99 protein-coding genes, 1 other RNA gene and 2 pseudogenes (2 of these 102 cut by a window edge) are annotated in these 115343 nt (G+C 49.2%); 54 read left to right on the top strand and 48 right to left on the bottom strand.

What is annotated here, in order from left to right; genetic code table 11:
- A protein-coding gene (locus GILYN3_RS12525; RefSeq protein WP_049723302.1) for an FdhF/YdeP family oxidoreductase crosses the window boundary here: on the bottom strand, positions 1 to 837 show its beginning. It extends 1353 nt beyond the left edge of the window; only the first 837 of its 2190 coding nucleotides appear in the window; its start codon is at positions 835 to 837; the stop codon falls past the left edge of the window.
- 246 nt (positions 838 to 1083) lie between these two features.
- On the opposite strand from GILYN3_RS12525, the gene GILYN3_RS12520 reads away from it, so the two are divergent.
- From GILYN3_RS12520 to GILYN3_RS12510, 3 genes are all read left to right on the top strand, one after another.
- Complete coding sequence (locus GILYN3_RS12520) at positions 1084 to 2166, top strand: endonuclease/exonuclease/phosphatase family protein (protein ID WP_049723301.1); 1083 nt, start codon at positions 1084 to 1086, stop codon at positions 2164 to 2166.
- A gap of 83 nt (positions 2167 to 2249) precedes the next feature.
- Positions 2250 to 2984 carry an SIMPL domain-containing protein gene (locus tag GILYN3_RS12515; RefSeq protein ID WP_049723300.1) on the top strand — a complete coding sequence of 245 codons (735 nt, stop codon included), beginning with the start codon at positions 2250 to 2252 and terminating at the stop codon, positions 2982 to 2984.
- A 448-nt stretch (positions 2985 to 3432) separates the two neighbouring features.
- Positions 3433 to 4278: a GGDEF domain-containing protein gene (locus GILYN3_RS12510; RefSeq protein WP_198147354.1), complete on the top strand. Its 846-nt coding sequence runs from the start codon at positions 3433 to 3435 to the stop codon at positions 4276 to 4278.
- A gap of 24 nt (positions 4279 to 4302) precedes the next feature.
- Here GILYN3_RS12510 and fghA read toward each other — a convergent pair whose 3' ends face one another.
- Together fghA and GILYN3_RS12500 are read right to left on the bottom strand one after the other, a co-directional pair.
- Entirely contained in the window at positions 4303 to 5163 is an 861-nt protein-coding gene (gene fghA / locus GILYN3_RS12505; protein ID WP_049723298.1) for an S-formylglutathione hydrolase, read from the bottom strand.
- A gap of 10 nt (positions 5164 to 5173) precedes the next feature.
- Complete coding sequence (locus GILYN3_RS12500) at positions 5174 to 6292, bottom strand: S-(hydroxymethyl)glutathione dehydrogenase/class III alcohol dehydrogenase (RefSeq protein WP_049723297.1); 1119 nt, start codon at positions 6290 to 6292, stop codon at positions 5174 to 5176.
- A gap of 106 nt (positions 6293 to 6398) precedes the next feature.
- Between GILYN3_RS12500 and GILYN3_RS12495 the strand changes: the two genes are divergently transcribed.
- Both GILYN3_RS12495 and GILYN3_RS12490 read left to right on the top strand, forming a co-directional pair.
- Positions 6399 to 7274 carry a LysR substrate-binding domain-containing protein gene (locus tag GILYN3_RS12495; RefSeq protein ID WP_049723296.1) on the top strand — a complete coding sequence of 292 codons (876 nt, stop codon included), beginning with the start codon at positions 6399 to 6401 and terminating at the stop codon, positions 7272 to 7274.
- A 320-nt stretch (positions 7275 to 7594) separates the two neighbouring features.
- Positions 7595 to 8749: a helix-turn-helix domain-containing protein gene (locus GILYN3_RS12490; protein WP_049723295.1), complete on the top strand. Its 1155-nt coding sequence runs from the start codon at positions 7595 to 7597 to the stop codon at positions 8747 to 8749.
- 584 nt (positions 8750 to 9333) lie between these two features.
- Here the strand turns inward: GILYN3_RS12490 and GILYN3_RS12485 are convergent.
- The 6 genes from GILYN3_RS12485 to GILYN3_RS12460 all read right to left on the bottom strand — a co-directional run bounded on the left by GILYN3_RS12485 (position 9334) and on the right by GILYN3_RS12460 (position 18430).
- Positions 9334 to 10470 (bottom strand): AraC family transcriptional regulator, encoded by a 1137-nt coding sequence (locus GILYN3_RS12485; RefSeq protein WP_084005426.1) that lies wholly within the window; start codon positions 10468 to 10470, stop codon positions 9334 to 9336.
- Positions 10471 to 10554: 84 nt separating this feature from the next.
- Entirely contained in the window at positions 10555 to 11250 is a 696-nt protein-coding gene (locus GILYN3_RS12480; protein ID WP_049723293.1) for a DUF6445 family protein, read from the bottom strand.
- 52 nt (positions 11251 to 11302) lie between these two features.
- Entirely contained in the window at positions 11303 to 12778 is a 1476-nt protein-coding gene (locus GILYN3_RS12475; protein ID WP_049723292.1) for a tryptophan halogenase family protein, read from the bottom strand.
- Positions 12779 to 12801: 23 nt separating this feature from the next.
- A complete protein-coding gene (locus GILYN3_RS12470; protein WP_049723291.1) occupies positions 12802 to 14364 on the bottom strand; it encodes a tryptophan halogenase family protein in 1563 nt (520 codons plus the stop codon).
- Between the two features lie 107 nt (positions 14365 to 14471).
- Positions 14472 to 15182 (bottom strand): SapC family protein, encoded by a 711-nt coding sequence (locus tag GILYN3_RS12465; protein WP_049723290.1) that lies wholly within the window; start codon positions 15180 to 15182, stop codon positions 14472 to 14474.
- Between the two features lie 212 nt (positions 15183 to 15394).
- Complete coding sequence (locus tag GILYN3_RS12460; RefSeq protein ID WP_084005423.1) at positions 15395 to 18430, bottom strand: TonB-dependent receptor; 3036 nt, start codon at positions 18428 to 18430, stop codon at positions 15395 to 15397.
- Between the two features lie 541 nt (positions 18431 to 18971).
- Between GILYN3_RS12460 and GILYN3_RS12455 the strand changes: the two genes are divergently transcribed.
- Entirely contained in the window at positions 18972 to 20171 is a 1200-nt protein-coding gene (locus tag GILYN3_RS12455; protein ID WP_049723288.1) for a DUF3300 domain-containing protein, read from the top strand.
- 14 nt (positions 20172 to 20185) lie between these two features.
- On the opposite strand, the gene GILYN3_RS12450 is transcribed toward GILYN3_RS12455, so the two are convergent.
- The 3 genes from GILYN3_RS12450 to gmk all read right to left on the bottom strand — a co-directional run bounded on the left by GILYN3_RS12450 (position 20186) and on the right by gmk (position 23386).
- Positions 20186 to 22300 (bottom strand): RelA/SpoT family protein, encoded by a 2115-nt coding sequence (locus tag GILYN3_RS12450; RefSeq protein WP_049723287.1) that lies wholly within the window; start codon positions 22298 to 22300, stop codon positions 20186 to 20188.
- Between the two features lie 39 nt (positions 22301 to 22339).
- Positions 22340 to 22600 (bottom strand): DNA-directed RNA polymerase subunit omega, encoded by a 261-nt coding sequence (gene rpoZ, locus GILYN3_RS12445; RefSeq protein WP_049723286.1) that lies wholly within the window; start codon positions 22598 to 22600, stop codon positions 22340 to 22342.
- A gap of 168 nt (positions 22601 to 22768) precedes the next feature.
- Positions 22769 to 23386: a guanylate kinase gene (gene gmk / locus GILYN3_RS12440; RefSeq protein WP_049723285.1), complete on the bottom strand. Its 618-nt coding sequence runs from the start codon at positions 23384 to 23386 to the stop codon at positions 22769 to 22771.
- A 91-nt stretch (positions 23387 to 23477) separates the two neighbouring features.
- On the opposite strand from gmk, the gene GILYN3_RS12435 reads away from it, so the two are divergent.
- Positions 23478 to 23687, top strand: a complete 210-nt coding sequence (locus tag GILYN3_RS12435) for a hypothetical protein (RefSeq protein WP_157484930.1) — start codon at positions 23478 to 23480, stop codon at positions 23685 to 23687.
- Between the two features lie 107 nt (positions 23688 to 23794).
- On the opposite strand, the gene GILYN3_RS12430 is transcribed toward GILYN3_RS12435, so the two are convergent.
- From GILYN3_RS12430 to GILYN3_RS12420, 3 genes are all read right to left on the bottom strand, one after another.
- Positions 23795 to 24706 carry an SMP-30/gluconolactonase/LRE family protein gene (locus tag GILYN3_RS12430; RefSeq protein ID WP_049723283.1) on the bottom strand — a complete coding sequence of 304 codons (912 nt, stop codon included), beginning with the start codon at positions 24704 to 24706 and terminating at the stop codon, positions 23795 to 23797.
- Positions 24707 to 24811: 105 nt separating this feature from the next.
- Positions 24812 to 27247 (bottom strand): beta-N-acetylhexosaminidase, encoded by a 2436-nt coding sequence (locus tag GILYN3_RS12425; RefSeq protein ID WP_049723282.1) that lies wholly within the window; start codon positions 27245 to 27247, stop codon positions 24812 to 24814.
- Entirely contained in the window at positions 27238 to 28500 is a 1263-nt protein-coding gene (locus GILYN3_RS12420) for an amino acid deaminase (protein WP_084005421.1), read from the bottom strand. Before GILYN3_RS12420 ends, GILYN3_RS12425 begins: the two co-directional genes overlap by 10 nt.
- 316 nt (positions 28501 to 28816) lie before the next feature.
- Between GILYN3_RS12420 and GILYN3_RS12415 the strand changes: the two genes are divergently transcribed.
- The 6 genes from GILYN3_RS12415 (at position 28817) to GILYN3_RS12390 (ending at position 34103) form a co-directional block, all read left to right on the top strand.
- Positions 28817 to 29683, top strand: coding sequence for a MurR/RpiR family transcriptional regulator (locus GILYN3_RS12415; protein ID WP_049723280.1), 867 nt, complete (start codon positions 28817 to 28819; stop codon positions 29681 to 29683).
- A 44-nt stretch (positions 29684 to 29727) separates the two neighbouring features.
- Positions 29728 to 31209, top strand: coding sequence for an N-acyl-D-amino-acid deacylase family protein (locus GILYN3_RS12410; protein ID WP_049723279.1), 1482 nt, complete (start codon positions 29728 to 29730; stop codon positions 31207 to 31209).
- Entirely contained in the window at positions 31199 to 31588 is a 390-nt protein-coding gene (locus tag GILYN3_RS12405) for a RidA family protein (RefSeq protein ID WP_049723278.1), read from the top strand. Before GILYN3_RS12410 ends, GILYN3_RS12405 begins: the two co-directional genes overlap by 11 nt.
- Before the next feature lie 72 nt (positions 31589 to 31660).
- Positions 31661 to 33106: a sodium:solute symporter family protein gene (locus tag GILYN3_RS12400; RefSeq protein WP_049723277.1), complete on the top strand. Its 1446-nt coding sequence runs from the start codon at positions 31661 to 31663 to the stop codon at positions 33104 to 33106.
- Positions 33107 to 33183: 77 nt separating this feature from the next.
- Positions 33184 to 33615 carry a DUF488 domain-containing protein gene (locus GILYN3_RS12395; RefSeq protein WP_049723276.1) on the top strand — a complete coding sequence of 144 codons (432 nt, stop codon included), beginning with the start codon at positions 33184 to 33186 and terminating at the stop codon, positions 33613 to 33615.
- A gap of 56 nt (positions 33616 to 33671) precedes the next feature.
- Positions 33672 to 34103: an FKBP-type peptidyl-prolyl cis-trans isomerase gene (locus GILYN3_RS12390; protein ID WP_049723275.1), complete on the top strand. Its 432-nt coding sequence runs from the start codon at positions 33672 to 33674 to the stop codon at positions 34101 to 34103.
- 222 nt (positions 34104 to 34325) lie between these two features.
- Here the strand turns inward: GILYN3_RS12390 and GILYN3_RS12385 are convergent, their stop codons facing one another.
- Complete coding sequence (locus GILYN3_RS12385) at positions 34326 to 35405, bottom strand: sulfite exporter TauE/SafE family protein (RefSeq protein ID WP_049723274.1); 1080 nt, start codon at positions 35403 to 35405, stop codon at positions 34326 to 34328.
- 199 nt (positions 35406 to 35604) lie between these two features.
- Here GILYN3_RS12385 and GILYN3_RS12380 point away from each other — a divergent pair, with 199 nt between their 5' ends.
- The 3 genes from GILYN3_RS12380 to ilvD all read left to right on the top strand — a co-directional run bounded on the left by GILYN3_RS12380 (position 35605) and on the right by ilvD (position 39997).
- Positions 35605 to 36546, top strand: coding sequence for a LysR family transcriptional regulator (locus GILYN3_RS12380; RefSeq protein WP_049723273.1), 942 nt, complete (start codon positions 35605 to 35607; stop codon positions 36544 to 36546).
- 3 nt (positions 36547 to 36549) lie between these two features.
- The gene (locus tag GILYN3_RS12375) at positions 36550 to 38040 is read left to right on the top strand and encodes a tryptophan halogenase family protein (protein ID WP_049723272.1); all 1491 of its coding nucleotides are present in this window, start codon (positions 36550 to 36552) and stop codon (positions 38038 to 38040) included.
- A 274-nt stretch (positions 38041 to 38314) separates the two neighbouring features.
- Entirely contained in the window at positions 38315 to 39997 is a 1683-nt protein-coding gene (ilvD, locus tag GILYN3_RS12370; RefSeq protein WP_049723271.1) for a dihydroxy-acid dehydratase, read from the top strand.
- A gap of 179 nt (positions 39998 to 40176) precedes the next feature.
- Here ilvD and fic read toward each other — a convergent pair whose 3' ends face one another.
- The gene (gene fic / locus GILYN3_RS12365; RefSeq protein ID WP_049723270.1) at positions 40177 to 41280 is read right to left on the bottom strand and encodes a protein adenylyltransferase Fic; all 1104 of its coding nucleotides are present in this window, start codon (positions 41278 to 41280) and stop codon (positions 40177 to 40179) included.
- Positions 41281 to 41548: 268 nt separating this feature from the next.
- On the opposite strand from fic, the gene GILYN3_RS16895 reads away from it, so the two are divergent.
- The 4 genes from GILYN3_RS16895 to GILYN3_RS12345 all read left to right on the top strand — a co-directional run bounded on the left by GILYN3_RS16895 (position 41549) and on the right by GILYN3_RS12345 (position 48115).
- Positions 41549 to 41683 carry an FKBP-type peptidyl-prolyl cis-trans isomerase gene (locus GILYN3_RS16895; RefSeq protein WP_332307876.1) on the top strand — a complete coding sequence of 45 codons (135 nt, stop codon included), beginning with the start codon at positions 41549 to 41551 and terminating at the stop codon, positions 41681 to 41683.
- Between the two features lie 548 nt (positions 41684 to 42231).
- Complete coding sequence (locus tag GILYN3_RS12355; protein WP_049723268.1) at positions 42232 to 43362, top strand: DNA cytosine methyltransferase; 1131 nt, start codon at positions 42232 to 42234, stop codon at positions 43360 to 43362.
- Positions 43359 to 46319 (top strand): ATP-binding protein, encoded by a 2961-nt coding sequence (locus GILYN3_RS12350; RefSeq protein WP_049723267.1) that lies wholly within the window; start codon positions 43359 to 43361, stop codon positions 46317 to 46319. The genes GILYN3_RS12355 and GILYN3_RS12350 overlap by 4 nt, the downstream gene beginning before the upstream one ends.
- Positions 46316 to 48115, top strand: coding sequence for a response regulator receiver domain (locus GILYN3_RS12345; protein ID WP_049723266.1), 1800 nt, complete (start codon positions 46316 to 46318; stop codon positions 48113 to 48115). The genes GILYN3_RS12350 and GILYN3_RS12345 overlap by 4 nt, the downstream gene beginning before the upstream one ends.
- A 120-nt stretch (positions 48116 to 48235) precedes the next feature.
- On the opposite strand, the pseudogene GILYN3_RS16545 reads toward GILYN3_RS12345, so the two are convergent.
- The 3 genes and pseudogenes from GILYN3_RS16545 to GILYN3_RS16540 form a co-directional block, all read right to left on the bottom strand.
- Positions 48236 to 48494 (bottom strand): annotated as a pseudogene (locus GILYN3_RS16545) (IS3 family transposase); the annotation flags it as partial.
- A gap of 480 nt (positions 48495 to 48974) precedes the next feature.
- Positions 48975 to 49856: an HNH endonuclease gene (locus tag GILYN3_RS12340; protein ID WP_049723265.1), complete on the bottom strand. Its 882-nt coding sequence runs from the start codon at positions 49854 to 49856 to the stop codon at positions 48975 to 48977.
- 91 nt (positions 49857 to 49947) lie between these two features.
- A pseudogene (locus GILYN3_RS16540) lies at positions 49948 to 50184 on the bottom strand (endoribonuclease YicC domain-containing protein); the annotation flags it as partial.
- Positions 50185 to 50484: 300 nt separating this feature from the next.
- Between GILYN3_RS16540 and GILYN3_RS12335 the strand changes: the two are divergent.
- Complete coding sequence (locus tag GILYN3_RS12335) at positions 50485 to 50724, top strand: helix-turn-helix domain-containing protein (RefSeq protein WP_049723264.1); 240 nt, start codon at positions 50485 to 50487, stop codon at positions 50722 to 50724.
- Positions 50717 to 51949, top strand: coding sequence for a type II toxin-antitoxin system HipA family toxin (locus GILYN3_RS12330; protein WP_049723263.1), 1233 nt, complete (start codon positions 50717 to 50719; stop codon positions 51947 to 51949). The genes GILYN3_RS12335 and GILYN3_RS12330 overlap by 8 nt, the downstream gene beginning before the upstream one ends.
- A gap of 297 nt (positions 51950 to 52246) precedes the next feature.
- On the opposite strand, the gene GILYN3_RS12325 is transcribed toward GILYN3_RS12330, so the two are convergent.
- Positions 52247 to 53113 carry a YicC/YloC family endoribonuclease gene (locus tag GILYN3_RS12325; protein ID WP_049723262.1) on the bottom strand — a complete coding sequence of 289 codons (867 nt, stop codon included), beginning with the start codon at positions 53111 to 53113 and terminating at the stop codon, positions 52247 to 52249.
- 175 nt (positions 53114 to 53288) lie between these two features.
- Between GILYN3_RS12325 and rph the strand changes: the two genes are divergently transcribed.
- Positions 53289 to 54008 carry a ribonuclease PH gene (gene rph / locus GILYN3_RS12320; protein ID WP_049723261.1) on the top strand — a complete coding sequence of 240 codons (720 nt, stop codon included), beginning with the start codon at positions 53289 to 53291 and terminating at the stop codon, positions 54006 to 54008.
- A 98-nt stretch (positions 54009 to 54106) separates the two neighbouring features.
- Here rph and GILYN3_RS12315 read toward each other — a convergent pair whose 3' ends face one another.
- On the bottom strand, positions 54107 to 54877 hold the full coding sequence (locus GILYN3_RS12315; protein ID WP_049723260.1) for an exodeoxyribonuclease III: 771 nt from the start codon (positions 54875 to 54877) through the stop codon (positions 54107 to 54109).
- 208 nt (positions 54878 to 55085) lie between these two features.
- Here GILYN3_RS12315 and pyrE point away from each other — a divergent pair, with 208 nt between their 5' ends.
- A complete protein-coding gene (pyrE, locus tag GILYN3_RS12310) occupies positions 55086 to 55754 on the top strand; it encodes an orotate phosphoribosyltransferase (protein ID WP_049723259.1) in 669 nt (222 codons plus the stop codon).
- A gap of 26 nt (positions 55755 to 55780) precedes the next feature.
- Entirely contained in the window at positions 55781 to 56407 is a 627-nt protein-coding gene (locus tag GILYN3_RS12305) for a hypothetical protein (RefSeq protein WP_049723258.1), read from the top strand.
- A 92-nt stretch (positions 56408 to 56499) separates the two neighbouring features.
- Here GILYN3_RS12305 and GILYN3_RS12300 read toward each other — a convergent pair whose 3' ends face one another.
- The 5 genes from GILYN3_RS12300 to coaBC all read right to left on the bottom strand — a co-directional run bounded on the left by GILYN3_RS12300 (position 56500) and on the right by coaBC (position 63156).
- A complete protein-coding gene (locus GILYN3_RS12300; protein WP_049723257.1) occupies positions 56500 to 57669 on the bottom strand; it encodes a glycerophosphodiester phosphodiesterase family protein in 1170 nt (389 codons plus the stop codon).
- An 89-nt stretch (positions 57670 to 57758) separates the two neighbouring features.
- Positions 57759 to 58361, bottom strand: a complete 603-nt coding sequence (gene slmA, locus GILYN3_RS12295) for a nucleoid occlusion factor SlmA (RefSeq protein WP_049723256.1) — start codon at positions 58359 to 58361, stop codon at positions 57759 to 57761.
- Positions 58362 to 58418: 57 nt separating this feature from the next.
- Positions 58419 to 59327: an acetylglutamate kinase gene (gene argB, locus GILYN3_RS12290; protein WP_049723255.1), complete on the bottom strand. Its 909-nt coding sequence runs from the start codon at positions 59325 to 59327 to the stop codon at positions 58419 to 58421.
- 2 nt (positions 59328 to 59329) lie between these two features.
- Entirely contained in the window at positions 59330 to 61864 is a 2535-nt protein-coding gene (locus tag GILYN3_RS12285) for a phosphomannomutase/phosphoglucomutase (RefSeq protein ID WP_049723254.1), read from the bottom strand.
- A gap of 92 nt (positions 61865 to 61956) precedes the next feature.
- Positions 61957 to 63156 carry a bifunctional phosphopantothenoylcysteine decarboxylase/phosphopantothenate--cysteine ligase CoaBC gene (coaBC, locus tag GILYN3_RS12280; RefSeq protein ID WP_049723253.1) on the bottom strand — a complete coding sequence of 400 codons (1200 nt, stop codon included), beginning with the start codon at positions 63154 to 63156 and terminating at the stop codon, positions 61957 to 61959.
- A gap of 250 nt (positions 63157 to 63406) precedes the next feature.
- Between coaBC and radC the strand changes: the two genes are divergently transcribed.
- From radC to rpmG, 3 genes are all read left to right on the top strand, one after another.
- On the top strand, positions 63407 to 64081 hold the full coding sequence (gene radC / locus GILYN3_RS12275; RefSeq protein WP_049723252.1) for a RadC family protein: 675 nt from the start codon (positions 63407 to 63409) through the stop codon (positions 64079 to 64081).
- 353 nt (positions 64082 to 64434) lie between these two features.
- Positions 64435 to 64671: a 50S ribosomal protein L28 gene (gene rpmB / locus GILYN3_RS12270; RefSeq protein ID WP_049723251.1), complete on the top strand. Its 237-nt coding sequence runs from the start codon at positions 64435 to 64437 to the stop codon at positions 64669 to 64671.
- A 15-nt stretch (positions 64672 to 64686) separates the two neighbouring features.
- On the top strand, positions 64687 to 64842 hold the full coding sequence (gene rpmG, locus GILYN3_RS12265) for a 50S ribosomal protein L33 (RefSeq protein ID WP_007639321.1): 156 nt from the start codon (positions 64687 to 64689) through the stop codon (positions 64840 to 64842).
- 96 nt (positions 64843 to 64938) lie between these two features.
- On the opposite strand, the gene rpiA is transcribed toward rpmG, so the two are convergent.
- Complete coding sequence (gene rpiA, locus GILYN3_RS12260; protein WP_049723250.1) at positions 64939 to 65613, bottom strand: ribose-5-phosphate isomerase RpiA; 675 nt, start codon at positions 65611 to 65613, stop codon at positions 64939 to 64941.
- A gap of 93 nt (positions 65614 to 65706) precedes the next feature.
- Between rpiA and ilvA the strand changes: the two genes are divergently transcribed.
- Positions 65707 to 67269 carry a threonine ammonia-lyase, biosynthetic gene (ilvA, locus tag GILYN3_RS12255; protein ID WP_269745943.1) on the top strand — a complete coding sequence of 521 codons (1563 nt, stop codon included), beginning with the start codon at positions 65707 to 65709 and terminating at the stop codon, positions 67267 to 67269.
- Between the two features lie 9 nt (positions 67270 to 67278).
- On the opposite strand, the gene GILYN3_RS12250 is transcribed toward ilvA, so the two are convergent.
- The 4 genes from GILYN3_RS12250 to GILYN3_RS12240 all read right to left on the bottom strand — a co-directional run bounded on the left by GILYN3_RS12250 (position 67279) and on the right by GILYN3_RS12240 (position 68713).
- Positions 67279 to 67911: a 5-formyltetrahydrofolate cyclo-ligase gene (locus tag GILYN3_RS12250; protein ID WP_049723949.1), complete on the bottom strand. Its 633-nt coding sequence runs from the start codon at positions 67909 to 67911 to the stop codon at positions 67279 to 67281.
- A gap of 11 nt (positions 67912 to 67922) precedes the next feature.
- Positions 67923 to 68100: non-coding RNA, 6S RNA (gene ssrS, locus GILYN3_RS16535), on the bottom strand.
- 54 nt (positions 68101 to 68154) lie between these two features.
- Positions 68155 to 68457 (bottom strand): cell division protein ZapA, encoded by a 303-nt coding sequence (locus GILYN3_RS12245; RefSeq protein WP_049723249.1) that lies wholly within the window; start codon positions 68455 to 68457, stop codon positions 68155 to 68157.
- A gap of 49 nt (positions 68458 to 68506) precedes the next feature.
- Positions 68507 to 68713 (bottom strand): TIGR02449 family protein, encoded by a 207-nt coding sequence (locus tag GILYN3_RS12240; protein WP_049723248.1) that lies wholly within the window; start codon positions 68711 to 68713, stop codon positions 68507 to 68509.
- A gap of 195 nt (positions 68714 to 68908) precedes the next feature.
- Between GILYN3_RS12240 and GILYN3_RS12235 the strand changes: the two genes are divergently transcribed.
- From GILYN3_RS12235 to hisF, 10 genes are all read left to right on the top strand, one after another.
- Positions 68909 to 69490: a UPF0149 family protein gene (locus GILYN3_RS12235; RefSeq protein WP_049723247.1), complete on the top strand. Its 582-nt coding sequence runs from the start codon at positions 68909 to 68911 to the stop codon at positions 69488 to 69490.
- 47 nt (positions 69491 to 69537) lie between these two features.
- Positions 69538 to 70872 (top strand): Xaa-Pro aminopeptidase, encoded by a 1335-nt coding sequence (pepP, locus tag GILYN3_RS12230; RefSeq protein WP_049723246.1) that lies wholly within the window; start codon positions 69538 to 69540, stop codon positions 70870 to 70872.
- Between the two features lie 2 nt (positions 70873 to 70874).
- Positions 70875 to 72101, top strand: coding sequence for a 2-octaprenyl-6-methoxyphenyl hydroxylase (gene ubiH, locus GILYN3_RS12225; RefSeq protein WP_049723245.1), 1227 nt, complete (start codon positions 70875 to 70877; stop codon positions 72099 to 72101).
- Positions 72091 to 73299 carry a UbiH/UbiF/VisC/COQ6 family ubiquinone biosynthesis hydroxylase gene (locus GILYN3_RS12220; RefSeq protein ID WP_049723244.1) on the top strand — a complete coding sequence of 403 codons (1209 nt, stop codon included), beginning with the start codon at positions 72091 to 72093 and terminating at the stop codon, positions 73297 to 73299. The genes ubiH and GILYN3_RS12220 overlap by 11 nt, the downstream gene beginning before the upstream one ends.
- A gap of 38 nt (positions 73300 to 73337) precedes the next feature.
- Entirely contained in the window at positions 73338 to 73679 is a 342-nt protein-coding gene (locus tag GILYN3_RS12215; RefSeq protein WP_049723243.1) for a hypothetical protein, read from the top strand.
- A 212-nt stretch (positions 73680 to 73891) separates the two neighbouring features.
- On the top strand, positions 73892 to 74209 hold the full coding sequence (locus GILYN3_RS12210) for a DUF3301 domain-containing protein (RefSeq protein WP_049723948.1): 318 nt from the start codon (positions 73892 to 73894) through the stop codon (positions 74207 to 74209).
- A 176-nt stretch (positions 74210 to 74385) separates the two neighbouring features.
- A complete protein-coding gene (gene hisB / locus GILYN3_RS12205) occupies positions 74386 to 74979 on the top strand; it encodes an imidazoleglycerol-phosphate dehydratase HisB (RefSeq protein WP_049723242.1) in 594 nt (197 codons plus the stop codon).
- 9 nt (positions 74980 to 74988) lie between these two features.
- Positions 74989 to 75633, top strand: a complete 645-nt coding sequence (hisH, locus tag GILYN3_RS12200) for an imidazole glycerol phosphate synthase subunit HisH (protein ID WP_049723241.1) — start codon at positions 74989 to 74991, stop codon at positions 75631 to 75633.
- 36 nt (positions 75634 to 75669) lie between these two features.
- A complete protein-coding gene (gene hisA, locus GILYN3_RS12195) occupies positions 75670 to 76404 on the top strand; it encodes a 1-(5-phosphoribosyl)-5-[(5-phosphoribosylamino)methylideneamino]imidazole-4-carboxamide isomerase (protein ID WP_049723240.1) in 735 nt (244 codons plus the stop codon).
- Positions 76405 to 76407: 3 nt separating this feature from the next.
- A complete protein-coding gene (gene hisF, locus GILYN3_RS12190) occupies positions 76408 to 77181 on the top strand; it encodes an imidazole glycerol phosphate synthase subunit HisF (protein WP_049723239.1) in 774 nt (257 codons plus the stop codon).
- 245 nt (positions 77182 to 77426) lie between these two features.
- Here hisF and GILYN3_RS12185 read toward each other — a convergent pair whose 3' ends face one another.
- The 5 genes from GILYN3_RS12185 to gpmI all read right to left on the bottom strand — a co-directional run bounded on the left by GILYN3_RS12185 (position 77427) and on the right by gpmI (position 82991).
- Entirely contained in the window at positions 77427 to 77651 is a 225-nt protein-coding gene (locus tag GILYN3_RS12185; protein WP_049723238.1) for a DUF6316 family protein, read from the bottom strand.
- 186 nt (positions 77652 to 77837) lie between these two features.
- Positions 77838 to 78716, bottom strand: a complete 879-nt coding sequence (locus GILYN3_RS12180) for a divergent polysaccharide deacetylase family protein (RefSeq protein WP_049723237.1) — start codon at positions 78714 to 78716, stop codon at positions 77838 to 77840.
- Positions 78713 to 80155, bottom strand: coding sequence for a S41 family peptidase (locus GILYN3_RS12175; protein ID WP_084005547.1), 1443 nt, complete (start codon positions 80153 to 80155; stop codon positions 78713 to 78715). Before GILYN3_RS12175 ends, GILYN3_RS12180 begins: the two co-directional genes overlap by 4 nt.
- 53 nt (positions 80156 to 80208) lie before the next feature.
- Positions 80209 to 81417, bottom strand: coding sequence for a murein hydrolase activator EnvC family protein (locus GILYN3_RS12170; RefSeq protein ID WP_049723236.1), 1209 nt, complete (start codon positions 81415 to 81417; stop codon positions 80209 to 80211).
- A 23-nt stretch (positions 81418 to 81440) separates the two neighbouring features.
- Positions 81441 to 82991, bottom strand: coding sequence for a 2,3-bisphosphoglycerate-independent phosphoglycerate mutase (gene gpmI, locus GILYN3_RS12165; protein WP_049723235.1), 1551 nt, complete (start codon positions 82989 to 82991; stop codon positions 81441 to 81443).
- A 217-nt stretch (positions 82992 to 83208) separates the two neighbouring features.
- Here gpmI and GILYN3_RS12160 point away from each other — a divergent pair, with 217 nt between their 5' ends.
- From GILYN3_RS12160 to GILYN3_RS12140, 5 genes are all read left to right on the top strand, one after another.
- Entirely contained in the window at positions 83209 to 83616 is a 408-nt protein-coding gene (locus GILYN3_RS12160) for a rhodanese-like domain-containing protein (RefSeq protein WP_332307866.1), read from the top strand.
- A gap of 13 nt (positions 83617 to 83629) precedes the next feature.
- The gene (gene grxC, locus GILYN3_RS12155) at positions 83630 to 83887 is read left to right on the top strand and encodes a glutaredoxin 3 (RefSeq protein WP_049723234.1); all 258 of its coding nucleotides are present in this window, start codon (positions 83630 to 83632) and stop codon (positions 83885 to 83887) included.
- Positions 83888 to 83914: 27 nt separating this feature from the next.
- Positions 83915 to 84415: a protein-export chaperone SecB gene (gene secB, locus GILYN3_RS12150; RefSeq protein WP_049723233.1), complete on the top strand. Its 501-nt coding sequence runs from the start codon at positions 83915 to 83917 to the stop codon at positions 84413 to 84415.
- Between the two features lie 128 nt (positions 84416 to 84543).
- Complete coding sequence (gene ppx, locus GILYN3_RS12145; RefSeq protein WP_049723232.1) at positions 84544 to 86082, top strand: exopolyphosphatase; 1539 nt, start codon at positions 84544 to 84546, stop codon at positions 86080 to 86082.
- Between the two features lie 29 nt (positions 86083 to 86111).
- Positions 86112 to 87452 (top strand): hypothetical protein, encoded by a 1341-nt coding sequence (locus GILYN3_RS12140; protein WP_049723231.1) that lies wholly within the window; start codon positions 86112 to 86114, stop codon positions 87450 to 87452.
- 98 nt (positions 87453 to 87550) lie between these two features.
- Here the strand turns inward: GILYN3_RS12140 and GILYN3_RS12135 are convergent, their stop codons facing one another.
- The 6 genes from GILYN3_RS12135 to GILYN3_RS12110 all read right to left on the bottom strand — a co-directional run bounded on the left by GILYN3_RS12135 (position 87551) and on the right by GILYN3_RS12110 (position 96011).
- A complete protein-coding gene (locus tag GILYN3_RS12135; protein ID WP_049723230.1) occupies positions 87551 to 89176 on the bottom strand; it encodes a DUF4124 domain-containing protein in 1626 nt (541 codons plus the stop codon).
- 37 nt (positions 89177 to 89213) lie between these two features.
- A complete protein-coding gene (ppk1, locus tag GILYN3_RS12130) occupies positions 89214 to 91268 on the bottom strand; it encodes a polyphosphate kinase 1 (RefSeq protein WP_157484929.1) in 2055 nt (684 codons plus the stop codon).
- 126 nt (positions 91269 to 91394) lie between these two features.
- The gene (gene metF, locus GILYN3_RS12125) at positions 91395 to 92237 is read right to left on the bottom strand and encodes a methylenetetrahydrofolate reductase [NAD(P)H] (protein WP_049723228.1); all 843 of its coding nucleotides are present in this window, start codon (positions 92235 to 92237) and stop codon (positions 91395 to 91397) included.
- Positions 92238 to 92303: 66 nt separating this feature from the next.
- Entirely contained in the window at positions 92304 to 93695 is a 1392-nt protein-coding gene (gene ahcY / locus GILYN3_RS12120) for an adenosylhomocysteinase (protein WP_049723227.1), read from the bottom strand.
- A 99-nt stretch (positions 93696 to 93794) separates the two neighbouring features.
- Positions 93795 to 94949: a methionine adenosyltransferase gene (gene metK / locus GILYN3_RS12115; protein ID WP_049723226.1), complete on the bottom strand. Its 1155-nt coding sequence runs from the start codon at positions 94947 to 94949 to the stop codon at positions 93795 to 93797.
- Between the two features lie 30 nt (positions 94950 to 94979).
- Positions 94980 to 96011 (bottom strand): ArsR/SmtB family transcription factor, encoded by a 1032-nt coding sequence (locus GILYN3_RS12110; protein WP_084005411.1) that lies wholly within the window; start codon positions 96009 to 96011, stop codon positions 94980 to 94982.
- A 267-nt stretch (positions 96012 to 96278) separates the two neighbouring features.
- On the opposite strand from GILYN3_RS12110, the gene tkt reads away from it, so the two are divergent.
- The 3 genes from tkt to cspE all read left to right on the top strand — a co-directional run bounded on the left by tkt (position 96279) and on the right by cspE (position 100122).
- The gene (gene tkt, locus GILYN3_RS12105; protein WP_049723225.1) at positions 96279 to 98279 is read left to right on the top strand and encodes a transketolase; all 2001 of its coding nucleotides are present in this window, start codon (positions 96279 to 96281) and stop codon (positions 98277 to 98279) included.
- A gap of 112 nt (positions 98280 to 98391) precedes the next feature.
- Positions 98392 to 99567, top strand: a complete 1176-nt coding sequence (locus GILYN3_RS12100) for a phosphoglycerate kinase (protein ID WP_049723224.1) — start codon at positions 98392 to 98394, stop codon at positions 99565 to 99567.
- A 342-nt stretch (positions 99568 to 99909) separates the two neighbouring features.
- On the top strand, positions 99910 to 100122 hold the full coding sequence (gene cspE / locus GILYN3_RS12095; RefSeq protein WP_049723223.1) for a transcription antiterminator/RNA stability regulator CspE: 213 nt from the start codon (positions 99910 to 99912) through the stop codon (positions 100120 to 100122).
- Between the two features lie 99 nt (positions 100123 to 100221).
- On the opposite strand, the gene GILYN3_RS12090 is transcribed toward cspE, so the two are convergent.
- Complete coding sequence (locus GILYN3_RS12090; RefSeq protein WP_049723222.1) at positions 100222 to 101697, bottom strand: glycosyl hydrolase; 1476 nt, start codon at positions 101695 to 101697, stop codon at positions 100222 to 100224.
- A gap of 430 nt (positions 101698 to 102127) precedes the next feature.
- Between GILYN3_RS12090 and GILYN3_RS12085 the strand changes: the two genes are divergently transcribed.
- Positions 102128 to 104206, top strand: coding sequence for a putative bifunctional diguanylate cyclase/phosphodiesterase (locus GILYN3_RS12085; protein WP_049723221.1), 2079 nt, complete (start codon positions 102128 to 102130; stop codon positions 104204 to 104206).
- Between the two features lie 219 nt (positions 104207 to 104425).
- Here the strand turns inward: GILYN3_RS12085 and GILYN3_RS12080 are convergent, their stop codons facing one another.
- Complete coding sequence (locus GILYN3_RS12080) at positions 104426 to 105106, bottom strand: HAD family hydrolase (RefSeq protein ID WP_049723220.1); 681 nt, start codon at positions 105104 to 105106, stop codon at positions 104426 to 104428.
- Between the two features lie 27 nt (positions 105107 to 105133).
- Complete coding sequence (locus GILYN3_RS12075; RefSeq protein ID WP_049723219.1) at positions 105134 to 105931, bottom strand: AfsA-related hotdog domain-containing protein; 798 nt, start codon at positions 105929 to 105931, stop codon at positions 105134 to 105136.
- Between the two features lie 276 nt (positions 105932 to 106207).
- Between GILYN3_RS12075 and GILYN3_RS12070 the strand changes: the two genes are divergently transcribed.
- From GILYN3_RS12070 to GILYN3_RS12060, 3 genes are read left to right on the top strand one after another with little or no spacing between them, the layout of a single operon-like run.
- Positions 106208 to 106969 (top strand): substrate-binding periplasmic protein, encoded by a 762-nt coding sequence (locus GILYN3_RS12070; RefSeq protein ID WP_049723218.1) that lies wholly within the window; start codon positions 106208 to 106210, stop codon positions 106967 to 106969.
- Positions 106970 to 106977: 8 nt separating this feature from the next.
- Positions 106978 to 108537 carry a sensor histidine kinase gene (locus GILYN3_RS12065; protein WP_049723945.1) on the top strand — a complete coding sequence of 520 codons (1560 nt, stop codon included), beginning with the start codon at positions 106978 to 106980 and terminating at the stop codon, positions 108535 to 108537.
- A complete protein-coding gene (locus tag GILYN3_RS12060) occupies positions 108500 to 108928 on the top strand; it encodes a response regulator (RefSeq protein WP_084005409.1) in 429 nt (142 codons plus the stop codon). Before GILYN3_RS12065 ends, GILYN3_RS12060 begins: the two co-directional genes overlap by 38 nt.
- 135 nt (positions 108929 to 109063) lie before the next feature.
- Here the strand turns inward: GILYN3_RS12060 and GILYN3_RS12055 are convergent, their stop codons facing one another.
- The gene (locus GILYN3_RS12055) at positions 109064 to 111778 is read right to left on the bottom strand and encodes a DUF2339 domain-containing protein (RefSeq protein ID WP_049723216.1); all 2715 of its coding nucleotides are present in this window, start codon (positions 111776 to 111778) and stop codon (positions 109064 to 109066) included.
- Between the two features lie 157 nt (positions 111779 to 111935).
- On the opposite strand from GILYN3_RS12055, the gene GILYN3_RS12050 reads away from it, so the two are divergent.
- Complete coding sequence (locus GILYN3_RS12050) at positions 111936 to 112325, top strand: RidA family protein (RefSeq protein WP_049723215.1); 390 nt, start codon at positions 111936 to 111938, stop codon at positions 112323 to 112325.
- On the opposite strand, the gene GILYN3_RS12045 is transcribed toward GILYN3_RS12050, so the two are convergent.
- Positions 112322 to 113170: an SDR family oxidoreductase gene (locus GILYN3_RS12045; protein ID WP_198147352.1), complete on the bottom strand. Its 849-nt coding sequence runs from the start codon at positions 113168 to 113170 to the stop codon at positions 112322 to 112324. The genes GILYN3_RS12050 and GILYN3_RS12045 overlap by 4 nt on opposite strands.
- A gap of 52 nt (positions 113171 to 113222) precedes the next feature.
- On the opposite strand from GILYN3_RS12045, the gene GILYN3_RS12040 reads away from it, so the two are divergent.
- Complete coding sequence (locus GILYN3_RS12040) at positions 113223 to 114158, top strand: hydrogen peroxide-inducible genes activator (RefSeq protein ID WP_049723213.1); 936 nt, start codon at positions 113223 to 113225, stop codon at positions 114156 to 114158.
- Positions 114159 to 114161: 3 nt separating this feature from the next.
- A protein-coding gene (gene recG, locus GILYN3_RS12035) for an ATP-dependent DNA helicase RecG (RefSeq protein ID WP_049723212.1) crosses the window boundary here: on the top strand, positions 114162 to 115343 show its 5' portion. It continues 909 nt past the right edge of the window; the window shows 1182 of its 2091 coding nt (coding positions 1–1182); it begins with the start codon at positions 114162 to 114164; the stop codon falls past the right edge of the window.

Here is a 115343-nt window from a genome sequence, read left to right as displayed (position 1 = left end):
GTCGGAGCCAATTTTGGGCTGCAAATAGCGCGATGCGATCCAAGTGCCACCAGACAGCATCGACTTAGGACTTTTAGGGACGGCAAAGCGCACAAGGCCCGGCTCTTTTGCAGGGTTAATCACAATCACCTGGCCGCCGCGATCGCGACAGTTTTTAAGTTGGTGCACAAAGCGCGGATGGTTAGAGGCGGGATTGGCACCAATCACAAACACTAAGTCGGCGCCGCCAAGATCTTCTAGGGTGATAGTTGCAGTGCCACTGCCAAGCACATTGCCCAAGCCAACACCGGTAGCCTGATGGCAATAATAAGAGCAGTTATTCACATTATTGGTACCGTACAAACGCGCCAATAACTGCAAGACAAAGCCCGCCTCATTGGAGGAGCGCCCCGAGGAGTAAAAGAAACTGCGCTCAGGCGACGTTGCTTTAAAGCGATCGGCGGCCAACGTCATCGCCTCGTCCCACGATATCGGCCGGTAGCGATCTTCACCGGCCGCTTTAAACACCGGCGTATCTAACCGCCCCAAGTGCTCTAGCTCGTAATCGTTCAGCTCGTTAAAATCGGTCAGTGAGTGATCAAATAATTCATTGGGAATTGGCGGTTGAATATCAGTCGATTGCGCCTGGATGCTTTTATTGCAAACCGAGGGGAACTCGTCCAATTCGTTGGTCATACCGCCGCGCTGGCCACCCATACCAAGGCCACAGGCTTTACAAGCATTGCGGCTTTTAAGGGCCTTAGCAGAATCCAACAAACCAATTCGACTAATGGTTCTTAAGGTATAAAGCACCTTTTTAGGGCCGCCGCCCACGATATTGACCCGCTCCTTACTCATCGCCATTCACCCATCATCAATCACTGATTTCAAATAGATCGAGTGTATGTGGGATTGGCAATACGGGCAATGGGGCATCTAACGTAGATAAACCGCGCGCAGCAACACTGAACGAGCCTTAATATCTTTACTTTCGGTTATACAAAGACGCCAAAACAATCACAATGATTCTATAGCTACACTTCGACACACGCTTAGATCTAGGCTTGTGGTACAGTCGGCCGTTAGGCTCGACAGGAAACTACCATGATCACTTTTTTTGTCTCTTTAACCGCACTGCTAACACTATTTACACTTGTCCCACTTGCACGTATCGCCGCTTGGCCGGTGCGCGTACTCGATTTTCCACGGTTACAGATTGCCGTACTGTGGGTTTTATTAACACTCGCCCTCTGCGTGTTTATGGACTTTAACACCCCCGTTGCACTGATGTTATTCGTCGTATCTCTGGCCTGTCTTAGCTACCAGTTATGGTGGATTCTGCCCTACACTCGACTGTATCAATGCGAGGTGAAAAGCTGCACCAAGCCAGACCAGCAACGCTCCATCAGTATCGTCACAGCCAATGTTCTCACGCCCAATCGCAATGCCGAAGCCCTGCTGAAACAAGTTCGACACCTGAAGCCGGATCTTTTAGTAACACTGGAGTCCGATCAATGGTGGCAAGATCAGCTCGACTCTCTTAGTGCCGATTACCCGCACTCACTTAAATGCCCCTTAGACAATCTTTACGGGATGCACCTGTATTCAAAGCTAACACTGCAAGATGCCAAGATCGAGTTTCTGGTCGAAGATGACAAACCCTCAATGCATACCCAAGTGGTGCTGCGTTCGGGAGATACCATTCGCTGCCATTTTTTACACCCCGCGCCTCCTAGCCCTACAGAGAACAGCGAGTCATCGGAGCGCGACGCCGAATTGCTGGTGGTCGCCCGCAGTCTTGAGGGGGCCCGCGATCCGATAATCGTCACCGGCGATTTAAACGATGTGGCTTGGTCGCGCACCACTAAAGCGTTTCGGCGCATCAGCCGTTTACTCGACCCGCGCATTGGCCGCGGAATGTTTAACACCTTTCACGCCAAGTATCGGCTGCTGCGCTGGCCACTGGATCATGTGTTTCATTCCGACCACTTCACGTTAATTAATATGCAGCGTTTAAAACCTTTTGGTTCTGATCATTTTGCACTGTTCACCGAGCTGGCCTATACCCCGCGCCGACAACATGAGCAGAACAGCCCTACCGCCGATGCTAATGAACTAGAATTAGCCCGCGATAAAATATCGGAGCAACAGGTGTCGCATCAAAATGTCCCCACACCGGGGCAATAAAAAGCCTCACTAACGCCGCCCTATACCTCAGGAACTCGCCCGCAACAACGGCGTCCAAACCACACGATAAACAGGAGCTTGTTATGACACGACTACAACACATCTTCAGCATCACCGCTTTACTGGTTTTAAGCCTTACGGCATCCGCACAATCTATACCCGAGTTTCCATTTATTACCGTAACGGGCGAAGCCGAGATCGAAGTCGCACCCGATACTGTAACCGTCAACTTTCAGATTATGGAATTTAACAAAAGCGCCGAACTTGCTATGAATACCGTGGCCGAGCGCGGCGCCGAGGTAGTCACGCTGGCAAAAGAGCATGATCTAACCCACGAACAAATTGAATCTTACGCCATCGACAAGCAGGTTCGTCGCAACCGCGAAAACATGAATGGCAATATGGAGATCATCGGCTACGAGGTGACGCAACGTTTTACCTTAACCATTAACGGCCTAGATACTTACGAAAAGATCATGAATCAACTTATGCGAATGGACAACACTACCGGTCTAAACGCTAGCTTCGACGTCTCTAACCGCGAAGAGGTAATGACCTCGTTGGTGGCCAAGGCGGGTGCAGATGCCCGTGGACGAGCCAATAATTTAGCCGCCGCACTCGACACCAAAATCAAATCGGTTTACGCCATCACTGAAGATGCCGGTTTTGACAACGTTATGGCGCGCTTTGGGGTTAGTGCCGAGAAATACGGAGCTTTATCGATGACTGCAGACCGGGGCCGCTCGTTTGATTTATTTGCCCCTCAAACCATCACCTTGAACAAGCGTATCAATGTAATTTTCAAAATCACCCCATAATCTCTGCCTTACTTAGAGCTTAACCTAATCATCACCAAAGGGCAGTTCTGCTGCTCTTTGCGACTCATTATCACTAGGCCATTAACAGCATTAAAATGGCAGAAAATATTGCGAAACTTACAACATGTTGCTATGTTGAGTATGTGGTACGGCTAAACTAATCCAACCTTTCATTCAAGCCGTATCTGGTTTTCAATACCTAACAATAACTCGGCGCTTTCTTGATACGCCAAGCGTTTTTATTATTACAGAGTTATCAGCCCGGCTCATTAACGCCTAGAGGCAACCATTCTCTATAATGCATAAAATACTTCGAGAACACTTTCAGCTCGTCATGGTTATCATCCTGTGCAGCTGTGCGATTATTGCAATTGCCCCTTTTGCTGTAGTCAGGGCCGTGTCGCATGAATGGTTACTTGCTGCCCTCGATAGCGGCATCGTTGTCGGGATGATCATAATTTTGATTCTGGCGTTACGCACCGGCCGGATAAAGTTAGCCAGTATTATTTTATCTGTATTTTATACCTCAGTCGGCGTGATCATGGTACACCTACAACCCAACACATTGATTTATTGGGTCTACCCAATCTCTATCGCCAATTTCTTTATTCTTCCGGCGCGCTACGCTGGAATTATTAACCTTGCCGCACTCGCTGCGCTAACCCCTCTCACAAATCACTTTAAAGATTCCTTAGAATTTTTTGAGCTAATGGTCACGTTATTATTAGTGAATATTTTCGCTTGGGTGTTTTCATGGAGGGCAGAAGATCAACGTCAACAATTACAACAACAAGCCACTATAGATCCACTCACGGGAATAGGTAATCGTCGCAAGCTGAGCCAATACCTAGAGACAAAGACTATTGACCAAACTGCTGTTTTTAGTGGCTCGGTGGTCTTAGTCGATTTGGATAATTTTAAAGAGATCAACGACACCTACGGCCACAATCAAGGTGATGTGGTACTACAAAAGGTGGCCAATATAATTCACGGAAGACTACGAGCTAACAACGATGAAGTCTACCGCTATGGCGGAGAAGAATTTTTATTACTGCTTCATAAAACTGATATGGCCGGGGCTATTCGAGTAGCCGAGAGCCTACGCTTAGAAATCGAAAAGTTCTTTACTGAACAAACCCCATCACTTACGGCCTCGTTCGGTTGCGCTGAGCATCAACCTAAAGAAACTTGGAACCATTGGATTAAACGCGCTGACCAAGCCCTTTATCAAGCCAAAGACAGTGGCCGAAACTGCGTTCGACCACTGCCCACCGAACTTGACACCATTGAATAACCTAGTGTTCAGCTCGCGACAATACTATACCGACTGATCGTTTTCGTGCTGCAGGTATTGCGCATGAAACTGCAGATGATCGGCGATAAAGCTCGCAATAAAATAATAGCTATGATCATAACCCGGCTGCAATCTAAGCGTCAGTGGGTATCCGCTTTTATCTGCCGCCGCCGTTAATGACTCAGGCTTTAATTGCTCAGTTAAAAAATCATCTGCCTCTCCCTGATCAACCAGTGCAGGCAAAGAACCACCTTGCGCCATTAGCTCACTGGCATCAAATGCTTGCCATGTATCGCGGTTTTCACCCAAATACGCTTTAAAAGCTTTTTGCCCCCAGGGACAATTCACCGGATTGGCAATCGGACTAAAGGCGCTAACACTGCGATAACGCTCGGGGTTTTTAAGTGCCAACATCAGCGCGCCATGTCCGCCCATAGAGTGACCGCTAATAGAGCGCTGCGCGGTTACCGGGAAATACTGCTCGATCAACTCTGGCAACTCCTGCAACACATAGTCGTACATTTGATAATGTTCCGCCCACGGCGCTTGTGTTGCATTGACATAAAAGCCCGCGCCCAAACCAAGGTCGTAAGCACCATCCGGATCATCTGCCACGTTCTCACCGCGCGGACTGGTATCTGGAGCGACAATAGCAATCCCTAGCTCAGCCGCAGCGCGAAACGCACCGGCTTTTTGCATAAAATTTTCATCACTGCAAGTTAAACCCGACAACCAATAGAGCACCGGCACCTTCGCGCCATCAGAGGTTATCGGCGGCAAAAAAATTGCGAAGCGCATCGAGCACTTGAGTACCGATGAGTCGTGTCGGTATTGTTTATGCCAACCGCCAAAACTTTTATTACTGTTTAACAGCTCAAGATTCATACACCACCTATTACTTGTTAAAGTGAATCACACTGCGAATCGACTCACCTGAGTGCATTAAATCAAACGCCTTATTAATATCTTCTAAACCCATGGTATGGGTAATAAAGTCATCTAGCTTAAATTTTCCTGCGAGGTAATCATCAACGATTCCGGGCAACTCAGTACGACCTTTAACGCCGCCAAATGCAGTGCCGCGCCATACGCGCCCGGTAACCAATTGAAAAGGTCGAGTGCTGATTTCTTGTCCCGCACCGGCGACACCTATAATCACCGACTCGCCCCAGCCTTTGTGACAACACTCAAGTGCCGAGCGCATAACATTCACATTGCCAATACACTCAAACGAATAATCTACCCCGCCGTCGGTTAATTCGACAATCACCTCCTGGATCGGCTTATCGTAATCTTTAGGGTTGATGCAATCGGTGGCTCCGAGCTTTTTTGCCAGCTCAAATTTTCGCTCATTAAGATCAATAGCAATAATGCGTCCCGCACCCGCCATAGTGGCGCCGATAATAGCCGACAGACCAATACCACCTAAACCAAAAATGGCCACAGTATCGCCTTTAGCAACTTTGGCAGTATTAAGTACCGCGCCCATGCCCGTGGTGACACCACAGCCCAACAAACACACCTCTTCAAGCGGAGCCGATTTATTCACTTTTGCCAAGGAGATCTCGGGCAGCACGGTATATTCCGAAAAGGTCGAGCAACCCATGTAGTGATAAATGGGTTCACCATCTTTATAAAAGCGGGTAGTGCCATCGGGCATTAAGCCTTTACCTTGGGTTTCACGTATTTGCTGACACAGGTTAGTTTTGCCCGACAAACAAAACTTACATTCGCCGCACTCGGGGGTATAGAGTGGAATCACATGGTCCCCCACCTGCACGCTGGTCACACCTTCGCCGACTTGTTCGACAATACCGCCACCTTCGTGACCCAAAATGGCCGGCCAGTTGCCCTCTGGGTCATCGCCCGACAAGGTAAACGCATCGGTATGACAGACCCCACTGGCAACCACACGAATTAAGACTTCGCCGGCCTGTGGCGGCATAACATCCACAACTTCAATGCTAAGAGGTTTACCGGGGCCCCAGGCCACGGCTGCACGAGATTTGATCATAAGTGTTCTCCTTAAAAGATTTTCGTTATTGTATTGACCCACTCACAGTTAATAATCATGATAATGCACAAAACTTTATTATCATACGGTAACAATTGAAGCGCTTATGGCCGACTGGGAAGGAATTAACGAGTTTATCGCTGTCGCCGAAACCGGCAGTTTTACCCGTGCCGCCGAGCGCTTAGGCAGCTCTGTGGCGCATGTCAGCCGGCGGATTAAAGCTCGTGAGCAACGAATGGGAACCAGCTTACTGCAGCGCACCACACGCAAAGTAAGCCTTACAGAAGAGGGGCGAATTTATTACCAACACTGTCGGCAAATTTTGGATGCTTTAACCGCTGCAGACAGTGAATTAGCCAATTTGCAGCACACACCTACCGGTCACTTACGGGTAACCGCACCTGTGTCGTTTGGCGAGAAGTATGTCGCCCCACTGGTCAGCGCTTTTGCGCAAGCTCATCCAGGACTTACCATTGATCTTAATTTGAGTAATCAACGCTTAGACTTAATCGACGAGAGTATAGATCTGGCAATACGCCTCGGGCCGCTCAAGAACGAACAACTGATTGCCAAAAAGCTGGCCGAACGCCAACCGATTGTGTGTGCTTCACCCGAGTACTTAGCCCAACACGGCCAACCACACACACCCGCCGAGCTAAGCACACACAACTGCCTGCTGGGCACCTTAGATGTTTGGCGCTTTAGCGAAGCTGGCCGAGCTTTTACGGTACCAGTCAAAGGGAACTTGCGCTGCAACAACGGCCCCGCTCTGCGAGACGCCGCCCGCAATGGCTTGGGAGTCGTGCAACTGCCCGATTATTATCTACAACAGGCCCTGGCTACCGGGCAATTAATAGAGCTGCTGCACCGCTACGCACCGGCGCGAGAGGGGATTTGGGCGCTTTATCCTCCCAATCGACGCCTGTCGCCCAAGGTGCAGCGTCTGATCAGTTACCTAGAGCTAAACTTAAAAAAGCTATAATACCCGCCACAGTTTATAAAGGTGGAGTGTTGCCATATTGCTCGTTCGCAGCACAGCCATGGCTTCAGTAAATAATTTCGGGCACAAGCGTTTTGCTCTAATACACAGCGATTGTTTAGAGTCGCGGGCGTAAGCTACTTTATGCCACATCGCACAGCTACAAATGTTGTATTAATCACACTATAAGTGGACATAGTCTTAATGCAGGGGCATGCCGCGCAATAGCCGTTGCGATCATCGCCAGTTCACATATACTATGCCAATTATAAAAAATAGCTCGCCACCAGACATCACACTCATTAAAAAAAGCCGCCCACAGCATGGATACTTATATTTTTAATATTCACGACGTCGTGCTGTTAATGACGATGACCGTGTGTGTACTGCTAGCACTATTTCAGTGGGCACTGCCTGTCACCACTAAACACTTAGCCAGCACCCTGCTTATTAGTTTTTTACTGATCACCAGCGCTCAATCTATGTGCATTTTAGTACTGTGGAACGACGCTGTTCATATCGGTACATTTTTTGATTCACATATTGTTCCGTACCTACTATTTTTTGCCGTATTAGCCAAAGGGCCAATATTGTTTTTTTATGTATTATCGCTAACCCAGCACTCATTCTCGTTGAAACGAAAGTATCTAGCCCATCTGGCTCCCATAGCCGCCGCCTGGCTGTGTTTAGCTTTTTTCTCCATCGACAGTGATGACATACGCTGGCGTAGCGCTACAGCCACAGCAACGTCGCAACAAATTGTCAATTATCTGTGGCACACGTCCAAGATCATGCCGTTCATTTATGGTATCGCGGCGGTTTACATAATTAGCCGTTATTACAGCAAACTAAAGGAACAGTATTCGTCGATTCCTGCAAGCGAACCAAGCTGGCTATCTATACTCACTATCAGCTTCACCTTCAGCTGGGCATTTTCAATTTTTGTACATATCAGTGCGCAGTTTTTACCCCCTAAGCTCTCTGATTGGCTCGGGATATCGGAAAACTATTTTATTTTTATATTGATTAACGGCTTGTTTACCTACAGCCTAGCCTATGCCCACAGCGTACAAACCACAAAGCCTGCCGAGACCATTAAAGTCCCCATCGATGATCGGCCCGACGAAAGTGCCATCCAGAAAGTTAAATCGGGGATGGCAGATCAAAAGCTATTTTTAGAGCAAAACCTAAACATAGAGGAATTTTCGACCCGGATTGACCTTCCAGTACGAGACGTATCCGGCGTGATCAACAAACACTTTGGCACTAACTTTTTTGAGTTTATGAATTCTTATCGAGTCAACGAAGCGAAACGATTACTGGCAGACCCCAGCCTCAAGGACATGACGATCTTAGACATCCTGCTACAAGCAGGCTTTAACAGTAAGTCGGCATTTCATCGCTTCTTTAAGCGCCTCGTTGGCATGTCACCGTCCGAGTACCGCAAACAAGCCACTCAAGACAGCAAAGCCAGCTAGCAACAGGGCCGGTAACGCTTCAACCTGCGTTTATCTACTCTAACTCGCAAACATAAAGCGTTGTCGAGTTTTCACCCTACGCCATAGTTCGGGCGATATTTTTATCAAAAAAGATGATAAAAATACGGATATCCTAGACACAAGTATCAGAGCAAAAGGGGGTAAACAGAGAGGGAATTAAAAAGGCCCCTCCAAAGAAGGGGCAATCACATGAAGAGAGCTTGGAATATTCGCATATAGCCAAATCTCATACCGGAGACCACCTGACTTGCCGCCGGCCGAATACGAGTAAAAACCGGAATACCGGCTGCCCTTTTACTCGTACCCCTCTAGATTGACACCCCACTGCAACACTTTCGTCCCACCTTTAAAAAATCATCAACATGGGAACCTTGCTTTCCCAGCAATACATACGCAGCCCGTTACTCGCGGCAACCTAACCACTTTTATCGTAAAAGTGGGACTCCCTTGTATTCAACAGCTCATAAGCAATAGCTGGAGAATAGCTTCAAATAAAATCTCCTTGGCAAGCGGAGGGCTTGACGATACCCGTACACATAGACAGGCAAACTAAAAAATTGAGTTTACTTGGCGGTAGCACGCTGTGCGCAACGGCGAAAATCACTTGGAGAAGTTCCTACCAAACGATTAAAAAACCGATGGAAAGATGACTTATTATTGAAACCTGATGCTAATAACACATCCAAAATAGTCATGTCATTAGCCGTTGGGTCTGCCAACAAGCGTTTTGCCTCTTCAATACGATGCGAATTGATAAGTTCAAAAAATCGAGTCCCTAAATGTCTATTAATCGCATGAGAGACGACACGAACGGGTAATCCTATGTTTTCAGAAAATTGATCAATATTGATACTCGGTTGTAAATGGAGCTGTTTGGTATTAATACCTTGCTGTATCGCTTGCAATACGCTATCAGTTGCCACGTGATCTTCTTGGGTCGGCGCTTCCGGCTCTAAACTAACCAAACGTCCGGTATAAATAAGAATAAAAAATATAAGCGCATTCATTAAAGCGAAGCGAATAAAATTATGTGATGTTCCCACGGCATCGGCAAACACACCTCCAACTAAATCCGCACTAATCACTACAACGATAGACCAACCCCAACTGATTATAAAACATGAGCTAAGCACAACCATCAAAATGACTTCAGAACCTGAAAAATCTGACATATGTTGTTTTGCTCGATGCATATAAAGGTACAGTGTAGTAATTGACCAAACAACATAGGCTACAGAAAGTGCACTAGAGGAATACCATAAGAAACTCGCCAAGGTACTAATGGTTGTACCACCCAAACGTTGCTGTAAGTCAGAAGCCATTAAGTTCGTTGCCAAAACTACAACAACGGCCACAACCGCAGGCAGCATATGAATCAAATGAACAGGCCGAAAAGGAACGCTTTTGTACAGTAAAGATCGAACATAAAAATAAAATAATGGCCCACGAGCAAAATGACTTAAACAAAACGCCACGGGCAAAATCCGATCACGAACAACCTGAGGGACAGGAAAGTACTCATTCCACATAATAAGGTTAGTAGCCATATCGGTAACAACCACAACAAGAAACGCTATTAACAAGTAACTATTACGCCTACCAGAGCTAGGCTGGGCCCATCGATATGAAGCAATTAATAGCGCCTCTAGTATGGCGACTATCAAAAATATGTCGTGGATATTAAATATACGATCACTCATAGGTTTACTCGATATTATTGTTATAATTTTATATATATTAGATTTGTCGATAGAAATACAAATTAACTAAAAGTTTTCTCCTAACTATTTATGATCAATGAAAATATTTGCCGTTAATCGACCAGTTTCTGGGTTAGAGTTAATATCCGCTTCGTTGTTGATTAGGCCTGAATGCAGTAAATTACCGGGATATACCAACAAACGTCCTTTTTTATAAGCCACCGTGTGAATCAACTCAAAATGGTTATCGCCAGAGGTAAGATACTTAATGGGCGGCAAACCGCACTTATCAATATGTGATTTTGCTGTTGACATAAACTCAGAGTATCGGTCTTCTGAAATACGCTCAAAACCGGTGGGAACATGTCGATAAAAACCTGTACCACCATGATCGTCAGAAGAAAGATAATGTAATATCGCAAAATAATACTGACGCCGGGTATCGGTATGAGGTACACACTGAAAAACGGAGAGATTTTTTTCTGGTGTACACACTAAAGAATAAACCCCATATTGACCACAGCACTGAACCTCATCAGGAATTTCATAGACTTGACGTAAGGTTGGGTTAATATATCGCAACACCTCATCGATATAACTTTCAGGCAATGCTGCCCTAATTCCTGGGTAGCCTCCTTTTGGAGGCGCTGAAAATTCATGCTCCGCTGGAGCCATATGTGACAATTTATCTGCGGACCAAAAAAAATCATCAAATATGATAACGGGTGTACACTCCTCACCAACGTATAGAACCGAACCCCCAAAGTCAGGCAAATCCAAAAATACGCCCTCCATCATATAATTAAATATAGAAATTATTTTATATAGTTATTTATTTACTATAAAAATTCAAAAACTCTTGATGTGTAGGTAATTTATCCACATTGTTTCTAGTAGTTTTTCTGAGCGAGAAAAGAAAATCATTTAACTCTTGATCCGTCATAACATCCGCTATTGAGTGATGCGATTTTGGCATTATCCCTTGCCCCATCATAACCTGCATCCAAGACTCCTCACCAAACAGCTCATTATTGATTTTAAATACCTTTCCTGTATCACTAAATAAATCTATCTTTTGTTGCAGTGTTTCTGGAATATTCATATTTTTACAATAACGCCAAAAATCAGTATCATCTCGTTCGGTAACTTTATAATGTAAAATAATAAAATCCCGTGTACGAGCAACCTCATAAGAGTTTTGCCGATTAAACTCTTCAACATCCGACTGCTGCACACCCTGCGAAGGAAAAAGCTGCATAAATCGTATTAAACTTCTTTGGACCATATGAATACTAGTAGATTCAAGTGGCTCTAAAAAACCACTTGCCAACCCCAGCGCCAAACAATTTTTATTCCAGTGCTTACGTCGTGTACCTGTTCTAAATTTAATTGGCTTTATATCATTAAGTGTTTTTCCAGAAACATTTCCCAATAATAATTTTTTAGCAGAATCATCATCTAAATATTTACTGCTATAAACTAAGCCATTACCGACACGAGTTTGCAACGGAATGCGCCACTGCCAACCATAATCATGAGCGATTGAACGAGTATAAGGAACCGGATCACCCTGCGACTCTGTTTGTACCGCCATGGCGCGATCACACGGCAACCAATGCGACCAATCCTCAAAGCCGGTATTTAACGCGCCCTCTATCAATAGTGCTCTAAATCCTGTGCAATCGATAAAAAAGTCGCCATCAACCACCTCCCCTGAAGCTAGAGTTAATGAGCCAATATCACCTGAGTCAGATTTTAAGTTTACTTTTACAATTTTTCCTTCTTGACGTGTTACGCCAAAACCTTCGCTAAAGCGACGTAAATATTTTGCGTACTTTCCCGCGTCCATGTGATAGGCGTAATTCATACCGCCTTTAGGTAAAACTGCAAACTTACCTTCCTGCGCTGCCAATATCTCAGCGCAATAATCACCATAGGGGTAATCGATACCTCGTTTTTTTCCTGACAACCAAAAATGAACAAAACTACAGGCCCAACAGTCTTTTCCTGCGTAACCAAAAGAATGAAGATATTTATGTCCTTTTTGACGCCAACCCTCAAAAGAAATCCCCACCTTAAAAGTACCGGAAACCTCAGAGATAAACTCTCGCTCATCAAGCCCTAGAATATTATGAAAAGTTAATAACGGAGGGATTGTTGCCTCGCCTACTCCTACGGTAGGAATATCGTCAGACTCTATTAAAACAATATCGAGTGTTCGCCCCATTGTCTTTGATAAGAGCGCCGCAGCCATCCAGCCAGCAGTACCACCACCGGCAATAACCACTTTTTTAATTTTATTATTCATCATTACGCCCTTAGAATAGTTAACTAAATACGAGACAAACCTACATTTTTAATTTTTTCAAGAAGCTCACGATTGCTTTGCAGGCCACCAATAAGCTTATTAACTCTTAGTTGGTTCTTAATAAAAATTTCCTCAGCATAACCAGCCTTATCGGAACAATAATTTCCCAGCATGAGTTGACTAGCATCATCCGGACGCATGCCATAAAGTACATACTGAAAACTGGCCGAGGGAAACAACTCGGCCCTTGCACTTTCATCATAAACCCAAGGCGATCTGGCGCCCCACAGTATCAGCAGGTCTGACAGCGAGTCAGGCACTGAATCTTTACATCTATGATCTTTCCAGTAATCACTGTCATCTCGCCGACTTAACACGTAATGTAACTTTAAAAAATCGGTGATTTTTTCCCAATGCTGGGTGAAACGTTGATTAAATCTTCGTGCCACCACACTCATAACTGTACGATTACGAGGCATCTCATTGGCCAACATTTGCGCCGAGTTTTCAACTAATACTAATGCGGTTGCCTCTAACGGCTCGATAAATCCTGCCGACAACCCTATAGCAAGACAGTTCTTGTACCAAAAACATTTTCGGTAACCGGGATTAAACTTTATATGCCGAAACTCAAGTTGATCGACAAAATCCTTACTTTTATCATTTAAAATATAGCGCTTCGCGGTGGCCTCTGCACCAGCTGAGCTTGCATGCGAGCTTGAATATACATAGCCAATACCACGACGATTAGGCAGTGCGATATCCCAAATCCAGCCAGATTTTTGCGCCGTCCCCAGTGTGCAGGAGGAAATTTCGGCATCGACCTCTTCGTGAACGACCTGTGTCGCTAACGCTCGATCATTAATAAGCACCGAACTTAAACTGTTATTTTCAACTCCATAGTGTTGCCCTAGAAGTAAAGACTTAAAGCCACTACAATCAACAAATAAATCCCCCTCTACTGGGCCCTCTGAATCCAATCCAAGTGCATTTATATAACCATCATCCGCAGTAACAACATGAGTAACATTTGCAATTTTATGCCCAACGCCAAGCTTATTAACACAATGATTACGCAAGAATTTAGAGAACTTGGAAGAATCTAAATGATAGCCATAGTTAACAACATAAGCGTATTCTGGCGTGACTATCTGCTTTGGGGCTAGACCTCTTTCACAAATCGCTGGTTGAGCACACACTGTCTCGGAAAAACTTTTATGATTTTTATTCTGCAACCAATAGGGCGCCAAATTAAAGGCTCCATATTCACTGGGAGGGGTGAACGGATGGTAATAACTCTCGCCTTGGCCATAGCTCCAATCTATAAATTTTGATCCTTGCTTAAAACTAACATTACAAGAGCTGATAAATTCTGACTCGCTAACACCTATTTTTTTTAGCGTGTCACGCATCGATGGCCAAGTGCCCTCACCCACTCCTATCGGGGAAACATCTGGCGACTCAATTACGACAACCTCAACTCCAGAGTCCCCTTCAGAATCATGCATTGCCGCCAATAAACCAGCGGTTATCCAGCCTGCTGTACCGCCACCAAGAATGACAACTTTATTTATGTTATCTGACATATGGCCTACATTAATATCTCGGGTAAACGCTACTCTTGATTGTTAAGCTGTGACTAAAAGAGTGCAAAAACAATTAGCTCCGTTTAAAACGATCTATATCAACTAGGTTATCGAGCGCGTTTTGATTTACGCTCGATTAACTTTTGTATATTAATGAGTGATGCAAGCACCATATAGATTGGCTCTAAGAATTCTTTTTTATGTAACTCTTTAAGCTTTTCTGAATCGAGCGTTTTTAGCTTATCTTCATGTATCGTATAAAAACCCATCAACTGACCTTGTGTGCCATTATCTAAGGTCATATCAATGGTTACCGGCTCAAGCAAGTCAAAGTCATGCAACATTTCTGTAAATTTTTTATTGTGGTCATTCCACACATGGATAGCTTCAAGCATTCCCGAGATACGCTCTAGATATTCTGTCGGAGCACCGTGCTCCTCAAATAGCCTTACGCCATCAGTTTCACTCACTTTAGGATGATCAAGATCAATATTGATTAAACGCTTTTTTTCTTCGCCATATAAACCAATAGAGAAAGGAATACGCTGTATTATTAAGGGCACATAGGTGGCGTTCCATACGTCCCCCTCTGCAAGAAACAAGTTTTCTCCTTGCTCTAAACCAAATAGCGCCACTGGAAAAAAACCACCTGTGCTAGCATCTTTATGGAATAAAATAGGGTAATCGGCTTGCACACTCCGAAATTCAGCTGGATATGTAGGTGCCCACATAACATTGTCACCCAAGCTACCTGAATAACCTGTTTTGACTTTTAAAGCTCTATATTTTTCAGAATTCAGCAAGACGTTATTGGCCATGATGGCTCCTTATTTATAATTTTTAATAGCAATCTGGTAATAATTGTACCTTACAGACCTAAAACAAAAACCGTAGTCGATAGCGGCGTACAACTATTACCAGATGGCTTACTGCAACAAACATAAACCACAAGCAAGAAAAGCCGCTAACAGGTTAGCGGCCTTCCCAGTACTGCGTTGCATTAACCTTTCGGCCAAAACTTTACATTAACTTAAAAGGTATAGCGCGCGCCAATATTGTAGCGTGCGTAGCCTTCATAATAACCCAACACTTGGTCCGTAGAACGACCATAGTTGAGTCCATTTTCCTCGGTTAGGTTCAAACCCTCTAAGAATATAGATAAGTTGTCGGTCAACTCATAACTAATATTAGCATCTACCTGACTATACTCATCCACGTAAATAGGGTTGTTACCCGTACCTGACGCACCTGAAGCCAAGAACGAATCACGCCAGTTATAAGCTACTCGAGCTTGAAAACCGTGTTTTTCATAAAACGCAATAAAGTTGGCTGTATCACTTACCCCAGTAATAGAGAACTGTGACTCTGTAAGAACCATGTTATCGAACGAGGTATCCACATCAACGATGGTGTAGTTAGCAATCACACCAAAGCCGGTGTCCCAAAAGTTGTGCTGAACCGCCAGCTCCCAACCGTCGATGGTAACCACCTTGTCAGAGTTGGCGACCTCCGTAATGTCTACCGGAGTATTCGGATCTTCACCGGGAATGCCCACAATAACAATATTGCCACTGCCATCAATGTAGGCAGTTTCTGGGTCAGCATAGTTTGCGTAAATATACTCGCGAATATCCTCGACACCTCGGCCCACTGCGGCCACCGCTTCATTGTAGCGCTTGCCCATTGCTGGGTGTGGCGTATTCTCTAACGGTCCTTCCTCTGTCACAACACGCGTGCCAATAAAGTTTTCGACTTCTTTGGTGAAGTAACCTGCCGATACATAGCTGGCGTCGCCGTAATACCATTCAACCGACAAATCAATGTTGTCCGCCTTGTATGGCTCCAACCCTGGTGAACCTCGGCCTGCCGTTGCACCATTAATGCGTGGCGCATCGCTATAGCTGGTGCCACCGCGCACATCCAACCAACTTGGACGAGCAATACTTTGGCCGTACGATGCACGTAATACTACGTCTTCAACCACTTCTAACTTCATATCCAGTGAGGGCAATAAAAAGTCATACTCACCTGAATCGGTTACTGCAACGGGGTCGCCAACCATGGGCATAGAGAACTCGTTAGCCGAAACCCACTTGATCGGACCATAGCCTTGGGCGGTGGCCGGTGTTTCAACTTCGGTCGACTCATAACGTAAACCCGCATTTAAACCAAACGGCATATTCGCGATTTCAGTATCAAAGTTAACCTGCACGTAAGCGGATTCAGTTGTCTCAGTGACGTTATTGATTTGATCCGGTGCTTTAGCGCAATACCAAGTAGAACCGTCAGCACAGCTGCCGGTACCGGCACCATCATCATAATTGGCCGCGGCAAAGTCTTTGATTTGATGAAAATCAAAAGAGAAGCGTTCATTCAATGGGGTAGTATTAGTGCCGCCCAAAAAGGCAATTTCATCGGCGGTGGTATCACCGTAGTTGCCGTTAAAACGATCGAGAATTGTCTCAGGGGTAAACCAGTCAGACGGCATATCACCGGCTTCACCTAAACCACCCCAGCTTTCACGCTGAACATTAGAGAAAGCTGACTCGTAATCACTCTCGGTACGTGCAATACCAAATTGCATGCTCAGTGATTCGTTAAATTCCCACTCACCGTCGATCTGAATTTGATCAATATCTTGTTTCATCTGGCTATTGCGGAAGTAGCTACCAGATACCTGAAGATCTTCTGGACGCAAACTTGAACCTCCAGCACCATCAAGAATATCCAACACCAATACCGGCATTTCGCCTTTAACATTGACCGTCGAACGATCACGCACATAGGCAGAAACAGCAATACCCACACTGTTACCAAACTCGTTACCTGGCTTAGCCTCAGCGGTAGAGCTGTGCATATCAAAGCTTAAAGTCAGTGGATCTATGGGCTTCCACTCAACATTAAAGCCGATAGAGTCATTTTCGTAGGATACCGCCTGCTCACCAACGCCCATTGGCAAGTCAGCCCCGGTCATATCTTCTGAGTACAGCAGAGGTGTTTGTACGCCGGGCGATTCAGCATCACTAAAGATGGTGCTTTGACCACCAAAGTTAAACCAACCACCGATATCGTTATAGTTAGAAGCTATCTCATTCTCACTATAGGTATAGTCCAAAGTGGCGGTTAAATCATCTGTAGGGGCAAACTGCAAGGTCAGCTGACCGTTGGTGCGCTTGCGCTCAAACTCGGTAAAAACATAACCCATTTGCTGAGGAGTAGAGTACACATCTTCAGCCGCAGGCTGGTTCTGGTGATTGCCATTGAAATCAATACCACCCCAGTCATTATCGACACCCGCTACAGAACCTTCGCTCCAATCCTGTACTACAGTGCCTGGGAATGAGCGCCAGCCCGTCCCGATCTGAGCGGTTGCCGATCCACCCTTACGCTCTTGGTAGCTACCCGTTACAGCAATACCAAACATGCCATCATTGAAAGTGTCTGAATAGATACCGGATATTTCTGGAGTCATCTCAGCATTGGCAGAGGACTCATCGTACGTACCTTTAATGCCTATAGAGGCTCGCGCATCGTTATCGAGAGGGCGAGGCGTGACAATATTAATGGTCGCACCCATACCACCTGGCGCCACATCGGCCCGCGAGGTTTTATACACCTCAACAGCAGAGACACTCTCTGATGCTATATTGCCAAAATCAAACGAGCGCGAGCCTGAGGCCACGGTGTCCTCTATAGTTGCGCCGGGCATTTGACGACCATTTAAGGTCACTAAGTTAAAATCGGGGCCCAAACCACGTACGGTGACTTTAGAACCTTCCCCGTTGCGACGGTCAATCGATACACCGGTAATACGCTGCAGTGATTCTGCCAGGTTAGTATCGGGAAACTTACCAATATCCTCGGCCGAAATCGCATCAACAACACCACTGGCATCGCGTTTGAGATCCATCGAGCGCTCGAGACTGGCACGAATACCGGTAACAATCACCTCTTCTAGCATTTCATCGTCGTTTTGCGCGTAAGCAAAATTTGCCATTCCAGCCAGTGTGCACGAAGCCACGGCCGAGGCTATAAGATTTCTTCTAAATTTGTGTTTAGTCACCATGGAGCTGATCCTCAAAACATTTATTTTTATAGCTGGCCAACGTATGTCGGCCTATCCCCAGCCAATATCGCGCAGCACAGTGAAATCGTCGTCCCACTTTGACGGTTATCGATAACATGACGTGTCTCACTTTTTCTTACTTAAAGCGGGACATATAAAATCCTTTAATTCCAATGACTTAAGCTATACCGAAGAAAAAACAGACGCACTAAAGAATTTACTAAATATGGCTGTAAACTTAGCTTAATTTATACTTAAAGAGGCGTCTCGGGCGTGACAAAAGTAACGACTTGGTTAATAAGCACTCTGCCTTTTACAATCAAAAAGCTGTTTTAGACGCAGCGTTTGGCAGCCCGCCAAACTGAAAATTAGCTGACACTTTCCGTACTCGCCTTACAAGCCACAATGGTTAAGCAAACGTTAATCGCCAAGCCCGCCTAAAATTGTTAAAGCGTTCAGGCAACATTAAGTCAGCCGCGTTACACTGCAAGTTCGGTTACATACATTTAGGGTCTATATTGTCTGGCCCCGGAGGCTCCCCATGACGCCCATCAAAACTATTTTGCAACGCACCCTAGCTGGAGCATTATTGCTGCTCTCATCCATTGCCTGTGCGCAAAATGCCGTTAGCGATGAAAAGCTGCAACAATTATTAGCACCCATTGCGCTATATCCAGACACGGTTCTCACGCACATACTCATTGCCTCGACCTACCCTCTAGAGGTTGTTCAAGCCGACCGCTGGGCCAAAAAGCACCAAGAGTTAAGTGGCGAACAAGCGGTAAATCTAGCCGATAACGAACCCTGGGACCCAAGCGTTAAAGCGCTACTGGCCTTTCCTGACTTACTCGCCAGATTAAGCGATGACCTGCCTTGGACACAGACTTTAGGTGAGGCATTTTTGGCCGATGAAGAACGTACATTAGATGCCGTACAAGTGCTGCGCCAACAGGCGTGGGCGAACGGTAGCTTGCAGGATATGGAACACCAAACGGTGGTGCGGGAAGAAAAACAAATAGTAATACAACCAACCCGACGGGAGGTGGTTTACATCCCCTATTACGATACTCGGGTCGTGTATGGAGCATGGCGTTGGTCAGCCTATCCGCCCGTTTATTGGGCCCACCCGCCACGTTATCGCAGTGGCTTTTACTGGGGCATATCGGCACCGGTGGGCGATTGGTTTTATTTTAGCGGCTTCTATTGGCCCAACCGTACTGTCGTGATCAATGCTAATCGCCCGTATTATTACGGCTCACATCAACGCTATGGCTACAACCAACGTAATACTCGGCACTGGCGCCAAGATAATACCCATCGCCGCAACGTACAACCACGCAGAACTTGGCACTCTCAACCGGCGGCCCGGACAATTAGCGACCGCCAGCGCGAACAAGTGTCGCGTCAGTTACGCAATCGCAACAGCAGGCTTAACGGGGCTGGCCAAAGTCGTGCTGCTGGCAGTGTCAAGCAACGGGCGCAACCCGAACGCACCATCAAGCGCGATGCTAACCCTACTGTACGGTCGGCACCGGCGGTACGTGACACACCAAAAGCTAACAACAATACGCAAACAAGCCGTCGCGTTACCCCGGCGGTGAAACGCGCACCCGACAACTACAACTCGGCGCACAGTGGTTCGCCGCGCACCATAGAGCGACGCACGGCGCCACGCGCCAGTAGCAATAGAACTTCCACACAGCGTCACGCGCCCGCAAGTCGCGCAAGCAGACGAGAGTAAAGGGTCGAGAGACGTTAGTTTTTACAGCGCTGGATTCGAATCACAAAACTCATATTGCGGATTCGGCGCATAATATTAGCGAGGTGAACTCGATTTTGCACACCAATGCACAAATTGATCACGCTGTTATGAGCATCGCGCTCATTGACATGAATATTCTCAATATTGCCGCCTTGCTCGGTAATACGTGTCGCCAACGTGGCAATAATACCGCGCTCAGATTCAACCTCAACCCGGATATCCACTAAGAACTCACCCGTTACCGTGGGAGCCCAACTAACCAGACTTGTCTTCTCTGGGTTATCGCGAATATCTGCAAGGTTATGACAGCCGTCCTGATGAATGACCAAGCCCTTACCCGAGCTAATATGACCGATAATTGGGTCGCCGGGAATGGGCCGACAGCAACGAGCAAAGGTAATCAATACGCCATCTGAGCTATCAATCGTTAATGGTGAATAAATACTCCCACCACGCGGGGCGACATCGGCATCGGCGTGCAATAACTTGGCAACCGCATAAGCAATACGATTGCCTAAACCGACCTCTTCGTACAAAGCTTCGAGCGATGCGAGCCCGGTAGCGCTCAGTAATTTACCCTTATGCTCTTCACTTAAATGATCAAGATCCAAATCGATATCGGCTAACGCGCGGCCCAGCATCCGCTTACCTAAGGCTACCGAGTGGTGATGGCGCTGATGCTTAAGGTAATGACGAATCGCACTGCGCGCTTTGCCCGAGATCGCAAAGTTAAGCCAATTGGGGTTTGGCTGGGCACCAGAGGCGGTAATAATCGTAATTTTTTGACCACTTTGCAGCGGTTGCGATAATGGCGCTAAACGGCCATTGATACGACAGGCGACACAAGAATTACCGATATCTGTGTGCACTGTGTAAGCAAAATCAACGGCAGTCGCACCGTGTGGCAGCTCAATGATCTTACCCTTAGGGGTAAACACGTAGACTTCATCAGGAAACAGATCGATCTTGACGTTTTCGATAAACTCTAGCGAATCGCCGGCCCGGCGCTGCATCTCGAGCAAGCCTTGCACCCACTGACGGGCACGGTTATGGCTGCTGTTTAAGGCATCACCACCACTCGACTTATACAAGAAGTGGGCGGCGATGCCAGTGTTCGCCATTTCATCCATCTCCTTGGTGCGGATCTGCACCTCGATGGGCACACCATGCATACCGACCAACACAGTGTGCAACGACTGATAGCCGTTGGCCTTAGGAATAGCGATATAATCTTTAAACTCGCCGGCAACCGGCTTGTATTGGTTGTGTACTACGCCCAACGTACGATAACAGGCATCGACACTGTCAACAATAATGCGGAACGCGTAAACGTCCATAATTTCTTTAAAAAACTTCTTTTTTTGCCGCATTTTCTGGTAAATGCTGTAAAGATGTTTTTCACGGCCAATCACCACCGCGTTTACCATTTCACGCCCTAAACGCTTTTCGATGGCCGCCTGAATTTGTTCGACCAACTCTTTACGGTTACCGCGTGCGGTTTTCAGTGCTGCCTGCATACGCGTTGCGCGCAGTGGATACATAGAGTAAAAACCGCGATCCTCAAGCTCCAGGCGCAAGTCGTTCATCCCCAAACGATGGGCAATAGGGGCGTAAATTTCTAAGGTTTCTTTCGCGATACGGCGTTTTTTATGCGGCGGCATAGCGCCCAAGGTACGCATATTGTGCAAACGGTCAGCCAGCTTAACCAAAATAACCCGCAGGTCATCGGCCATGGCCAGTGCCATTTTTTGAAAGTTTTCGGCTTGTTTTTCGGCTTGTGATTCAAACTCGATCTGGGTGAGCTTGCTAACGCCATCAACCAGCTCGGCCACGGTATCGCCAAATTGCTTAGCGATGGCTTTTTTCGCAATGCCGGTATCTTCAATAACATCGTGCAGCATGGCAGCCATCAAACTTTGATGGTCCATGTGCATACCACTAAGGATGGCTGCAACCGCTAACGGGTGAGTAATATAAGCTTCACCCGAGCGGCGCATCTGCCCGTCATGCGCTTGCTCGGCATAATAATAGGCACGCTTAACCTGATCAATTTGTGAGGGTTCCAAATAAGACGAAAGCCGGTGGCTCAGTGCCTCAATGGTTAACAACGCAATCCTCCCAAATTAGCGGGCAACCCCGCAGCAGATTTAAATGTGCGAATCGAAGCTGTGATGCTCTTCAACCCGTGGTGCTGGGGCTGGCTCGTCACGCTCCAGTAAAATACTGGCATCAATAAAGCCCTCTTCGATTTCGCGCAAGGCGATCACGGTGGGCTTATCATTTTCTGGATTAACGTTAGGCTCTTTGCCGCCCACCGCCAATTGGCGTGCGCGCTTGCTGCTAACCATAACCAACTCAAAGCGGTTATCTACGTGATCCAAGCAATCTTCAACAGTAATACGTGCCATAAATTTTCCGTCGATTTTTCAGTCTGAACGGCCAAGTACAAATTGTGTACCCAGCCAAGGGTATTATGCGATACAAACGCGTTAAGAGCCAGAGTAGCCGCTACGCGGGGGCGACATTGTACACAAAATATCCAGCGGGGGAAGCGTCGCCCCTAGTCAATTACCTAATTATTTTGCCAACAGTGCACTTAACAGCTCTGCGTGACGCTCCGCCTGAAACTGCTGGCGTAGATGTTGACTGGTAATTAACGCCTGAAATTGTGCCAACGCCATGGTGAAGTCGTCGTTGATAATTAAGTAATCGGCTTCTACATAATGCGATATTTCGTTCATCGCCTCCTCCATCCGCGCAGCGATTACTTCTGGGTCATCTTGTCCGCGGCCGGTTAAACGCTGACGCAAACACGGCAGAGAAGGAGGCAAAATAAATAAGCTGACCGTATCTGGCATCAGCCGGCGCACTTGCTCGGCGCCCTGCCAGTCGATCTCTAAAATAACATCCATGCCCGAGCTTAAGGTCTGCTCGACCCACTGTTGACTCGTGCCGTACAAGTTGCCAAAGACCCGTGCATGCTCTAAAAAGGCGCTTTGCTCGAGCATCTGCTCAAATTGCTCATGGCTGGTAAAATGGTAGTCAGCACCATCCACCTCGCCAGGGCGCTTAACCCGAGTGGTGTGAGACACCGACACACACACCTCTGGGTTAGACTCCACCAGAGCGTGAACCAAGCTGGTTTTACCGGCGCCAGACGGGGCCGATACAGTATACAAGATGCCTTTAGTCATAGTGTCTTATCCAGTTTTTAACCGACGCCTGCGCGCTAAAAACGTTATTATGGCACAAACATCACACCTAAAACTTGGTAACGGAACAAGTATGAGCAAAAACCTAAGTCTTAACGAGTGCGCTGCACGCTTGGGCACCAGCCGCGGCTTTGTCGACACCATGGTGAGCAAAGGCCGACTGCACCCAGACGAGCAAAACCAAGTGGCGATAACCGAAATCGACGAGCTGGCAGCCCTGCTTAAAAAACTTCGAGGCAACGGCATTGCAGCAATGGTTGATGCCCTCGATCAATCATTATAAAAATCGCAACCGGCTTCAGTTGTGCTTATGTCTATGAGTAATCAACATAAACGTCGGCTCGACGCACACGCTAAGTAAAACTAAACCCGCGTTAACGTTAAAGTTTATTATTTATCGGCCGCATGTAACTTAGCCCAGTCACTACCGGGTAACGAGTTAATAAATGACTCTACTGTTCCGCGCTTTTGCATCGTCACAAAAACGCGGCGGCCATCTTTGCCGCCAAAAGCAATATTAGTGGGGTGCTGACCAGTTAGAATCACCTCGCGCAGCAGTTCACCTTGGGGCGAAAGCACCGCCACCCGGCCAGCCCCATAACGCGCAACATACACGTTTCCAGCAATATCGACACTCATGCCATCCATACCAAAGTCAGCGAACTTAAAAAACAACTGTTTATTGGTAATGCTGCCATCGGCGGCTACATCATAGCGCCAAATATTACGTTGCACGCTTTCATTCACGTATAACGCACGACCATCAGGACTTAGCTCAATACCATTAGTGGTGCCCATAGCGGTCTCAAGCAAGTCGCTCGTGCCGTCAGTGTTTATACGCCAAAGCTGGCCACTATTGTCATCCCAGTTAGGGTCACTGGCATAAATAATACCGCCGTCAGCCACCACAATATCGTTAGGCTGATTCATTTTATCGTTATGCGCCAAGACACTGATGCTTTTGTCGGCCATTTTTATTTTTAAAATATTATGATTAACATAATCGGCAAGCAGCATATCGCCTGCTGCATCAAAGCGAATCGCGTTGGCCACACTAGTGCCGCTTAGCTCGACAAATACCTCAGCGGTATTTTTAGCCGAGACAAGTCCAATCGTGCCTTGCCGCTCGATGTTTACCGCGTATAAATTGCCCGCGCGGTCTACCGCCGGCCCCTCTATCCCTGCGGTAAAAGTATTTTCGGCCAACCAATCTTCAGTCTCACTAATCGGCGGTACAGAGGCGCTTACACGCAACGCCAAAACACTTGCAATAAAAAAATTAAACAATAGTATTTTTTTCATACTTCGGCCTTTTACAACATTCTAATTAGCAGTTATTACCCCAATTATGACTGGGATAAAAACATAAAGTACCAAGCCCCAAACAATACGACATCTTTTTGCAACTTACTCGACTAACATATTAAAAAGAATATGGGCCGGTGCTACGATCATCTCTTGTTGAATCTGCATGGCAGATTTCAGCTCTGCCTGTGCTTTTTCTAATTCATGTTTCGTAAGCGGTGTTGCGTCAGCCTCTGCGGCCAACCAGCGCAACCCCCAAGTGCTAACCTGTTGCACTGACTTGCAAATTGGCAACAAATCCGCTGGATCGTGGCGCTGCAGTTCATCCGCTAATAGTTGAGCGGCTTGCTGCCACTTGGTTAACTGCTCAATGGCGGCTACAAGTGCAGCGGTATCTTTGCGGCTAACTCGCCAACGCTTAAGGTTAGCGGAAAACTTTTGTGCTGCGCGACTTTCTGCGGGCAACGTATCGACGAAATTATCTAAAGTATCACGTCGTGAATAGCTAGCACTAACGGACTTTTCATGATGCCGATGGTAATACTGTGCCGGCTCCAACGCACTGCTTAACATCAGAGCTAATTTACGCTGTGAAGCGGGCAGCCTTGCCAGCGCTTCGACTTGCTGAGCAATATGCCGTAAGCCAACGACGCGCTCGGCCCACCGAGATACAACATCTAACCGCTGATGCATAAATTCGCTATCGCGTAATTCACGACTAGACCACAACCGTTCGGCCACCGCAAAAGCACGCGGCCAAAGACGAACATCAATATTGTGCTCATCAACCATTTCGCCCCACAAGGCCGCCTCACCACCCAGCACCAAAGACATATTTTGCTCGGCGATAATATCTTTACTAATTGCTAGCGGCAGGGTCGTACCCACAAGCTCATTGCTGGCAATTAACTTTCCGCTCAACTCATAAGGGGCGTTTGCAACTAACACTGGGCCGCTAATGGTATCGCCAGCAATTTTCAGATGCGCCTGCACGGGTCCCATCCAAGTATCTAAAAAGAAGCCAACTTGATCATCTTGCCATGTTAAATGACTAACGTCTGCGCGCGACTTACCATTAAAATCAACAAACCCTCGCAGGGTGTCACCGCCCCCGATCACGCTTAATGTTCCGCTCACGGCACTGCCCCGTTTACGCGGCATAACAAAACGCCAACTGCGCCAGGGCTCGTCACCATCTGCGTTAGTTTTAATATTTAAGGCTTCGGGCTGCAACATCACCCGGTAATGATAAGCCGAGCTTTGCGGCTGATCGAGATAAAAACCTGTAGAGAGCAAGGCCGGAAAGCCAGCATTAACCGCCCGCGCTAAGGCATCTGGCCCCTGCCAACTTTGCACCACGGTACCTTTCGCTAAATCACTGTGCAGCACCTCATCCCAGCCAACCATGGTGCGATCCAGCTGGGCGAGCATAGCCGCCAAGCGGCTATTAAAATACGTATGCAAGGCGTGGGTGTCGGGCAATTGCTTTGTCGCCATAAATGCTTGAATGTCGCTATTGTTATGCCAGTGCTCCGGATCTATTTCATCGCCACCGATATGTACATAAGGAAACGGAAACAACTCTGCGACCTCTTGGAAGATCGCGCTGGCAAATATGTATACAGCTTCATTGGCAGGGTTAAGCAACGGTTTGTGCACCCCCCAGCGATCTTCTGGCAAGTAAGGGCCAGGCGCAGACATAAGCTCTGGATACGCTACAGCAATAGCACTGCTATGCCCTGGCATATCAATTTCAGGTAAAACGTAAATGCCACGTGCTTCGGCGTAAGCAACCACCTGTTTTATTTCTGCGCGACTATAAAATTGGCCGCCGGACGCTAGCTGCGTAAGCTTAGGGTAAGCTTGGGACTCAAATCGCCAGCCTTGATCATCGGTTAAATGCCAATGCAAAACATTAAGCTTTGCCGCGGCCATCCCATCTATTTGCCGTTTTATTGTTTCGACAGATAAAAAGTGACGCACCGAATCTAACAATAACCCTCGCCAGGTAAATCGCGGGGCATCGTCGATAATCACAAACGGAATCTCGACCGAACCATTGTCACCGGCCAACTGCATTAACGTGGTTAACGCCCGCAACACTGCCAAATCGGTACTGGCCACCACAGTAATACCGGCCTCGTTTACAGTTAACTGATAAGACTCATCGGCGCGCTCAAGGGTAGCCGCGGGGGCTTGAATAACTGCAGAGTTTTTTGCTCGACTGCGCAATCGTATTAACGGACCTTTCGCCGTATCATTCAACCCGGATCGCTGTAATAACATTGTATTTAATCGTACTAATGCAGCGCTAACACGTTCGCTGGCGGCAGCGGGATTTTCCAATTGCAATGGCGCGACAATTTTTAAGCTGCCCGCCATTCGCACTATATTTTTCGGATAAGGCATTAACGCCAATGATGTTTCTATTGGCTCTTGCTGTACAGGTGAAGCTTGTGTCGCGACCCAAGGCTGCGCAGTTAAAAAAACCATCAATACCAGCCCAAAAATTCTGCGCTTAGTGATTGTTAAAAGCATGTATCCACCTGTTCAATCACCGTGTAGCTATCGTCAATCACATTTAATTTACGCCATTTGTCAAAAGTCAGGCACGGATGCGAGGTGGATAACGCGATAATATCACCCACCTTAAGGTCGGCCTCAGGATCAAAGCGCATCGCACTGTGCTGATCCATAATATGATACAACTCCCAACCCGAGCTTGCCGCAACCGGTGCCAGCCAGCCCGGTCGATAATGCAAACTCGGCTGCGGCAAGCCTGCATCAAACGCCGCATCGCGTTTACCCACCGTTAAAATCGCATTGCCGGGCTCCGGGATCGACTGTACGTAAGCCCACACCTCTAAGGCCGATTGCAAGTCGCCACTTACAGCGCAGCTATCACCTAAACGCTGGCGCACTTTTTGTTGTGCATCCATGTAAATTCCCCGATCGTGAATCAAATAACAACCGGGACGAATAACAGGAATAAAATGCTGGGTATCAACCTCAGAAAAAACATCACAAACAATGTCATACCATGCCGATCCCGCCCCGGTTAAAAGGGCTTTGTCGACTGCAAACTCACCGCGCCGCATTAAAAGCTCGGCGATATTGCGTACCTTTAATAGGTGTTGACGAATTTTAACCGGCGCATCGGCACCCGAAATAACACCTTCATAGGTTTCCACCCCAACTAAAGCTAAGTGTGGCTCGCGCGCAATGGCCGCACACAGCACATCAACCTGCTTTTGAGTGCGGCAGCCACAACGCCCACCGCTAACTCCAACTTCAATCAGTACATTCAAGGTTAACTTTTGCTCGGCAAAAAAACGGCCCAACTGCGCAATGTTTTCTATAGAGTCCACCAAACAAAAGTACTCAAACGATGCATCAGCAAGCAATTCAGCGATCAGCGTCATATTGCCGCGCCCCACCAATTGATTGGCCATTAACACCCAACTGATACCCGCCGCATGCGCTGCCGTAGCTTGTTGAGCCGTGGCTACCGTTAACCCCCAAGCTCCAGCATCGCGCTGACGCTGAAAAAAAGCCGGTGCCATAGTAGTTTTACCGTGCGGGGCCAATACTACGCCTCGGGAATCGGCATACTTTTGCATCCAACTGATGTTGTTATCCAACCGTGACTGGTAGACAACCGCAGCTGGCAGACTAATAACCTCATCCAGTAGGCTTACCCCCACCCCATAGACGCCATTAGATCCAGTACCCTTGTTAGTTACGGCATCCGGTCTAACCACGCTAGAACCAACGGAACAACTGTCTCTCATAAAGGACCTTTTACCTATTGTGGATGTATCGAGGGGAACAATAAGCATTGCTGCGCGCCAATGTTAGCCGCTGCCGCCTTGCTCTGCGTTTACTAGCAAGGCAATGATAATAAATATCCTAAATATAATCCATTCTTTGATAGTTACAATCATAAGCGTTATACTGCGTCAATAGATAACCGCACCAGTGTGCCAATAAGCGGGGGCAACTCTGTGTTATCGGATCTTAGTTTGGCGTATTCTTACATCTCGTAAAAAGCAGTGCGTGTACGCTGCCATAGACACATCCCAGTCAACAGATGTAAGGATAATCAAAATGCCTCATGAGCCCGACATCGTCTCGCGTATTAGCACCCTGTTTGGGCAACTGCGAAGCGCAGAGCAAAAAATAGCACGTGTTGTACTAGACGACATGAGCTTTGCGGCACACGCAAATATTAGTGAGCTGGCCGAACGTGCCGGTGTTAGTGAGGCCACAATTACCCGCTTTGCGCGGGCTGTAGATTGCACCAATGTACGCGATTTAAAGCTGCGATTAGCGCAATCTTTAGCCGTTGGCGAACGCTTTTATACCGAGGAAAAAATAGAACCCAGCACCACACATGGTGTTTATGAAGCCATTAAAGTCGCGCTTGAGCACAACGCCACACTCCTAACCGAAGACGTAATTCACGCGGCGATTGAACTGTTATCACCCGCCAAACAAGTGCTAATTTTTGGTGTCGGCGGCGGCTCTACAATTATGGCGCAAGAGTTCCAGTACCGCTTGTTTCGCTTAGGCTTTAGCGCTTCGGCTTATTGCGATCCAATGCTAATGCGCATGGCTGCGGCAGCGGTGGACAACAGCCATGTGGTGATTTGTCTATCGGTTGGCGGCTATAGCCCCGACGTTCAAGATGCGATGGAAATAGCCCAAAATTATGGCGCGCGCGCACTTGGCATAACCACCCAAGATTCACCGTTGGGTCGAGGCGTCGATCAACTGGTGCCCATTGAAACAATGGAAACCGATTATATTTTTAAACCCAGCGCTTCACGTTACGTAATGCTGGCAGCCATTGATGTTCTAGCAACTGAGCTGGCCACGCGTCACAAACGTAAAAGTCGAGAAACGCTCAGGCGTATTAAGCACACTCTGGACAGCCACAAACAAGGTCGAGACCGCCTACCACTAGGTGACTGACCACCGGGCGCCCGAGTGTATCAACCAAGGCAATTCAATAAGTTATGGTTTTTGATACAGTTATTCGCGGCGCCCAAGTGATTGATGGTAGCGGCGGCCCTATTTACACGGCCGATGTCGGCATCCTAAACGGCCGCATTCACGACATCGCCATTAACCTTAAAGGCGTGGCGCACGAAGTTATTAACGCCGCCGGCCTTCATTTAGCTCCGGGTTTTATTGACGTTCACACCCACGATGACATTAATGTTATCGACGCCGCGAGCATGCCCACCAAAATTAGCCAAGGCGTCACCACAGTAATCGTTGGCAACTGCGGCATTAGCGCAAGCCCCGTGCACTTAACCTGCGCGCCCCCCGATCCACTTAACTTGTTGGGCCAACAACACGATTTTTGCTACCCCAAATTTAGCGATTATGTCGCCGCCGTAATCCGTGCCCAACCTAGTGTTAATGTCGGCGCACTGGTGGGCCACACCGCGATTCGTAATAATCACATGAGTGAGCTCGAGCGCAGTGCAACAGCTCAGGAGCTTGCGGCCATGTGCGCCGATTTACGCCAAGCGATGGACGACGGCGCACTTGGGCTAAGCTCGGGGCTTGCTTACGCCAACGCGAAACAATCCAGCAGTGAAGAAGTACAAGCCATGACGGCCGAGTTAGGTCGCGCCGGCGGCATTTATACCACCCATCTACGCACCGAATTTGATGGCATTCTTGAGGCCATGGATGAGGCGTTCATCACCTCCAAACAAGGCAAAGTACCGCTGGTTATATCGCACTTAAAGTGCGCCGGAAAAGGCAACTGGAACCGCAGTGAACAATTGTTAAACGCCTTAGAACTTGCCGCAAAAAAACAAACTGTCGGATGCGACTGCTACCCTTACGCCGCCAGTTCCAGCACCTTAGACTTAGCTCAAGTCACCAACGATACCGATATTTTTATTACTTGGTCAGAGGCCGAGCCTGATCAAGCTGGCCGCTACCTACACGAGATAGCCCAGCACTGGCAGTGCGATTTAATAGCCGCCGCTAAACGCCTGCAGCCGGCTGGCGCTGTGTATTACTGCATGGCCGAGCAAGACGTTGCCAATATTTTGCGCTATCCGCGCACCATGATCGGCTCGGACGGTTTACCCAACGACCCACACCCACACCCACGCTTGTGGGGCACTTTCCCCCGCGTCATAGGCCACTACAGTCGCGACACCGGATTACTGCCCCTGCCAGAGGCGGTGCACAAAATGAGCGGCTTAAGTGCCAAACAATTTCAACTTAACGGTCGTGGAGAAATAAAAATCGGAAACTGGGCCGACTTAGTACTGTTTGATTATCAAAACATTCGCGACCTCGCCACCTTTACCAACCCCAAGCAAGTGGCCAGCGGTATCGAGTACGTATGGGTAAATGGAGTATTAAGCTATCGCCCCGGGCAAGCTACTCCCGGCCGCGCCGGGCAGTTTTTATTTCGTCAGTCACCAACCACTGACACTTTATTATTAAAGGAGAAACTTTATGAGCATTAAACGTTATGGCGCTGAAGGCAGTACCGGTACCGGCGGGCAACATTTGCCTTTTTCACACGCGGCAGGTGCCGATGGCTGGCTCTATGTGTCGGGCCAAACGCCAATGCTTAACGGCGAGGTTGTCGAAGGCAGCACTGTCGAGCAATCTCAACTGGCCATTGATAATTGTCTAAAAATCATGCGCAACGCCGGCTATGACCGCGAACACGTTGTACACCTTACAGTTATCTTAACCGACGCACGTTATTTTCAATCGTTTAACAAAGTGTTTAAAGATAATTTTGGCGACCATCCCCCGGCTAGAATTTGTTCGGTATGTGATCTCGTTGTCGACTGCAAGGTTGAAGTTGGTGTGATTTGTTATAAAAAACCAGATTAGCGTTCTACTGAAATCATCGCGCCAGCCTTAAGGCTATTTATATACTAATAACATTTATTCTGTGCACCGATTATGAATACTACTGTTTTTCTAAACGCTTTAGCCGTTTATGTTTTAGCGTTAATCGCATTAAGTGTTTTTGTCTCACGGCGCAATAAAAACGGCGAAGACTTCTTACTCGCCGGCCGCGGCTTACCTATCTTTCTTACCATCGGCACGACCGTCGCCACAATGGTGGGTACCGGCTCATCAATGGGCGCGGTAGGCTTTGGCTACGCCAACGGTTGGGGCGGTACACTTTACGGCATTGGCGGTGCCGTGGGTATTTTATTACTGGGACTGTGGTTTGCACCGGTACGCGCACTGCGCTTTATGACCATGAGCGAAGAGATCTCATATTATGTAGGCGCCAACAAATGGGTTAAAAATATCGTTGCCGTATTAATTTTTATTGCCAGTATCGGCTGGCTCGGCGCACATATTTTAGGCGGCGGACTGTACCTTGCATGGATTACCGACATCGACTTACAGTTCGCTAAAATTATTATTGCTGTAAGTTTTGCCATTTATGTCATTATTGGCGGCTATAACGCAGTAGTTTGGACCGACACATTACAGGCGATTATTTTATTCGTTGGTTTTATTTTAATGGCGCTGTTCGCCATCGACCAGGTCGGCGGCTGGAATACTTTACTCAACGCGCAACCAGACGTTAATATTTCATTTTTAGCTTTAAAGTCCATCGGTGTATTGCACGGCGTCTCATTGGTTGCCGTAATAGCCGTGGGAGTATTAGCCACACCGTCATTTAGACAACGAATTTACTCGGCTCACAATACCAGCGCTGTGCGCAAATCATTTTACACATCGGGAACTCTGTACTTAGCGTTCTCTTGTATTCCCGCTATTATCGGTATGAGTGCGTACGCGCTTAACCCAGAGCTCGACAACCGAAATTTTGCATTCCCTTATTTAGCCGCTGAAGTTTTACCTTTAGGGCTGGGCATACTAGTACTTATTGCGGGACTTTCGGCCACCATGTCGAGCGCCAGCTCCGATGCAATTGCCGGCGTCTCTATTTTGCTGCGCGATCTATTCAGCTTAGTGACCGGACGTATGCCAGCGCGAGATAAAGTCGTGGGGTACTCACGCATATCACTGATGGCCATTATTTTTATCGCCCTGATCTTTGCGTTATTGTCTAACGACATTATCAGCTACATCACGACAATGATCGCCACCGTTATGACGGGGTTATTTGTCTGTGGTTTATTGGGTCGGTTTTGGCCCCGATTTAATTGGACAGGAGCTTTAGCGGCGCTGCTGGCCGCCTCTGCCAGCTCACTGGTCGTCGCCAACTTTTATCTGGATTTTTGGGGCAACCCTATTATCCCTGCAGTCATCGTCGCTCTTATAGCTGCAGTTGTCGTCACTTTATTAACACCAGCCGATGCGCTTAACCGCGAGCAAGCATTAGCGCAACTCGAGCATGAACGGCAGCAAATGGAATCGCTATAACCTTGCCCATTTGAGCTTTCGCCGGCCCAAGCGTTACACTAAGACCTTTACGCAAATGCCTTAGGTAAGGAGTCGTCATGAAGCCCGTCGTCGCCATTAAACGGCTATACGACAACGCCAGCCCCCAAGATGGCATGCGCATCTTGGTCGATCGTCTCTGGCCTCGCGAGCGCAAGCGAGAAGATTTAAACATTGACGACTGGCAGCAACATGCCGCCCCCTCTAATGGCTTGCGCCAATGCTGGCTGCGTGGTGAACTTACCCCAGAGGCTTTCTCTCACGCCTACCGCAACGAACTCAACAACAACCCCGACAACCTTACCCTTTTGCTGCGCCACGCTCGTAACGGCCGCCTAACCTTACTTAGCGCCAACCGCGACCCCAACCAATCACCGCTGCCAATACTGCGCCAATATTTACTCGATACATTGGCCGAAGAGGACCGCCACTGTCAAAGCGAGCCCAGCTCACCCATTTGCTACGGCCAAGCAGCCAAAACAAAACCGTGAGCGCACAAGCCTTAATACAGGTTAAAATGACAAACCTATAATCAATCGGACAACACATGGCTAATAAGAAACTCAACAAAGGCTCCGCCGGCCAAAACCGTAAAGCTGGAGACGACCACATCAATAAGTATCGTCAAAAAAGCGATGTACAAGAAACTGCCAGCGGTTTGCTGTACCGCGAACTCGAACCCGGCAGAGGCATAAATCCTACAGTAACCGATACGGTTGTGGTTAATCAGCGCATCCAGCTGGTGGGCGGTAAGATTATTGGCGACACTTATAAAGAGGGCATTGCCGACGAATTCACAATGAAGGAAGCTATCCCCGGTATACGCGAAGGCTTACAGCTAATGTGCGAGGGCGCCCGATTTGAGTTTGTCGTACCCTCCGAATTAGCGTGGGGCAAAAAAGGCGTTGGTAATAAAATTGGCCCAAATGCGGTATTAATTTTTGATGTAAGACTAGTCAATGTTAAATTTTCGACTTAAGGCCAGCCTGACACCGCCCGCCTAACAACAACCGCAGCAACTGATCGGCACCGACCAAAAATTGTCCTCCCTACGGCGTAACCACAATCCAGACAAACGACCAGAAGTTACAAGGCTCTACCTAAAGAGCTGGTGCAACATAAACAAAAAATAAAAAAAGGGCGAGCCTGACCATGCAGCTCGCCCTTTTGCTTTAGCCTAATCAGTAACTCACATATTCACTTACGGCGCAGATTGCTCAAGGCCTGCGGCATCTATTACCGTTTGCTTATCATCTGCGTGAGCTGTGGGCTCTTGTTTGCGCTTTGCGTTGCTAACCAACACATTACCCCAGCTGCGCAGCCGCTCAAACACCCACAAACAAAAACACAGCGCCACGATAGATAACGCAATGCCACCCCAACCCAGCGCATCGCTTTCGGCCGTACAGGTCCAAACAAACTGACCAACACACAGTACCGCAACAATCAATAAAATAGGTTTACGGCCAATTCGATCGACAATAAATACCCCTAGCGGTGCACCTAAAGCAACTACCGGCGCCGCCGCCAGCCAGTTTTCATACACACCAGGCTCCCAACTGTTAGTAAGTGTTTTAATCGCCACCCCGTAAACCGAGGCCAAAGCCATAATCACCACCGAGGTGGGAATCGCCACCTTTAAATCGGCTCGGCAAAGTAAAACCAATGCGGCATAGAGCATCATATCAATACCCACACCGGTCACAGACACAGCAAGCAAGCTGGCCACCAAGCCCAAAATAAAGCCAACTCGCATATCCCACCGCTCATCAAACTCGGTCATTCCGATGTTGCCAGATATTTCGTTAATCCGGTACAGATGCAAAACACCAAAACTGCCCCACAGTACCGCGAAGGTAACTTTAATCCACAACTCAGGAATCAGCGGCGCAAAAAACATAATGCCGATAGGCAAACCAATAACACCACCGGCGACGGCGCCTTTTAACATGGCCCAAGCCAACGGCTGACGTCGAGCGATAATAAAAATTGCAGCGCTCACCATGCCAATAGACTGTACCGCAAAACTAAAATCGCGCCCCAGCGTTGCCGGCATATCAAACAGCAACACCAAAACCGGAAACCCCACCGTGCCACCGCCCATCGGGGTTGAACCTGCAGCGTAACTGCCCACCGCCATTGCCAGCGCCATCGGCCAGTGGCTAACTGCCGCCAACCAGGCCCCGTCGGCCTGCAGCAGCCAGATCCAAACAAGGTAAAACAGGGCCATCCAAAGTAGCCAGACCCACAAATATCGCTTAGGAGGAGGAACAATTGTCATATCGTGCCTTATTATTTTATGAAAAAAACAGTGTGACTTAACGCTTAAAAAGCCAGCGTATTGCTCGCCTTAACTCAAACTATCGAGTGCTTTTTAACGAACTACGGTGTTTTACGTGATTTACCCTGGCAGACACAATACAATATCGATCAGTTTTCACTATTAAGCTTGTAGCACAATATTAACCCCTTTAACTCCTATGACGCTAACCCAGCTTAAATACATAGTCGCGCTCACCGATAAGCGACATTTTGGCCAAGCGGCAGCTCATTGCTGCGTTAGCCAAAGTGCCCTTAGTATGGCCGTAAAGGCCTTAGAGGCTGAGCTCAACCTAGTGTTATTTGAGCGCGACCGCAGTGGCGTACGCATTACCCCAGATGGGCAAAGAGTTGTCGCCAAAGCCCGGCAGGCACTGCAACACAGCAACAACATTGATTTGTTGGCGGCCAGCGCCCAAACGCGCTTATCGCAACCGCTAAATATAGGAGTGTGCGACGCGTATGCGCCTTATTACTTGCCAAGACTTACCCAGCAGTTAAGCTATCGCGCGCCACAAACGCCATTAACATTAGCCGAGGGCGTCAGCTCCGGCCTCATTAAACAACTGCTTGATGGCGAGCTAGATGTCGTTATCGCCTCTTATCAATACATCGAGGGCGCAACCACACGGCTCTTAACTGAAGAGCCCTTAGTGGTGGTCATGCGGCAACATGATCCACTCGCGCTTGCTGTGCATCTGCCACTTGCCGCTCTGGCCGAAGAGCATTTATGGCTGCCAAGCGGATCGCTCAAACGCGACATCACTGACGATTACCCACAACTGCTGGCAGCGGTTAAAACGGTAGAGCAACTGAATGTTGGGCTTCATACATTGCTGCAACACATCAGCGTTGCCGGCGGTATAACCATTGCTCCACTGTCGTTAATAAACAACGCACGTTTAGCCGCCGATGGCTTAGCCGCGCGAGCACTAGATGGCGAATTTACTCGTAAAATAGCGTTACTCACGCGGGCCAGTTTTCCTTGTGTGGATGATATAGATTCGCTCGCCACAGAAGTCATAGACTTATGCGGCCGCGCTTGCTGGTCGCAAACTCATGGCGCATCTGAGGCCCTGCTGATCGACAACAATTATTGGTGATGTATGCAAACTAGCTCCGATCAAAACAGCCCTATTCGACGTATTGCGATAGTCGGTGGTGGTACCGCAGGCTGGGTTGCTGCCGCCATGCTCGCCGCCCATCTACCGAGCAGCGCCTGCCAGATTCAACTGATCGAATCGACCGATATTGGTATTGTCGGGGTTGGCGAATCTACCATTCCGCCGTTTATTGGATTGTTGCGCAATTTAGGTATTAATGAAAAAACCTTTGTCGAGCAAACCGACGGCTGCTACAAGCTAGGTATACGTTACCGCCACTGGGCCGAATCTAACCACGAATACTTTCACCCCTTTGGCGCACTGGGCCAAAATATAGACCAACACGAGTTTTACCAGTGCTGGTTGCGCGCTAACCAGCAAGGCAACACCCATAGTTTAATGGCACACTCACCCTGCGCGGCGCTGGCTCAAGCAAGACGTTTTTATCAACCCGGATTAGCCTCTGCAGCTGGCACCAGCTACGCACTGCATATGGATGCCACCTTGGGGTCGCAGTACTTTCGTAATTACGCTTGCGCCCGCGGTGTAAAACGCACCGAAGGCAAAGTTGTTAGCGCCACAAAAAAAACCAACGGCCAGCTGCAACAACTGCAATTAGAAGACGGCCAAATCATCAGCGCCGATTTTTTTATCGACTGCACCGGCTTTGCCGCCCGGCTAATAGAAGGTGAATTGGCTGTTGGCTATAACGACTGGTCAGACTTAATGCCCTGTGATCGCTCGGTGTCGGTAAAAACCCAAAGCTTGGGCACCTACAAACCCTTCACCGAGGCTACGGCCTCAAAAACTGGCTGGATGTGGCGCATACCGCTAAAAAACAGCACCGGTTTTGGCCACGTATACTCAAATAAACACTGCACCGATGCTCAGGCTAAATCGACCCTGTTTAGGCAGCTAGACGCCCAACGTATAACCGACCCACACTTTATCGCCTTTAAGCCCGGTCATCGCCGCTCATTTTGGCAGCACAACTGCCTGTCCATCGGGCTTGCGGCGGGCTTTATCGAACCGCTAGAGTCCACCTCGATCCACCTTATCGCACGCGGCGTAGAATATTTTTTACGCTACTTTCCCACCACTCAATGCGACCCCATATTAAGCGCCGAATACAACCGCCGGATGCGCGCCGACTTTGAAGAAATTCGCGACTTTATACTCTTACACTACTGTATCAGTCAGCGCCGCGACTCGCCATTTTGGCGCGACTGCGCCAGCCAAACACTGCCCGATTCACTCGCCCAACGGATTAATTTATTTAAAGCCCAGGGCCTGTTGCGCCCAGGGGTAGACGATCTGTTCCGCGCCACCAGCTGGTACTCGGTATTTGAAGGCATGGGCATTAGACCGCGCCACTACCATCCGCGCGTAGATGATATAGCCGCCCCCCGTTTAGCCCAAGCGCTTAACACCCAGCGCAGCGCCATTAAAAGATTGGTAGAGGTGTCGCCGAGCATTGATGACGTTTTATTTTAGCCATTAGTGGTCACTACAGTCCGCGACAACAAACGTCAGCACAGCTCTTAGTCACGCGGGAAATTAGCGTTAATGTCTCTCTAACCGTAATGATCTTCGTCCAACGGACCGCGACCTGATATTATAGCGACTTGACAGGCTTTACCCGTGAGGCCATGTAGTTTGCCACCACACCCTCTCGCTGTTCCCATCAGTCGCAGCCAAACGCTGGGCAGGTTGGGCGGCCAACCTCCAGAGCAAGTTCTGGATTATGCAACCTGCCACAGGAGCTTGTATGAACGATACACCCAACGATCCACGCCGCCGCCATTCCGCCTCAGTAGTCGACGGCCCCGGTAAATCGGCTAGCCGCGCCATGCTGCGCGCAGTAGGCTTTACCGACGCCGACTTTAAAAAACCTCAGGTGGGCATTGCCTCTACTTGGAGCATGGTAACCCCGTGCAATAGCCATATTGGCGAATTAGCCGAACACGCCCGCGATGGCGCTGATGCCGCCGGCGGCAAGGCCGTTATTTTTAATACCATTACCATCTCTGACGGCATTGCCAACGGCACCGAAGGGATGAAGTATTCATTAGTCTCGCGCGAGGTGATTGCCGACTCCATCGAAACCGTGGCCGGTTGCGAAGGTTTTGATGGCCTAGTTGCCATTGGTGGCTGCGATAAAAACATGCCCGGCTGCCTGATGGGCTTGGCGCGGCTCAACCGTCCAAGTGTATTTGTTTACGGCGGCACCATTTTGCCCGGTAAAAATCACACCGATATTGTCTCGGTATTTGAAGCCATGGGCGCTCACTCGCGCGGCGATATAAACCTGATCGAGCTAAAAGAAATCGAGGAAACCGCAATTCCCGGCCCCGGCTCGTGCGGCGGCATGTACACGGCCAACACCATGGCCTCGGCCATCGAAGCGCTGGGCATGAGCCTGCCCGGTAGCTCGGCGCAAAACGCCGTCTCTAGCGAGAAAAGCAACGACTGCCAACGTGCCGGTGAAGCCGTACTTAAATTGCTAGAGCTAGACATAAAGCCGTCAGACATCATGACCCGCAAAGCCTTCGAGAACGCCATCACCGTCATCATTGCGCTGGGCGGCTCCACCAACGCCGTGCTGCACATGATCGCCATGGCCCGCACTGTCGATGTCGACCTCTCGCTCAACGACTTTACCGAGATCGGCAAACGCGTACCCATGCTCGCCGACCTGCGCCCCAGCGGCCACTACATGATGAGCGAACTGGTCGCCATTGGCGGCATCCAACCACTTATGAAGGTACTGCTAGAAGCCGGCATGCTGCACGGCGATTGCCTCACCGTTACCGGACAAACCCTGGCCGAAAACCTCGCCAGCGTCACCCACTACCCAGACGATCAAGAAATCATTGCCCCGCTATCAGCCCCGATCAAAGCCGAAAGCCACCTGCGTATCTTGTACGGTAACCTAGCCCCCGAGGGCGCCGTTGCCAAAATTACCGGTAAAGAAGGCACCCACTTTCGCGGTAATGCTCGAGTTTTTGGCTCTGAAGAGCAAGCCCAAGCCGGCATTAACGATGGCACCGTTGTCGCAGGCGATGTCGTCGTCATTCGCTACGAAGGCCCCCGTGGCGGCCCCGGTATGCGCGAAATGCTAACCCCCACCTCCGCCATTATGGGCCGCGGCTTAGGCAACGATGTTGCACTAATTACCGATGGCCGTTTCTCCGGCGGCAGCCACGGCTTTGTCGTAGGTCACGTAACCCCCGAGGCCTTTGACGGCGGCCCATTGGCATTGGTAAAAGACGGCGACATCATCACCATCGATGCCGAAGCCAACACCATCGACGTCGACCTAACCGAAGCCGAACTAGCCACCCGCCGCCGCAACTGGACACAACCTGCGCCACGCTACACCCGCGGCGTACTGGCTAAATTCGCGCGCCTAGTAAGCTCGGCAAGTGAAGGCGCGGTTACCGATCAGTAATCCGCACTGCACTGGTTAACAAAAAACACCCCGCCGGTTGCCCTGCGGGGTGTTTTTGTTAGAGCAATTTAGATCATTCGCCTCAGCCTACAAATAAAGAAGTTATAGTTACACTTCTCACCCTGCTCCTCTCGTCATTTGTTCCACTGTGCGAATGACTGGGGGTAATATTACTCACCTCAAAAAGCATTAATACTATTACTGTCTTGTGTCATTAGCGTCATCAACCGTGGATGTACAAATAATTTTTCCTTTCCTGAATCGATTTCTTGCAGCACACCAATTTTAGTTAACTGCTTTAAATAGGTTGAAGCAGTTTGGCGTTTTGCAATATCACGTTCAACTAGGTTACTGATACGGCAATAGGGTTGTTCAAAAATAAGCTGAACAAGCTCATAGCTATAAATTTTGGGTAGCTGTGCCTTTATGTACTCGGTTGTACTTTCCATAAGCGCTCTAATCGCTGTAATTTTTTCACAGGTCCATATAGCCGTTTGCTCGACACCTTTTAGCATAAATAACAGCCACTCTTCCCAATTCTGATCTTTGGTCACTTGGTTCAACAGGCGATAATAGTCTTGTTTGTTATGAACGATGAAACGACTTAAGTACAAAATAGGTAGCGTTAAAAGACCACATTCAATAAGGTACAAAACATTTAAAATACGTCCTGTTCGACCATTCCCATCATAAAATGGGTGTATGGCTTCAAATTGATAGTGACTAACCGCCATCTTTATCAGTGGATCCAGATCATCGTCATCATGAAAAAATCGCTCCCAGTTGGTTAACAAGTCGCGGATAACGTTTTCTCCAGCAGGCGGTGTATAGATAATTTCTCCTGTCGTTTGGTTGCCTATAAAAGTACCCGGTACTTTACGAATATCCATTTCAGCGTGCTTTAACGTAGTACAGACCTCAATGGCAGTCGCTGTGCATAGCGGCTTCTTTTCAAGCTGCATATAACCTTGGTATAACGCCGTTCTGTAGCGTAATGCTTCCTTAGTTGGATGATCTGCGCCTTTATCTTCTAGTGCATACTGAAAAAGCTTATCGGTCGTGGTGACAATATTTTCAATTTCTGAGCTGTCTTTTGCTTCCAGCAAAGGCAATAAGTTAATAAGCATACTTTGGTTAGGAATGAGCTCCCCAGCCTTTTTTAACTCTGCTACAGCGGCACGCGCAGTAATACAGGCTTTCAGCACAGCCCTAGTTTCTATGACATCTAGGTTTGGCGGCAATGTGGGTAATTGGTTGTAAGGCTGCTCTGCTTGCCAGGTCATGTTTAAATTTCCAGTCTAAATCGACATAAATGAACAATTGGGTCAGTTTATGTCGATCGGATCGACATATCAATTTTATATGTCGATTTTTTGTTGTTTTTTCAACATAATACTTTTCTGTGTCGATCGAATTGACATATTAAGACTCCATGTATGAAATTCACCAATACTAGTTTTTAAGTCAGAAGCATCAAAGTAGAACGCCACCGCTAGGGCAGTATGGGAAGTCCAATGCCTCAAGTCACGCCGCTTAGCCACTAAATTAACCCTGAAAGAAGCCATCCCCTGCATCCGCGAAGGCCTGCAGCTTATGCAAGAGGGCGCGCGCTACGAGTTCGTCGTCCCGTCCGAGCTGGCGTATGGTAAAAAGCGTAGGCAAAAAATTGGGCCAATACGGTGCTGATATTTGATTTAAGGTTGTTGCGGGTGGTGTTTTAAAGGGCGGAGCAGGTATGAAGGTTTACTGATTACGATGAACGAATGTTCATACAGTATTGAACTTTGTAGTTGCTCCTAATTCCTTTGTTAGCGTAACCTTTCTCTAGATCGTGCGAGTCCGTTACAAATGTAATGAAATGTCATCGGTAAGGCCCACCGTGGAGGTCTCTCTTATGAAGGATACGGTCCAGCTGCTTGAGCTGGCTCTTGATTATGCTGCTCTGGGTCGTGAATATTGGCTATATGTGCCATTTTTTGTAACGCTTGCGGTATTCTAGGTAAGTTGGACTTAAGGTGCTTTTACCAGATCAATCTCTGAACAGCTCCTTTTAAAGGGTACTTCTCGGTACCTACAGCCCTGACTGAAGAAAGGACGAAACTACAAGAAGGCAATAACTGAAAATGCAAGTATTGGAAAAAATAGTCGGCCCAAGCTTCGTAAAGATACCTTGATACGATTTCTGGTTGAGGAAGTTTTTAACAAGTAATGTGTTTTATGTGTGATAAATATTAATGAAATCAAAAAGTTTCATCGCTGTTGACCTCTTCGCTGGTGCAGGAGGGTTTTCTCTGGCTGCCATCCAGTCTGGATTCTCGATCGATTTTGCAATCGAGAATGATCGTCACGCTGCTAAAACTTATAAAGAGAATATACTGCAGCTCCCTGGTGCAACAAAAGCATGTATATTCAATCAAAGTATTCTTGAATATGACCCAGATGAATTAAAGTTGGAAAGATTCAGCCGAAAGAGCTGTGATCTTCTGCTCGGTGGGCCTCCTTGTCAGGGGTTCTCAGCTCATAGAATATTAAATGCGGGGGTGAACGATCCGAGAAATAAGTTAATTATGGCCTATTTTGATTTTGTTAGATCATTGAGGCCGCGTGTATTTCTGATGGAAAATGTGCCAGGAATACTATGGGATAGGCACAAAGACTATATCGAAAAATTTTACGAAGAAGGAAGAAAGGCAGGATACAAAATTTTGGATCCGATTGTCTTAGATGCACGCGATTTCGGAGTGCCTCAAAGGCGAAAGCGTGTCTTCATATTAGGATTAAGAGACTCTGAAGATGCAAATGGTTTGGTTTGGCCACCGCATTCAACGCACTGCTCTCCTTTAAACAATGAAGTAAACAAATTACCGTGGGTCAATTGCAAGGATTCGTTTCGCAGAGCTCCGAAAGGAGATATAAACAATGTTCATATGAAGCATGGGCCCGAGCTGCTTGAGGCATTCAAAAGGACTCCAGAAAATGGCGGCAGTAGAAAAGATTCAGGTCGTATTCTGGCGTGTCATAGGGATCATGATGGTCATAAAGACGTATATGGTCGTATTGATCCAAGTCAGCCAGCACCGACAATGACGACTGCATGTATAAATCCCTCCAAAGGGAGGTTTGTTCATCCAACGCAACATCATGGTATAACATTACGCCAAGCCGCGAGAATACAAACGTTTCCTGATGATTTTATTTTTTCTGGTGGTCTTATGGCATCTGGAAAACAAATCGGCAATGCTGTGCCAGTGGAGCTGGGAAGAGTTCTGATACAGCATATAAAAGAGAGCATATTGGTTAAGAGTAAGAAAATAAAAAAGCCAACGCGCACTAACTCACAAACAATGGATGTGGAATGCGTATGATTGAATCGCACGCTTTTAGGACACAGGCTCGTACAGTTGATCATTTAGGACGAGAGCAAATAGCAGATTGCCCCACTGCAATTTCGGAGCTTTGGAAGAACTCTTACGACGCCTACGCCCGTAGGGTTAGCCTGCATATCTTTGATGATCCAGTTCCGGTTGCGTCAATATTGGACGACGGTCATGGAATGAGCTATGAAGAGTTCATTAACAGATGGTTGGTCGTAGGCACGGAGTCTAAATATAGTGCGGATGGTGCAGTGGATGAAGATCGCGATGGACTTCCCAAAAGAGAGAAGCAGGGCCAAAAAGGTATAGGTCGTTTATCATCAGCGAATATTGGTCCTTTGCTACTTGTCGTAAGTAAGAGAGCAAATAAAGACTTCGTAGCAGCTCTTGTTGATTGGCGAATATTTGAAAACCCCTATCTTGTTTTATCAGACATTGAAATTCCGGTCACAAAGTTCGCTGAAAAGACAGAATTGTTCGAACAGCTTCCAGAGTTATTCGAACGTCTAGTCGAAAACATTTGGGGGAGTAATGAAGATGCGGCGAGACGAAAACGGTTAGAGCTGGCTTGGGAGGCTTACGACAGGCTAATTGCTGAAGAAGACGATACTAAAACTTCGCCGTCATCAAAAATTGCCAATACAATTGTTGATGCCAGCTTTAGCGAGCATCATATAGAGCAGTGGGTCGTCTGGCGTGGAGATAGTAAAAAGGGAACAGCGCTACTGGTGGCAGATATTAATTACGACTTATGTGCCCAGCTTCCAAGTATAGAACCTGATGTTAACGTAGACTCAACTAGGGAGCAATTTCACTCAACCTTATCAGCTTTCACAGACCCTTACGTAGATCAGTATTCAAACGAAAAAAATTCTTTCGATCCAGGGTTTAGGTATGAGGTAAAAGTTTGGTCCAGTGGCGTACCTAAAACCATAGTCGAAGATGACAGGGGGACAATAAATCGTTCTGTAACGGAAGAGATGGAGCATGTTCTGTCGGGAAGCGTAGATGAAAATGGAGTGTTTCGTGGTCAGGTTAAAGCTTTTGGTGAGTGGAGAAAGCAAGGGGCCGATTACGTAATCTATCCGCCCGATGACTTCAAAATCCCAAGGGGACCAAAAACCTTTGTGGGGAGCTTTGGACTGCATTTAGCCACGTTCGAATTGTCAAGAAGTAACTCAACGCTTTCAGATCAAGAGCATAATCGCTATATGGATCTTGCTCAACAGCATAGCGGTTTTCTTGTTTTCAGAAACGGTCTGAGAGTTCTTCCATACGGAAGGATCGATAATGATTTTTTTCAAATTGAAATGCGCAGAAGCAAGAATGCGGGTCGGGAATTTTGGAACTCTCGAAGAATGTTTGGGCGTGTTGCAATATCTAGAGAAGCTAACCCTAATCTCCGAGACAAAGCCGGTAGAGAGGGCTTTATTGACAATCGAAGTGCGAAAGCTCTTAGAACGTTAGTTGTTCATATACTCAAAAAAGTTGCATATGAATATTTTGGTTCAGCATCTGATCTAAGGCAAAAGCTTCTTCCCGATATCAGGGAGAGAAATGAAAAGGAGCAAGCTGAAATACAAAGAAAAGAGTTGGCAAAAAAAAATGCAAGAAGATTTCGAGGAAGACTTAAGAAAAACCTTCCTGATATTGAAAATTTACTTAATGAAGTTTCTAGCAAAGATTTAACAATTGAAGCGGAAGACGACATTCCAGGCGCGCAAGAGTTTATCAACAATATAGATCAGAAGCTAAGTGACCTAAAGATAGTAGGGGCGCCTGCACGCCTAGGGGCGGCAGAAGAGGACTATCGACAATTCCGGTCTATGTATGCTGAGATTCAGCGACACAAAATAGAGCTTGAAGGTTTAATAACGCAATCAATTGAGCGAATCAGACCATCTAGCCCCGAAGCTATAGCACGATCTCAGCTAAATAGCTTGGCAGGAAAGGTACAGTCTAGGCTCACAGGTTGGAAAAAGTCGATAGATGCCATTAACCGTTCTGAATCAGTGCGAGTAGATAGCTTGTTCAAAGACCGCAGCAAGGCATTTCATTCTTTAGCTATGCCCCTTGTGGAAAAGGTTTCGGATGGAATCCTGGAGCTGGATCATGCTTTGAAGATGATGTCAAAAATTCAACAAGAGCTTGACTTTGAAAATGAGAATACATTTCAGTCATACATTGATGCTCTTGAGTTAATGTCAGATAATATAAATATTGAACTTATTGCTCGCCAGGGTGTAATTGAAAATACATCTTTAAAAGACGAATTAAATCGTCTTCATCAAGTTGCGCAATTGGGTGTTACCGTGGAAATTCTCGGACATGAGCTCAATAGTAATGAACGAATGATACGTGAGGGCATTCGTCAAATAAAAAGTGTGGGGGATGTGCCAGGTACGCATTTGGTTGAAGATGGGTTTGATGCATTAAGCCACCAGTTGGAATTTCTATCTCCACTTAAGGTGTCTGGAATCAGAAGTAGAAGATCTATTACAGGGAAAGAAATAATTGAATATTTGAAAGGCTTCTTCGATACAGTGGCCTACTCTCGTAGAATATCCATATCGGCAACATCAAAATTCGAAGAGCTTACTCTGAAGGACGTGCCTTCTCGTATCTTTCCTGTATTCGTGAACTTGGTAAACAACAGCATTTACTGGCTGATTAACTCTCACACGGAAGATTCCAAAGTGCTTCTATCAATAGTTGATGGAAATGTGGTTGTGTCAGACAACGGGCCAGGTATTGATCCGGTAGATCAGGAAGGTTTGTTTAATCTCTTCTTTACCCGAAAAACCAGCGGTGGACGTGGGATTGGCTTGTATTTATGCCGCGCAAATCTGCTAGCTAGTGGGCACCGTATAGCTTACAGCACTGAAAAGAGGTACCAATGTCTTCCAGGGGCAAATTTCGTAATTGAGTTAAAAGGGAATTTTAAATGACTAGTTTTTCGGATTTAATCAGTGAGGCCTTTATCGATCCTCTTCGGTCCGTGCTTATTGTTGATGATGAGTACCCTACTTGGGAAGAGATACTCAATTCTTATAAGCCCAAGGAGGATGTCAATACTGAACTTAGTGATCGATCAAGTCGAAAACCCTGGAGGGATAACGCTAACAGCTTATTACAAATAATCAATAAATTTAGAGAGAATAAGCCCGGACTGATAATAGATATTCATGATCCGTTTTTCGGTTCGATGGAGACGGGCTCTGAGCTGGCGGACCACCTGCATCAGTCTGATTTATTGATTCTGGACTACAATCTCGAAGGTACAGTCCCTAGAGGGCTTAAGGCAAGAGAGATTCTGAAGAGTGTATTAACTAATCAGCACTTCAATCTTATTGCAATTCATACTGGTGAAGATGATTTAAGTGAAGTTATGTCGGAGTGTTTAATGTCTCTACTTGCGCCTTGCCAAACTCACTTCTCTGATCAGGAAAAAGTGGCGATCAAAGAAATTGATGAGGACTTGATCGGTATTGATGAGGATAAATTTAGCCCTAGTCTGGTTCTAGAAAATTTCTCTGTTATAGACTACCTACATGTACGGAAGATAGGATTCGTATCGGCGACTCGAGAGTTTATGAGTGGGAAATGGCCGCTGTCTGGATTGTCAGCCTTGGGGAGAGAGGCTGGATTAAAAGGTGGAGACTTAAAAAAATTTTTTCTGTGGGCAATCAATAATTTTGAAAATACGAGGAAAGATGACTTTTGTTCTGAGGAGTTGTCCGACTTGTCATGGAGCTTCGAGAATGATGCAAAGTGGTTGCGCTCTTCAAAAGGTTTTGTGACATTTCTTAAGAAGGGACCGGAAGATCTTCTAGGTCAGCTGAAGCTAGCACTTGAATGCTGGAAGCCGACACCTTCTAGGCTGTTATCGGCTAAGTACCGTCATGAGTTGAACCGAATTGGCGTTGACGCAGAAGATGCAGCGTTATCTAAACGTCATGTCTTTTCATATTTCTATGATGTACTTTGTAAAGAATACAGAGAAAATGAATCACGCGAGATTGGCAATGCCAAGCTGAGGGAGCACGTATCAAGACAGTCGGAGGCCCTTTCATTTCTTGTGGAGGATGGAGTGGTTGATTATGGAAAGAAGATTTTAAGTGTAGACGCGGAGCAAGGTTATACTTTCCAAGAAAGTTATGGTGTGGATCTGTCCAAGGAAATGTTGAAAGCGAGATCACACTATAATAGTTATGTGTCAACACTTCCCACAAAAGAGAGCTGTAGTGGTCAGTTGGATACCGGTCATATTTTTCGAATTGACGATAATTGGTGGGTATGTGCTACCCCTATCTGTGATATGCAGCCAGATAGAACGCTAGTCGGATATAAAGGCCAGAGTGATAGTGTAATTCCGTTTACTGCTTTGAAATTAATATGTTGGAAAATGGGTGATATAACTCGTGAGCATATCAATAGTGGTGCATATTGCTTTGTTGAGCACGATGGTGATGTCATCGCTTTAGGCGTACGAGATGCTAAGGGCGAAGCTGCGCCTTCGGGTGTGAAAGTAACATGGAGAAATTTTTTAGCGTTGAATAAAGGAAAAATAGAAAATAATGAACTATCGGTTCAGGAGCTGGTGTTGAGTGATGTTGGAATTCAGCCTATGAATAAAACTGCACTGATAGTGGCCAAGCTTCGTTATGCATATGCTCTAAATTATATACAAAAAGTCGGTGCTAGCGTTTCTCGTATTGGGCTGGAGTATGAGACACATAAGTAGAAAAAGTCGGTCTGTAGTGGTCAATTAGTTTTGGTCACAAGCTAAAAGGCAGCTTTCAAAGACTGCCTTTGCCGCTGAAGGCATAGCTCTCTATCATCTGTTTGTAACGGCTGATTTCACTTTGGCCTCTGTAAATGAACCCCATCTAACCGCGGGCATCCACTCTGTTTTTAGGCTTCTAAAAAAGCGCTCCATTGACGCATCATCCCAACAATTTCCGCGACGACTCATACTTTGCATTATCTGTGGGCGACACGGTGCTTGCCTGAACTGCAAGCTCGTATAGTGACATCTTTGATCAGAGTGAAATATGACATTTTTTGTGTCTGCCACGCAACGCATGCGTTAGTCGTATAGCTTTAGCTATGAGCTCACTATCGGACGTTTGATGTATTTTTTCAAGCCCCTCATTTCGCGCTGCTCTTCCATGATTGGCTTGCCTGTCGTTTGTGTGCCACCATGTTCGGATTTTAATTTTCCAACCCATTTGTCGAGGGTAAATTTACCGACACGCATAGCTGTATGCCGCTTCAATAATTGAACACCCCTGACCTAACACAAGCTGGGCACATTCAACCTTAAATTCAAGGCTATAGGTTGGCCTTGTCTTCTTGTTCATGTTGTCACTGTAATGATTTGTGTGCGTTTTAGCGCTTCTTATTACGTGACCAAATACACTATGTCACTAAAAACAGCTCGCTAAGCGCCTAGGGATCAGCCGAGCCGAGCCGAGCCGAGCAAGTAATGAAAAAAGAATCATTTAATATTTAAAGAATCTTAAATATCACTTATAGTCCGAACTCACCTAATGAATATGCCACTGCATTTATTAGCTATATGAAAACACTGAAAATTCAGATCACTTAAAGGATCCCAATTTTCGGTGAACGGCTAAGTAATCTTTATCTGGGGGCATCATTTTTGGCACAAAAATACGCATACCCTCTATGGATAAGAAGTGTTTTTTGAAGCTATCTTGTGTATTAAATTCTTTTAATTCAGCAGATAGGATCACTCGATAATCATCATCTAGTGATATTAAATGCTTATCGAACGCTGCATCGTAAGTAGCAGAAAGGTATAACCCATTTCGCGGGTCTAATCGTTTGGCGGGATCTTTAGCCCAACCGATAATGTGGCTAGCTCGATTAACGGCTGAAATATTGAGCCCGGTTATGCAACAACAATTCCTGTAATTTTTTCTTAATATATTTCTAAATACAGATTGATTCGTTCGTTGCTTTACTAGCTGAAGTGTTTCGGTACCTATTGGAAATTGGCCAGCATCAATGAGATAACGCGGCAAGGTATAGTCGCTTTCCAGTAACGCCAACTCAGATGAATCTAACTCTTTTTTCTCTATATATGCACTAACAAGCCTATCTTCAAAACTTTTCTCAATTAAAAATTTATGGTACTGCTTAATAGCAGCGGAACAAAACCCATCTCTCAAGTAGCTTGCAGGTAGATCTTCAAACATCCAGATAGAGCTTTCATTACGCGACTCTTGAATAAGAAACTGGTGGAGAGGCTCTAATTGTTCTGTTGACGTTATCGACCAAAGGTCTTGAATCTGATTAAATCTAACAGGCTGACGTTTGATCATTTCGCAAATTAGATCAAGTGCTCTCACATAAGAGTTAACCTTGTTGCTTCGAGGCTTATCATCGTCAAGCAGGAAAAACTTAAAGCTAGCTTTCCGGCTCGATTCAATACCTCCCTGATTCATATATTCAGACATCAACATCTCCAAACTAAAAGCGAACCATCATCAATGAAAGAGTCTTAAGCTCCTTGACACATCGCACCCAAAAATTAAAAAATTTTAGGCTTTACTCAATATTCTGCACCTGCTCGCGCATTTGCTCAATCAACACTTTTAACTCTACCGCGGCTTGGGTGGTTTCACTGACGACGGATTTACTCGAAAGAGTATTCGCCTCGCGGTTGAGCTCTTGCATTAAAAAGTCGAGCCGGCGGCCGAGGGAATCATTTTATTTTAACGTGCGGCGCACTTCATTCAGGTGGGTGTCTAGGTGATCCCGCGCTTCATTCACATCGGCCCTTTTACGCTAGATAAACTTACGTGCTCTGCACGTTCAAATACTTTACACACTACTTGGCGCTGCAACAGTATCGGAAAAACGATTATTAATTGTCGCTTTGGCTGCAGATACCGCTTGATGGAGACGAATTTTTAGCAAGATCCTAGGCTAAAAGACAGAACATGTATAGAAACCCCAAAAATCTATACATATTTGCATAAATGTATATAGAAAACTAAAAAAATAGATGCGCCCCATGACACAACACCCATATATGAGTAAAATAGGGCTTTAATCTCTATATTTATTCATATATGGGTAAAAATGCAACATTTGTTAGAGCTAGGAAAACGACTTCGTCAGGCGCGTAAAGCACGATTTCCGGGCGATACCATGCAAGAGTTTGCTCGGCGCATTGATGTGGGCCACTCCACCCTACAACGAATGGAAGCTGGCGATACCAGCGTAAGCCTTGGAAAGTATTATCACGCCGCCGAGGTGCTAAGGCTTGAAGGGGCTTTTGAGGCATTATTTGAGTTAAAGCCGAGCTTGTTCGATGATTAGACGCTACGATATCTACCTTAACTTGCCTGCCACCGGCGCTGTTCTTGCAGCCAACATGGCTATTATTGAGGAGTCGAATCGCGTTACGGCCATCGGCTTTCGTTACCATAGCGAGTATCTAAACAACCCCCGCGCAGTATCGCTGGACCCAGCCCTGATGCCACTAAGCACTATGGAGTACCGTTGGGATATGCCTACCGGACTTCCGGCAATATTAGATGATTACCTACCCGATCGCTGGGGCCGCAAGGTGCTAAACCGACTGGCGCTGTACCGAGAGCAAAAACGGCTCAGCAGTAATAGCGTTATTGATATCCTCTCTTTAATGGGTTCAAGCGTTATCGGCGCCATTAGTATCGTGCCCAAAGGCGAAACACCGGTTTACGGTGTGGGCTGCTCCATCGAGATGCTCCCCCAAGCCGAGCAGGCGGCACAGGATGTTGAACACCTCTCTGCCAACACCGCTACATTAGATGAAATGAGCTTACTGCACCTTGCAAACCACGGCTCTGGCGTAGGGGGCGCGCGCCCCAAGGCGTTGGTATATGACTCATCGGGGGCGTACCTAGCTAAATTTAATAGGCACGCCGACCAATACAACAACGCCCGCATAGAGCTGGCTTGCCTGCGAATGGCCAAAGCGGCTGGCATTGAATGTTTTGAGGGGCATGTGGCGGTGGGCATCAATGGCCGCGAGGTATTGCTGCTGGACCGATTCGATCTAACGGCCAACGGCTCGCGACATCATATGATCACTATTAACGGACTCCTTAAAGAGCCTAAAACCTTAGCCGATACAGGCCAAAGTTTTCGCTATGACGATGTGTTACATCTGCTTAAGCTCTACTCGACACAATTTAGCCGCGACCGCCAACAACTAGTGAAACAAATGCTTTTTAACCGAGCAATTCACAACAAAGACGACCATGAGCGAAATTTTTCGCTGCTTTACCGTGGTGATGGCTATGTGTTATCGCCAGCCTATGACATGGTGCCAAGCTTTGAACGTGGCGCTTATCATCTGGCCGGCTTTGGCTGTTCGCCAAACCCACCAACCCCGACAGAAGCCGCAACGTTAAAACGTTTGTTTGGCCTAACTCAAACCGACATTCAAGAATGTGCAAACGCTGTATCCGCGGCGGTAAACCGCTGGCCGGAGTTTGCCGATAGTGCCGGCGTATCCGAGCAAGATATGAATAATGTGAAACAGTATTTTTGCCTATAAAAAGACTGACGTATTAACCAAAAACAAAGTTAATTAAAGTGAGCACTATTACACCAATCGCCACAGTCAACATAAACAAAAAGAATGGCCAAATATCTCCTTTTAAAATGCCTTCTGTTACGCAGACATAGCTAATAAGCAAAAGCACTATAGTGACACTGAACTGACTAACAATTCTTGAAGCCTACATACTTACCCCTAATATATTTTCCATATTGTTTAGCCTTTCTGACTGAAACCTTACAACATCTGTACCCAGGGAGCCTAACTCACCGCGCGCGAAGACTAAGCCATTCGCTACTCAATATTCTGCACTTGCTCGCGCATTTGCTCGATCAATACTTTTAACTCTACCGCCGCTTGGGTGGTTTCACTGACGACGGATTTACTCGAAAGGGTATTCGCCTCGCGGTTGAGCTCTTGCATTAAAAAATCGAGACGGCGGCCGAGCGAATCTTTTTGTTTTAACGTGCGGCGCACTTCAATCAGGTGAGTATCTAGGCGATCTAGCTCTTCATCGACGTCGGCCTTTTGCGCCATCATCACGATCTCTTGCTCTAACCGATCTGGGTCTAAATCGACATCCAGTGCGGCGACTTTGGCCTGTAGCTTTTCCCGCTGGGCTTTTAAGATGCTGGGCAACAGCTCACGCACGCTGACAACCTGAGCGGCGATGGCATCGAGCCGTTGGTTAATATACATGGCGAGCTCGGCGCCTTCACGGGTGCGATTGTCTATTAGCTGGTCAAGCGCGCTGGAAAATAATGCCAGTGATTCTTTATGCAGGGCATCGCGATCTAGCTCACGGACGATTTGCACACCGGGCCAACGCAGTACTTCTAGAGGGTTTACCGCTGCGCAGTTGTCCATCTGGGCGCCGATGCGGCGGCAGGCGTCGGCGACTTGCGCTAAGCGCTCGCTGTCTAGGCCGATGCTTGAGTCGCCGGTTTGTTCTGGCTGCAAATGAATGGTGGCTTCTAGCTTGCCGCGCTGGAGCTTTTTACGCACCAGCTCGCGCAGGGCGGTTTCTATTTCGCGGAACTCTTCGGGTAAACGCAAATGCATTTCGAGGTAGCGGTGATTTACACTGCGCACCTCCCAGACTAAGGTGTATTCGGGGGATTTAGCTTCGGCTCGGGCAAATCCGGTCATACTGCGTGGCATGGTTGATCCCTTTGTCTAGATATTACGGTTTAGCGACAACTATTGGTTAATACCGAACACCAAATAACGCAAGCGTGGGCCTTTGTCCGGCGGCGGTAAAACGTTAACATGAGCGTTGATGTTAACACATGCCATCAGGCTGCCGCCTGAGCTTGCCAACCAACAGGACCTTACTATGCAACGCCCCAGTGGACGACTTCCGCACCAATTACGCCCTATTAACATTACCCGTCATTACACCAAGCACGCCGAAGGCTCGGTGTTAGTAGAGTTTGGCGATACCAAAGTATTGTGTAATGCCAGTGTAGTGCCTGGCGTGCCGCCTTTTTTACGCGGTCAAGGCCAAGGCTGGTTAACGGCCGAGTACGGCATGTTACCCCGCTCTACCGGCACCCGCATGGGGCGCGAGGCGGCTCGTGGCAAACAAGGCGGCCGCACAGTCGAGATCCAACGATTGATTGGACGCTCATTGCGCGCAGCGGTAGATTTAAAGCAGCTGGGTGAAAACACGATTCATATCGACTGTGATGTCATTCAGGCCGATGGCGGCACACGCACCGCTTCTATAACTGGCGCCTGGGTTGCGTTGGCCGATGCCATTGCGCACTTAGAAGCCAAGCAATTGGTAAACGGCAAGCCGCTGATACGAGCCATCGCATCTGTATCTGTCGGGATTTATCAAGGTGAGCCGGTGCTGGATTTGGATTACCCAGAAGATTCTAACGCGGATACCGATATGAACGTGGTAATCGCCGAAGACGGCGGTATGATTGAAGTACAAGGCACCGCCGAGGCCGAGCCATTTACCGAGGCGCAATTTGCCGCCATGCTCAAACTGGCTAAAGACGGTATTGCCGAGCTTATCGGCCTGCAAAAAGCGGCGCTAGCAAGCTAACGACTGTAACGCTTAAAACAAAAAAGGAGGCACTTAGTGCCTCCTTTTTTTGCCTGCTTTTTACTAGGCGACCACCTGGATGTAAAACTCAAAGGTGATTAGAGCTCGATGTCGTAATCGACAATCACCGGCAGGTGGCTTGAAAACTGAGCATTTTTGTAGATTGCGCCGTATTCGACCCGCTGACCAAGGTTGTTAGAGGCCACCTGTAAATCGGTGCGCCAACCAGGGCCACTACCAATTTTATGGCTGGGCCACCAGCTGTATTCGTCCGGGTCGCGAATCGCGCGACGAAAAGCATCGACATAACCAATTTGATTAAACAACTGGCTGAGCCACTGGCGCTCGTGAGGCAAAAAGCCCGATTCACTCTGCAGTGCATCGGAGTCGGTAACGTCACGCGGCGTGTGAGCCATCTGCCAGTTGCCACAAAAAATGTACTCGCGACGCTTGCGGGTAATTTTGTCCATGTGGGCTTGCAGGTCGTCAAAGAAGTTAATTTTTACTTCTTGTGATTCAGCCCCAGAGCTAGCACTAGGGGCCAATAACGAGCCAATACTGATGTGCTCGTAATCAATCTGCAGATAGCGCCCTTCCATATCAACACCCGATGAAAAGCCCAACCCAAAGATGAGTGCTTTGGGCTGTTTACGAGTATAGATCGCTACACCGTTATAATGCGGCGTACCGGAGTCGAAAAAATATGAAAAATAGCCTTCAGGATGAAAAACATCATCGTCTAGCTCGTACTCGAGCGCGCGTAGATCTTGCAGGCAGATGACGTCCGCATCTTGGCTCTCTAGCCAATCATACAGACCACGCTGCGCCGCTTGAAAAATACCGTCGACGCTCAGACTGATAACTCTCATGTTAGCCCCTTTATTACGGACTGTGTATGATACCCGAGCTTGGATAGATTGTGTTAGTTGCCGCATTGGCAACGGTCATTTGCAGGTGTTTTTTAGCGATATTTATTGTTATTGGCTAAATTTCGACCAGCACAGAATGATTCGGCACAGCCGATCTGCTTATTTATAATAGCGTGTTTTTCCAGTAACAGCTAAGGAACGTACTAATATGCACGAATATCAACGCGAATTCATCCAACTGGCCATCGATAATCAGGCGTTGCAGTTTGGTGAGTTTACTCTTAAATCTGGGCGAGTTAGTCCTTATTTTTTTAACGCCGGGCGCTTTTTTCAAAGTGGTGGCGGGCTTGCCAAAATGGGCCGCTTTTATGCGCAGGCGTTAATTGATAGTGGCATTGAGTACGATTTAATTTTTGGCCCCGCCTATAAAGGTATTCCGCTCGCCAGCGCCACCGCTGTAGCACTGGCCGAACACCACAACCAAGATATGCCCTACTGCTTTAACCGCAAAGAGGCTAAAGCTCACGGCGAAGGCGGCTCGCTGGTCGGTGCGCCGCTGATAGGGCGCACCGTTATTGTCGATGATGTGATTACCGCCGGTACCGCCATTCGCGAGGTAATGGACATTATTCAACAGTCAGAGGCCACACCAGCGGCGGTTATTATTGGGCTCGATCGGCAAGAAAAGGGCCGCTCTGAGCAATCGGCGATTCAGGAAGTCGAACAGCGTTATGGCATACCAGTAATCAGTATTATTAACCTTGGCGACATAATCGGGTATCTTGAGACCACTGGTAGCAATACAACCGACGGTAACAACTCTAGCGATCATGGGCTGGCCGCCATTAAAGCGTACCGAGACCAGTACGGCGTTTAAAAATAAATGACCCCAAGGAGCAGACAATGAAAACAATACTCGGCAAAGGATTATGCAGCATACTGCTGCTAACGTTAACACTTGCCAGTTCGCCATTGTTGGCCGACGAACAAGACGCCAGCTCCACCAGCGTTTTGTTTAGGTATAAAAGTCTCGAGGGGCATCTAGTGGTACAACAAAGTATTCCGCCGGCGGCGGCCGCCCGAGGCTACGAGATTATTACCAACACTGGACGGATACTTAAAACTGTTAACGCCTCCCCCAAAGGTGCCGATGCGGTCAAAGCTGCCGAACAGATGCGCCGCGAGGCCGAGCTGGCCGAGTGGGATGCGAACTTAAACCGCCGCTTTAGCACTGTTAAAGATATCGAATCCGCAAAGCAACGCAGCTTATTAGAACTGCGCGGCAACTTGAGCATTTTGCGCGCTAATTTATCGGGGGTCGTTTTACAACTAGAAGAGCAACAGCGCCGCGCAGGTACTATGGAGCGCAGTGGTCGTCCAGTATCAGACACCATTCAAAGCAATATAGCGACACTCGAAGCCGAAGTGATTGAAGTAGAAAAACAAATTGAGCAGCGCAGCGCAGCATTAGAGAATGCGTCAGAGAAATTTGACCAAGACATCGAACGCTTTAAGGTAATTAACCCTTAGAGAAGCTTATAACATCCGCCTAAAATTTATAAATCCCCTTGCGATGCGCGATTAGCTGCAAGCTCTCTAATCGCGCATCAACCTCTGAGAACTTACTGTTGACCTTGCCTACGAACGTCACCACGGGCATCCTGATATAAAAAGTCAGTGTACAAACCATCAATGCCTAAAGCCGTGTATTTATCATAATCAGCCAATGTGTTGTAAGTATGCACGTAAACAAAGCGATGTAGTTTATTAAACGCGGGGACTAGATCAGCAAACCCGGCTTTGTCGGGGTGCACAGTGATGGCAAGCAATGGGTTATTAGCAACAAATTTGATTATCTGCTCTGAGCTTAAATGGGTCTTATAAAGTGTAAATATAATATTATGGAACCCCATCTGTTGTAGTTCTTGATAATTGCTAGGGTGATAAAGCTGCGGTATCACTTGTTTGTATTGCTCCTCCAGTGAACTCTTCATAAGCGCTAACGCTTGGACATTATCCCCCTTGATGTCGGTTACTATGTAAGCATCTGGCTTTTTAGCCAACCAATTTTTAAGTCGTGGCAAGGTAATAATAGCTTCGTTGTTATCCATGACTAAGCTTAGTAGCTGCTCATAGCTTGGAGCCTGGGCATGATCTGCGTTTTTAAACAAACGTTTATAGGAATTACCCCAGTCGTGAATTCCCACCAGCTGATTGTCGGACGTCCAATTAAAGTCCACCTCAAATAACCGATGCCCAAGTTTATAGTTAAACTCTAGCGCCTCCATTGAGTTACGGTAGCGGCGCCCTTCAAAACCACCTGCAGCGTGTGCAATGAGTAGCGGCGGAGTGATACTAGGCTCTTTCGGTAGCTCCGCCGTTTGCTTAGTGTCATTGGCATCTATTACGGTAAACAAACCTACATGCTGCCGTCGACCCGTTGCTTTATTTAGCAAAGAAACCTCAACATCTCCGGCTTGAGCAATTGAGCTAAGGTCAGTAATTAATGCCGTTAGGCTCGATGGATAATGCGTCGTGCTATAGGGCTGACCATCAAAGCTGATGGCGACATTGTCGGGATAGCAAGATGTAATGACCCAAAGCGCAGATTGACCACCGGGCTGAACGTTAAAACCGGTGCCTGCATTGGTGCTACGCGGCCCCCAATTGCTAATAGAGCAAAATCCAGGTGTGCTCACCGAGGCACGCTGCTGATACAAATTAAAGCCTGCGGCAATAACAATCGCGACTGCCAAAATAGTTATTAAAATTGATTTTAGATAGTACGCCATAAAAATTTATTAGCCTTGCAGGTTCAACACTAAATGCTGTAAACCTAATTGCGGTGCAATTAACACGCGACTAAATAGACTTCAGCCCATTAAGCTTTACGCATTAAGCCGCCAGCGACAGCAGCCCACTGATCCTCCCAGTACTCTGTAGGTAAGCGGCGGAATTCACTGCGTACAAATTGCGTGATACGCCCATCAGCCAAACTCATTAGCATATTAGCGGCAGCCGAGAGCGGCAGATTGGGGCGCAGCCCCTCACGCAACTCTGCCTCGCGAATAATTTGTTTTAGCTGAGTCTCTATACGCTCAAACAATTGTGCGATACGGTTGCGCAGGCGATCGGTCTCACCGGTTAGGGCATCGCCCGTTAACAAGCGAGTAATGCCTGGGTTACGCTCGGTAAAAGTCAGCAATAGATATAAGATTTTTTCTATTTGCTGCAAGGCCTTTGGCTCTTCTTTTAAGATTAGCTTAATACGGCTAAAAATGGTTTCTTCGATAAATTCAATTAAGCCTTCAAACATTTTTGCTTTACTGGGAAAGTGACGATACAAGGCCGCCTCGGACACGCCTACCTCACGCGCGAGTGCGGCGGTAGTAATGCGTGCGCCAGGACTAGTCTCTAACATAGTAGCCAGCGACTCTAGTATCTGCTGACGGCGCGATACTTTTTGATTGTTTGAGGTACTCATGCGCAGCTGCTCTTTTAATTTGCGCCTGTCAACTCGCTACAGGTCAGGTTTTGCGTTTTAGGCGGGCATAGTCTTATTGCTAATAAGTGTGCCCACCCCTATATCGGTAAAAATCTCTAGCAGTACCGCATGCGACACACGGCCATCAATAATGTGCGCGCTGGTTACACCGCTTTTTACCGCGTCTAGCGCACAGGCGATTTTAGGCAGCATACCACCATAAATTGTACCATCGGCTATTAGGTCATCAACTTGAGTGGTCGAAAGTCCGGTCAGGATTTCACCTTTCTTATCTAACAAACCGGCAACATTGGTAAGCAACATAAGCTTTTCGGCCTGCAGTACTTCGGCAATTTTACCAGCGACTAAATCGGCATTGATATTGTACGAGGCACCATCTTTACCCACACCAATCGGCGCAATCACTGGGATAAAGTCGCTGTTAATGAGCATGTCGATAACTGCTTTGTTGATCGACTCGACCTCGCCCACATGACCAATATCAATAATTTCTGAAGCTGACACACCAGGGCTGGTTGCTTTGACTGCAAGCTTTTTGGCACGAATTAACTGGCCATCTTTACCGGTCACGCCGATTGCTTGACCACCATTGCGGTTTATTAAACTAACAATTTGTTTGTTTACCGCGCCGCCCAGCACCATCTCGACGACATCCATGGTTTTGCTGTCGGTCACGCGCATGCCATTAACAAACTCGGAGTTTATATTGAGCTTTTTTAACAGGTCGCCAATTTGCGGGCCGCCACCGTGAACCACAATTGGGTTCATGCCGACCAGCTTCATCATAACGATGTCGCGGGCAAAGCTATTTTGCAGATCTTCATCGACCATGGCGTTACCGCCAAATTTGACCACAATGGTTTTACCCGTAAAGCGTTGAATATAAGGCAGCGCCTCGGTCAACACTTGGGCAATGTTCATCGCCGCATCACGATTTAGTGACATAGTTAAAAATCCAAATTTAGGGTTTTATCAATCTTTTTAAGTTCGCGTTTAAACAACAATTTAAGCTTATCTAGCACGGCTTCGGTGTCGGCCTCAAAGCGTAGGGTAATTTCCGCCCCGGTGTTAGAGGCTCGCACTAAACCCCAACCTTTAGAAAAATCGACCCGTAAACCGTCGATAGTGGTTGCCTTACCGTTTTGGAATTCGCCCTGAGCAATCAGTTTTTCGACCAAACTAAATTTTTCTGATTCGGCAACCGCGACACGAATCTCGGGTGTTGCGGGCAACATTGGGAATGCTGCAAACACATCATCGATAGCTTGGTCACGCAAAGTGATGATTTCGAGCAAACGGGCGGCAGTATACAGACCATCATCAAACCCATACCAGCGCTCTTTAATAAAAATATGCCCCGAGTATTCGCCGCCCAATAACGCGCCCGTCTCGATCATTTTTTGTTTCATGTGCGAGTGACCGGTTTTCCACATAATGGGACGGCCGCCATAACCGGAGATAATCTGGTTCAGCTGCTTGGAGCACTTCACATCAAACAAAACATCGGCGCCAGGATTGCGTGAAAGAATATCTTTAGCAAAAAGCATTAACAGGTTGTCGGGCCAAATGATCTTGCCGGCTGGGGTAACCACTACAAGCCGGTCTCCATCACCATCAAACGCCACACCTAAGTCTGCTTGGCTTTCGCGCACTTTGGCGATTAGATCTTGGAGGTTCTCCTCTACACTCGGGTCGGGGTTGTGGTTAGGAAAACTGCCATCGACCTCACAGTGCAGTGGAATCACCTCGCAACCCAGCTCCTCGAATAGCGCTGGCGCCACCAGTCCAGCAACGGCATTGCCAGCATCCACAACAATACGAATATCACCTGCGAGCGCTACATCCGAGAAAATCCGATCAATATAATCGGCAATTATTTCGATCTGTTGCTCTTCACCTTCACCGCTTAAAAATTTGCCAGCAACAATGCGAGAGCGAATGTCCTTAATGGCCCCATCGGCTAGCGTGGCGCCGTTAATAACCATTTTAAAGCCGTTGTATTGCGCCGCATTGTGGCTGGCGGTAACCATCACGCCACTGCTGGTTTGATTTAATACACACGTCGCAAAGTGCATTAAAGGAGTCGGCACAACACCAATATTAATCACATCACAGCCGCTGGCAAGCAAGCCTGCGGTCAGCCGCTCACACAATTCTGGGCTGTGACTGCGAGCATCGCGGGCGACCACAATACTGCTCTCGCCCTGCTCTTGCACCTCGCTGCCCAGCGCCAAGCCAACATCGTACGCAAGCTCGGGGGTAATGCCCTCGGGGCAAACCTCACCGCGGATATCGTAGGCACGAAACACGTCATCGGCCACATCGCGACCTTTTAGCTGGGCCACAGGTGCAGCGCGGCGCGGCGCGTTATTATCCAGCCCCAAAATATCTTCGTCTTCTTCGATCACCGCGATATCAAGGATATCCTGCCGCAGCGCGCTATGATCGACAACGCTAGGACCGTCCTCTTTGACCGACGGCGCCTCGGCTTGGGCATCGACGTATTGCTGAGGCAAACTAAGCCCCTCGCCCGCCGGCACAGCTTTAGGTCTAACCAGCATTCGACTCAATAATAGCGACGCCGCTAAACTTAATGTCACGGTTAAACTCAGCACCAACAACCACATGCCTGGCAGTTCTTGCGATTGCTTCACCAGTAACGCCGAGGGCGTAAACTGAACACTCAAATAACTGCCCGCCACTTTACGCAATACTGCCGGGGCCGCTTGACCGGAGCCGTTAACCAACAACTCAAACGGCTGCGAGCGGGGAAACTCTTGGCGCAGCGCAAGTTTGCCCAAAGTTTTCTCGCTGCTTGTAACAGCTCCATTAATAAACGCACTTGAATAAGTCGCCAACAGCGTACCGCTGGCAGTGGTGTCACCCTTAGGCGGCACAGCACTGGCCAAGTGCAGCTGCCAATCGCCATCGATGGGGGCTGCCTCGGGCAGTGTGTTTTGACGGCGAGACGCGCGGCGAATGAGATCTATCTCGGCATAACGCAGCGGTGCGAGATGATCGGGTTGTACTTGTGCTGCACCGGGTTTAAAAACGCGCAACGCCAGTAAATCGGCATTGCCAGCACCCAATTTGGTGCTAACTTGGGCCACGGCTTGAGCGTCTCCGGCTTCTAATGCCGCCAGTAACTCAGGGTTTTGCGCCCAGTTTTGCACCTCGGCACGGCGTTCAGCTAAACGACTTTCAATGACGCTCGCGGTTTGCTCGGCCCGCTCGGCGGCAACATCTTGCACCCGCTGAATTTCGGTTTGCACCACCATCGACTCGTGCAACCAAAAACCGAGCAAAGCATTGACGATAAAGCTCACCCCCACAAGCGTAAAGAGCAGGCGGTGGCGCTTTGCATAGAGCTGTTTCTGCGCCTCTTGGGCGCGGCGCTCGGCGCGGGTCATACGTGGCGAATCGCCTTTGGCGCTGGGCTGTGGTGCGCTGTCAGCATGATCTGAAACAGGCTTTTTGCTCATTGGGGCGTCCTTTAACCTTTTTTATTAATTTGTTTTTACCGCGCAGGGCGAATTTATATGGCTGAGCAAGCAATAGGCCAACCCATCAAATATTAGCCAATTAAGCGCTTGGCTAATAACGCGATTAGCGCATGCGCCAGCTGCATTTTGTTGCGCCGATCAAATGTCGTGTCACCACTGCGCTCAATCACAGTTACCGCGTTATCATCGCTATTAAAACCAATGCCTGTCGCACTGATGTCATTGGCAATAACACAATCAACTTTTTTTCTTTCCAGCTTTGCCCGTGCGTAGTCTAAGACTTGCTCGGACTCGGCGGCAAACGCCACTGTAAAGGGCGCAGCATCCAGTGCGGCAATACTGGCAATGATGTCGGGGTTTTTCACCAACGTCAGGGTCATAGTATCGGCGGCCGTTTTCTTCAGTTTTTGCTCGACAACGTTAGCCGGGCGAAAATCGGCTACCGCCGCCGCACCAATAAACAAATCGCACCCCGGTGCATAATTCAGGCACGCAGCCAACATATCATCGGCCGAGGTCACGGCTACATGCTCGGCTCGCTCGGGCGCCGCTAGCGCGCAAGGGCCGCTGATTAAAATAGTGCGCGCGCCCGCGTCAATCGCCGCCTGCGCCAGCGCATAGCCCATCTTACCCGAGCTGTGATTACTCAGGTAGCGCACCGGGTCAATTGCCTCGCGGGTCGGGCCTGCGGTAATTACGACGGTTTTGCCGGTGAGCGCTTGAACGCTAAATTGCAACGCTAGCTGGGCCGCCAACTCGACCGGTTCGAGCATCCGCCCAGGGCCAAATTCGCCACAGGCTTGTTCGCCACTGCCGGGGCCAAACACGGCTACATTGCGCTCGCGCAGTTGGGCTATATTTGCCTGTGTGCTGCTGGCGTCCCACATTGCTTGATTCATAGCCGGTGCAATAGCGATGGGCGAGCGAGTTGCCAAACACACAGTAGAGAGCAAGTCATTACCCATACCGCTCTGCAAGCGCGCTAAAAAATCGGCACTGGCAGGTGCAATTAAAGTGAGGTCGGCCCAGCGGGCCAGCTCGATGTGTCCCATGGCGGCTTCAGCTTCGGGATCGAGCAGCGCGGTATGCACTGGGTTGCCCGACAGCGCTTGCAGCGTTAACGGGGTAATAAACTCACAGGCTGCAGGGGTCATTACCACCCGGACGCTCGCGCCTAAGCGCCGCAACTCGCGCACCAGCTCGGCGGCTTTATAGGCCGCTATTCCACCTGTCACGCCAAGCAGTATGCGTTTATTTTGTAGCGTGGACATTCCAAACTCCGTTAGCCGGGAGGCTGTGTTGACTGTAGTTTACCCACCGGCTGCCGGCAAACTTGACCACAAACGTCAAAGATACCATTCTTAGAGAGAATTTCGTATATCGACACGCGTTAACAACCCAAATCAAACCCTTAATAGCCCAGCTGGCCACAACACCGACCAGCAAACACCCCAGCTAAGAATTAGCCGGATGACAACTCAAGGACAGCGCCATACGGCGCTAATGACAAGGAGCCTAGTTATGGCAATTCATCAGTGGCCAGAGCAAGAACGCCCCCGAGAGAAACTCCTCCAGCGCGGCCCCGCCAGTGTTTCTGACGCCGAGCTTTTGGCTATTTTTTTACGCACCGGTTGTGCCGGCAAGTCGGCGGTAGACCTAGCTCGCGAGTTGCTCCAACAGTTTGGCGGACTGCGCCCGCTACTGGAGTCATCGCAGCAAGATTTTTGTCGCGGCCTAGGGCTCGGCTCGGCCAAATACGCACAACTGCAAGCCGTATTAGAGATGGCCCGCCGCCACCTTAGCGCGACACTCACCGCAGGGGACGCCTTAACCAGCCCCGAGCTGGTGCGCCGTTACTTGGTGTCTCAACTGCGCCATAGCGAGCGTGAGATCTTTGCGTTACTGCTGCTAGACAACCAACACCGGCTGATCCGCTATGAGCCTTTGTTTTTTGGCACGCTAGACGCCGCCAGTGTTTACCCCCGCGAGGTGGTAAAGCTGGCACTCGCCAATAATTGCGCGGCTGTGATTTTAGCCCACAATCACCCGTCGGGGGTGGCCGAGCCGAGTCAGGCCGACCGCCATATCACCGAGCGCCTAATTAAAGCTTTAGAATTAGTCGGTGTGCGGGTGCTAGACCACATGATTGTCGGCGATGGCGAGGTCAGCTCGTTTGCCGAAATGGGACTGCTGTAATCGGAGGATACCGAATGAGAAGCCAATCCAGAGCGTTAAGAAATCAGCCTGCAATGGCGCCATTTCATCTAATCGGACAAAAAATTGCAGTTTTCTGATCAAAAAAGCAACTAAGCGTTGATATTGGGGGAGGCTTTTGGTATAAAACGCGGCTCTTTGCGGCCGGGTTGTTCGGCTAACCCAAAATATCGGGTTTGTGCTGGCGCCAAACAGGTGAATGGTGCGTCAAACAACCCGCACAGGCTAGCCGCGATTGGATCAACAGGCTGCTCAATGAATTCTGCTCTGGGCTGCTACCGATATTATTAACGGTCAGCAGCCAAGCGCGATTAATCAGGTTAAGAGGCAAAACAATGTCTAAGGTATGTCAGGTTACCGGTAAGCGTCCCATGACCGGAAACAATGTTTCTCACGCAAAGAACCACACCAAGCGTCGTTTTTTGCCAAACTTGCACACGCACCGTTTCTGGATTGAAGCAGAAAAACGCTTTGTGAAACTGCGCGTCTCTGCAAAAGGTATGCGAGTGATCGACAAGCGCGGCATCGAGTCTGTATTGACCGATATGCGTGCTCGTGGTGAAAAAGTCTAATTTAGGAGATATATCATGCGCGAGAAGATTCGTCTGAATTCGTCCGCAGGTACCGGTCACTTTTACACGACCGACAAAAACAAACGCACCATGCCCGAAAAAATGGAGATCAAAAAATTTGATCCTGTTGTTCGCAAGCACGTTGTTTATAAGGAAGGCAAAATCAAGTAGTTGTTGATTTTACCAGCCACAAAAAAGCCCGGATTCGTCCGGGCTTTTTTGTGGCTGGCTGCGGCTAAAAGCAGCATCTAAAAAGTACAACTAATGTCACACCGGCCGGATGGTTTTTACGCCTTCGGTGGTGCCCAACAGCAATACATCGGCGCCGCGGTGGGCGAATAAACCGCTCGCCACCACACCAGTTAACTGATTGATCTCTGTCTCGAGCTTTTTAGGCTCGAGAATCGTCAACTGATGCACATCAATAATTACGTTGCCGTTATCGGTTATCACACCTTCGCGGTATATCGGGCTGCCGCCCAACTTAACCAACTCCCGCGATACATACGAGCGCGCCATCGGGATCACCTCGACCGGCAGAGGGTACTCACCCAATACATCGACCCACTTACTTTGGTCGGCGATACAAACAAATTCTCGTGCAACCGCCGCAACAATCTTCTCGCGGGTTAACGCCGCACCACCGCCCTTAATCAGTGATAACTGCGCATTAGCCTCATCGGCGCCATCAACATAGGCCACCAGCTCACCGGCACTGTTTAAATCCAACACCTCTATTCCCAACGCCTTAAGCCGCTGCGCCGAGCTGTCAGAACTGGCCACCGCACCGGCAAAGTCATGCTTAAGTTCGCCCAGCATGTCTATAAAAAAATTGGCGGTCGAGCCGGTACCCACCCCCAGAATACTATCGGCTTGTAGCTTAGGGGTAATATATTCTATGGCCGCGCGAGCCACAGCTTGTTTGAGCTGGTCTTGATTCATGACAACCTCACAGAGATTCTTCGGCCCGGTTATTATACGGGCTTTATCAGGTTTGTGTGACGGCGGATGCCAGACAGAGCTAAATTGTTTATCATGGGCAGCGCTCAATCCACTCGCTGCCACTCAACCATAGACGTGACCATGCCCGACTCTTACATAAAACGTATCCTTAACGCTCGCATCTATGACCTCGCGGTCGAGACTCCGCTCGAGCAAACGCGACTTTTATCGCAACGTACGGACAACAATGTCCTGCTAAAGCGCGAAGATCTGCAACCGGTATTTTCATTTAAAATTCGCGGAGCCTACAACAAGCTGCTGCAATTAACCGATGAAGAGCGCCAGCGTGGCGTTATTGCCGCCTCAGCGGGCAACCACGCCCAGGGCTTAGCCTTGGGGGCGCAGCACTTAGGGGTTAAAGCCATCATTGTGATGCCTCGTACCACGCCCGCCATCAAGGTCGATGCGGTACGTGCGCGCGGTGCCAAAGTGGTTTTACACGGCGACAACTTTGACGAGGCATCCCAGCATTCACAAAAGCTGGTGGCCGAAAAAAACCTCACCTATATTCACCCATTTGATGATGCCGATGTGATTGCCGGGCAAGGCACAGTAGCAATGGAGATCTTGCGTCAATATCCGAAACACATTGACGCGATTTTTGTCCCCGTTGGCGGTGGCGGTTTGTGTGCTGGCATTGCCGCGTACGTTAAGTATGTACGTCCCAATGTCAAAGTATTTGCTGTCGAATCGCAAGAGTCCGCCTGCCTTGCCGCAGCACTCGAGCGCGGCCGGCGGGTTACCCTGCCACAAGTAGGCATCTTTGCCGACGGCGTAGCGGTAGGGCAAATTGGCAAAGAAACTTTTAGAGTGCTCAAGCAAACCATTGATGGCGTGATCACCGTTAACACCGATGAGATTTGCGCTGGAATTAAAGATATCTTTGAAGACACCCGCTCGATTGCCGAACCCGCTGGCGGAGTAAGTGTTGCCGGCTTAAAAAAATACGTCGCCGACAACAATATTAGCGGTCAAACCTTAGTGGCGATTGATAGTGGCGCCAATATTAACTTCGATCGCCTGCGCTATATTTCGGAGCGCACCGAGATTGGCGAAAAACGCGAGGCCATTTTAGCCGTAACGATTCCCGAGCGTCCCGGCGCTTACAAAGAATTTTGCCGCGCCTTAGGGCGGCGCAATATCACCGAATTTAACTACCGCTTTGCCGATTCCAGTCAAGCGCGTATTTTTGTCGGTATTCAGGTCGGCACCGACCCCAGCGACCGAGAAGAGCTGGTGAGTGATTTGCGGGCAAAAGGCTACGATTTAGTCGATATGACCGATAACGAAATGGCCAAGATGCATATTCGTTACATGGTCGGCGGACACGCAATACAAGTGTCTGATGAAATGGTATTTCGGTTTGAATTCCCCGAGCGGCCCGGCGCTCTACTAGCCTTTTTAACCCAAGTCGCCGGACGCTGGAATATATCGTTATTTCACTATCGCAACCACGGCTCGGCTTATGGTCGGGTGTTGGTGGGAATGCAAGTGCCAATGGCCGAGCGCGCCCAAGTGAAAAAGTTTTTGGCCGAAATCAACTACCCGTTTTGGGATGAAAGCGACAACGAAGCGTACAAGTATTTTCTAGCCTAAGCGCTTAACTCAACGTGCAATCGCAATATACTCCCGCTCGGTGGCAATGCCATCGAGTGGGACATCCCAGCTGGCAAGTTCTAATGCCGCCACCTCCTGGCAACTGTGCGCGACCCCCACTAACCGCGGACGTTTAAAGTGACCACCACGGCGCTTAGCGGCAAAGGTGGTGTCGTAGAAGCCACCGCCCATACCCAACCTACCCCCGCTACGATCAAAGCCCACCAACGGCACCAGCACGACATCCAGATGGCGCGGATTACGCGGCAAACGCTGCGCGGCAATCGGCTCTGGAATACCAAAGCGATTTTTACCAAACTGGGTATCACGGGCAAAAGGCGTAAACCAAAGGCGACGCTTTAACCAGCGGTGCAATACCGGTAAATAACAACGTTTATGGCGCTGCCAAGCAGCAGCGGCTATCGGGCGTGGATCTATCTCGCCATCGGCTGGCCAGTATAGGGCAATGCGTTGCGCGCGATTAAACCAAGGCTGTTTTTGCAGCTGCTGACGCAGACCGGCACTGGCACGCATTTGCTGCGCAGGCGATAAAGATCGACGGCGAGTACGCAGCACACGGCGCAATTCACGACGATTAGAAGAAGTAGGTAAAGGAGTAGCAGAAAGGTCGGAGCGGGCCATAAGCAAAGAATTAAAACCCCAAGATGCCGCTGTCAAGTTGGCCTTGAACCCTAGAGTTCAAGGGGTGGCTCCTGCGATGCTATTAGGCTTTCCGGCAAGCGGACATGCACACAAACACCAGCGAGGTGCTACCTGGTACAGCAGTATCGGCTCAAGGACTTAGTCGACTGGCGTACATCCCAGGGTAGTGTTCATTGTAACTAAGTTGCCGCTCGATCTCAAAGATTTCTGTTGTCAGTTGCTCTACTCTGAGCCAGACAACTGATTTAATTGGCTTTCTATTTTGCTCTGCATGCGATCTAACACCGCCTGGCTAACCCCTGATGTCTGACCTACTTGCTGCGCTAATATCAGCTCGTGGCTCAGGTTTAGCGCCGCCATCACAGCAATTCGCTCTAAGCCGGCAACACCGCCCGAGTTTTTAATCTTACGCATGCGCTCATCCAACACCTGCGCCGATTGCAGCAACGCCATACGCTCATCGGCGGGGCAGGCAACCTGGTAGTCTTTATCAAGAATTTTAACGCTGACGGTCTCGTTACTCACCGGTTATCCTCTTACTGCTGTGTCACCATAGCGCAGGGAAAAACGCCCGCTACTGGGCTTCTAGGTTTTTCAGTCGGGTGATCATGGCTTCGACGCGGGTGCGCGCCAGCTCGTTTTTTTCTACCAAGCGCACACGCTCATGTTGCCACTCACCCTCGCGGGTTTTTAGCGCGGTGTTTTCCTGCTGCAAGCGGCTGCACTGGCGAATCAATTCATCCAGTTTGGCTTCTAGTGTGAGTATAAAATCTTCAGGCATAACGGCAGGTGACCAATTGGGCTTCAGAGGCTACTATATTGCGCCCTTGGCAGAGGGTCAAATGTAGTTGATGGAATTTCTAAGATAACTTACGGCACAACAATTTTTTGTGATATTTGCACACATTACGCGGCCTTTATCGGGGCCAATGCGGCACTCGTGATAGCATATGCGCCATTAACAGAGGGCTACCCCATGACAGAAATTGTAAGAACTGAAAACGAATTCGACCGCTGGGACGAATTGCTCGACCCATTGGGTGCGGTAAACAGCCCAGCCGAGCTACAAGGCATGCTTTGTGGCCGCCTGTGTGGCAGCCCCCTCAACGAGGCCGACTGGCTGCGACTGGTTGACGACTTTATGGCGCTAACGGAAACACCCGATACTGCCACCGTTGATGCGCTTATCAAGCTATTAAAAGACACCAAAGATCAATTACAGGGTGACGGCTTTAGTTTTGTGCTGTTTTTACCCGACGACGAGCAAGGCATGTCCGAGCGGGTAGAGGCATTATCCCAATGGTGTCACGGATTTTTATCGGGCTTTGGCAGTGCGGGTGTTGTCGAACGCGGCACCCTACCCCAAGAGGTAAACGAAACGTTAGGCGACTTTGCCGCTATCGTGCAGGTAGAGGGCGATGATAATGACGCCGCCAGTGGCGAGGCAGATTTTTTAGAAATTGCCGAGTACGTACGTTTAGCGGCGCTCGGGTTGTTTGAGGCTTACGGCGAATCAGCGCCTGACCGCAAACCTGAAAACAACGCCACGCTGCATTAATGTGCGATTAACTCCTCGCATCTTACAACACCAATACTGAGGTCTGCATGCGCATCACCAAAGCCGAATTTACTCGCCGCCGCAAAGCGCTGATGGACGTTATGGAGCCCGATAGTATCGCTATCGTACCGGCTGCGCCCGAGCGTACCCGCTCGCGCGATACCGAATATCTATACCGCCAAGACAGTGACTTTTTTTACCTTACAGGCTTTCACGAGCCGGAGGCAGTGCTCGCGCTTATCCCTGGACGCGAACACGGTGAGTTTGTTTTGTTTTGTCGCGACCGCGACCCCGAGCGTGAAATTTGGGACGGTTACCGCGCCGGCCCCGAAGGCGCTTGCCGTGAATACGGCGCCGATGACGCTTTCCCTATCGACGATATCGACGATATTTTACCGGGCTTGCTAGAGGGCCGCGATCGGGTCTATTACGCCATGGGTAAAGACGCCAACTTTGACCGCCAAGTCATGGAGTGGGTCAACGCCATTCGCGCCAAAGTTCGCTCGGGCGCCACCCCACCCGGCGAATTTTTAGATCTATCGCATTTTTTACACGACAACCGCCTGTACAAAAGTGCCGCCGAGGCCCGCGTTATGGCCGAAGCCGGTGAAATCTCGGCCCGCGCCCACGCGCGCGCCATGCGCTACTGTCAGCCTGGGGTTATGGAGTATCAGCTAGAGGCCGAGATCCTGCACGAGTTTGCCATGGCCGGCGCACGACACCCAGCCTACAGCACGATTGTCGGCGGCGGTAAAAACGGCTGTGTTTTGCATTACATCGACAACAGTGCCGCACTTAAAGCGGGCGATTTAGTCTTAATTGACGCCGGCTGCGAGCTGGAAGGCTACGCTGCCGACATTACCCGAACCTTTCCGGTAAATGGCGCCTTTAGTCCAGAGCAACGCGCCCTATACGAGATCGTATTAGCCGCCCAAGACGCCGCAACCGCAATTTTAAAGCCCGGCACTCACTGGAACGAACCTCACGAAGTTTCGGTACGCGTCATTACAGAGGGCCTGCTCCAACTCGGCCTACTTGAGGGCGAACTAGAAACATTGATTGCAGACGGCGCCTACCGCCGCTTTTACATGCATCGCATCGGCCACTGGCTAGGTATGGATGTGCACGATGTCGGCGATTACAAAGTCGGTGGCGAATGGCGCGTACTAGAGCCCGGTATGGTGATGACCGTCGAGCCGGGGATTTATGTATCACCCGATGACGAGCAAGTCGCCAAAAAATGGCGCGGTATTGGAATTAGAATTGAAGATGACGTGCTGATTACTAAAGACGGCTGCGAGGTCCTGACCAACACAGTGCCAAAATCGGTCGCCGCCATTGAAGCGCTGATGGCCCAAGCGGCCCTTGAGCGAGACGCCTAACTGTGAACCATAGCGAGTGTAGCTATGATCTAGCCATTGTTGGCGCCGGCCCTGCCGGTGCCTGTTTGGCGCTGCTGTGTGCCCAAGCGCGGCCCGACTGGCGCATTGCTATTGTCGACCCACAACCTAACGTGCCCGACAGCGGCCCTTACCACCCAAGCTTTGACGCTCGTGCCACGGCGCTTTCGGCCGGCAGCGTCAACCTTTTTACACAGCTGCAGCTGTGGCAACTATTAGCCCGTCACGCCACTGCCATCAATGCGGTGCATGTATCCGACCGTGGTTATTTGCCCGGTCAATTATTAGATGCCAGCAGCACCGGCAACGCGACTCAAGGCTATGTGATTGCTAATACTTGGCTCGGCCGAGTGTTGCTGCAAGCGCTTAATAACCACAACAATATTACTCTGCATCAGGCCGATGTGACCGGTTTAACCCCTACCGCCAACGGCTACCAGCTAACCTTACAACAACAAACCACGCCATTAAGCGCACGCCTGACAGCAGTCGCTGACGGCGCGCACTCGCCACTGCGCCAAAGTCTTGGTATTACCACTCACGATACGCCCTACCATCAGAGCGCTATTATCGCCAACGTAAAAACCAGCAAGCCGCATTTAGGTGTGGCTTACGAGCGCTTTTTAAGCAGTGGGCCACTGGCTTTACTGCCCTTGGGGCAATCGCCGCAAGCACGCGAGATGGCACTGGTATGGACTCAACCAACAGACGCCAGTCACACCCTATTGGCATTAAGCGAGCAAGATTTTTTGGCCGCCCTGCAACAACATTTTGGCCATCGCTTGGGGCGCTTTCAGGCGCTTAGCCCACGACACAGCTACCCACTGGTATTGCGTCAAGCGCGCGAGCAGGTGCGGCGTAACTTAGTGTTAGTGGGCAACTCCGCGCATTTTTTGCACCCGGTGGCCGGCCAAGGTTTTAATTTAGCTCTGCGCGATTGCGCCGCACTGGCAAGTATTATTACCAACAGTGATAATCCCGGCGAACTAGCGCTACTGCAACGTTATCTTGCCGAGCGCGAGCGCGACCAAGCGCTAACCACTCGCGCCGGCGACACTATGGTGCGACTGTTTAGCAGCAGCGCATTACCGGCTATCGCCCTGCGCCACCTAGGGCTACTTAGCCTTGAGCTAGCCCCTGCGTTGCGCAGCGCATTTGGCCGCCACATGATGGGTGTCAGCCGAGCACAGGAGAGCTATCGTGGCCAATGAATTCGACATTATTATCGTCGGCGCAGGTATTAATGGGGCGAGCTTGGCCCTGAGCCTTAGCCGCTGTTTGACGCCACAAACTCGAATCGCGTTGGTAGCACCGCCGCCTGTACCGCACCAACCTGAGCCGTTTGATCCACGGGTAGTGGCATTAACAGCCGCATCGCAACAGCTGCTGCAACAATTGGGGCTTTGGCACCACATCGCCGAGCAGCGCGCCTGCCCTTATCACGATATGCAGGTATGGGATGGTGAGGGGTTGGGTCATATCGAATTTAGCGCGGCCGAGCTCGGTTGCGACAACCTGGGCCATATTGTCGAGCATCGGGTACTTAACCAAGCGCTCGAACACGCCCTAACATTAACCCAAGTTAGCCGCTGGGAGCAACCCGTCACCGCCTTACTGCGCACCGAACAGCAGCGCTGTAGCGGCGTCGAGCTAGCCTCGGGCGAGACTTTATCGGCCGCGCTAACCATCGCCGCCGATGGCGCCCAGTCGCCGCTGCGGCAGTTGGCAGGCTTTAACGAACGCCAGTGGTCGTATCAACAAAGTGCAATAGTAGCCACCGTACGCTGTGAGGCAAACCATGACGGCGTCGCTCGGCAACGCTTTATGCGCACCGGTCCCCTGGCACTACTACCGTTAATCGATACACCCGAGGCCAGCAACGGCCAGCATTGCTCTATCGTTTGGTCGGCCGATCAGGCATTTGCCGACATCTTAATGGCACTTGATGATGCGGCGTTTTGCCAGACGTTAGAGCGCCATTTTGAACGGCGCTTAGGGGCTATTGAACACGTTAGTCAACGCCACGCATTTGCGTTACATCAGCGTCACGCGACTGCGTATGTGCAACCAGGCTTAGCCTTAATCGGCGATGCCGCCCACAGTATTCACCCACTTGCAGGTCAAGGCGTCAATTTGGGCTTGCTGGATGTCGCCTGTCTTAGCGATGAGCTGCAACGCGCCCAGAGCCGTGGTGTAAGCATGGCCGAGCACGCGACACTGCGCCGCTACGAGCGCCAACGTATGGGGCATAATTTAACGATGATGGCGGCGATGGAAAGTTTTAAACGCCTATTTGGCACACGCCAACCGAGCCTAACGCTATTGCGCAACCGCGCGCTAAACGGTGTAAATAACCTACCCGCGCTAAAAAACCTATTGGCACAGCAAGCTATGGGGCTGTCGCTGTAAGTGCGCCCTCGCCTTTTCTTAACCACGAGTCGATTACCATGAAAAAAACAGCCATTGCCCATTTACTCAACGCACTCTTACTGCTGTGGTTAATTGCAAGTGCGGGCGTGTTAGCGGGCGAGTTAACTATTCAGACCGTATTTGCCGCAGCCTTAACGCTGGCAATCGCTGTGTGTGTCTGGCGCCGCATGCGCTGGGGATATTTTGCCGCCGCCGCTTGGGGGCTGGCCTGCTACCAACTGGCCAAAGAGGGACTGGCGCTAGAGCACGTCAAGCGTCCGGCCATGCTGGGAGGTTTTGCTGTGGTGATTGTCACCCTGTATCTGCACGAGGTATTTTGCCGCCGAGCTAGCATTACCCCCTCTGAGCCAGACCAATAAGCGGGCGTTACTGATACCCAACATCAGACCAAACATTAGCAAACCCGCTTACAGATACTTTTTAATCGGTAATAGAGCCCGAGCTTAGCGGCATTGCTCACTGTCGCCGTTAAATATGCTTTAATGACGCCAAAGTTACCCGAGCCCCAGCTTAATGCATGACCACTGCGGGCGTTTTTTATGTTTATAAATTTGCTCGATACTCACTAACTATGTCCGATCTAACCGTCGTTATCTGGTGCTTTGTTATTACCGCCCTATGTTATTACTGGTGGCGAGCCCTACAATCTAAAGCCATCGCACTTGGTTCAGCGCTGCGCCACTGCAAAGAGATGGACGTCCAGATGCTAGACCAAAGCGTGTATTTGCGCCGCCTGTGGTTTAAACGCAACAACCGTGGCGCGCTGTCTTTATGGCGCGCCTTTTATTTCGAGTTCACCTCGACTGGCGAAGACCGCTACAGCGGCCGGGTGATAATGCTCGGCCGTCGCGTTGATGCCGTGCAACTCGATCCGCACCGCATGCACTAACCGGCCACGCGCCACACAATGCCTATTTTGGCCATAAAATCGGCCAAAAACCGCTTTTTATCGCGCGACTCAACAGCAATTTGCAGCAATTGCTCGCAAACCGTGAATTGTTGATCACTTGCCGATATAATCCGCGCTTTGATCCACACTGCTTATTGCGACTTCGGAGAACACCCATGTCTGAGCGTCAAGCGCAAGTCTCGCGCGATACCCTGGAAACCCAGATCAGTGTCGAGCTCGATCTCGATGGTACCGGCTGCGGTACATTTGATACCGGTGTGCCTTTCTTAGAGCACATGATGGATCAGATCGCCCGCCACGGGATGATCGATTTAAACGTGACCTGCCGCGGCGACAATCATATTGATGATCACCACAGCGTAGAAGATATCGGTATCACCATTGGTCAGGCCATTGCTCGCGCAGTGGGTGATAAAAAAGGCATCCGCCGTTATGGCCATGCTTATGTACCGCTGGATGAAGCTTTGTCGCGAGTGGTCATCGATTTTTCAGGCCGACCCGGCCTAATCATGAAAATTCCTTTTACTCAAAAGCGTATTGGCCAATTTGATACCGAGCTGTTTTGGGAGTTTTTCCAGGGCTTTGTCAATCACGCCCAAGTGACTTTGCACATCGACAGCCTGCGTGGTGACAACGCTCACCACCAAGCCGAGACTGTGTTTAAAGCATTTGGCCGCGCCTTGCGTATGGCGCTAGAAGAAGACCCACGGATGGCCGGTATTATGCCCTCCACCAAAGGCAGTTTATAAGTAGGCTTTATGAGCGAAACAGTAGCGGTTATTGATTACGGCATGGGCAACCTCCACTCGGTTGCCAGCGCGTTGGGCAAAGTGTGCGACCAGCAAGTGCTGGTTAGCAGCGACCCGGCCGAGATCGCCCGCGCCGATCGGGTGATATTTCCGGGTGTTGGCGCCATTGGCGATTGCATGGGCGAGATTAAGCGTCTTGGCGTTGACACCCTGCTGCGCGAGCAGATCGCCAGCGGCAAACCGGTGCTGGGCATTTGCGTTGGTATGCAAGCATTGATGAGCCACAGCGCCGAAAGCGGAAATACCACTTGCCTCGATGTACTTTCGGGTAATGTTGAGTTTTTTGGCCATCAGCTAAAAGGCGACCAGGGCGAAGTGTTAAAAGTGCCGCACATGGGCTGGAACCAAGTGCATCACAACGATCACCCGCTGTGGGCCGACATTGCCCAAGACAGCCGCTTTTATTTTGTTCACAGCTACTACGTACAAAGTACCAATACCGAACAAGTGATGGCCAGCTGCCACTACGGCGTAAGCTTTGCCGCCGCTGTAGGGCGCAGCAATTTATTTGCGGTGCAATTTCACCCCGAAAAAAGCCACACCGCTGGTCTGCAGTTACTACACAATTTTGTCCGTTGGAACGGCCAGAGCTAACGCCGCGACTAAGCCTACAAGCAAGAGAGATTTAGCATGTTAATTATTCCCGCCATCGATTTAAAAGACGGTCAGTGTGTCCGTTTGCGCCAAGGCCTGATGGATGACTCCACCGTTTTCTCTGACGACCCCGTTGCCGTAGCGGCTCAGTGGGTTAAGGCTGGCTGTCGCCGCCTGCATCTCGTGGACTTAAACGGCGCGTTTGCTGGCACCCCGGTTAACGGCGAAGTCGTCACCGCGATTGCCAAAGCCTACCCAAAATTGCCGATCCAAATCGGCGGTGGGATTCGCAGTAAAGAAACCATCGAGCACTACTTAAGTGCTGGTGTCGAGTATCTGATTATTGGCACTAAAGCGGTAAAAGAGCCCGAGTTTATCAGCGAAATTTGCCGCGACTTTGCCGGTCACATTATTGTTGGCCTAGACGCCAAAGACGGCTGGGTGGCTACCGATGGCTGGGCCGAAGTCTCTAACGTTAAAGCCACTGACCTCGCTAAGCGTTTTGAAGCCGACGGCGTAAGCGCCATTGTTTACACCGACATCGCCCGCGACGGCATGATGCAAGGCGTTAACGTCGAAGCTACCGTTGCAATGGCACGGGCATCTAGCATTCCGGTTATTGCCTCGGGTGGCATCACTAACATGGACGACATTCGTGCGCTAAGCGCCGTAAGCGGCCAAGGTATTTGCGGCGCCATTACCGGCCGGGCAATTTACGAAGGCACCTTAGACGTTGCCGAAGCACAAACATACTGCGACAGCGCGGAGTAAGTTATGGGACTGGCCAAGCGCATTATCCCCTGCCTTGATGTCGACAACGGCCGCGTTGTTAAAGGCGTACAGTTTGTCGATATCCGCGATGCCGGCGACCCGGTCGAGATCGCCAAACGCTACAACGAGGCCGGCGCCGACGAGATTACCTTTCTCGATATTACCGCCAGCCATCAGGGACGCGACACCACCGTGCACACGGTAGAACGCATCGCCAGTGAAGTCTTTATTCCGTTAACCGTAGGTGGCGGGATTCGCAGCAACGACGATATTCGCCGTATGCTCAACGCCGGCGCCGACAAAGTCGGCATTAACTCAGCGGCAGTGCACAACCCCGATTTTGTTAAAGCCGCCAGCGACCGCTTTGGCGCCCAGTGTATTGTGGTTGCGATTGACGCAAAGCAAGTAAGTGGCGCTGGCGAACCTTTACGCTGGGAAATTTTTACCCACGGTGGCCGCAAGCCGACGGGTATTGATGCGATTGAATGGGCCGCGCGCATGAGCGAGTACGGCGCCGGTGAAATATTGCTTACCAGTATGGATCGGGACGGCACCAAAAATGGGTTTGATTTGCCACTGACCAGCGCTATCACCGCGGCCGTGCCGATACCGGTGATCGCCTCAGGTGGCGTAGGTAACTTGCAGCATTTAGTCGATGGCGTAACCGACGGCCATGCCGATGCCGTGCTAGCCGCGAGTATTTTTCACTTTGGCGAGTACACCGTGGCCGAGGCGAAAGCCTATATGCAAGAGCGCGGCATTGAAGTGCGCTTGTAAAAGCTTGGCAAGCTCTAGATCAGCATCATATCAAAAGTGCACTCTAGGGCCCCAAACCCAGCTATAACAGGCTAGCTAATACCCTCGCAGTACAGAAAAAGACGCAAAAAAAGAGGTGGGCGAAGAATGAAAATCCTAGCCCAGAGAGAATAGGATCTACCAAGTGCCTCTGCTAACGCCCCATTTGTTACCGTATAAATAGGCCACAAACAGACCGAGAAGTTTCGGCACTAAGTGTTAAACCACTAAGCTGCGCGGTAGCGCTCAATGATCTTTGCCGCGCCAGGGGCTGAGGCGCAGATATAATCAATAAACTCGCCCACGCCCACTTCGGCATCACGGCGGTTATCAAACGGGCCGATATCAACACCCTCGCGAGTTTGGTAGTACCAATAGCCTGATTTTTCTAAAAACCGGCCGCTGCGGTTCGGGACATCGCCCTGCTCACCATCTCTATGTTCTAGTGTCATAGTCTTCACCTACTGTTTTATCGATCCTTGTTATGGGCCTATCCCACTATGGATTGGGTGCCCACAGTAATTAACACCTTTATTATGATGCAAATTTTAACCGCTGTATGTGATTTTATAGCTTTTAGCCCGATCTACTTATATCGTCTTTCTTTAGCTTTAGTGCCGTCTGATAACCTAAGATTATCAAACTTTTAAATTCCACCAACGCGCGCTCGTCACTACGACCGAATTTTGACTCGCCGGCAGCTGGTAATCACGCAAACTTTTAGGCGCTAACGGACAATAAGCTCGCCCCGCAGGTGCACGGCGCAGCAGCGCCGAGGCGCTAACAAGATACACCGACTGCTCCGCCATTAGGGCCTGTGCCTGTTCTAGCACGGCCAGTGTTTCCGGGTAGGGATGACCAATCGCAATAGCCCAACCTCGACGTTGGGCTAAATCTAGAGCGCGCGCCAATTGCTGTTGAATGTGTAGCGGATCACGCTGGTGGTCTAAAAATACGTCGCGCTGCGCTGACTTAAGGCCGTAGCCTCGCGCCACCCGCGCCGCAACCGTACTGGCCGTGGTACGGCTATCGACAAAATAAAGACCCCGCTGACGCAGCTCTCCCATTACCCAACCCATCGGCCGCGCCTGTACGGTAAGAGCGCTGCCCATGTGATTGTTAACCCCCACCACCTCGGGTAACGAATCTAAGCTCGCTCGCAGGCTTTGTAATATTTCAGCGCGAGACATGCCCACCTCAAGGGCGCCGGGGCCAAGAGGCAAGCCTTGCTGGTTGGCCATAGGCGCGTGCAACATTAGCTCTTTACCGCGCTTCTGGCCCAATTCGGCCAGCTCTCGAGTGTGCGGAGTCATCGGCAACAAAGCTAAGGTATACGCCCCCGGCAACTCTGCCGCGCGGCGCCCAAGGGCTAGGTTATAGCCAATATCGTCAATGATAATAGCGATTCGAGCGGGAGGGGGTGTCGGTTCGACCGACGCCTGCGAGACTAGCGTCAAACTGATTAATGCAGCAACTGCGCTAATGCGCGCCAGCAGCCAGCTGACGCGAGTACTCATGGCGCTTCAGGCAAATCAACTGGGGCCGGCGCGGCATGGGGTTCAGCGGCGCCGTCAATAGCAGTATTAGTCGGCGCAATGCCCGCGCCATCTTGTGGCTCGATTAACTGTGGCCGACGCAGGATGTTTAAGCCTTTCAGTAAATTTAACGCTTCATGCAGTTGGTTATCGTTGCTCAACAGCGACTTTTGCGCGCTGCGTGCTTCATCGCGACTTTTACTGTCGCTCTCTTGTTGGCCATTGGCGTTGCCTAAATGACCGGCAAGATCGGCCTCGGTAGTTCGCAAGCGTGGTTTAACGGCCGTTACTTTGGCGCGCTCAACCTGCACATCAGGCTCAATGCCCTGCGCCTGAATCGAGCGTCCGCTAGGCGTGTAATAGCGCGCAGTGGTGAGCTTAATGGCACGATCTGCGGAGATAGGCACCACCGTTTGCACCGAACCTTTACCGAAGCTGCGAGTTCCCATAATGACCGCACGACCTTGATCTTGTAGCGCGCCGGCAACAATTTCTGAGGCCGAGGCCGAGCCATCGTTAATCAACACGACCACCGGCAAGCCGCCGGTTAAATCATTGGCAGTTGCTTCATAACGGCTATAGCTCGACTCCAAGCGACCCTCGGTGTAGACCACTAAACCGCCGTCCATAAAGGCATCGGCAACATCAACCGAGGCCTGCAGCACACCGCCTGGATTGTTGCGTAAATCGAGAATGACGCCTTTTATATTGCGGTGTTCACCCAAGGTTTTTTTCAACCGACTGGCCACATCGCCTCCGGTGCTTATCTGAAACTGAGCAATGCGCAAATATAAGTAGTCATCATCGAGTATTTTAGTACGCACACTGCGCACTTTAATAATATCGCGCTCAATAACCAGCTCAATCGGCTGATCAACCCCCTCACGAACAATGGTCAGTGTTAACGGGCTACCTTTAGGGCCACGCATCAGTGCTACAGCTTCGTTAAGGCTTAAACCTTTTACTGGTTTCTCATCCAAGCGAATAATCAAATCACCCGCTTCAACACCGGCTTTTTGTGCGGGAGTATCGTCGATAGGCGAGATAACTTTTACAAAGCCATTCTCCATGCCCACCTCAATACCCAAGCCGCCAAACTCGCCCGAAGTACTCACCTGTAAATCTTCAAATGATTTTGCATCTAGGTAGGAGGAGTGCGGGTCTAGCTCGGCCACCATGCCTTTGATCGCATACTCAAGCAGCTCGGTGTCGGTTAACTCTTCAACATAGCTATTGCGGATATGATCGTACACTCGGGTAAATGTGCGTAAGTCCTCGAGTGGCAACAGCCCCTTATCCGCCGCTGCGGTTTCGTCACCGATTGCCTGCTCGGGAGCAATGTTTTGCGCCGCGGCTGGCAGAGACAAGAGTCCAGCTAATGCCAGTAAGCTGGCAAATCGTTGGCAAATGGCAAACAGCATGTACTTCTCCTGCGGGTGAGCGGATGGCTCGTTAACGTTAATAAAAAAGCGGCTCATGCCCGCCCCAACCAAGTGCTGGGATTAGTCGGTTGACCGTTATGTCGTATCTCGAAGTACAGCCCGCTGTAGCTTTGGCCGCCACTGTCGCCGACTCGAGCAATAATTTCACCACCGCGAACCGGATCGCCCGGGCGCTTTAAAAGCGTTTGATTATGGGCGTAAAGGCTCATGTAGCCCTCCCCGTGATCAACAATAATCAACAAACCATGACCGCGTAAATACTCGGCAAAAATAACGTGGCCACTGTGCACCGCCTGTACCGGCGTACCGGTGCTGGCATCAATCACAATGCCCTCCCACGCCAGTTGGTTCCCTACTCTGTCGCTGCCATAACGGTGCCGTAACTTACCATCAGTAGGCCAAGGTAGCTGACCGCGCAAGCGACTAAAAGCCGTACCGGCCGGCGCCGCTTGGCCGATACTGGTCGTCATTTCATCGAGCAACGCCTGTAGACGTTTGCCATCTTGGCGCTCAGCCACTAACTGGGCATCTTTGTTATCAATAACTTGCGCCAACTTTGCCAAGGTACTGGTACGCGCTTTTTGCTGCTCGGTTAACTGCCGTTGGCGTGCACTCAGCTGTTTACGCTGCTCATGTAAACCATCGCGCTGAGCAATAATTTGGGGCTTAAGCTGGCTGAGTTTTTCGAGTGTAGCTACGTATGATTTAAGTTTGTCGTTACGCGTAGCTAATAGGTAATCGTGATATTTACTGAGGCGAGTAATACGCTCGGGGGATTGCTGATTAAGCAGTAATCGCAGTGGGCTTTGCGGACCCGACCGATACGCATTGCGCACTTGGCTGGCAATTTGGGTGCGCTGCACTTGGCGATTACCTTCTAGCGTGCGCTGCTGTTGTTGCAGCGATTGTAAATCGGCGTCTTGCGTTTTAATTTCGTCGTTTATGGTTTCAACTTTTTCTTCTAACTCACCAATTTTTGTTTCGGATTGCTCTAAATCTTGCTGCAATTGGCCCCGCTGATCTTTTACATCATTTAGTTCTTTTTTTAGCTGTTCGATATTACTCTGCAGCGCCTTAAGCTTTTTTTGGTACTCTGCTGCGTCATCGGCCGCCTCTACCGACGGCACGAGCAATGCAGCCAAACACAGCAGGAATAAACACCAAATCCCCAGCACCCGACGCACGGGCAGCGGAGATTTGGCATTAGCAATCAGTGCTTGTGTTAACAGAGGCAGCAACATTGGGCGCGGCAAGCTCAGTTGAATTACTCGACTAGAGTAATTAAGTTGCGGCCGGTCATTTCGGCCGGCTGTTGCATGCCCATTAAGTGCAGCATGGTTGGCGCAACATCGGCTAACGAACCACCCTCGGCAATCGTACCGTTACGCGCGCTGACAAAAACAAAAGGCACCGGCAAGGTTGAGTGTTGCGTGCTGACCTGACCCGACTCAGGATCAAACATCTCTTCGCAATTGCCGTGATCAGCGGTAACCAACACTTCACCGCCAACTTTTGCCGCAGCCTCCAAAACTCGACCAACACACTCATCGACTGCTTCTACGGCGGCAACGGCGGCGGAAAAAATACCCGAATGGCCTACCATATCGCCATTGGCGTAGTTGCAAATCACCGCGTCGTATTTACCCGACTCAATAGCCTCAACCAGCTTATCGGTAACCTCGGGGGCGCTCATTTCGGGCTTAAGGTCGTAAGTTGCCACATCCGGTGAGGGAATCAAGATACGATCTTCACCTTTAAACTCCGCCTCTTTACCACCGTTAAAAAAGAAGGTGACGTGCGCGTATTTTTCTGTCTCGGCGATACGCAGTTGGGTCTTGCCCTGATTCTGCATATATTCGCCAAAAGAATTCACCAGCTGTTGCGGAGGAAAAGCAACATTGACTTTAATATCAGCGGCGTACTCGGTAGTGGTCACAAAATCGGCCAGTTGCGGCACCAGTTTACGCTCAAAACCGTCGAACTCAGGTTCAATCAAAGCGCGAGTAATCTCGCGGGCACGATCGGGACGGAAGTTCATAAAAATCACTGAATCACCATCGTTGATGGTAGCAACCTCTTCACCTTCGCCACAAATGACAGTGGCACCGACAAATTCGTCGTTTTCATCACGGGTGTAAGCCGCCTGCAAGCCTGCTACTGCGGTTTCGGCATCGTGCTCAGCGTCACCGGTAACCATCACGTTGTAACATTGCTCCACACGATCCCAGCGATTGTCGCGATCCATGGCAAAATAACGGCCACAAATACTGGCCACGCGGCCGGTACCTAGCTCGGCGAATAACGCCTCGGCCTTGGCTAGCGGCTCTTCGGCGCTGCGCGGAGCGGTATCGCGGCCATCCAAAAAGGCGTGCAGATATACATGCTTAGCGCCACGAGCTACCGCGGTGCGGATCATGGCGTAAATGTGATCCTCATGAGAGTGCACACCACCCGACGACAACAAGCCGATGATGTGAACGGCTTTGTCCGCATCTTTGGCAGTATCGATGGCGTGAACATACGCAGGATTGGTGGCAAACTCGCCATCCTCAATCGCCTTATTAATACGGGTAAAGTTTTGATACACAACCCGTCCGGCCCCCAAGGTCATATGACCCACTTCACTGTTGCCCATTTGTCCCTCGGGCAAACCCACGGCTAATCCAGAGGTGCCTATTAGGCTGGCGGGGCAGTTGTTCCAAATACGATCCCATACCGGTGTCTTGGCACTGTAAATCGCGTTGTGTTCGGTGCTCTCAGAGTGGCCAAAACCATCGAGAATCAGTAAAACCATAGGGCTTTTCTTGGCAGTCATAGGTAATCGTCGCTTGTGTATCGTAAAAATTAGACAGGCATAAAGCTCAATAAAGAGCATTATTCTAACTGCTATGGGGCTACAACTCTATGGGACAGCGACGCTAAGACTGAGAAATTAGCCAATCTTGGTGTATACTCCCCGCCTTTATTGCTATAGGGGCGAAACTCAATGGCAATTACAGCCTTCAAATAGCTCGACAATCAAAGGTGGTTCGGTGGAGATTATTACGTTTCTCAGTCAACAGTGGATGCTCGTTAGTACGCTGGCCGTGTTGGTTTTAATTTACGCATGGCGCGAACGGGTTAAAAACGGCCAACCCGTAACGACCCAGCAAGCAACCACTTTAATTAACGCCGATACAGCCATCTGGCTCGACGTGCGTGAAAGCAAAGAATTTGAGGCCGGCCACATGGTCGATGCCATCAACATTCCGTATAGCAAAGTCGCCGAGCGTTTGGACGAGTTGGAAAAACACCGCACTAAGACTATTATCGTGGTCGATAAACTCGGCCAGCACGCAGGCAGCACTGGCCGCTTACTGGGCACCAAAGGCTTTGACGTACGACGTCTTAGCGGTGGCATAAGCGAGTGGCAAAACCAAGGCTTACCGCTGATAAAATAACGGAGCTTCTTTGATGGCCAAAGTCGTCATGTACACCACCGCAACCTGCCCGTTTTGCATTAATGCCAAACGCTTGTTAGCCAGCAAAGCGGTTACGGATATTAACGAGATACGCGTCGACCGCATACCGGCCAAGCGCCAAGAAATGATGGCCAAAAGCGGCCAGCGCACCGTGCCCCAGATTTGGATTGGCGAGCGCCACGTAGGCGGCTTTACCGAACTGCGAGCTCTAGATAAACGCGGCGAGCTGGATCGACTACTCACCTCTTAAAATTTACCGACTAAAAGAGACAGCACTATGTCAGAAGAAAACACTACACCAGAAGCCGCTGGCGAAGAACAAGCAGCCCCGGCATTTGCGATCAAGCGTATTTACCTCAAAGATTTGTCGTTCGAAACGCCCATGGGCCTTGAGGCATTTAACCTACAGCAGCCACCCAAGATTGAACAAGAGCTCAACGTTCAGGTTTCTAAAATTGACGACGCTCACCACGAGGTCGTGCTGCTGATAACCATTACCGCAAAAGTCGATGATCGTACCGCGTTTTTGATTGAAGTGAAGCAAGCGGGCGTCTTTGGCATCTCAGGCCTACAAGGCGTACAGCTGGCACAAACGATTAACTCTATGTGCCCCAACATTTTGTTTCCTTACGCCCGCGAAACCATCGACAGCGTCTTGTCGCGCGGCACGTTTGCCGCCTTGATGTTGCCACCGATCAATTTTGATGCGGTATTTGCGCAAGTGATTCAGCAACAGCAACAACAAGCTGCCACCGAAAACGCTCCAGCTGACGCATAAGACAGCCGTCTCGCACTCAAAGCCCGTCGCTTGCGACGGGCTTTTTTTGCTCTTAAACATGGCCCCTCTCGGCAAATTGCCATATACCTGCGTATACTCAATTCAGATTCATTAGCAGGGTCATATAGATGTTTAATATCTCTCGTATACTGCGCTCAGGCGCAAGCCAAATAGCCGCGATCGACCTTGGCTCCAACAGCTTTCATATGATCATTGCCCAGTGGGAAAACCAGCAACTTACGCTGCAGGACAAACTGCGCGAGCCGGTGCGCATGGGCTGGGGCCTGCAAGCAGACGGCAACCTGAGCGACGAGGCTCGCGACCAAGCATTAGCCTGCCTCGAACGCTTTGGTGAGCGACTGCGTGACTTCCCATCAGGTAGCGTCAGAGCCGTAGGCACCAAAACCTTGCGCTCAATCACCAACTCCAAAGAATTTTTAAAGCTGGCTCAAGAAAAGCTCGGTCACCCCGTAGAAATTATTTCTGGCGACGAAGAGGCCCGCCTTATTTACCTAGGCGTAGCCCACTCGATAGCTCCCGATGATAAAAGCCGATTGGTTATTGATATTGGCGGCGGCAGTACCGAGGTGATTGTTGGCACTGGCATGCAGCCGTCCATCAAAGAGAGCCTAAGTATGGGCTGTGTCGCCATGACTAAACGTTTTTTTGCCGATGGCAACGTCACTCCAGCGGCTATAAAAAAAGCCCTGATTGCCGCAGGCCAAGAAATTGCGCCAGTCGCCGACCAATACAGCGACAAGCCCTGGCAAGAGGTACTAGGCGCGTCTGGCACCATTAAAACAGTGGCCAACGTCTGCCAACAAGCGGGCTGGAGCAACGGCGAAATTTCCCGTCAATCGCTCGACAAAATTATCACCACATACCGCCAACACGGTGCCACTGATTTAACCCTCGATGGCCTATCGGAGGATCGGAAACCGGTTTTCTTAGGCGGCGTAATAGTGTTAACGGCACTGTTTGAGACGCTCGATATAGACACCATGATGGCATCCGACTGGGCGCTGCGCGAAGGCTTACTGTACGACTTAAAAGGTCGCCTAGAAGATCACGATATTCGTCAGGCTAGTATTGTCGCCTTGGCTACACGGTTTCATGTAAACATCGCCAAAGCTGAGCGCGTGGCAAACACGGCGCAACAATTACTGGCACACGTTAGTGATGCCTGGGGGCTAGACAATGTCGACGCCGGTAAGTTATTAAGCTGGGCCGCGCACTTAGCACCTGTAGGGTTGGATATCTCGCACAGCGATTACCACAAGCACAGCGCTTATATTGTCGAAAATGTCGATATCGCCGGTTGCTCGCGCGCCGAGCAAACCCAGCTTGCGTTGCTGGCCCGTGCCCACCGTAAAAGCCTACCCGCCAAACAGCTTACCGAGCACGGCGACGATCTGCTGCACTTAGCCATGTTGTTGCGTTTAGCGGTTATTTTTAACCGTACCCGCCGCCACAACTTGCCCGACGGCATTACCCTAAGCGCCCACAAGAAGAAAAGACTCAGCTTACATTTGCCACAAAGCTGGCTAGACACCAACCCTTTGGCGTTGGCCGATTTAGAGCTAGAAGCACACTATTTAGATAATGCCGGCTACCAGCTGCACATTATTGCCGATAGCCAACAAGACGATAACAAAACACAACCTTAAAGACGCATAGCAAGGACGACTACCGCGACATGAAAATTTTACGTAAATTTTTAAAATGGATGCTTTACATACTGGCCAGCCTGATTATTATCGCGGGCCTTTTTATTACAATACTTTTGTACATCAACCGCGAAGACTTGCCGCCTTCTAGCGATGCGCTTTACTATATTGAAGCTCGCGACCAAACCTTATACTCAAGTGAGCAAAAAAACGCTTATATCGGCTTGCTCGGGCTCGCCCCCCCCGCCGAACTCGACCAGTGGCAAGCCGGCAAAAAAGTCGCCGCGTCACTAAAGCAGTGCTCGCCAAACTCATGGAATAAAATCTGCAAGCCGCTTTTTGAAGGCGAGCTAAAAATAACCCCAAAGGCAAGCGAGTATTTCTCTAACTGCCGTAAAGAGGGTAACCAATGCCAAGCTTTAAGCGCCGCGCTCGACAAGCCAAAACTGCTTGCAGAAAACTCATTACTGCTTAACCGCTATCAAAACTTATTATCGTCCGACTACTACCACCAAACGACATCTATCAACATTCAGGCTCCGCTCCCCAGCTACCAACACCTTATACAGGGGCAAAAGCTTTATTTACTCCAGCTCTACACCCTAGCAACAGACGACATTAAACCGTTACTACAGAACGATCTGGATTTTTGGCGACTTATGCTAAAAGATTGCGACATCTTAATTTGTAAGATGGTTGCGGTGGCCGGGGTAAAAAATCATTTTGGTTTGGCGGGCGTCTTTTTAACCACAATGCCTTCAGAACAAAAAAAACAACTACTGCCAAGCAGCTGGGCAACACCGCTATCCAATCAAGAGCGGAGCTTAAAAAAATCTTTAGTGGGCGAATACCAGTTTTTCTCTAACACTACTGACCCGCAAGCTCTTGAATTTTTCTACGCCTCAGATGAAGCGCCCAACGCTATCGAGATTCCTTTTTATAGACTAACGTCTCAATTATTTAAGCCGCAAGCCAGCCTGAATCTAGCAGCCACCATGTATCGTAATACCGAACGTACAGCAACTCTTTCGTTCTCGGCGTTGGCAGCTCACAAGAAAAAAGCTCCACAACCAGCAGAAAAAATCAAAGGCAATTTTTTATATAACCCCGTCGGTCGGCTTCTGGCAGCAAGTTCTGAAGCTTGGATTTTCGATACTTACAGTTATAGAATTACCGACCTAGAAGGTATACGGCAACTTAGCCTAGCAGCAGCACACCTAGACCCTAACAAAGACATTCAAAATCAGCTTAATCAATTGCCGTATAAAAACCCCTACACCGGCAAAGCATTCAGCTACAACAATAACCATAAAACGATTAATTTTGATGGACTGGGAAAAGATGGTGAGTTTACGCTTAGCGTTAAATAGAGGTTTTATATACTTTGTGATAGATGCATCTGACCAGGCTACAAAGCCCCGCTTTTGAATCCTTTGCGGCTGAGCCGCAAAGGAGGAGAGCAAAAAAGCTAATCCCGCTTAAAGGCGGCGAGTCTTTGATAAAAATTAACCGCATTCAAATTGCCAAGCTCGGCCGATTTTTTTGCATCGCGTATCGCTGCGGGGTAATCTTGCAGGTGAAAGTAAGTACCAGAACGCTCTAAATAAGCATCACGATGTTCCGGATTCCGGCCAATAAAATCATCCCAATAATCGACAATCTCGCTCTGCCTTGCCTGCCGAAACAAAGCAAAATCCATTAATTCAAAGTAATTGAAATTATCTGGCTTAAGCTTAATTAACGCAATCAGCAGCTGCTCGGCTTCGCTATTTTCATCAAGTGCCAGGTGCGCCATAGTGGCCTTAAACAGAGCTTGCTCGTCATACAGCGACGGTGTGCTCTGGGTAATTATCTCAGCCTGCTGTTTATCAAAGCCGGTAAAATCAGAGCGCGTAATTTTTGCGCTGAGTCTAACCCTAAAGCGTTCGATATTTTCATTTAACCCATCAAGCGCATGGGCTCGCTCGACATCAACTAACGCATCACTAAAGCGCCCACCGGTGTAATACAACGACTTAGAGCGCCAATAAAGGTAAACAGCTGTGTCGGGCTGGTAATGGTTGGCACGGGTAAAATCATCAGTCGCTTTGCGATACAAACCCAGTCGGTAATTTGCTCTGCCTCGCATATAAAAAGCGGACGGGTTTGGACCAAGCTTCAGCGCTAGGTCTAACGCCTCAATTGCTGCCTCATATTCGCTGCGGTAATACAGCGCTTTACCCAATACGAAAAACTCAAAGCCTTGTAGTTGCGAAAGTTTAGGGTTGCTGCTTGCATCCAGTTGTAACTCAGACACGAACGCCCGAACACCTTCGATCGAACCACCCCACATAGGGTCTAGTAGGGCCAGATAAGAACGTCGCGCCAGATAATTATTAGGGTAGTGGCGGTTAGCCCGCGCTAAGGCCTGTTTAGCCGAGGGCAGATCGTGGCTCGGCAAGGCCGCATTAAGCAGCAGGTAATAACCCATTAACGCTTGCGGGTTAAGGGCTAATGCTTTTGCTATATCCTTTTTAGCTTTTTCAAAATAGCGCTTCATCTCGCGCCTTTGGTACTGCGTCAGCTTGCTTCCTGCGCCGCTACCGCGAGCCCCCCACGCTAGGCCGGATTGATAGGCCGCCCGCGCCAAATAGGCCTGATAGGCTTTAGGGCTGTGCGCAAGCCACTGCTCAAACACCTTTTCGGTATCAGCACCCAAGAGATTCCGAAATGCGTAATAAGCACTGCGCAGTGTATGTTCAAAAGCGATATCCGCTTGAACCTCTTGCTGCCTAAGGTGCAGTTGTTGATTTAATTCATCAAAATCACGAGCGATAAATAAACGACGAAACATCAAAATATCGCTATACCCGGGGCGAGCATAGGCAACCGACTTCGGATTAGCGGAAGGTTTACGCGGCAGTGTTATATCGGCAGCAGGCTGGGTATGCGTCTCGGTAGAGGGCTGTTCAGGCACGGGATTGGGGATTAATTGCCCTGCGGGGGGCTTATCACTGTAGCGTACCCGACCATTTTCATCCGTCCATTGATAGATGGCTGCAGACACCTGTCCTACAGCCATCAACAACAAAAAAGCAAATATTAAAAATCTCATACACATCTTCCTTGAAGTACCAACTCTCGGTTATACGCTAGGTAGCCATCGCCCACTGCTCTAGCAGTTTATCTTGTGCGTTAACACGCTGCTGTCCCGGCTCCGGTTGCATATGAACATAACTGCCATCACTTTGCAAAATCCAAGCGTGGGTGTTGTCGGCCAAATACAACTTCATATCGCTGACTATTTGATCCCGAATTTTCTTGGTTTTAACCGGAAAACACGTTTCGACACGGTGAAACATATTGCGAATCATCCAGTCGGCGCTGGAGCAAAAAACATGAGGATTGCCATGATTCTCAAAATAAAAGACTCGACTGTGCTCTAAGAAACGTCCAATAACCGATCGTACTTGAATGTTTTCGGATTGACCCGGAACCCCTGGACGCAACTGACAAACACCTCGCACAATTAAATCAATTTGTACTCCCGCGTTAGACGCTTCGTACAAGGCCAACACTAATTGCTCTTCATACAGCGAGTTCATTTTGGCAATAATTCGCGCGGGAATACCCTTGCGGGCATTCTCGGTTTCTTGCTGAATATACTTAAGCATGCTTTTATGCAGGGTGAAGGGCGCGTACAACAACTCGCTCATCTTTGAGGCTTTACCCATACTCGAAAGCTGGATAAAAATACGATATACATCGGCGCAAATAGCTTGATCCGAGGTCATTAAACCGTAATCCGTATAAAGCTTGGTAGTTTTAGGGTGATAATTACCGGTGCCTAAGTGAACATAGTAGCGCAGCTTTTTTTCTTCGCGGCGTGCCACCAACAACATCTTGGCGTGAGTTTTATAACCCACCACTCCGTAGATGACATGAATACCATAGCGCTGTAAACGCTCAGCCAGCACGACGTTTTGCTCTTCATCAAAACGTGCCCGCAGCTCAACAATCGCCGTTACCTCTTTACCTGCCTTGGCGGCCGCCACCAACGCATCCACCACCGGTGAATTTGAACCCGTGCGATAAAGCGTTTGTTTAATAGCCAACACATGGGGATCTAATGCCGCCTCACGCAAAAAGTCTACCACGGCCTGAAAAGAATCAAACGGGTGATGCAGCAACAAGTCGTTCTTTTTTAATGCCTGAAAATAACTGTCCACACGCTTTGGCAGTTTAGGCATAGATTGAACAAAGGGCTTAAAGAATAATGACGAATCATCAACCAGATCGAACAAATCTGATAAACGATTTAAATTAACTGGCCCATCCACACGGTAGACATCTCGGGCCTGTATTTCACAGCGACCCAATAAAAACTCTTCGATATCTGATGGGCAGGTGCCGGTGATTTCCAGCCTCACCTCATCGCCGTACTGCCGGTAGACCAACTCACCTTGTACCGCTCGCAACAAATCGTCAGTTTCCTCTTCATCGAGAAAAATATCCGAGTTCCGGGTCAATCTAAACTGAAAACAATCAATCACCTCCATCCCGACAAAAATTTCACCCATAAAATGGTGAATAATGGATGACATGAAAATAAATTCACGGCCCGTTTTGGCAACACCTTCGGGCAGCTCGATAATATTGGGTAACGAGCGCGGAACCTGAACGATTGCCCGCCCTGAATTTCGGCCAAAGGCATCTTTGCCATCGAGCTTAACAATAAAATTGAGCGATTTATTTAAAATTCTTGGAAAAGGGTGTGCCGGATCTAAACCAATGGGACTCAATAATGGCAAAACTTCAGTGGCAAAGTATTCGCGCAGGTAATCTTCTTGGACGCGGCTCCATTCGTCGCGGCGTAAAATATAAATATCTCGCTCGCGTAATAGCGGAATTATTTCATTATTAAAAATGCCGTACTGCTCAATCACCAACTGATGCGAGATCTGGGAGATGGCCGCTAAATTGTCCGCGTGACCCAAGCCATCGGCTGGTATGGCGCTAGTGCCCACCTCTAGCATTTGCACCAAACCACCAACTCGCACCTCAAAAAATTCGTCGAGATTGGTGGAGAAAATACACAGAAATCGCAGGCGCTCTAGCAGCGGTAGCTCACGATCGTAAGATTGATACAAAACTCGCCGGTTAAATTCCAGCAGACTTAACTCACGATTAAAAAATTGCTCAGACACAACAACCTCCTGCGAGAGCCGGGGCATAGCCTGCATGCCGAGAAGGCAACTAAATATTTAAGTTACAGCGCAAAATACCCCACTAGCGATTCGTCTAGCGGGATACTACTGCCGACAATTACGCGATTACTCGCCCCAACCAAGGTTTTTAACGATGCGGGCAACCGGCTCTGCTTGGTTCATGGTGTAAAAGTGTAACCCAGGCGCACCGTTTTCAAGTAAAGTCTCACACAGCTCAGTGACCAACTCTTCGCCAAAATCGCGCAAGGCTTCGGCATCGTGCTCAAAGCTTTCTAAACGCTTGCGTAACCAACGAGGAATATCGGCGCCACATGAATCTGAAAAACGCATCAAGTTACGGAAGTTAATGATCGGCATAATGCCTGGGTAAATTGGCTTATCAATACCCACTTTGGCGCACTGATCCATAAAATAAAAATAGGCATCAGGATTATAAAAATACTGTGTAATAGCGCTATTAGCACCGGCATCAAACTTGCCTTTCAAAAAGCGTACATCGTCGTCGTAGCTTTTTGCTTGCGGATGAACCTCAGGGTATGCCGCCACTTCCAGCGCAAAAGCATCACCAAAATGCTGGCGAATAAATGCCACCAATTCATTAGCGTACACCAACTGATAAGAGCCACCGACGCCAGAGGGCATATCACCGCGCAACGCGACGATACGCTCGACACCGGCAAGCCGATATTCCTCTAACAGTGCTTTGATGGTCGCCTCATCATCACCGCCAAATGACAGGTGTGGTGCAGCCTTAGCATCATACGCATTAAACTGTTTTACTAGGTTTTTGGTGTTGTCACGGGTGGATCCGCCAGCACCATAGGTAACCGAGAAAAAATCAGGATCAAACTCGGCCAAAGTATCACGCACGCCAGCAAGCTTAAGCCTGCCCTCGTCAGTTTTTGGCGGAAAAAATTCAAAACTTAAACGCAAAGCTTCATCACTCATAAACAATCCTTAACGGGACGGGCAAATTAAATGGGCGCGCACTGCGCCCCGACCTCGTACTCCGACTTAATACTTGTAGCTTTCGGGCTTATATGGGCCATTTACGGCCACACCAATATACTCGGCTTGCTCTGGGCGAAGCTGAGTAATAACACCACCAAAACCTTCTACCATGTGACGCGCGACTTCTTCGTCGAGCTGCTTAGGTAAGACTTCCACATAAACATTGCTAGGTTTTTCATCGGCAGGCAATTGGGCAAACTTTTTATCGTATAAGTAAATTTGCGCCAGCACCTGATTGGCAAACGAGCCGTCCATAATCCGCGATGGGTGACCGGTAGCGTTGCCCAAATTAACCAAACGACCTTCTGACAACAACAATAAATGATCACCGGCCTTACGGTCGCGATAAATCTTATGAACCTGTGGCTTTATTTCTTCCCACTCCCAATTCTCACGCATATAGGCGGTGTCGATTTCGTTATCGAAATGACCAATATTACACACCACAGCTGCATTTTTTAGCGTTTGCAACATGGCCGCATCACACACGTTTGAGTTGCCTGTAGTGGTTACCAACAAATCGGTTTTAGCCAACACTTCTAAATTAATATCTGCCGCATTGCCAGTGTTAATACCGTTATTGTAAGGCGAGACAACTTCATAGCCATCCATGCAGGCCTGCATCGCACAGATCGGATCGATTTCGCTGACTTTAACAATCATACCTTCTTGGCGCAGTGATGCAGCCGAACCTTTACCGACATCGCCATAACCAATAACCAAGGCTTTTTTACCCGACAACAGGTGATCGGTACCGCGCTTTATCGCGTCGTTTAGGCTGTGACGACAACCGTACTTGTTGTCGTTTTTACTTTTTGTGACAGCGTCATTAACATTAATAGCGGGCACTTTAAGCGTGCCCTTTTTCAGCATGTCTTGCAGCCGATGAACACCGGTGGTGGTCTCCTCTGAAATACCGTGAATGTTATTCAGTAGCTCGGGGTACTTCTCGTGTACCAATTCAGTCAAATCACCGCCATCATCCAGAATAATATTGGCATCCCAAACATTCCCGTCTTTAACCACGGTTTGCTCGATACACCACCAAAACTCTTCTTCGGTTTCGCCCTTCCAAGCAAACACCGGAATCCCGGCGGCGGCAATAGCGGCGGCAGCGTGATCTTGTGTCGAGAAAATATTACAGCTCGACCAGCGCACCTCGGCACCCAAGGCAATCAGCGTCTCGATCAATACCGCAGTCTGAATAGTCATGTGGATACAACCCATGATTTTGGCACCCGCTAATGGTTGCTGCGCCGCATACTCTGTACGCAGTGCCATCAGCGCCGGCATTTCACCTTCGGCGATTTCAATTTCACGGCGTCCCCACAGGGCCAGTTTTTCAAACTCTTCGGCTGAGCCGGCAGCCACTTTGTAGTCGGTAAAGTTAGTCATAGTTATCTCCAATATTTGGTTAATCAAGAGCGGCTTTCAAAATTTGACCGCTCTTTGTCAATGTTTTAATAGTGCTATTAGTATCGCTAGGACAGAACGTTACAGATACTTTTTAAGCAATTCGGCCTTATCGGTTTTTTCCCACGTAAAATCGGGAAGCTCTCGCCCAAAGTGACCATAAGCCGCTGTTTGGCGATAAATTGGACGCTTAAGATCAAGCATCTCGATTAATCCGCGTGGCCGCAGATCAAAATGTTCGCGCACTAATGTTGCAATTTCAGCATCGGGCAACTTTCCTGTACCGAAAGTGTTAATGGCAATAGAGGTAGGCTCGGCCACGCCAATGGCGTAAGACACTTGGATCTCACAGCGACGAGCAAGGCCTGCGGCAACAATATTTTTAGCCACGTAACGTCCCGCATAAGCGGCCGAACGATCCACCTTAGACGGATCTTTACCCGAAAAGGCACCACCACCATGACGCGCCATACCGCCGTAAGTATCGACTATGATTTTGCGCCCGGTTAAACCGCAGTCACCCACAGGGCCACCAATAATAAACTGGCCAGTAGGATTGATGTGATACAGGGTTTCGTCGTGCAACCATTCGGCCGGCAAAACCGGTTTAATAATCTCTTCGCGTACCGCCTCTTGTAAGTCAGACAGACTGATACTCGGGTCGTGCTGTGTAGACAACACCACAGCATCAATGGCCACAGGCTTGCCGTTGGCGTAACGCAACGTCACCTGACTTTTAGCGTCGGGACGCAACCAGCCGAGCTTACCGTTTTTACGCAGCTCGGCTTGCTTTTCGACCAGCCGATGCGCAAAGTAAATAGGCGCTGGCATTAACACATCGGTCTCATCCGAGGCGTAACCAAACATCAAACCTTGATCGCCCGCACCTAAGTCTTTATCGCTCGCCTCATCAACGCCCACTGCAATATCGGCAGATTGTTTGCCGATGGCATTGAGTACCGCGCAAGATGCACCGTCAAAGCCAACCTCGGAACTGTTATAACCGATATCCAGAATTACTTGGCGAATCAAATCTTCTAGATCGACATAGGTGGAGGTACGTACTTCACCGGCCACAATAGCCATGCCGGTTTTGACTAACGTCTCTACCGCAACCCGCGATTCTGGGTCATCTTTTAAAATGGCATCCAATACCGCATCGGATATTTGATCGGCCAGTTTATCGGGGTGACCTTCCGATACTGACTCGGACGTAAATAAAGCGTATTCGGCCATAACGTGGCTCCTGCTCAGCAATAAAGTAATTTAATTTGAAGGTTTAAAAAATTGTCGCAACTGCACCTGAAACCCATTGCGCAGTGCTATGTACAAACTTTGGCCTTCACTCAGACCGGCATCGCCTGCCCAGCCTGTAAAGTCGGCCGGATCAAAGCCTTGCCATAAGTCGCCGCAGTTAGCACGTGCCCAATCTTGCTCATGACGGCATAAATCGGTGACGATTAACGCCCCACCGGGGGCCAGTGCTCGACTTAAATCTTTAAAAATATCCACCGGTGACGGTGTGTGATGCAGCACCATATTCATAACGATACAGTCGGCCAGCACACGGTGCTGGGCCAGAGTTGCGGTATCGCCCAAAATAAACTCAACATTCCCAAGCCCAGCCGCCTCGGCTGCCGCCCGCGAATACGACAGCATTTCATCCGAGTTATCCAACGCCACTACATGACTAAAACGACGCGCCAACATAGGTAAAAACTCACCCTGCCCCGGACCAACCTCTAAAGCCAAGTGGCGGCTTGCCAACGGTGTGTTGTTAAGCAATTGTGATACTTGCTCGCCATAAACCGGAAAGCTGGCGATCAGATCTTGCTGGGCACGAAACTTATCGGCGTTAGCGGCAAAGAACTGCTGTGAAGCGGCAGCCCGCTCGATGGCTATTGCCTCGGCTTGAGCGCAAATATCCGCGCGTAAACCAAGCTGATCAACACTGGCAAACAATGCATGCTGTAAACCGGCCAACGGTTGTACAGGGGTAACCATGGCGCGACGATAAAAAATGGAGTTGCCCTCACGCCGAGTAGTGGTTAGGCCAGCTCCCGTTAATAGCTTTAAATGGTGACTCATGCCCGACTGACCGATATCGAAGATTCGCGCCAGCTCGGACACGGCGTAAGAGTTCTGCGCCAGTACGGCCAAGATCTCGATACGCAGCGGATCGGCCGCGGCTTTAAGCTGCGCGGCTAATAGCTCGGCACTTAATTCGGCATTAGGTGCGGTAGCGGGGCTATCTGTAGCAATCGCCGGCGCGACCACCTGAACGGCAGAATTTGTCATGGTGGCATGATAACAGCCAACACAATCTATATCAAAATATTTTGATATAGATTGTGTTGCAGCAAGAATTAATTCCGCTAAGCGCCCATACCTTTACTGATGGCGCCGGTTGCGAGAGAATACGCGGCATTTGTGGCATCGCAGGCGAGGTTTGATTTTGCCTCCCGCCCGCAAGCCATACATTACAAGGTTGCGCAGCACTATAATTAGGCCCGTTAGAGGTCACTTCCGAACTCACAATTGTTACTTTAAAGGAGCCTAGCCCCTATGCCGTCTCGTTATGAACTCGCAAACGCCATCCGTGCCCTAAGTATGGATGCCGTACAAAAAGCCCAAAGTGGCCACCCCGGCGCCCCTATGGGTATGGCCGATATCGCCGAAGTACTGTGGAACGATTTTTTACAGCACAACCCCAGCAATCCCAATTGGAATAACCGCGACCGCTTTGTTTTGTCTAACGGTCATGGCTCGATGCTGGTCTACTCGCTGCTGCATTTATCGGGCTACGACTTGCCAATGGAGGAGTTAAAAAACTTCCGCCAACTGCACTCTAAAACCCCAGGACACCCCGAGTTGGGTTATACCCCTGGCGTTGAAATCACCACCGGCCCGCTGGGCCAAGGTATCAGTACCGCCGTTGGTATGGCGCTGGCCGAGCGTATGTTGGGCGCACAATTTAACCGTGATGGCCACGCCATCGTCGACCACTACACCTACTGCTTTTTAGGCGATGGCTGCATGATGGAAGGCGTCTCACACGAGACTTGCTCACTGGCGGGCACCTTAAAGCTCGGCAAGTTAGTCGCCTTTTGGGATGACAACGGTATTTCAATTGACGGCCACGTTGAAGGCTGGTTTACCGACGACACTCCGAAGCGCTTTGACTCTTACGGCTGGCACGTGATTACCGACGTTGACGGACACGACCCAGAGGCCATTAAGCAAGCTATTGAAGCGGCTCAGGCTGAAACCGATAAACCGACTTTGATTTGCTGTAAAACCACCATTGGTTTTGGCTCACCTAACAAGTCCGGCTCCCATGACTGCCACGGCTCACCACTAGGTGATGACGAAGTCGCCGCAACCCGCAAGTTCCTCAACTGGGAGCCAGCACCGTTTGAAATCCCCGCTGACATCTACGCCGGTTGGGACGCCAAAGATAAAGGCGCCAAAGCCGAGCAAAGCTGGAACGAAAAATTTGCCGCCTATAAGGCTGCCTACCCGACTGAGGCGGCCGAGTACGAGCGCCGCGTCATTAAAGGTGAGCTGCCGGCCGACTTTGCTGAAAAGGCCGATGCGTTTATTCAACAGTGCCACAAAAATCCAGAAAAACTGGCATCGCGTAAAGCCTCGCAAAACACCATCGCCGCCTTTAACAAACTGCTGCCAGAAATGGTCGGCGGTTCGGCCGACTTAGCCGGCTCCAACCTCACCATGTGGGACGGCTCCAAGCCCGTTACCGGCACAGATGCCAGCGGTAACTACATCTATTATGGTGTGCGCGAATTTGGCATGTGCACTATCATGAACGGTATGAGCGCGCACGGCGGCTTTGTTAACTACGGCGCGACTTTCTTAATGTTCCAACAGTACGCGGCCAACGCGATACGCATGTCAGCATTAATGAAGCTGCGCAACGTCTTTGTCTTCACTCACGACTCTATTGGTCAGGGTGAAGACGGTCCGACGCACCAGCCCATCGAAGTACTCGGCTCGTTGCGTATGACACCCAACTTAAACACCTGGCGACCTTGTGATGCGACCGAAACTGCCGTGGCCTGGAAGTCAGCTCTTGAGCTGCCAGATCGCCCCAGCGCACTGATCTTCTCGCGTCAGGGTATCGACACGGTTGAGCGCGCCGACGACCAAGTAGCCAATATCGCCAAAGGTGGTTATATCTTAAAAGACTGCGCCGGCACGCCCGACCTGATCTTAATTGCCACCGGCTCAGAAGTACCACTGACTGTACAAGCGGCCGACAAAATCTCTGCCAGCGGTAAAAAAGTGCGCGTCGTATCTATGCCAAGCACCAATGTGTTTGATCAACAAGATGCCGAGTACCGTCAAAGCGTATTGCCGTTAGAAGTCTCTGCACGAGTGGCGGTAGAAACGGCACACGTAGACTTCTGGTGGAAGTATGTAGGCATTGATGGCCGCGTTGTCGGCATGAACAGCTTCGGTGAATCCGCCAAAGGGCCAGACCTTTTAGAATACTTCGGCTTTACCGTGGACAATATTGTTGCCACCGCTGAAGAACTGCTCGACTAAGCCCCGGCTTGCTGCACCGCCCAAAGGCGGTGCAACCCTTTCCCATCTATTACCCTATTTATACTCTGTGCTATTTAATGTCGCGTAAGCGCATCACTATTTGGAGCCATACATGAACGTAAAATTGATGAGTGATCAGGATCTAGCAGGCAAGCGCGTTCTGATTCGTCAAGATCTTAACGTACCGCTAGAAGACGGTAAAATCACCAGCACTGTGCGTATCCTCGCGTCTATCCCCACCATTAAAACCGCACTTGATGCCGGCGCCAAAGTCATGCTGATGTCGCACCTTGGCCGCCCCGAAGAAGGTAGCTTTGATGCAGCCGCCTCGCTGGCGCCTGTAGCGACCGAACTAAGCAAGCAATTAGGCTGTGACGTACCCTTAATTAAAGACTGGGTTGATGGCGTTGATATGGGCTCAGCTAAGGTTGTATTACTTGAGAACGTGCGCTTTAACGTTGGCGAAAAAGCCAATGACGATGGCTTGGCAAAAAAAATGGCCGCCTTGTGTGACGTGTTTGTGATGGATGCGTTCGGCACCGCGCATCGCGCACAAGCATCAACCCACGGCGTCGCTAAATACGCCCCTGTTGCGTGCGCAGGCCCTCTGCTAGCCAGCGAACTAGACGCCCTCGGCAAAGCATTGGATAAGCCAGCACGGCCACTGGTGGCGATTGTTGGTGGCTCAAAAGTATCGAGCAAACTCAGCGTATTGGATGCGCTGTCTAAAATTGCCGACACTCTCGTGGTAGGCGGCGGCATTTCTAATACGTTTGTTGCCTCAGCCGGTAACGAAGTAGGCAACTCGCTGTACGAGGCCGACTTAATTCCCGAGGCAAAACGCCTGCGTGAAACCACCGACGTGATTTTTGCCACCGACGTGCGCACCACCAAAGAAGGCTTTAGCGACTGGAGCCATAACAGTAAGACTGAAGTTAAAGACACCAGCGACATCAAGGCCGACGAAGAAATTATCGACTACGGCCCAGAAACCGCAGCGCGCGTTGCCGAGATCATCAAAAACGCCAAAACCGTACTGTGGAACGGCCCTTGTGGTGTCTTTGAATACGACGCTTTTGCCCAAGGCACCGAGGTTATCTCACGTGCAATTGCCGACAGCGATGCTTTCTCTGTTGCCGGTGGCGGTGATACCTTGGCCGCTATCGACAAGTGGAACTTGGCCGATAAAATCAGTTACGTCTCCACCGGCGGCGGCGCATTTTTAGAGTTTGTCGAAGGCAAAAAATTGCCTGCGGTTGAGATTCTGGAAGCGCGAGCTAAAGGTTAACCGCGCCGGCCATTAAAAACCGAGCTCAGAAAATAATGGATTAACATAAACGCATGGATGCGTTTAACGTACGACCCGCCAGCCACTGCCATAGCCACCTTACGACCCGCAATTTATGCGCTAGTCTGGCAACACCATAAATGGCAACATCCAAAATAAAGGTGGACAGACTCAAGTAATCGCTATACAGTGGGCTCAGCTAGAAATCGACCGCAAGTTTTTATCCTACATTTCGACGTATTATTCGTAACACCTCGTCCTGCAGCTTTAAAGATCAGTCTACATTTTATGCTACTCAAGCCTCTTGTAGGCAACCCTATATTTAAAATTCAGGATGTTATTATGTCTAATACTACTCAAGGAACCGTTAAGTGGTTCAACGAAGCTAAAGGTTTTGGTTTTATCGAGCAGAAGTCTGGTGGTCCAGATGTGTTCGCTCACTTCAGCGCTATTGCTAGCTCAGGCTTCAAAACCTTAGCTGAAGGTCAGCAAGTTGAGTTCACCGTAACTCAAGGCCAAAAAGGCCCACAAGCTGAAAACATCGTTGCTATCTAAGTGACCATGTTTAAACACTAGTAGCCCTGCTCCTAGTGTTTACTAAAAAGGGCGAGCCTTCTGGGCTTGCCCTTTTTTATTGCCCTTTATTTAGCAAGCTTAAAAGCTCGGCAGCTCATCAAGGGTAATCACCCGCTCGTGGTTGTACACATGCTTTTTATGAGCATCGGTATTATAGTATTCACCCGTCCAAAAATTGCTAGAGTGATCTTCCGTGGTATTAACGGCACCGTCATTCCACACCATAAACCAAAGCCACCAAGCGCCATCAGCCTGCATTAAGTCTGGATCAGGGATATTACTGTTCTCACTTAAGGCCACCATTTTTTCTTGATGCGGATAGGCTCCAGTTAAGTTGTAGTAAGCTATTTGTGATTCAGTATTGCGCTCGCCGTCATAAATATCAGTACTGACAATATCCACCACATCGTCACCGGGATACCAAATGGCATTTTGCCCATTCCAAACCCAAATTAAATTATTAAGGCCGTGGTAATTACTTAGGCGATCGTACAGATAGCGCCACAGCAGTTTTTGCGCGTAAGCCGCCGGAACACCGTCGGTACGCTCGCGTCCCCACCAAAACCACCCGCCAGCTGCCTCATGTAGCGGTCGCCAGAGTATTGGCACCTTGGCAGCCGCCAACTGTTGTAACTCGCTGGCAATTAAATCCACATCATTTTCTATAGCAATAAAAGCTTCACTTTGCCTATCCAATTCGCCATTTTTGAACGGAATTTCAAAATTAGTATTTTTACTGGCCTCCGCCTGCGCCACATAAAAATTTACCGTCTCATTAGATGGATCGCGCCAGTGCCAAGCAAAAGTTACTAAGCCACCACTGCGCCAATGCGCCAGAGCCTCTTCCGTTTGCGCCAAACCAGAAATATTGTCGTAGACCCCGTAATTCATAAAGTCGTAGCCCATTATTGCTGGGGCCTTACCGGTAACATCAATAACCCGCTGGCGCATATCGATACTATCGTCCCACGTTAAATCCATCTGCCCCGACAGCATCTTACTGCCCCAGATACCGTTTAAATACGCAAAAACCGCCTGAGCCTCCTCACTGGCACCAGCCGTAACCAGCTCATGCGATTGCTGCGCTTGGATTTTTACGGCATTACCGGGGCAAAAATCTCGTGCGATACAATAGCTACCGTTGGCATAAGCCCAATCTTCGGCGTCATCAGCACAGTAATTAAGCGCTTCTTTGCCCACCTTACAATACTCAAAGCTCCCCACACCTGGGTCAGCTTTAGACTGATATACCACGCAACTAGCACCGTTCTCCCATCCCCAGCCGCTTTCAGCGTCATCGTAACGGCAATAAGGCGAACCATTACTAGCAGCGTTGGGAGTCAAACCCGCCACGACCGAACTGACAGACGAACTGCTATTAACCGCACTACTTTTCGAACTAGAACTATTGGCCACACTGCTTGAAACGCTTGAGGTCTTAACACTGCTGCGGGATGAATTGGACACACCATTATCACTGGAGCCACCACTACCGCCGCACGCCGCGAGACCGGCAATGGAGAAAACTATTAACGCACAAAAGCGATACATCATAAGGCTGTAATCTCTTGTAGGCAGAGCAAAGGGCGATTAACCCTACACCTGCATTCATTATTATCGAGCATAAAACACTCCAATTGTAACCGATTACATCAAGAATATTCAAGCACACAGAGCACCCCACTAAGCCCCGAACATATCCGCCGCACATATAACCCACGCCCAGCAACTGTCTTGCAAGAGCTTTTATCAAGCGGCTCACAGGCGCCGGCTGCACAATGACCGCTAAGCATTACCCCCTCAAAAAGTTACCCCCCACATTTAAGAATCTGTCATAAATTACCCTCGCCGACAGTCGCAATTTTCAGCTTAAGCCGCTACATTAGACTAAAGGCGAAGCCGTTATGCTCGCAAAGCACACGTTGAGAATAAATAAAGAAGCACAATGATATTGACCACCCCTAGCCTAGGAATGGAATGCCGCATGGGAACACCACTCAAGGTACTGTTTGTCGAGGACTCAGAAGCCGACACCGAACTCACTGCCGCCGAACTGGTTCGCGGCGGTTTCTCCCCAGAGATACAACAAGTTGAAACCCGCGACGATATGCACAACGCATTAGCTAACCACCCGTGGGATTTAATTATTTGCGACTATCGCCTACCCCGCTTTAGCGCCGAAGCTGCACTAGACACCCTGAAAGAGAGCGGTAAAGACCTACCATTTATTATTACGTCCGGCGCCGTCAGCGCCGAAGATGTCGTCAGCCTGCTCAAGCGAGGCGCGCACGATTTTATGAACAAAAATGCGCTGGCGCGCCTAGTGCCGGCCATTGAACGTGAGCTGCGCGAGGCCAGTATCCGCGAACAGCGCCGCCGCGCCGATGCACAGGTACGGGTTTTGTCTCAAGCGCTGGAGCAAAGCCCTGTGTCTGTCATTATTACCAGTCCTGAGGGTGAAATTCAGTATGTTAACCCCTGCTTTGAAACTGTCAGCGGCTACAACGCAAGTGAAGCGATTGGACAAACGCTAGGCTTTACATTGCTAGAAGAAGATCGCCTGCAAATCATGGAACAAATAAGCAGCGCCGTTAACAGCGGTCAACAATGGCGGAGTGAGGTCTGCAGCTTACGAGCCAACGGCGAACTCTACTGGGAAAACGTTAAAGTCTCGCCTCTGACCGATATCGACAATAGATTAAGTCACAATCTCATACTCAAAGAAGACATCACTGTACGTCGTAATTACGAACAACAATTGTTGCGCCAAGCGCACTACGATGACCTGACCGGCCTCGCAAATCGTGTCCGGCTGATCGAACAACTAACTCAAGCTCTGCAAGAGGCAACCCAGCGACAAACCCTGGTTGCCGTACTTGGAATCGATCTCGATCATTTCAAAAATGTAAACGACAGTGTCGGGCACAGTGTTGGTGACTTTTTACTTAAAGAGGCTGCCGCACGCTTGACTCGCTGCATGCGACCAGGAGACACCCTTGCCCGTATGGGCGGCGATGAGTTTGTCGCCGTATTGCCAAATTTAAATGACAATACTACCGCTGAAAAAATAGCGCAGAGTATCGTTGAACAGTTTACCGAGCCATTCTTCATTATTGGCCGCAATTATTTTGTAACATGTAGTGTTGGTATCGCCATTTACCCCAACGATGCCAGCAACCCCCATTTACTCTTGCGCAATGCCGATCTTGCCATGTACCAATGCAAAGATCAGGGTCGCAACCAATTTCAATTTTTTACCCAAGAGATTAACGATCAACTCATTGATCGATTAGATTTAGAAGAAAAGCTACGCCATGTTGTTAAGCGTAATGAATTATTATTGCACTACCAACCTATTTTTAATCTTGCAGACAATACTATTGTAGGGTTTGAAGCATTAGTTCGCTGGCATCAGACCGACGGCACAATACGCATGCCCAACAACTTTATCCCTGTAGCAGAAGACATTGGTATCATTCAAGAAATTGACAGCTGGGTGTTTAAGACGGCGTGCCGTGAAACTGCAAAATTGCTGCGCAATAGTGAAGGGGGATTACGCCTGGCGCTGAACATTTCGCCGCGTCAACTAGAAATCCCTGGCTACGCAAATTTTGTAGCCGATCAACTTCAGGCTTATAAAATTAATGCCGACCAACTTGAAATAGAAATTACCGAACGTGTTTTAGTCAATGACGCCAACACCACCAACGACAACATAAATGCTCTTTCGGAGCTCGGCATACGGTTATCGGTAGATGATTTTGGCACCGGCTATTCATCATTGGGTTACCTACAGCGCTACCCGTTACATACATTAAAAATCGATCGTAGTTTTGTTGCCGGAATGCATGAAAGTGATAATTCTCATCGACTGGTTGATACTATTTTTTTACTGGCTCAAGGGCTCGGCTTAGATGTGGTGGCGGAAGGGATTGAAACTCAAGAGCAACGTGAATTATTACTAAAAATTGGCTGTAAACAAGCCCAAGGGTTTTTATTTAGCTTACCTATTGCTATTGACGAGTTACAACAAAAAATCGAATTACAACTGCATAGCCTATAAGAATATTTCCGGACGTATTAAACCATAAAGACCGCTCTCTAGCGGCCCACATCGCCAAGGCACCCGGTGCTGTATCGACAATCGTGATTGAGCGTATTGTTCAGGTACTGTTACTCAAGCGCTTTCGCGTTGCACCGCGTACCTTGGGGTGCTCCTTTTATTTTGCAATGTCCCTATAAATCACTAGTGACAGAAGTGAGTATTAAGACAGACGTGCAATTAAACTGTGATTAATCGAAAACCCAATTTATCCACCTCTGTACGTGACAGCCGTCCACCGGATACCATCACCGGATACCCCACCAAGCTCAACATGGGAATATCCGATATATCATCCCCGTAGGCATAACTAGATTGTGCAACACGGGTGTTGCACAGCAATGCTTTCACAGCATCACGCTTACCAGCTCCCACCATCGGTGGTGCCGACAAGTAACCAGTGTATACACCTGCACGAACCTCCATTTGCGAGGACAGTATTTTCTCTACCCCTAAATCACGCGCAATAGGAGTTAATACCGCAGAGAAAGAACCCGACACCATTATTACCTCAAAACCATTCTCTTGATGGCGGCGTAGCTCTCGTAATACTGCTTGGTAGTAAAAGCCATCGGAACGCTGCAGCTGTTGTTTAAACCAAGACTCTCCAGCATCGGTTAACGCCGCGACTGATCGACCAGAAAAATGACGGTAGTAAAGTTTATTCAGCGTCTCCCAACAGGCATGTTCGTGTACATGTGTCATTAAATCGGCGCGATATAATGACTCCGCCGCCAAATCAGGATACATTTGATACCAATAATTCTGAAAGCTCAACATACTATTTTGCGTAATCAAGGTATTGTCCACATCAAAAAATGCATAACAATGCTCAGCTGTTAACGGTTTAATATTGCTCATAACCTTTCACCTCTATTTGATGGGAGTTTATCGGTGTGCATGCTCAACCAGTGTTTGCGGCGTTTCCAGTTCAGCCGCAACGGCGCTGACAAACTGACGATGCGCCTTAACCGACTGCATCCTCTCCTGCTTAACTAACCTAGATTTTTCCATAGCAGAAAACGACATGGTAAATTCGGCCACCGAGCGCCCACACTGTTCGACACGGGTGATCGCAGCAAACTTTAAGAACTTAGGATTGTCTATCGCACACTCAGTGATATGAGTGCGAATCATCGCACTAACAGGAAAAGCATAATGACTATAGCTAACCGATAAGGCGTTAAACACGAAGGCATAATCGATAACAGACTTAGGCATTAAATACGCCTCGGTAACCACCAGCATCGCTTGCCGAGCAGCCTCAATAACAACCATCCCTTGGACATGCTGACCACTCAAATGGTCCTTCATTAACTCGCAGTCTTCATCGATCATCATCGCCAGCTCATACTCACTGGCAGACACTTGATGGGGCATCGACACCAAAACATTACACACTTCGGCCTTGTGCGATAGGGCACCGCTGGCACGCTCGGGCAAGTTGTGCCACAGTGAAAAATCAAACCCCGATACATTGCTCGACTGACTCGCCGCCGCTAGCAACCGCTGACGACTAATATCACCTATACCCTGACCAGGCACCAATACCGTGCGCTCTTGATTACCAAGAATATGGACCGGCAAACTCAGCAACCCATGTAACTGGGAAACCGTGATAGCCTCTTTTTGCACAATGTAAGGAGCAAACTTGTCACCAACTACTAATAAAATACGATCGTTCATGGTATTACCTCTTAACTATTAAATAGATGAATTACAGCTTCACGGCACACCCACGAATGAGGAAAATTGTGCCGCCTTTTGATAGTAGCTAGAATTATGCTGAGCCATGATGCAGAGGTAATTTGTTTGTAAAATAACGATGCGAAAGGCCGAAACCCTCCACGACAGAGGCGTCACAGTCGAGAGGAAAGGGAGACTGACTAGCCGAACAAGTCACGCTATACTGATCACTGGACTTAAATACGTGAGCCCCCATCAATAGCGAGACGCAAATCAATGAAAAGTCATGCTTTTTTTAAAATGATCCGGTGCCACCTAGGTGTGCCCCTAGCCGCGCTGCTGGTGTTACTGCCCACACTCGGCAATGCCGACCCCTCACCCAAGCCAGCCTTAAAAATTGTCACCATCGCCGCGCCGCCGTGGGCCTCGCGCTCCGTCGAGAGTAATGAGCTGGAAGGCGCATTTGTCGATATAGTCAAAGCTTTGGAGGAGCGCACTGATTATCAATTTGAGATGACCATCACCCCATTCGCCCGCGCGGGCCGAGAAATTGAAAGAGGCACACAAGACTGCACCATTCTGGCGCCACTTAACTCAGAGAAAGTCGTCACGGGTGAACTGACTTTTCCGCACCCTCTTGGAGCTATTCCGCGCAAAGGTGTGTCACTGAGTCGTTACGAGGACTTAAATGATCTAAGAATTTCCGTGTTGCGTGGTGGATCGCTAAGCGAGCGGTTTGATGCCGATAGCGAGCTCGAGAAAGTGTTTGATACCGATTACGCTACGGGTTTGCGTAAAGTCGCTCGAGGCCGGGTCGATGTGGTGGTTGGTGCCATTCCCACTCTACTGTATATAGCTCGACTCGAAGGCATTACCGAATCACTGGGTGAGCCTTTAGTGCTGCGCAATATTCCCTTAGTGTTCCAGTGCTCTAAACTATCGACACATTTAGACGCTATGCCCGTAATTAATCAGGCATTACGTGATATGCATAACGAAGGCGTCTTTAATACCATTCAGCAACTGCACGAGCTGTAATGCACTCTATGGGTAAATTTTTAAATCGCGGCTCAACGTTATCTAGTGATCACATCGGCCGCCGCCTATTGTTTGCAATCGTGCTGTTTAGTTCGTTGGTCACCTTACTGGCTACCGTATTTCAACTGTTTATCGACTTTCAACGGGATATCGGACAAATCAAAACACGTCTCGACGACGTGCAAAGTAGCTATTTGGCCAGTATTAGTGCCAGTCTCTGGAACCTCGATCCTAGCCACCTCAAACTGCAAATGGAAGGCATCCGACAATTGCCTGATGTAGAGGCGGTGGCTATTTATGAAGATCCGGCCGACATAGCCGAACCTTTAACGATCGTCTTAGGTGAGTTTACACAACAACGAGCCATCAATCGCGACTACGCCATTACCCACCATGCCGCAGACGGCGAGCGTCATATCGGGACACTTCGAGTTCAGGCCTCATTAAACGGGGTCTACTCTCGCCTTTGGGAAAAGCTGGTTATTATTCTGTTTACACAAGGCATCAAAACATTTTTAGTGTCGCTGTTTATTCTGTTTATTGTCTATCGGCTCATCACCACACACTTAGTGCGCATTGCCCAATACGTCAATCAATTTGATGTTGCCGACTCGCCCGAACCTTTACAGCTCGAGCGCCGCAACCACAACCATCACGATGAACTGGATCAAGTTGTCGGCGCCTTTAACCGTCTTAGTGACAACCTCACACAAGCCTACGATCGTATGCGCCAAGCTAACGATGCGCTGGCCCGTGACGTGCTAGCACGACGCAAAGCTGAAGAAGAGGTCAGATACTTAAACACCATTCTGGAAGATCGAGTCAAACAACGCACCTCCGAGCTACAAGCAGCGAACGATGAGCTGGCCAGCTTTTGTTACTCTGTATCTCACGATTTGCGCGCACCACTGCGCCGTATTGAAGGTTTTCGTCGCATGCTAGAGGACGATTGCAACGAGCTTCTGCCAGACCAAAGCCAACACTATCTAGGCCGTATCGAAGCCGGTACGCTTGAGATGTCGGAGATGATTGACAGCTTTTTACATCTATCTCGCGCTACCCTCGGCGAGCTACACCGCGAGCCAATCGACGTCACTCAACAAGCCCAACAGCTCTTTACGGTACTGCGTGAACGCGAGCCCGAACGTGACATCTGCCTCGTGGTGCAACCCAATCTGCAAGCTTGGGCCGATAAGCGCTTTTTTACGATGTTAATAACCAATTTGATGGAAAATGCCATTAAATACACACGCCCCAAAGCCCACGCACAGATCGAAATCGGGCAATGTCTTTACCAAGGCCAGTCGGTGTTTTATATTAGAGATAATGGCGCCGGATTCGACATGAACTATGCTGAGCGCTTGTTTGCGCCTTTTTCACGTTTGCACAAAGCCGAAGAATTTGAAGGAACAGGTATCGGACTGGCCACAGTTCAGCGTATTATCAGTCGACACGGTGGCCGGATATGGGCCGAATCAACCCCAAATAAGGGCGCCACTTTTTATTTTTGTTTCAAGGAAAGCACCAAGGATGATGAGCAAAGAGACAATACTGTTGGTAGAGGATAACGCCGACGATGCCGAATTAGCACTGTTAAGCCTAAAACACATCAGTGGCGATTATCATATTCAACTGGTTACCGATGGCGAGCAAGCGCTTGAGTATTTATATGCCCAAGGCCGCTACGCAAGTCGACCGATAGAACAAAAGCCCGCATTGGTTTTATTGGATATCAATCTGCCCCACGGCAATGGCTTAAGCGTCTTACAACGCATGCGCGCCTCAGCCGAACACCACCAAACCCCAGTATTGATCCTAACCACCTCCGATGAACTCACAGATTTAGTGCAAACTCGACAATTGGGGGCCAACAGTTATCTGCAAAAAACCGTCGATTTTAGACACTTCACCTCGCGCTTACACCAAGAGCTCAACCATTGGTTGGCCCGCGCCAGCTAAAGGTCGGTTATCGAGCACAACAATACCGGTCGCGTTGTTGAGATTTTCCAGAACAATCCGGGCATTACCGCTCGGCAACATAAATGCCGAGCAATTCTATAACGGGTTACTAATAACCAGCTAATCCCTAGCCCGCTATGCTGGCAAATCACTTTTAGCCTTGGGCGGCAGCGGTGAGAAGTAACCCACCACCAACAGCAATATACCCACGGCAATAAACGAGAGAATTGTCTCCAGCGTATTGCTATCGCGCATATCAAGTAAAAATAACTTGCCAACTACCACAGACAATAGTGCCGCGGCAGCCAGCCAAGCATTGCGCCAATGCTTACGGGTGGCGACAAACATCACGGACAAACCCGTTAACGCCCAAAATACAGTGAGTGCCGCCTGAGCTAACACCGACGCCACAATAGCGTCTAGCTCATAATGTAAGCCACTCCAATGATGCAAACTGCGCAATAATATCGCGTTAAACCAAATAAAGGTTAAACCGGCTATTGCGGCCCAACCCCAATGAATCACTTTAGTACAATCATTATGCTGGCAAAAAACTCGCCACCAATAAGCACCCGTTAATAACACTGCCAGCTGGGTTAGATCTAACGGGTTTAACAATGGCAGGTACGTCAACGGCGAAAAATTTGCACGATTAAATGCGCTAACCTCAAAACTCCATAGCGCCATAAAGCCGATTAGCACAAAACTCGCATGATTTAAGTACAGCGTTTTATGCACATTAAAAGGCCAAGTCTTAACTTTTAATGTCAGCCAAATAAGTGTCACACTAATCGGCATAAATGCAACCGCTTGCCACCCTTGCGACAATGCTAAGCGTGTCGTCATAAGCCAATGCAATTCTACACTTGCCAATAAAGCAAACAACAACCAAGCCAATATATGCAGCCACTTTAGCTGTATTTCCTGCAACGGTTGATGGTCGCGCAAATACAATAACATCGTGTAAACCACAAAAATTATAGGCCAACCAATATAACCAAGTTGCGCACCTGGATGCGTGAATTGCATCATCCCCCAAGCTGCCACCAACACCATAAACAGCAACAAACCGTTCGATGTGTAACGCAGCTCGTGCCATTGTAGCTTTAGCTCTAACACCGCCAGTAACGCACAAGATGCAGCAACAAAACTCATTAACACAACCAAACGATAATATGACTCAAGCTGCAGCATTATTTCCAGTGTGCCGTTAATAAACCACCAACTTAACGCCAACAGTAAAAACGGTAGAGAAAACTGCTTAATTATTCTCCATGTGCTTTGTGCGCAATGACGTAATAAATAACTGCTAAAGCCTGCACTCAGCGCCAGTAACACTCCACCTAAAAAGACGCTATTAAGCAATAATGGGCCAGCATCGCGTGCGTCTTGTGCCGCCAAAAAGCCAACACCGGCAAAAGCTTGTAAGCCCATCGCAAACACCGCCCCCAGCTGTCGCCCTTGGCGCAAGCTTATCCAAAGAACTGCAGCGCCTTCTAACGCCCACACCGAGGCAACCCATTCGCCATCTAAAGCAAATGGTACAGTCAGTGACAAAAACACCACGGCCAAGGCCAAATAAGCCTCAGACAACATGCGATAAGCTGGAGCGAAAAAGCGCCGACAAGCCCAACATAATGCGCTATAAAAAATGCCCACAATTAATGCCGCGTAAGCCAAACCGTATTGGTATTGATGCACCATGGCCGCCTGCAAACCAAATCCCACCAAAGGCACACCAAACACCAAAGAGGCATCCACATAACCTTTCAAATTAGGTGGCTGGCGACGCGCAAACAAGATCGAGATAAGAACATAAAAGAGAAAAAATAGTATTAGAAAAAACTGGGCACTGGGCATATGGCTCGGCTGGTACTGCAAAACACCCCAAACACTTGCAATCACAAAGGTAAATATAAAGCCTAATAAGTTAAGTGGCCGCCACGATTTAAACCAAGCAACCGCGACAATACCGGCATTAAGTAATGCGTAATAACTAAATAAGGTGATGTGATCACCCGAATCACTTGCGCTAAGAATAGGCGCGAGAAAGCCACCGGTAATCGCCATTACCGCCAGCGATCGAGAGTTTTGCAAAACCGCTAAAGCTGCCGACATAACCACCATTACTAACAACAAAACAAAACTAGCTGCCGGTGGAATTAAATGTAGCAGTCGCAGCGCCGCAAACACGGTGATATACAGAACTCCAAGACCACCACCTTGCAAAATTAAGGCGTAGGTTAGCCGTTTGCTGCGCAACCACCAGCCGAGTGACAGTAAGGCGATACCCAACGCCGCCACCGACGCCATTTTAAACTCTGCCGATATCATGCTGTTTTGATTGGCGTAACGCAGTAAAAAAGCCACACCAAAAAACAATACAATAAGACCAACCCGTACAATCACATTGCCTTCGGTAAAGTAGTTTTTAAGCCATGTTAAAGCACGATCAAAAAGATCGGGAGATGACGGCGTTGCTGGTGCTGGTGTTGATACAAATACTGCAGGTTTAGGCTCGGGGGAATCGACCGCGAGCTGCTCACGTATAACGGCCACTTGCGGTATTGCTGCCGCTTTGGGCTCGCGCCATGAATCGGATATCGGCCGAGTCGCGGGCAATTCATTCGGCTCTAAATCTATTGGGTCTAAATCTAGATCCTGCTCTGGCGCGGCAGGCGCCGCTGTATTAACCGTAGCGGCAGAGCGATTAGCTGGTGCGTCAATCGTGTTATCACGTGCACGAGCAAGCAACTGCTGTTGTAGATATTTTACGGTTTTATTAAGTTGACTCACCTGCGAAAACAGATAAATCAATGCCACAATAACCAGAGCCAACAGTAATTCCATGCGTGATTTTCCTTTTTCCTATTATTAATTGTGCCGCGCCTGCCTGCATCTTACCCCAAGGCTCCCCTCTTGATAGCGCCCGACGCGCAACCGTTGGCCACTGGCAACTAGGCAGTTTATACTAACGAGCTTTTCCCTATTCATTGCAAGGAACACCATGCCCAACAAAGCCATTATTCATACCGATCAGGCACCAGAGGCGATCGGCACATACTCCCAAGCCATTAAGGTCAATGGTACTGTGTATTTGTCTGGCCAAATTCCACTTATCCCAGAAACCATGGAAATGGTTCAAGGTGACTTCGCAGCCGAGGCCGATCAGGTCTTTAAAAACCTAGCTGCTGTATGTGAAGCCGCAGGCGGCAGTTTAAAAGATGTGGTTAAGCTGAATATTTACCTCACCGATCTGAATAACTTTCCCGTCGTGAATGAAGTCATGGCGCGCTACTTCAACGCACCTTATCCCGCTCGCGCCGCTATCGGCATTAGCCAGCTACCCAAGGGCGCTCAAGTCGAGGCCGATGGTATTATGGTTACCGCCGGCTAAGCAATTATTGTATCGGTTGCGCCTAATAGCTCGGCAAAACCCTCGCGATAATCGCGGTAACGCAATTGATAACCGCTGGTACACAACCGGCGGTTATCAATACGTTTGTTCATGCCATCCACCGCTAATGTTTGCGGCAAAGCCACCCCCAAACATTCAGTCACATACCCCACCACCTCGGCATAAGGGGCGGGCTCACTATCGCTTACCAGATACAAAGACTGCGGCTTGGCCACCTTGCGCAACAGGTACGCCATAAACCCCGCCGCATCATCAGCGTGAATACGGTTAGTCCACGATGGCTTAGGCGCCGCAGCACCTCGACGCACACTATCGATTAAACGATTGCGTCCCGGCCCATAAATACCCGATAAGCGCAGCACGCTTAGGGGCAAATTAGCTTCACGCAGCACTTGCTCGGCGGCCAACACTTGCTGGCCGTTATAGCGTGTAGGTCGAGGGATCGTTGCCTCATCAATCCACTCGCCATGGTCTTCGCCATAAACGGCGGTACTGGAGACAAACAGCACCTTGCGCGGCTGCACTTGAGCGCTCGCCAATGCGCGCACTAAACTTTCGCAAGGCTGAACATAACCGGCATGATAACCGGCCTCACTGCGCTCAGCAGGCGTTAACGTCAGGACGATATAATCAAAGTCTTCGGCTACAAGCGAGCTCATCGCCCGTTCATCGGTGGCGTCTACCGCCTTGTACTGCAAATTATCGGTGGTCGCAGGTGGACGCCGGCGCACCCCCGTGATCGCGATACCACTGTCGGTCAATTGGCTGGCCAAACGTCGCCCTAAATCACCACAACCGATTATTAATAGTTTTTCGCTATGCATTTTGCTAGTGTACCTGTGAATAAAACCGTCGCTCCCAATAGGAACCTGACTCATGACTCTGACAGAACTACGCTATATCGTCACCTTGGCTCAGGAGCAACATTTTGGCCGTGCCGCCGAGCGCTGCTTTGTCAGCCAACCAACCTTGAGCATCGCCGTTAAAAAACTAGAAGAGGAGTTGGGTGTCGCCTTGTTTGAGCGCTCAAAATCGCGGGTATCAGCCACCCCTTTGGGCGAAAAAATCGTCGCCCAAGCCAATTTAGTGCTTGAGCAATCAGCGGCCATTAAAGACATTGCCAACGCCGGTAAAGATCAACTCTCCAGCCCTTTGAGTATCGGCGCCATTTTTACCATTGGGCCCTACCTGTTGCCAAGCTTTATCCCCGAACTGCAGAAAAACGTAAGCAAAATGCCGCTGTATGTTGAGGAAAGCTACACCGGCACCTTGCGCACTAAATTGCGTAAGGGCGAACTGGATGTGATTATCGTCGCGCTACCATTTACCGAGGCCGATGTGGTGACCCAGCCACTGTACGACGAACCCTTTGTCGTGCTTATGCGCAAAGACCACCCGTTGGCCCAACACAGCACAATAGACCCCAGCATACTAAACTCGGAAGAGGTCTTACTGTTAGGCGAAGGCCACTGTTTTCGCGACCAAGTACTAGAGACATGCCCGCACCTTAAAGCATCTGTCGAGGCCCACAGCGGCGGTCTACGTACCGCCGCCGAGGGCAGCTCATTAGAAACTTTGCGCCACATGGTTGCCTCGGGACTCGGAATTACCGTGCTACCCATCTCGGCAGCCGGCATTAGCCGCTATAGCGAAGAAGTATTGGTCACCCGCCCCTTTAACGACCCCGCGCCAAGCCGCACAGTCGCCTTAGCTTGGCGCGCCAGCTTTCCGCGCTTTAAAGCCGTCGATGCACTGCGTAACGCCATCCGCAGCTGCCAACACGACAACCCACTAATTACCCTGCGCAATTAACTCGTGAGCGAACAATCCGACACGTTAGCGAGCCTACCGGTTACCGCGCTCTCGGGCGTAGGCCCAGCGCTGGCCGAAAAGCTCGCCAAGCTGGGTGTGCGCACCGTACAACAATTACTGTTTCATTTACCATCGCGCTACCTTGACCGCACCCGAGTACAAGCCATAGGCGGTTTACAGCCCGGCGTAAGTGCCGTTATTGAGGCCGAAGTGCGCGCCGCCGATGTGGTGTACGGGCGGCGGCGCTCACTGCTATGCCGTGTACAAGACAGCACTGGCACCCTTACATTACGATTTTTCCACTTTAGCGGCGCCCAAAAGCAGCGCTTGGTGAGCGGTGCGCGCTTGCGCTGTTTTGCCGAGACGCGCCGCGGTGCCAGTGGGCTTGAGATGGTCCACCCCGAGTACGAACTTCTGGATGACAGCGACCACACACCACTGGCCCAAAGCTTAACACCCCACTACCCAACCACCGATGGCCTGACCCAGCCACGCCTGCGCACTCTGACGCAACAAGCGCTGAGCATGTTGGCGCGCTACCAGCTAGAAGAACTACTGCCTGAACAGGTGCGCAAAAGTCTTGATCAAATACCTTTGGCCGAGGCGCTCACATTGCTGCATACCCCTCCCAAAGACGTCAACTTACAACAGCTGGCCGAAGGTGTTCACCCCTTTCAGCAGCGCTTAGCTTTTGAAGAATTGTTGGCACACCAGCTAAGCATGTTGCAGTTTCGTCAGGGTATTCGCAGCCAAAAAGCACCGCGCCTAAACGCCGGGCAACAGCTACAGCAACAACTCAAAGCACAACTATCCTTTGAACTGACCGGTGCTCAAGCAAGAGTAAGCGCTGACATACTGCATGATTTAACCCGCCCCGAACCTATGTTGCGACTGGTTCAGGGAGATGTCGGCTCGGGTAAAACGGTGGTTGCGGCACTGGCCGCATTAGCCGCCGTGGCGGCCGGGAAGCAGGCGGCTATTATGGCGCCCACCGAAATTTTGGCCGAGCAACACCGCATTAATTTTGCCGCTTGGCTCGAACCTTTAGGCATTAAGCTTGGCTGGCTAACCGGCAAGCTTGGACAAAAGGCGCGCCGCGAACAACTGGCCGCCATCGCCAGTGGCGAGGCGCAGGTGGTGGTAGGCACTCACGCGCTGTTTCAGGCAGAGGTTGTGTTTGCCAAC

This window comes from Gilvimarinus polysaccharolyticus (assembly GCF_001187555.1).
GTDB classification, from domain to species: Bacteria; Pseudomonadota; Gammaproteobacteria; order Pseudomonadales; family Cellvibrionaceae; genus Gilvimarinus; species Gilvimarinus polysaccharolyticus.
This window is presented reverse-complemented; position numbering and strand designations above follow the sequence as displayed.

Coding starts and splice junctions, on each gene's coding strand:
- GILYN3_RS12050 (WP_049723215.1), top strand. CDS start 111,936: ATGCCCAACAAAGCCATTATTCATACCGATCAGGCACCAGAGGCGATC.
- GILYN3_RS12090 (WP_049723222.1), bottom strand. CDS start 101,697: ATGATGTATCGCTTTTGTGCGTTAATAGTTTTCTCCATTGCCGGTCTC.
- rpoZ (WP_049723286.1), bottom strand. CDS start 22,600: ATGGCACGTATTACTGTTGAAGATTGCTTGGATCACGTAGATAACCGC.
- metF (WP_049723228.1), bottom strand. CDS start 92,237: ATGAGTGATGAAGCTTTGCGTTTAAGTTTTGAATTTTTTCCGCCAAAA.
- fghA (WP_049723298.1), bottom strand. CDS start 5,163: ATGAATCTTGAGCTGTTAAACAGTAATAAAAGTTTTGGCGGTTGGCAT.
- GILYN3_RS12210 (WP_049723948.1), top strand. CDS start 73,892: ATGTCCGATCTAACCGTCGTTATCTGGTGCTTTGTTATTACCGCCCTA.
- ilvA (WP_269745943.1), top strand. CDS start 65,707: ATGGGCAGCGCTCAATCCACTCGCTGCCACTCAACCATAGACGTGACC.
- pyrE (WP_049723259.1), top strand. CDS start 55,086: ATGCACGAATATCAACGCGAATTCATCCAACTGGCCATCGATAATCAG.
- GILYN3_RS12485 (WP_084005426.1), bottom strand. CDS start 10,470: ATGAGTGATCGTATATTTAATATCCACGACATATTTTTGATAGTCGCC.
- GILYN3_RS12470 (WP_049723291.1), bottom strand. CDS start 14,364: ATGTCAGATAACATAAATAAAGTTGTCATTCTTGGTGGCGGTACAGCA.
- GILYN3_RS12510 (WP_198147354.1), top strand. CDS start 3,433: ATGATCATAATTTTGATTCTGGCGTTACGCACCGGCCGGATAAAGTTA.
- gpmI (WP_049723235.1), bottom strand. CDS start 82,991: ATGACTGCCAAGAAAAGCCCTATGGTTTTACTGATTCTCGATGGTTTT.
- GILYN3_RS12285 (WP_049723254.1), bottom strand. CDS start 61,864: ATGAGCAAAAAGCCTGTTTCAGATCATGCTGACAGCGCACCACAGCCC.
- GILYN3_RS12425 (WP_049723282.1), bottom strand. CDS start 27,247: ATGCTTTTAACAATCACTAAGCGCAGAATTTTTGGGCTGGTATTGATG.
- GILYN3_RS12180 (WP_049723237.1), bottom strand. CDS start 78,716: ATGAGTACTCGCGTCAGCTGGCTGCTGGCGCGCATTAGCGCAGTTGCT.
- GILYN3_RS12430 (WP_049723283.1), bottom strand. CDS start 24,706: ATGAAAAAAATACTATTGTTTAATTTTTTTATTGCAAGTGTTTTGGCG.
- GILYN3_RS12315 (WP_049723260.1), bottom strand. CDS start 54,877: ATGAGAGTTATCAGTCTGAGCGTCGACGGTATTTTTCAAGCGGCGCAG.
- GILYN3_RS12085 (WP_049723221.1), top strand. CDS start 102,128: ATGGGAACACCACTCAAGGTACTGTTTGTCGAGGACTCAGAAGCCGAC.
- coaBC (WP_049723253.1), bottom strand. CDS start 63,156: ATGTCCACGCTACAAAATAAACGCATACTGCTTGGCGTGACAGGTGGA.
- GILYN3_RS12400 (WP_049723277.1), top strand. CDS start 31,661: ATGAATACTACTGTTTTTCTAAACGCTTTAGCCGTTTATGTTTTAGCG.
- GILYN3_RS12380 (WP_049723273.1), top strand. CDS start 35,605: ATGACGCTAACCCAGCTTAAATACATAGTCGCGCTCACCGATAAGCGA.
- fic (WP_049723270.1), bottom strand. CDS start 41,280: ATGACCTGGCAAGCAGAGCAGCCTTACAACCAATTACCCACATTGCCG.
- GILYN3_RS12405 (WP_049723278.1), top strand. CDS start 31,199: ATGAGCATTAAACGTTATGGCGCTGAAGGCAGTACCGGTACCGGCGGG.
- GILYN3_RS12240 (WP_049723248.1), bottom strand. CDS start 68,713: ATGCCTGAAGATTTTATACTCACACTAGAAGCCAAACTGGATGAATTG.
- GILYN3_RS12135 (WP_049723230.1), bottom strand. CDS start 89,176: ATGAGATTTTTAATATTTGCTTTTTTGTTGTTGATGGCTGTAGGACAG.
- GILYN3_RS12075 (WP_049723219.1), bottom strand. CDS start 105,931: ATGAACGATCGTATTTTATTAGTAGTTGGTGACAAGTTTGCTCCTTAC.
- hisB (WP_049723242.1), top strand. CDS start 74,386: ATGTCTGAGCGTCAAGCGCAAGTCTCGCGCGATACCCTGGAAACCCAG.
- gmk (WP_049723285.1), bottom strand. CDS start 23,386: ATGACTAAAGGCATCTTGTATACTGTATCGGCCCCGTCTGGCGCCGGT.
- GILYN3_RS12515 (WP_049723300.1), top strand. CDS start 2,250: ATGACACGACTACAACACATCTTCAGCATCACCGCTTTACTGGTTTTA.
- GILYN3_RS12100 (WP_049723224.1), top strand. CDS start 98,392: ATGAACGTAAAATTGATGAGTGATCAGGATCTAGCAGGCAAGCGCGTT.
- GILYN3_RS12140 (WP_049723231.1), top strand. CDS start 86,112: ATGAAAATTTTACGTAAATTTTTAAAATGGATGCTTTACATACTGGCC.
- GILYN3_RS12385 (WP_049723274.1), bottom strand. CDS start 35,405: ATGACAATTGTTCCTCCTCCTAAGCGATATTTGTGGGTCTGGCTACTT.
- grxC (WP_049723234.1), top strand. CDS start 83,630: ATGGCCAAAGTCGTCATGTACACCACCGCAACCTGCCCGTTTTGCATT.
- rpiA (WP_049723250.1), bottom strand. CDS start 65,613: ATGAATCAAGACCAGCTCAAACAAGCTGTGGCTCGCGCGGCCATAGAA.
- hisF (WP_049723239.1), top strand. CDS start 76,408: ATGGGACTGGCCAAGCGCATTATCCCCTGCCTTGATGTCGACAACGGC.
- metK (WP_049723226.1), bottom strand. CDS start 94,949: ATGGCCGAATACGCTTTATTTACGTCCGAGTCAGTATCGGAAGGTCAC.
- GILYN3_RS12415 (WP_049723280.1), top strand. CDS start 28,817: ATGCCTCATGAGCCCGACATCGTCTCGCGTATTAGCACCCTGTTTGGG.
- GILYN3_RS12495 (WP_049723296.1), top strand. CDS start 6,399: ATGGCCGACTGGGAAGGAATTAACGAGTTTATCGCTGTCGCCGAAACC.
- GILYN3_RS12055 (WP_049723216.1), bottom strand. CDS start 111,778: ATGGAATTACTGTTGGCTCTGGTTATTGTGGCATTGATTTATCTGTTT.
- rpmB (WP_049723251.1), top strand. CDS start 64,435: ATGTCTAAGGTATGTCAGGTTACCGGTAAGCGTCCCATGACCGGAAAC.
- GILYN3_RS12520 (WP_049723301.1), top strand. CDS start 1,084: ATGATCACTTTTTTTGTCTCTTTAACCGCACTGCTAACACTATTTACA.
- GILYN3_RS12175 (WP_084005547.1), bottom strand. CDS start 80,155: ATGCTGTTTGCCATTTGCCAACGATTTGCCAGCTTACTGGCATTAGCT.
- GILYN3_RS12250 (WP_049723949.1), bottom strand. CDS start 67,911: ATGGCCCGCTCCGACCTTTCTGCTACTCCTTTACCTACTTCTTCTAAT.
- GILYN3_RS12475 (WP_049723292.1), bottom strand. CDS start 12,778: ATGAATAATAAAATTAAAAAAGTGGTTATTGCCGGTGGTGGTACTGCT.
- GILYN3_RS12215 (WP_049723243.1), top strand. CDS start 73,338: ATGAAAAAAACAGCCATTGCCCATTTACTCAACGCACTCTTACTGCTG.
- GILYN3_RS12185 (WP_049723238.1), bottom strand. CDS start 77,651: ATGACACTAGAACATAGAGATGGTGAGCAGGGCGATGTCCCGAACCGC.
- GILYN3_RS12335 (WP_049723264.1), top strand. CDS start 50,485: ATGCAACATTTGTTAGAGCTAGGAAAACGACTTCGTCAGGCGCGTAAA.
- GILYN3_RS12110 (WP_084005411.1), bottom strand. CDS start 96,011: ATGACAAATTCTGCCGTTCAGGTGGTCGCGCCGGCGATTGCTACAGAT.
- GILYN3_RS12490 (WP_049723295.1), top strand. CDS start 7,595: ATGGATACTTATATTTTTAATATTCACGACGTCGTGCTGTTAATGACG.
- pepP (WP_049723246.1), top strand. CDS start 69,538: ATGCGCATCACCAAAGCCGAATTTACTCGCCGCCGCAAAGCGCTGATG.
- hisA (WP_049723240.1), top strand. CDS start 75,670: ATGTTAATTATTCCCGCCATCGATTTAAAAGACGGTCAGTGTGTCCGT.
- hisH (WP_049723241.1), top strand. CDS start 74,989: ATGAGCGAAACAGTAGCGGTTATTGATTACGGCATGGGCAACCTCCAC.
- rph (WP_049723261.1), top strand. CDS start 53,289: ATGCAACGCCCCAGTGGACGACTTCCGCACCAATTACGCCCTATTAAC.
- ahcY (WP_049723227.1), bottom strand. CDS start 93,695: ATGACTAACTTTACCGACTACAAAGTGGCTGCCGGCTCAGCCGAAGAG.
- GILYN3_RS12170 (WP_049723236.1), bottom strand. CDS start 81,417: ATGTTGCTGCCTCTGTTAACACAAGCACTGATTGCTAATGCCAAATCT.
- GILYN3_RS12500 (WP_049723297.1), bottom strand. CDS start 6,292: ATGATCAAATCTCGTGCAGCCGTGGCCTGGGGCCCCGGTAAACCTCTT.
- GILYN3_RS12350 (WP_049723267.1), top strand. CDS start 43,359: ATGATTGAATCGCACGCTTTTAGGACACAGGCTCGTACAGTTGATCAT.
- GILYN3_RS12435 (WP_157484930.1), top strand. CDS start 23,478: ATGAGCAAAAACCTAAGTCTTAACGAGTGCGCTGCACGCTTGGGCACC.
- tkt (WP_049723225.1), top strand. CDS start 96,279: ATGCCGTCTCGTTATGAACTCGCAAACGCCATCCGTGCCCTAAGTATG.
- GILYN3_RS12355 (WP_049723268.1), top strand. CDS start 42,232: ATGAAATCAAAAAGTTTCATCGCTGTTGACCTCTTCGCTGGTGCAGGA.
- GILYN3_RS12065 (WP_049723945.1), top strand. CDS start 106,978: ATGGGTAAATTTTTAAATCGCGGCTCAACGTTATCTAGTGATCACATC.
- GILYN3_RS12070 (WP_049723218.1), top strand. CDS start 106,208: ATGAAAAGTCATGCTTTTTTTAAAATGATCCGGTGCCACCTAGGTGTG.
- slmA (WP_049723256.1), bottom strand. CDS start 58,361: ATGAGTACCTCAAACAATCAAAAAGTATCGCGCCGTCAGCAGATACTA.
- GILYN3_RS12045 (WP_198147352.1), bottom strand. CDS start 113,170: ATGCATAGCGAAAAACTATTAATAATCGGTTGTGGTGATTTAGGGCGA.
- GILYN3_RS12395 (WP_049723276.1), top strand. CDS start 33,184: ATGAAGCCCGTCGTCGCCATTAAACGGCTATACGACAACGCCAGCCCC.
- GILYN3_RS12325 (WP_049723262.1), bottom strand. CDS start 53,113: ATGCCACGCAGTATGACCGGATTTGCCCGAGCCGAAGCTAAATCCCCC.
- secB (WP_049723233.1), top strand. CDS start 83,915: ATGTCAGAAGAAAACACTACACCAGAAGCCGCTGGCGAAGAACAAGCA.
- GILYN3_RS12345 (WP_049723266.1), top strand. CDS start 46,316: ATGACTAGTTTTTCGGATTTAATCAGTGAGGCCTTTATCGATCCTCTT.
- argB (WP_049723255.1), bottom strand. CDS start 59,327: ATGTCACTAAATCGTGATGCGGCGATGAACATTGCCCAAGTGTTGACC.
- GILYN3_RS12340 (WP_049723265.1), bottom strand. CDS start 49,856: ATGTCTGAATATATGAATCAGGGAGGTATTGAATCGAGCCGGAAAGCT.
- GILYN3_RS12040 (WP_049723213.1), top strand. CDS start 113,223: ATGACTCTGACAGAACTACGCTATATCGTCACCTTGGCTCAGGAGCAA.
- GILYN3_RS12410 (WP_049723279.1), top strand. CDS start 29,728: ATGGTTTTTGATACAGTTATTCGCGGCGCCCAAGTGATTGATGGTAGC.
- GILYN3_RS12455 (WP_049723288.1), top strand. CDS start 18,972: ATGACGCCCATCAAAACTATTTTGCAACGCACCCTAGCTGGAGCATTA.
- ppx (WP_049723232.1), top strand. CDS start 84,544: ATGTTTAATATCTCTCGTATACTGCGCTCAGGCGCAAGCCAAATAGCC.
- GILYN3_RS12330 (WP_049723263.1), top strand. CDS start 50,717: ATGATTAGACGCTACGATATCTACCTTAACTTGCCTGCCACCGGCGCT.
- cspE (WP_049723223.1), top strand. CDS start 99,910: ATGTCTAATACTACTCAAGGAACCGTTAAGTGGTTCAACGAAGCTAAA.
- GILYN3_RS12420 (WP_084005421.1), bottom strand. CDS start 28,500: ATGAGAGACAGTTGTTCCGTTGGTTCTAGCGTGGTTAGACCGGATGCC.
- GILYN3_RS12375 (WP_049723272.1), top strand. CDS start 36,550: ATGCAAACTAGCTCCGATCAAAACAGCCCTATTCGACGTATTGCGATA.
- ilvD (WP_049723271.1), top strand. CDS start 38,315: ATGAACGATACACCCAACGATCCACGCCGCCGCCATTCCGCCTCAGTA.
- rpmG (WP_007639321.1), top strand. CDS start 64,687: ATGCGCGAGAAGATTCGTCTGAATTCGTCCGCAGGTACCGGTCACTTT.
- GILYN3_RS12390 (WP_049723275.1), top strand. CDS start 33,672: ATGGCTAATAAGAAACTCAACAAAGGCTCCGCCGGCCAAAACCGTAAA.
- radC (WP_049723252.1), top strand. CDS start 63,407: ATGGCAATTCATCAGTGGCCAGAGCAAGAACGCCCCCGAGAGAAACTC.
- GILYN3_RS12080 (WP_049723220.1), bottom strand. CDS start 105,106: ATGAGCAATATTAAACCGTTAACAGCTGAGCATTGTTATGCATTTTTT.
- GILYN3_RS12465 (WP_049723290.1), bottom strand. CDS start 15,182: ATGGCCAATAACGTCTTGCTGAATTCTGAAAAATATAGAGCTTTAAAA.
- GILYN3_RS12060 (WP_084005409.1), top strand. CDS start 108,500: ATGATGAGCAAAGAGACAATACTGTTGGTAGAGGATAACGCCGACGAT.
- GILYN3_RS12460 (WP_084005423.1), bottom strand. CDS start 18,430: ATGGTGACTAAACACAAATTTAGAAGAAATCTTATAGCCTCGGCCGTG.
- GILYN3_RS12305 (WP_049723258.1), top strand. CDS start 55,781: ATGAAAACAATACTCGGCAAAGGATTATGCAGCATACTGCTGCTAACG.
- GILYN3_RS12235 (WP_049723247.1), top strand. CDS start 68,909: ATGACAGAAATTGTAAGAACTGAAAACGAATTCGACCGCTGGGACGAA.
- GILYN3_RS12300 (WP_049723257.1), bottom strand. CDS start 57,669: ATGGCGTACTATCTAAAATCAATTTTAATAACTATTTTGGCAGTCGCG.